Origin of the sequence: Paenibacillus sp. WLX2291, from assembly GCF_046603665.1 — a bacterium.
Lineage (GTDB): Bacteria > Bacillota > Bacilli > Paenibacillales > Paenibacillaceae > Saccharibacillus.
Window position 1 is genome coordinate 780,001 of the sequence record NZ_CP176755.1, and the last position, 115,343, is coordinate 895,343.

A 115,343-nucleotide genomic window follows, 5' to 3' on the forward strand; every position below is an offset into this window, starting at 1 on the left:
TGACTCTGCGCCGAAAATGTAACGGGGCTAAACACACCACCGAAGCTATGGCTTGATGCATCGCATCAGGGGTAGGGGAGCGTTGAATGAGGATTGAAGGTGTACCGCAAGGAGCGCTGGACATCATTCAAGTGAGAATGCCGGTATGAGTAACGAAAAGATCAGTGAGAATCTGATCCGCCGAAAACCTAAGGGTTCCTGAGGAAGGCTCGTCCTCTCAGGGTAAGTCGGGACCTAAGGCGAGGCCGAAAGGCGTAGTCGACGGACAACAGGTTGAAATTCCTGTACCACCGAAAGCCGCTATGAGCAACGGGGTGACGCAGGAGGGTAGTGACGCAGGCTGATGGATGCCTGTCTAAGCAGTGAGACTTGTGTGTAGGTAAATCCGCACACTCCAAGGTCAAGCTGTGATGGGGAGCGAAATGTACAGTAGCGAAGGTCATGATCTCACACTGCCAAGAAAAGCCTCTAGCCAGGAAGCAGGTGCCCGTACCGTAAACCGACACAGGTAGGTGAGAAGAGAATTCTAAGGCGCGCGGAAGAACTCTCGTTAAGGAACTCGGCAAAATGACCCCGTAACTTCGGGAGAAGGGGTGCCCCGGTAGTGTGAATAGCACGAGGGGGCCGCAGTGAAAAGGCCCAAGCGACTGTTTAGCAAAAACACAGGTCTGTGCGAAGCCGCAAGGCGAAGTATACGGGCTGACGCCTGCCCGGTGCTGGAAGGTTAAGGGGAGTGGTTAGTCTTCGGGCGAAGCTATGAACCGAAGCCCCAGTAAACGGCGGCCGTAACTATAACGGTCCTAAGGTAGCGAAATTCCTTGTCAGGTAAATTCTGACCCGCACGAATGGCGTAACGATTTGGGCGCTGTCTCAACGAGAGATCCGGTGAAATTTTAATACCTGTGAAGATGCAGGTTACCCGCGACAAGACGGAAAGACCCCATGGAGCTTTACTGCAGCTTGATATTGAACTGGGGTGCGATTTGTACAGGATAGGTGGGAGCCTTGGAAGAGGGAGCGCAAGCTTCCTTGGAGGCGCCGTTGGGATACCACCCTGATCGCATCTGAGTTCTAACCTAGTACCGTGATCCGGTACGGGGACCGTGTCAGGTGGGCAGTTTGACTGGGGCGGTCGCCTCCTAAAATGTAACGGAGGCGCCCTAAGGTTCCCTCAGAATGGTTGGAAATCATTCGAAGAGTGCAAAGGCAAAAGGGAGCTTGACTGCGAGACCTACACGTCGAGCAGGGACGAAAGTCGGGCTTAGTGATCCGGTGGTACCGCATGGAAGGGCCATCGCTCAACGGATAAAAGCTACCCTGGGGATAACAGGCTTATCTCCCCCAAGAGTCCACATCGACGGGGAGGTTTGGCACCTCGATGTCGGCTCATCGCATCCTGGGGCTGAAGTAGGTCCCAAGGGTTGGGCTGTTCGCCCATTAAAGCGGTACGCGAGCTGGGTTCAGAACGTCGTGAGACAGTTCGGTCCCTATCTGTCGTGGGCGTAGGAAATTTGAGAGGAGCTGTCCTTAGTACGAGAGGACCGGGATGGACGCACCGCTGGTGTACCAGTTGTTCCGCCAGGAGCATCGCTGGGTAGCTACGTGCGGACGGGATAAGCGCTGAAAGCATCTAAGCGTGAAGCCCCCCTCAAGATGAGATTTCCCAAGTAGTAAGACCCCTTGAAGACGACGAGGTTGATAGGTTGGGGGTGGAAGTGCAGCAATGCATGGAGCTGACCAATACTAATCGGTCGAGGGCTTATCCAAGATTCTAAATACGCGATGGATCGTTTCGGATTCAGTTTTCAGGTGATGAACACATCTGCACGTTTGGTGATGATGGCGGAGGGGTTCCACACGTACCCATCCCGAACACGACCGTTAAGCCCTCCAGCGCCGATGGTACTTGGACCGCAGGGTCCTGGGAGAGTAGGACGTTGCCAAGCGAAACAGTAAGACTAGCCACTTCTAGAGAGTGGCGACTATTCCCTGATAGCTCAGTTGGTAGAGCACTCGACTGTTAATCGAGTTGTCACAGGTTCGAGTCCTGTTCGGGGAGCCATGCTCTCATAGCTCAGTAGGTAGAGTGCATCCATGGTAAGGATGAGGTCACCGGTTCGAATCCGGTTGAGAGCTTTTTGGTAAGGCCCGTTGGTCAAGGGGTTAAGACACCTCCCTTTCACGGAGGTAACAGGGGTTCGAATCCCCTACGGGTCATTCTTTTCTTTTTATGAAAAGATTTGAGTAGTAAAGGATTGTCAGCGCTTGATAAGCCAAGATTTAGGGTACGACTATGTACAATGATGGACATTGCCTTTACAACTAATACTTTTGGAGACTTAGCTCAGCTGGGAGAGCATCTGCCTTACAAGCAGAGGGTCGGGGGTTCGATCCCCTCAGTCTCCACCATCGTTATTTCATGACGTTGGGGATTAGCCAAGCGGTAAGGCAACGGACTTTGACTCCGTCATGCATAGGTTCAAATCCTATATCCCCAGCCATCATGAGCCATTAGCTCAGTTGGTAGAGCACCTGACTTTTAATCAGGGTGTCGAAGGTTCGAGTCCTTCATGGCTCACCATTTTCACTTCAGGTTTTACATGCGCGTGTGGCGGAATTGGCAGACGCACTAGACTTAGGATCTAGCGTCTTACGACGTGGGGGTTCAAGTCCCTCCACGCGCATCCTTTGCGGACGTGGCTCAGCGGTAGAGCATCGCCTTGCCAAGGCGAGGGTCGCGGGTTCGATTCCCGTCGTCCGCTCCATTTGCGCCCTTAGCTCAGCTGGATAGAGCGTTTGACTACGAATCAAAAGGTCAGGAGTTCGAATCTCTTAGGGCGCGCCATATTTTCATATTTCTGCATATCGGGATGTAGCTCAGCTTGGTAGAGCACCTGGTTTGGGACCAGGGGGTCGCATGTTCAAATCGTGTCATCCCGATTGTATGCGGGTGTAGTTCAATGGTAGAACTCCAGCCTTCCAAGCTGGTAGCGTGGGTTCGATTCCCATCACCCGCTCCAATTATAATTTAAGACCGGAAACGGTCTTTTTTTGCTATATGGACATGCAAGCGTATTCAGATTAAACATTCATATTGGAAATTTAGATTAGGGATTTAGAGTGTTGATCATGTGTAGGGATGATATGGGTAGCTGTTTCATTTTTAATAAATAAATGCACGTGATTGTCATTCTGACAAATAGGTCTAATTTAATCTTCACACGTTAAAGGATTGTAGTATAATGATGTAGTGCGATAACGCTGTGAAGTCATTATGAGTGAATGATGAAATGTTTGCATAAATAATCATAACGATTAAATTAATTAAAGTATTCGCTGACGCTTTGTTGTATGATGTTAAGAAGATGTTAACCTTCATTAGAATCAACACCGGTGGGGAACGATAGGAGGAGAAGCATGTCTGAGTTGACAGTGAATGTAAGTAAAAACCATTCTAACAATCTGCTACGGCGCGATGTACGCTTTTTGGGAAACATCCTGGGTGAAGTGCTTGTACATCAGGGTGGTCAAGAGCTGCTGGATATTGTGGAGAAAATCCGCGAGCTGAGTAAATCGCTGCGTGCAGTGTCTTTGCCTGAAGTATTCGAGGAATTTAAAACATTGATCCGCAATCTGGATTCAGATAATCGGCATCAGGTGATACGGGCTTTTGCAATTTATTTCCAATTGGTTAATATTGCAGAGCAGAATCATCGCATCCGTCGCAAACGTGATTATGAGCGTTCGGCGGGAGAGACGGTTCAATCCGGTTCCATGGAGAGTGCAGTTCAACAACTGAAGAAGCACAATTTCAGTCAAGAACAAGTGGAAGCTCTATTAGCTGATCTATCGCTGGAACTCGTAATGACTGCGCATCCAACTGAAGCGATGCGTCGCGTTATTCTTGATATCCACAAGCGCATTTCCGAAGATGTTAAATTGCTCGACAATCCGACTCTAACCTTCCGTGAGCGCGAACAGCTGCGCGAGAAGTTGCTGAACGAAGTCATTACGCTCTGGCAAACCGATGAGCTGCGTGATCGCAAACCAACGGTACTGGATGAAGTTCGTAACGGTATGTATTATTTCCACGAAACGCTGTTTGATGTATTACCAGAGCTGTACCAAGAGCTGGAGCGCTCATTGGCGAAGCATTATCCAGATCATCACTGGCATGTACCAGGCTTCTTGCGTTTTGGTTCGTGGATCGGTGGCGACCGTGATGGTAATCCTTCCGTAACAGCAGAAGTGACCTGGAAAACACTACAGATGCAGCGTAAGCTAGCGATTCGTGAATATCAGCGGATTTTGCGTGATATGATGAACTCGCTGAGCTTTAGCACAACAATTATTGACGTATCGGAAGAATTGCTTTCTTCCATTCAAAAGGATCGTCTGCATGTGACGATTGATAAAACGTACAGCTGGAACAACGAGAATGAACCTTACCGTATCAAAATCGCCTATATGCTACGCAAACTGAACAATATCGTCGACGACTCCAAACGCGGTACGATGGAGCGTTATAATCATGTCTCTGAACTGCTGGAAGACCTGTGGACGATTGATAAGAGTCTGCGTCATCACTATGCCGATTATGTCGCGGATACGTATGTACAAAAAATGATTCGTCAGGTGGAGCTGTTTGGTTTCCATACAGCTACCCTCGATGTCCGTCAGCACAGTCAGGAACATGAAAATGCACTGAAAGAGATTCTTGCTGGTATGCAGATTGTGGATGACTATTCCAGTCTAAGTGAAAGTGAGAAGATTGAATTGCTGGGCAAGCTGATGACCGATCCGCGTCCGCTGACTTCGCCATATTTTAATTACAGTGAAAGTACTGAAGAGTGTCTGGCGGTTTATCGTACGATTGCCAAAGCGCAACAGGAATTCGGCAAAAACTGTATTTCTAGCTACCTGATCAGTATGACTCAGGGTGCGAGCGATATTTTGGAAGTTATGATCTTTGCCAAAGAAACAGGGCTGTTCCGCTTGTTGCCAGATGGTCAAGTTCATTGTACGGTGCAAGCAGTGCCTCTGTTTGAAACGATTGACGATCTGCATGCAGCACCGCAAATTATGCGTAGTGTGCTGGATCTGCCAGCTTATCGTGCTGCTGTTGCTTCGATGAATGATCTGCATGAGATCATGCTTGGTTACTCTGACAGTAATAAAGACGGTGGTGTGGTAACAGCGAACTGGGAATTGCGTCTGGCGTTGAACGATATCACGGCAATGGGACAAGAATATGGTATCAAGCTGAAGTTCTTCCACGGTCGCGGCGGTGCGCTCGGACGTGGCGGGATGTCGCTGGATCGCAGTATTATGGCTCAGCCTCCACATACGATCGGTGGCGGTATCAAAATTACAGAGCAGGGTGAAGTGCTGTCTTCTCGTTATTCCTTGCAGGGCATTGCTTACCGTAGTCTGGAGCAGGCGATCTCTGCACTGATTACTTCGGCGGCGATTGCTCAGACTGGTGAACCAGCTGGTGAGAATAATAAAGAATGGGATAACATTATCCGTGGGATTTCGGAAGTGTCTCTGAACAAGTATCAGGACCTGATCTTCCGCGATCCAGACTTTATGAACTTCTTCAAGCAATCGACACCGTTGCCAGAAGTGGGCGAGTTGAATATTGGTTCGCGTCCATCCAAGCGTAAAAACAGTGACCGTTTTGAAGATTTGCGTGCGATTCCGTGGGTATTTGCATGGACACAAAGTCGTTATCTGCTGCCAGCTTGGTATGCAGCGGGCACGGGTATCCAGCATTTCTATCAGAACAAACCGGAAAATATGGCTGAACTGCAACATATGTACAAGGAGTTCCCATTCTTCAAAACGCTGATCGATACGCTGCAAATGGCGATTGCAAAAGCGGATCTGACGATTGCTCGTGAATATGCTGGTATGTGTAAAGAAGAGAGTTATCGTAATCGGATCTTTGGTATGATTGAAGAAGAATTTAACCTGACACGCGATCTTGTTTTGCAAATTAGCGGTCAGCAGGAGATTCTGGACAATGTACCGGTCATTCAGGAATCTGTACGTCTGCGTAATCCGTATGTAGATCCATTGAGCTATTTGCAGGTACAATTGCTGAGTGAGCTGCGCGATATTCGCGAAGAAGGCTCGGATGATGCTGAATTGCTGCGCGAAGTGTTATTGACAATTAACGGCATTGCATCCGGTTTGCGCAATACCGGTTGATATCAGAGAGTATATATTGGAGTAATTAAATAGAAAAAGGATACTATTAAAGTACTATACAATAGTATCCTTTTTTCTTATCATCCGTTATGAGTTATGAGTTATGAGTTATGAGTTATAGCTAATGATAGATGGAATATTGATCGTGTTCTAATGGTTGGGAAATCACATTAAAGGGCTTCTTTTTTCTGGAAATATTCATGCTGAAATTGTAATTGATCATTTCCATTTGGATATGGAATGTACGAATTTTGATATTTGGTATACCGTAATTGTGTAAATGCTGAAATTATCGCAGGATTAAGATTGCAATTTACGGAATCATCCAGTACGATTTTAAGTGGATTGTAAAATGGTTTACACAACAAACAATATACATACCGGGAACAGAGTTTGGGGGAGTGATGGTGGACAATCTGGATACGAGACTGGCAAAGCTGGCGCTAAAAGGTGATCAGCGTGCTTTTGCTGAGATCGTTGATTTATACAAAGACAAGCTGTTTCATCTCGGGTATCGAATGCTGAGCAATCGGCATGAAGCCGAAGATGTGGTGCAGGAGACGTTTTTGAGAGTATATAAAAATCTGGATCGGTATGATCCAAAGCAGAAATTCTCGACTTGGATCTACCGGATTGCAACCAATCTGTGTATCGACCGTCTGCGTAAGCGCAAGCCTAGCTTTTCGCTGGATGCGGAACTGAACGATCAGGATAATACGGATGGGTATGCGCTTATTCCGGGCGATGAGCGGACACCGGAAAGCGAATATATGCTGACGGAAACGCAGCAGCTTATTCATCAGGCGATTGACTCATTACCAGATAAGTACAAGACGGTTATGGTACTGCGCTATCTACAGGAGCTATCCTTGCAGGAAATTAGTGATGTGATGGATATGCCGGTGACCACAATCAAGACCCGGGTGCACCGTGGTCGTGAATTTTTACGCAAAAAGCTGGAAAATAAGCTGTAAAGCCTATGTAACAACGCTATAGAAACCGTGTAAAATAAACCGGTTGGCATGGAAACATATTCAAAAAATCTTTCTGCTTTTTTGAAACATTACCGAAGCTGCACCGTATTGAACAGAGTATTCGCGGTTCCAGACATTATGCCTGTACGGTGTGATGTACGAAGCGCTATTTTACGAGAAAGGAATGGCTCATATGGATTGCAAACTGGCCGTCACCTATATGCACGAGTACCTGGACGGCGACTTACCCGATGAACAGGCGGATGAGCTAAATCAGCATATGGCTGAATGCTCGGAATGCCGTGCCGCTTTTAAAGAGCTGGAGCAAACGGAGCTGCTCTTATTTGCTGTCAATCACCGTAAACCGCCAGTATCTGATGAGCTCACTGACCGGATCATGCAGTCACTGCCGAAGCCGAAGAAGAAGTCAGCCTGGGTTACCTGGTTGAAGCATCATCCGGCATTGACCGCAGCAGCAGCATTTTTCATCATTTTGCTTGGAACTCTTCCGTTGTGGGATGAAGGTCCTGAGATGATCGTCAAGGGGCAAAGTCTGGATCAGGTTGTGATTGAAGGAAATACTGTCATCGTACCGGAAGGCAAAACGATCGCCGGTAATTTAACAATAGAAAAAGGACAAGCTAGGATCTACGGTGATGTTGAAGGCAATGTAACGGTCATCGACGGTAGCGTATTTCAGGCAAGTACTGCTCATATCTCTGGACAAGTTCAGACGATAGATCAGGCAGTAGGCTGGCTTTGGTATAAGATTTCAACTGCATTCTCGGATGTCGCCTCTACTAATTAAATGAACAACCGAAAGGCGCCTCTTGTACAAGATGGCGTCTTTTTTGTGTGTTTTACCATTGTTCTTTGCATGTTGTACGAAAAAGCGTGTAAAATAAGAAAATAGGAATACGATCCATATCATGCACGGTTCATTTTGCCATGGAATGCGACTTGAATTGAATTTTCTGAAAAAGATCGCAAACTTGTCTGTATGTTGGGGTAATATGATAATAGTTAGTGCATGGAGTAGTTGATGTGATCATACAATGAAGGTCACGATCGTTGAATGGATTGGACAGAATTGCGTAGTTTGGATTTGAAGCTGTTACATTTTGAACTGCGCGAAATTCTACCCCTGAATGTTTTCTACCATGCAATACATTCATGACTTGTTAACGATCCACCAGATAGAATATAACGGGGGTTGCAGTATGGAGTATTTTGCAGACTTAACATGGAAAGATTCCATTAAAGATATTATTGATATTTTGATCGTTACGTATATTATTTATCAGCTGATTTTGCTAGTGCGCGGTACGCGTGCAGTACAGCTGTTAAAAGGGATTCTAGTGCTGGTGGTCGTCTGGGCGCTGAGTAGCTGGTTTGATCTGTATACGCTCAAGTGGCTGATGAACCAGGCATTCACCTTCGGGGTACTGGCGATCTTTATTATTTTCCAGCCGGAGTTACGGCGCGGTCTGGAGCAGCTAGGTCGCGGTAAAATATTCGGACGAACGGTAGCGGACGATGAAGAAATTACACGTATGATCGGTGAGATGATCAAAGCGGTCAACTATTTATCACGTCGCAAAATCGGGGCACTGGTTGTGTTTGAACGCACAACGGGTCTAAATGAGTATACGGAGTCTGGTATCAAGATGCAGTCAGCTATCAGCTCAGAGTTGCTGATTAACATATTCATACCGAATACGCCGCTACATGATGGTGCGGTTATTGTACAGGAGCAGAAAATCGCTGCGGCGGCATGTTACTTGCCCCTTTCAGAGAATCCATTTATTAGTAAGGAACTGGGAACGAGGCACCGGGCAGCGATTGGGATTAGTGAAGTCGGAGATGCAATCTCACTGATTGTATCGGAAGAAACGGGTCAAGTATCGCTGGCTATGAACGGTCAGGTGGTACGCGATATCAACGAAGAATCGTTGATCGCCAAGCTGCATGAGGCACTCAAGCCGAATGTAACGACCGAGAAGAAAATCCCGTTCTGGAAGCGGAAGGGGGGCGGTCGTGATGATGGACAAATGGATCAGTAATAATACGGTTGCCAAAGTACTTGCGCTCATTGTGAGTCTATTATTGTGGGTGATGGTGCATATGGATAACAACACGATGCCTACGTCTACTTCATCCGCAGCGGTGGGTACAAGTGTCATTCATGATGTAGAAGTACAGCCTTACGGATTTGACGAGGACAAGTATGTATTAAAGTCGATTTCACCGACTACTGTTAATATTGAGGTACGAGGACAATCTGACTTAATTTCCTATTTTTCCAAAGATAACTATAAGGCTAAGATCAATCTAGCCGATATTAAAGGTGCGGGAACCGTTACCTTGCCGATCATAGCGGAGACGCCTGCAAGTGTGCAGTATGTATCGTCCACACCAGGATTTGTGCGGGTAACGATTGAGGAGAAAACGTCCAATTCATTTACTCCACAGATCAGCGTTCAAGGGGAACCAGCGAGCGGCTATCAAAAAGGTGATCCGGTTATTACGGATGATACGGATAAGGTAAATGTCACATTGCCAGAAAGTCGCTTATCGCAAGTAGGTACTGTACGTGGTGTAATTAATATCGCTGGTGCCAATGAAACGGTGAGCAAGACTGTCACATTGTCTGTATACGATAAAAGCGGAAATGCGATGGAGGATGCAACGGTATCTCCATCTACAGTCAAGGTCGAAGTGCCGATCGGCGCATCTTCACGCAAATTACCGCTCAACTTGAGTTATACAGGTCAGTTGCCAGATAATCTAGTACTGGCGGGCACCGAGGTTAGCGCTGATGAAGTGACCGTATACGGTTCGGAAGAAGAGCTTGCAGCGCTGGGCGATTCTGTAACAGCATCGGTGAACCTGAGTTCTATTGAACAAGCAGGCACGGCTACGTTAACAGCGAAGCTCGATATTCCAGAAGGCACGGATAAAGTATCGCCTTCGACTGTACAGGTAACGATTACGACAGAGGAGTTCTCTGAACGTACAGTGCAGAATGTACCTGTGAAGCTGAATGGTCTAGGCGCTAATCTGGAAGCGGCGATTACGCAGCCGGATAGTCAGCAAGTGTCTGTAAGTATTAAGGGGGCACCGGATGCGATTCAAGCGGTTCGTCCAGAGGATATTACGGCAACAGTCAATGTAAGTGGACGCGTAGCAGGAACTTACAAACTGCCCGTACAGGTCGTTTTACCGGAAACAGTCAGCCTCTCCAATCCAGGTGAACAGATTACGGTTACTGTGACGATTACTGAAAGTGCTACAACAACGCCACCGGATAATGGGCAGGGCAATGCTGGCGGTACAACTAGTAACGGTGATGATAGCGAGAATGGTACAGGCAGTGGCAATACAGGAAATAATGGTAGCGGTTCGGATGGAACAACAACACCGGACAGCAACAACCCTGATAGTACCGGTGATAATGATGCGAGTGGCGGTGACAGTGCCGAATCTGCACCCGACGGTACTTCTGGAAGTACAAATAGTGGCACAAATAATGAAGCATCACCTTCCGATGCGACGGAAGGAAATGCGGCGGGAAGTGGTGCTTCCACCGTATCTCCGCCACCGCAAAATCAGATGATCGATCAGGCGCTTGCCGTGCCTGCTGTCTCATCAAGCACGTATCATTGATACCTGTACAAAAGCAGTACAGTATTGACATTGTTAATGGTAAAGACGTATAAAGGAATGGTTATGATGTGCAATCGGTCATTTTCATAAATGACCGATTGTGTCATGCAAACATATAGGATCTACACATTGGATGCATACAAATCAAAGATATGGGATTCCAACTGAATTCAAACATAAGGAGCACAATTCATGGGTAAATATTTCGGAACAGACGGCGTACGTGGTGTCGCCAACAAAGAATTGACAGCAGAAATGGCATACCAAATCGGTCGTTGTGGCGGTTATGTACTGACACATGGTGCAGAAAAGCCGACTGTCGTTATTGGAATGGATACACGTATTTCCGGGCTGATGCTGGAATCGGCATTGATCGCGGGTATGCTGTCCATCGGTGCGCATATTGTGCGTCTTGGGGTGGTTAGTACACCGGCAGTAGCATATATTACAAAATTACTAAAAGCAGATGCAGGTGTCATGATCTCGGCTTCGCATAACCCCGTTGAAGATAATGGTATCAAATTCTTTGGCGGCGACGGCTTTAAGTTGTCTGATGAAACGGAACTGCGCATTGAAGCACTGATGGATGCGGAAGAAGATACATTGCCACGTCCAGTTGGTGCGGAACTCGGAACAATCGTGAATGACGATGAATCCAAGTTTAAATATCTGGAACATCTAAAATCGACAATTTCTCATTCTTTTGCAGGTTTAAAGATCGTGATGGACTGTGCTAATGGTTCGGCATATGAGCTGGCTCCGGCACTATTCAAAGAATTGGGTGCAGAAGTAATTACGATTGGTGCAGAACCGAATGGTTTGAATATCAATGATCACTGTGGGTCTACACACCCTGAACTGTTAAAAGAAGAAGTCGTTCGTCATCAGGCACATATCGGTCTTGCCTTTGATGGCGATGCGGATCGTCTGATCGCTATTGATGATCAAGGTGAAGAAGTGGATGGCGACTATATCCTATGCATTTGCGGCGATGCGATGAACCGTGCAGGCAAGCTGAAAGATAGTACGATCGTGTCTACCGTGATGAGTAATATCGGTTTCTACAAAGCGACGGAAGAATTGTCGCTAAATACGGCACAAACTGCTGTTGGTGACCGTTATGTGATGGAGGAAATGAGACGTGGCGGTTATACGCTCGGTGGCGAGCAATCCGGTCATGTGATTTTCCTAGATTATATTACAACCGGTGACGGTATTCTGACGGCTGTACAGTTAGTGGATACGCTGGTAGGCTCCGGTAAAAAGCTAAGTGATCTGAAATCGATGATGAGCAAATATCCACAGGTCCTCGTTAATGTACGTGTAGAGAGCAAAGCGCGCTATGAAGGAAACGAAGGCATTGCAGCTGCGGTGAAAGACGTGGAGGGCAAGCTTGGCAATAACGGTCGTGTGCTGGTGCGTCCATCCGGTACAGAATCGCTGATTCGCGTAATGGCGGAAGGTCCGGACAAAGATGAGTTAGAGCAATTTGTTGCGCAAATTGTTGATGTGGTGAAAAAGGAACTCGTTTAAAACAGTCCTTGTCCGCATTCAGAAGATGCTGTAGCAAGTCATAGAGAAGATGAAATGGCAAAGTCTGCTGTTATGCATGAGTGATCATGTGACAGCAGGCTTTTTTGTATGGATAAGATGCACAGGGATAGGAAACGGGAATATTAAATTTTTGCTAAAACTTGCATATATCTAGTTATTATGAGTGGTTAAAAGGTTAATAAATGTAATATTATGGTATTTAAGATTATTGTAGAATTCTGTCATGAAACCGTAATATAATGCAGCTCTCATCTACAGCATCGTTGATATGAAACAGGTGCATAACGAATATTTGGTGTGCTTAGCAACAGGATGAAGGGAGTGAGGTCACGCGGTTTTTTGAGTAAGAATATGTCGTCATAATAGCAAGCGTGTTGTGAGCATACAATTGTTGCTATGTCGGTTCAACAGCGCTGGTAGCAGGTTAATTGTAAAGGGTATGGTGTGAAGGATGGCTTTTATGATGTGTCAGCCAAGGAATAACACAGCTGTCACATTTTTATCATTGCCATATGCGCCAAAGATGAATATAATGAACGAGTTGCCATTTGTAATATAACTGTAACATTGGACATATTATAAAGGCGGCATCACTCTAGTATAGAAAGTGAGGATCGTTTGTTACCCTTTGCAAGATCAAGCGCCAGAGCTCGAATCACGGACGGAAACAGAATCGAGCTGACGAGGTGAAGGTGTTCGAAACATTCGGCGGGGACCTTCCGGTGACGTACCAGACCGTAAATAGAAATCCAAATATCGGGAGCGATCCTGGTTACAAAGATTTCTGCCGGTACAGATATAGATGGATTGCATTTGTGAACCAGCTATACACTTATACAATTACACTCATACGATCAGATGATGAATAAGCATGTGCATGAGACCTACAGGATTGCGGACGAACGCCAATGCATATGCAATCCCAATTTTATATGGATAAAGCGTTCCACGTGTCCCTTATGCACGGTTAACATCCATCGTCGAACTATTGAACGGAGGAATATAAACATGTGCGGTATTGTTGGATATATTGGAGATAAGGACACACAAGCTATTTTGATCGATGGTCTGCGTAAATTGGAGTATCGTGGTTATGATTCTGCGGGTATCTCGGTATTTACGAATGAAGGTTTGCAAGTCGTGAAAGCACAGGGACGTATGGCGAACCTGGAATCCAAGCTGGAGCATCATCCACTGGTAGGTACAGCAGGGATCGGACATACTCGCTGGGCGACACACGGTAAACCATCGGATGAGAACTCTCACCCACATATGGATGCACAACACAAATTCTCGGTCGTTCATAACGGTATTATCGAGAACTATCTGGAACTGAAAGATGAACTGATCCGCTCCGGTGTTGAATTTTTATCCGAAACGGACACAGAAGTTATCGCCCATCTAGTAGCACGCGAATATGAAGGCGATATCGTTAAAGCAGTACAAAAAGCAGTCACCTACATGCGCGGCGCATTTGCACTCGGCGTACTGACTGAGCATGAGCCAGACAAACTGGTAGCTGTACGTCAAGCTAGCCCGCTCGTGATCGGCGTAGGTGAAGGCGAGAACTTTATCGGTTCAGATATTCCGGCGATTCTGAAATATACACGTAACGTTTACATTCTGAATGACGGCGAAATGGCTGTTCTGACACAGGATGCGGTGGAACTGATGACCATCGAAGGTAACTTTATTTCTCGGGAAATGATTCATGTGGATTGGGATGCAGTAACCGCAGAAAAAGGCGGTTTTGACCATTTCATGCTGAAAGAAATTCACGAGCAACCAAAAGCATACCGTGATACGATGCTTGGACGCATCAATGACGATGGTAAAGGCGTTCATTTCAGCGATCTGAAACTGACTGCTGAGCAAATCCGCAATATTCGCAACGTACAAATCGTTGCTTGTGGTACGGCATATCATGCAGGTCTGGTTGGACGTAACATTATTGAGAAAATGGCAAAAATTCCGGTGGAAACGGATGTTGCTTCTGAGTATCGTTACCGTTCCCCGATCATCAACAAAGATACACTGGTGATCGTAGTTAGCCAATCTGGTGAAACAGCGGATACACTTGCTGCACTGCGTGAAGCACAAGCAAACGGCGCACATGTGATCGCTGTAACAAACGTAGTAGGTAGCTCTATCGCTCGCGATGCGGACGATGTGATCGCGACACTGGCTGGTCCAGAAATCGCGGTAGCTTCGACCAAAGCATATACGTCCCAGTTGATCGCCTTCTACCTGTTCGGTCTGCATCTGGCAGAAATCCGCGGTACAATGACAACAGAAGAAATCTCGGAGACACTGGCAGCTATGGAATCTCTGCCTGAGCAAGTCGAGAAGATTCTGGAGATGGCTCCAGAAATCAAACAATATGCCGAGCATATCGCTCAGCACAAGCACCTATTCTTTATCGGACGTGGCGTTGATTATGCCGTTGTACAGGAAGGCTCTTTGAAACTGAAAGAGATCTCTTACATTCACTCCGAAGCCTATGCGGCGGGTGAACTGAAGCACGGTACATTGGCACTGATCGAAGACGGTATTCCAGTAATTGCACTGGCAACACAAGAAGATGTACTGGAAAAAACGGTGAGCAACATCAAAGAAGTCAAAGCGCGCGGCGGCGAAGTGATGGTGATCTCGTATGAGGAACATCGCGAAGACCTGCTGAAATCGGTTGACTATGTAATGACGATTCCAAGAACATTGCAAACCCTGACACCGGCACTATCGGTTGTCACGCTGCAACTGCTTGCGTATTACGCTTCTCTGGCGCTGGAACATGACGTGGACAAACCGCGTAACTTGGCGAAGAGCGTAACGGTAGAGTAGGTTTAAGAACTGCATGCTATCAAGCAGATTTCACTAAGTTGAGCATGATGGTGGCAGTGTGAACATGGTCATTAACAGACCTGCAATCGGTATCTTGATTGGCTATAATGTTTGTTAAACAGATATATGCTCTAACGAGTACAGATGCAATCGTGTAGGTTATTAAAGTATAGTCTTCCTGTAGCTCAACTTGGGTTATAGAAGCAGCAAAGCCCCTTCGACTTTATCGTCGAAGGGGCTTTGCTTGTATTTAGCGTAAGTGATTTTAGCGTGATCAATTACACACAGAGGGCGATCTTATTACACTAAGGCTTGTTGCGATATGGGGTTTATTTAGGAAGCAGTCTGTTATGTTGATGTCGCTATACTTGTTGTAATGAAGATCATTGCTCTTATGAACTCGTATCGTTACATGTTTTACAATTGAAACCGATACCCCGCACCCCAGACAGTCTGGATATAATGCGGATTCCCCGGGTCATCTTCAATCTTCTCGCGCAGTCGGTTAATGTGAACCGCTACCGTTGCGTTGTCGCCGATAGAGTCAAAGCCCCAAATCCGCTCGTACAGTGTGTCTTTGCTGAATACGATATTGGAATTATCGACCAGGAAATGGAGCAGGTCGAATTCTTTCTTTTTCAAATCCAGCTCACGACCTTTTAGATAGGCGCGGTGGGCATCGGTATTAATGAGAAAGGGACCGATTTCGATGTGACTGCGGTCGGTGTTGGCGCCAAGCTTCGCTTTGAGACGAGCGTACTGAGCGAGATTGGATTTGACCCGCGCAACCAGTTCGTTCGGGGAAAAGGGTTTGACGATATAATCGTCTGCGCCCAATCCCAAGCCACGGATTTTATCAATATCGTCCTGTTTGGCGGTCACCATCAGGATCGGAATATCCAGCTTGTCGCGCAGTCGACGACAGACAGAAAATCCGTCTTCGCCGGGTAACATCAAATCCAGCAGGATCAGGTCAAATTGACCGGATAATGCACGCTCTGCACCAGTGATGCCATTGTCGGCAATCTCGACGGCAAAATGGTTGATTTCCAAGTAATCCCGTTCAATCGCGGCAATGGCTTCGTCGTCTTCGATGATGAGTATATGTTTCATTGACCTTCCTCCTGCCTGATCAGCGGCAAACGAATCACGATGCGCAGCCCGCCAGACGGTGCAGTCATCGCTTTGATGCTGCCACCCAGACGTTCTACAGCTTTGGCGGTAATCGCCAACCCGAGTCCGCTGCCTTTGTTGGGATTGTTGCGCGAAGGATCGCTGCGGTAAAAGACATCGAACAGTTGACTGAGCGATTGCTCAGGTACACCGGGACCGTCATCAGTCATGTAAATAATAATCTGCTCATGATGCACCATCGTCTGAATACGGATCATGCCGAGTTCTTTGTCTTTGTATTTCAAGCTATTCTCGATAATGTTCGTAAAGATACTGTCTAGCTGCAACGGATCGGCAAAGATACGCGTCGATTCACTGGCGAGGTCGAGTTGAATATCCAAGCCTTTGCTGCGATATTCTTCGGTTGTGGCACGGATTAATGATTCCAACTCGCGGTTCACATCGAGCAGTTCGGGATCGTACGGATAATCGCCCATATCCATTTTGGAAAAGAGGAAGATTTTGGCGACCATACGATCGATATCTTCTGCTTTTGTATTAATCATGGTGATGTACTTATGACGTGCTTCTGGTGTGCTGGCAACGCCGTCCAGCAGACCTTCCGAATACGCACGGATGGAGGTGAGCGGTGAGCGCAGATCATGTGAGATGCTTGCCAGCAGCTCTTTGCGATTTTCTTCCTGCCGATGAATTAACTGTATCGATTGCTTCAGCTGCTCTGCCATATCGTTAAAATCATGGCAGATCGCAGCAAATTCATCTTTGCTAGCATAACGGATACGTGTATCCAGATTGCCATCGCGAATTTGCTGCACACCTTCGCCAAGTGTACCGAGCGGTTGGCTAATGCGCTTGAATACAAAATAAGTCAAAAAGCGGTTCGTAAAGAAGATAGTCACCAGAATACCGACACCGAATAAAATCATAAATAGCGTAATGAGTGAATTGTATTCATTGTAATATGAATCGTCGCTACTGCTACTATCCAGATACGAGCTAAAGGTAGAAATGACGTATATATTACCATTTACGATGGACTTTTTGCTGTACACGCTATCGTTGCCTACATAAGCGCTACCTTCGCCATTGAGCGACCAGATAGCTTGGAGAAGATTGCCGCCAGAATCGATTGTAGTGTTGCCCATATTTAGCAGCAGCTTATGCGTTTTAAAATCATTAACAGCAAGCCGCATATGATTTTTTTGCAAATAGGCTTCAAGCTGTTGCTTCTCGGCAGCTTTACGACTTTGCGGGTCGCGGATCAGCTCAGTAGCGACTGAGATAATCTTGTCAGGCACATCGTAGACAGAGCTTGTTTTGTCGTATTGATTTTTCCAGTATTGATAAGAGAGGTACTGACCGGCTCCGATAATGATGGCGGAGATGAGTACCGGTATCACAATCATCAAAATGTTGGAGATAATCAGGCGATGCTTAATTGTCATACCGTTGCTCCTTTGAAATTCGTTAGCCTGTTACGGCTTCATTGTAGCACATTCTCCGCACATCCAAGATGCAAGATTGACCATGAGCTTCGAAGCTCGTTGGCAAGGGTCCTTTTAATCGGTACGCAGTGCGTAAATAGGACGCAGACGCGCAGCTTTGTTTGCCGGAATAATACCGAACAGCACTCCAATGGCAAAAGAAAAGGCAAAGGCAATCACTACCATATTCCACGCATACTGAATCGGGAACGGGATAAATTGTCCCACGATCCACACCAAACCAAGTCCAGTACCAATCCCTAGCAGCCCGCCGAGTGTACTAAGAAAGATCGATTCGATCATAAATTGCAGCAAAATGTTGCTTTTGCGAGCACCAATCGCCTTGCGGATACCGATCTCGCGGGTGCGTTCATTGACCGAGACGATCATAATGTTCATAATGCCAATGCCACCGACGATAAGCGAAATACCGGCGATACCTGCCAGTGAAGCGGATAGCAGGGCGCTCGTTTTCTCCATCGATTCAATCATTTCCCGGGCATCGAAAATATCATAGGCGGACGGGTCACCCAGCGCAGTAGTTAGCGCCGCCTGCAATTCTTCTTTGACCATCGGAATCTGCTCCGGCGATGTTGTTTTGATCTCGAAAGATTGAATGCCTTTGGTTTGTAAAAAGCGTTCCGCCGTCGCTAGCGGAATCAGAATTTTGTCGTCATTGGAACCCATCAGACTGGAGCCTTTGGTACGAAGGAGTCCAACGATGGTGAAAGTATCGCCATTGAGACGAATATCTTTGCCGACTGGATTCTCCATGCCGAACAATTTGGTCGCTGTTTCCGAACCGATCAGCGCTACTTTCTGACGATACTGGTTGTCGATATTGAGTAGAAAGCGCCCGGACTGCACATGAAAGTCTTTTACATGTTCGTACGAAGGCATAACACCTTCTAATGGTACATCGGCATTGCGACCACGATTCTTGGCAGTAACATTACCGGAAATGACCGGGGAGACGCCGCTGACGCCGGGAAGCTGTCCGTATGCCATCGTTTGCTCGGTAGTTAGTGAGGTAGTTGCGCCGTAACCTATAATACTGATCGTCAGCAGATCGGTGCCCAGTCCGCTAAACTGATCGCTGATCTGGTTGTTGTAGCTCATACCAACCGAGACGACCAGAATGACGGACGAGACACCGATGATGATACCGAGCATCGTTAGAAATGAACGAATTTTGTTACCAATGACGCTGAGCAGCGCCATACGAATACTTTGGAACAGAATCATGGCTCATTCCTCCGATCCTCGGTCAATATGCCATTTTGGATGCGAATGACGCGGCGTGCCTGATCGGCAATATCAAGATCATGGGTGATCAGAATGATCGTATGTCCTTGCGCGTTGAGGGATTGGATCATCTGCATTACTTCGCGCCCGGTCTGACTATCCAGTGCACCGGTTGGCTCGTCCGCTAGTAGCAGCGGCGGATCACCAGCAAGCGCCCGGGCAATTGCCACACGCTGCTGCTGACCGCCGGATAGTTGATTGGGACGGTGAAACATGCGTTCCTGCAATCCGACTTGCTCCAAAGCGAGTGTGGCACGCTTCCGCCGTTCACGCTGAGACAGCCCACGATAGATGAGCGGCAGTTCGACATTTTCCATTGCAGACAGACGGGGCAGCAGATTGAAGCTTTGAAAAATAAAGCCGATCTTCTCATTGCGAATGCGAGCGAGCCGATTATCGGACAGCTTGCGTACATTGCTGCCGTCCAGCGTGTAGCTGCCGCTATTGGGTACATCCAGACAGCCGATCATATTCATTAATGTCGATTTGCCGGAACCGGATGGACCGATAATAGCGACAAATTCGCCTTTATGCACAGTTAGCGAAATATCCTGCAAAATAGGCATCCGCTGTCCTGCCATCATATAGCCGTGAGACATTTGTTCGATCTGGATCAGCGGTTCCATACTCACGCACCTCCAGTGGATGCACTGCTATCGCTATTGGAAGTGCTGTTGTCTGTAGACGAAGTAGCATCATCAGCACCACTTGCACCGGAGCTGTTGTTGGAAGATCCGTCAGAGGAACTTCCAGCGTCAGATGAACCGGAACTGTCGGTAGAACCGCTATCACCAGATGAATCGGAGCTAGTGGAACTGCCATCACTGGAAGTGCTATCGGATGAACTGCTATCGCTGCCAGTGGAACCACTCATATCAAAGCTACTAGTACCACTAGTAGGCGTACTGATTCCACTCATATCGGAAGACGGGACGCTTACCAGATCGCCAACTTTCAATCCACCAGCGATTTCAACATGACTTTCATCATGAATGCCGACACGGATTGGTTGATCTTCGGTAATTGGTGAGGTGAGATTTTGCTGATCGGCGGATACGTTTAACTTTTGTACAATATAGGCGTCGCCCTGCTGAATGATAGATTCGATGGGCAAGATTAGAATGTTCTTTTTGTGCTGCACAAGAATACTTGCTTGGGCAGACATGCCTGCTTTGATCTGACCGGGACGATCCAGATGAATCGTAACGCCAAAGGTAGAGACGCCATTTTTTACAGAGCCTTCATTCGCGATGGACGATACGTGACCAGTGTATGTCTGATTCGGTAGGGCATCTAGCTGCATGGTTGCTTTCATGCCTTGGCGCACTTTTAGAATGTCCATTTCGTCCACCTGAATCGTTGCGCTGAGATCCTGATAATTGATAATGGTAAATGCTTCGGAACCCGCGCTGGAAGAACCGCCCGCGAATACGCTCACTTTGGTGATTGTACCGTCGGTTGGAGATACTAGCGGCGCTGGTGCCGCCTGATCTTTTTGCAGACGGGTAATCTCGGTCTGCGTGGTAGCGATGTCGTCCTTGGCTTTTTCAATTGCCAGACGAGTGCTGTCCAGTTCGGTCTGGGCAGCGTTATCCATCATTTGCTGTTTGTATTGCTCTTGTTTGTCATGAAGATCATTCTGTTGTTGACGCAGTGTGCTTTGCTGTTGTGTCAGGTCTTTGGAGTTGTCCTTAGGCTTATAGGTGAGCAAGACTTGTCCTTTGGTGACGGTATTGTTCAGCTTGCCAAGTACCTGATTGATATTGCCTTCCTTGTCAGTGTAGACCATTGTCTGACTGGTTGCTTTGACAGCACCGGAGCCTTTGATACGGACCGTAATATCGCCTTTTTGTACGGATACGGACGGTGTTGTCTCGATGATCGGTTCCGTAGATGAACGCGGCCAGAGCAGGTACACGACAATACCAGCAATGGCGATTGCGACGAAGACGGATGCAGATATCCAAATTTTCTTTTTATTGGTCATGAGGTTCCTCCGTTTTACCGCTATTTCCTGTACTAGTATTTCCTGTGCCCGTATTACCTTTGGATGTGCCAGTTCCAGTGTCTGGGTTCGTTGTCGGTTGATCGGACGGTATTGTTGTCGTTGGCGATGTCGTCGGTGTATTGACGATATTCGGTGTAAAATCGACCCGGTAACTTTGCATGCCGAGCAGGATACGTTCGCCTTCAAACTCATCGTATACGTTGATCGTAAAATGACCGCCCTTGACGTTTTTGTAGGCGCTGCTGGATAGGGTGGTGGCGTATGGTACTGATTTGCCCGGTGTCAGGTCGGTGCCCGGCACCATCGTTTTCTCTTGCATCTGACCGGATGGATCGACCCATTGAATGATCAGATTGTGACCGAATGTGCCCATCGTATACGTATTGTCTTTGCTCAAGTTGTAGGTCATGTTGATAGCGATACTTTCTTGACCTTCGGTCAGCGAGCCAGTTGCGCCAGTAATAGCAAATCGGTACGGGAATAGCTCCATTTCGCTGCTGACACTGGTCGTTACTGGTGTTGTCTGTGTATTCAGCGCCAGTTCGACGGCATTGATATAGCCAGTTGGTGTAGCGGTTGCGGTGGACACTTTGCCGTCATTGATTGCTTCGCCGATGTATAGGGTCAGCTGTGAAGTATTGACCGAGGACGGCAACTTGCTCCAGACAGTGATCAGACTTTTACCATCTGGACCGACGGTTTTATCGGACTGATTAACAGTTGCTTCGTAATATTCATTATCTGGCGTTTTGTAGTAGGCGACTAGACGAGATGGCAGAGAAGTACGTTTCTCCTCACTCTTCATATCCAGTTCGGTATAAGCGATCTTCTGGCTTGCACCTTCGTATGTGATCGTGCGACGTTCCTTGATCTCTGCCTTTTTGCCCATAGTCTGGATATGGAAAGAGGAGCCGCGAGCGATTTTGGCAACCGCAGAGCTAGTTTGTCCCACATGAAGCGACAGGAATGGATTGTCGCTGTCTAGCGTATTGCCGCTGGTCGTACTGGATTTGCTCGTATCGCTACTTGTGGCTGAAGCAGTGCTAGCCGTATCGGTAGTCGGATACAGCTCGATTTTGAGTTGAGCTAGATCGACATCGGAGTTGAAGCGTCCGACAATGTAATATACACGGCTTGCTCCAGCATCCAGCGAATTGTCAGTTTGCTCGGCGACAATCTGTACAGGACTGCTGATTCGGTTGTTCTGAGCTTTCATCCAGCCGCCCAGTTCTGGCAGCGTCACAGAGGATGAACCTGCATTACGCAGACGGATTTTGGCAGCGACGATATCGTCGGTAGTCCACGGCATCCGCTGTAAAGATTCTAACGTTACGCCAAAGCTACCGTAGTTATTATCAAAGGTATATTCGGTCTGAGCAGATTGGCTCTGCTCCTGACTGTATGGAATCATGTAAAAGGCAGTCGGCAAAATTACATTGCTTTGAGAAGCAGTCGCTGCCACCGTTTCTGTATTACTGATTGTACCGGTCTGCGCTGTTGTCGTAGCAGGTTCCAGCAATTGCAGCTTGAGCTGTTGTTGCTTTAATTGCAGCGGTACTTCAGCAGACAGCTGGATTAACTTTTCTTCCAGCGGTTTGAGTGTCAAACTGGAAAAGGCTTTGGTCTGAATAGGAAAGGTGTAGCCTTCCGCCGATGCGATAGAAGCTTCATAGGCAGGGATGATGACTGCCTTGTTGCCGGTATTTTTGAGACTGAATTGCATCGTCCATACCGCTTTGTCACCGCTGGTGGATTGAGAAGCACTTTTCAGTGTAGAGGTGACTGCATTCCCGTCGATCCACAGCTTCCGTGATTTGGATACCGGTACAGTCAGACTAGATGAACTGACCGCAGGTAGTCGGAACGAAACAATCGGTAATTCCAGATTGGTCGATGACGTACTGGATGTAGCATCGCTGCTCGTGGAAGCTACGCCTGTCGTATGTGTAATTTGCAACGATAGATTGGGTGTTGGCAAATGTGCTGGAATAGCAGCGATATAGCTGATACGCGTTGTAGCGCCCGGTTGAATATCCAGTTCTTTGCTAGAACGATCGAGACCTAGTGCATAGCTGGAACCGCTAGATGATAGCAGATAGGCGTTATAGCCGGGAGATTCCAGCATTTCGGTGCCAAGATTGGTCATTTGCAGGGTAAGGCGTGCATAGTGCTTGCCATTGAAGTTGATGATTTGTAATTGCTCCGGTTTCAGCTTTAGCGGTGTATGCCCGATCATGATTTTGCGTGCCTGATTGGCAGCAACCGCTGGCGAATAGCTAGCGGGCAGGGTGAATGTGCCGAGTTTCTTTTCATAATTCGCACTGTCAAAATCCCATCCGTATACGCTGATCTTCGTACCATTCAGTCGGCTCTGATCCTGAGCGTTGACGTAGTAGGTGATAGATTGACTGGTTTCCGGCGAAATGGTGATATGGTCTTTGTCTTCCGGCACTGGTACGCCTTTGAATGCGCCATTTTGTGGCGTTTGCACTCTGGAAAATGTATTGAGCAGCTTATAAGGGCTGGATGTGCGGTTAGTATAGGTGAGGGTGTACGTGAGAATGCTGCCGGAATTGCGGGCAGACAGTTGCATATCGCTCAATCGGACACTGACCCCCGATTGAAGCCCAATAGCCGGCAGGCTCGTTAATGAGCTGCCGGTTGAGCTGGAGGCGGCTTGCGCTGCACTGGCTGGAGCAGCCAGTACGGCAAGACCGGATGTGCTGCTGACCGCCATGATTCCGGCAAGCAGTACGAGGTACGCATGATGTTTCTTCATTGGTTTTCCTCCCAGATCGTTCTATCTCTTTATCTATATCCATGTAAGTTGAAGTCATGATTTAGCATAGAGGGAGGAAATAAAGTGAAGATAAATAAATGGCTAACAATTCTATGTAGAAGTTAAATAAAATATAAACTTTTTATAAACTGCTAGGTGAGGGAACCCAGCTACTGCATACAATCTATCCATTCCCAGCATACACAATAAAAAACCGGCATCGTCGTATAGACAATGCCGGGCTGTATGGATGTATTTATAAGGAACTGATCTTCTTCAAATAGAAGAAGTATGGATCGCGGCTACCTTTCATATCCATAATACCCATCAGTACATCGGAACTGACTTTGCGGAAATGATCCATGATGGGTAGACGATCATACACAAGTGTGCCGGTAATACGACCGCGATGTTCGACCATGCGAATACTACCTTCGCCGCCGTCGCTCGGTACAATTTTCATTTTATCAAAAATACGTCCCGGATCAGCAGCGAACGTCTGTCCATTGCGTTTGTAAAATAGCAGCGGATCTACCTTGTCAGCAGAATGGAATGCTTTGCCGTACCAATGTAGCTTCTCCAATGCGCCCTCCATCGGGTGTCCGGTATGCAGCTCAAAGCCGCGCCATACGCCAATCATATCTTCAAGTTCGACAGCATCCAGCTCGTCGTACAGATCAAAGGCTTCCTGCGGTGTAATACGATCCTGATACGTCATGCTCCAAAATTGCGGTTCTAGTGTCTCAAGCATAGAAGCTCCTCCTTATGAGTTCAACCTATTGATTCAGGGCATACCCAATCGTTAGTACCCTGCACGATAATGTAATTACTTACAGGAAAAATGTTCCTGTACTTATTTATAAGACGGATAGCAAGAGATGAAACGTTAGCTTTTGGGAAAATGAAGGAGAAGCGTCTAAACAAGGCAGTGTGTATGGCTGTCTGGGACTGTTATAATAAAATATGCCCCTCTGCAAACCTCGTCTATCATGAAGTCTATGTAGTCTGACAATCAAACCAATGAGCTTTAAACCAATTCGGGTCGACCAAAGAACTTAGAAGTATATGCTTGATAAGTAAAATGATGAATTAGGAGGTAGCATGAAAATGAGTATACATAGGAAGCAAGGAAAAAGGTTCGTATCTTTGGGTGTAACATATTCATACCATCGCTATTGGCGTTACCGTAATGTAGCGCGATTGCATGATTGCAGAGGAAATAGCGTATGAGTCCATCCCGATCATCCTCAGCTACATCCGTCGACGATTCTCACAATAGACCCTATAGCTGGAAGTTTCCAACGATTCTATTGATCGCCTCCGGCATTGCCTACACTGGAGATTGGGTGTTTCTGATTGCACTCAATCTGACCATGTTGCATCTGTCAGGTGCAGCACTGGCGATTGCTGGATTGTATATGCTCAAGCCGTTTGCAGCATTGTGTACGAACGGCTGGTCAGGCAGTATGATCGACCGTACCAATAAGAGACGATTGATGTTCTCCCTTGATCTGGTACGGGCGATTCTCATTGGCATCTTGCCGATGCTCCATAACGTCTGGGTGATCTATGCCGTTGTGCTGGTTGTGTACATGAGTAGCTCTATTTTTCGTCCAGTGGCGATGGCGTATATTGTCCGTCTGGTGCCAGAAGTGAGACTCAAGCGCTTCAATGCAGTTCAAAGTCTGATCCATTCCGGCGCGTTTCTGATTGGTCCGGCAATTGCGGGGCTATTGTTTCTGGTGATCAGCCCGCAAGCGACGATTATCGTAACGGCAATTAGCTTCTTAATCTCGGCATTGTTAACGTTACTATTGCCCGATCTGGAGCCAGAACTAAGTAAGTCTGTCCATCCTTCAACTCTGGAACAGAAACGACAAACAATGATGGATGTAGACCAAGCAACGACAAATGTGGATGAAGCAGCTACCCCTATCGTTCCAGCAACTACAATTAACAATCCAGCTACAATCCGGCGTGCACGTTCACCATGGACGATTTTGCGTGAAGATTGGGGGCAGGTGTATCAGTTTAGCCGTCATGTACCGATGGTGATGATCATTTATTTGCTCTTTTATTTCATAATGTTGTTAACTGCTGCGTTGGATGCACAAGAGGTGGCGCTGACCAAGCAGGTGTTGCAGGTTACGGACAGTCAGTACAGTTATCTGGTCAGCATTGCTGGAGCAGGTCTGGGTGCGGGCGCGTTGGTAAATCTATTGATAGTCAAGCGACTGCGTGTCGCTACGCTGATGGGGGCTGGCTCCATTGGTGTCGGCATCGGTTATATCATGTATGCGTTCGGGGGATCGTTTGACATGGTCGCGGTAGGATTTTTTGTTCTTGCGTTTTTCCTTGCTTTTGCCAATACGGGGTTTACAACCTTTTACCAGCAGCATGTGCCAGTGGAGATGATGGGGCGGATTAGCGGTGTATATGGTCTGATTCTTGCGATTGTACAAATGCTATGTGTATTCGTCATTGGCGCGTTGGCACAGATATGGGATATTGCTGGTGCGGTGCGTCTTGGTGCCATATGTATGTTGGTGGTGGCGATTGTGCTGGCGATGTACTCTGGGCGTTTGTTAAAGAAATCGCCAATCTAACTGTCGGCTTCGCAGTAAAGGGGCATGTGTACAGATTACGTTTCAACAGGATGAATAGCCATAATTTCAAAAAAGTTATCCACTGTGGATAAATAAACAGCCGCCATGCACATACGATGCACGGCGGCTGTTTTGACGAAATATCCCCTGTTTATATCCAATATGAAGTACAAAAAAGTGAACATGCCTACATTTCAAAACAATTACCGCATATTTATGCACAACGCTGGTGAATGAAAATCGGTAAACCCAGCATTTACGCACATGTTATGCACATTATCCACCGCTCGCAATACTGCAATGCTGCATCTGCCAGTATGTCGGTGCATCGTTGCCAAGTGATCCTTCGAGTGTACCACCTTCCAAACGCCAGTATTCGATCCCGCCCAGCATTTCTTTTACCTGAAAACCAAGTTGCGCCAATTTGGCGGCTGCTTTGGTAGCTCCGTTGCAGGCAGGACCCCAGCAATATACAATGACCACTTGCTCTCTATCCCAATCGGCAGTCGTCTGCTCGTTAATCTGACGACCCGGCAGACTGATTGCACCAGCAACATGAGCTTTCTCGTAATCGGCTTCACTACGCACATCCAGCAGTTTGAACGGGGCATTGCCTTTTTCCAAATCAGCGGCAACATCGGATACATCGGTTTCACAGGACAATCGCATATTCCAATAATGATAAGCTTGCTCTGGTAATAAGGCAGGTACTTCCAATACAGCAGAAAAGCGTGGACGGTGACTCATAAGACCCAACTCCTTCAATATAATGGATAGATTACAGCGCTGTATGAGCAGCTGCAAGGTTATATTGTCATTGTAGTACAATGAACAAAGTGCAGTGATGTGATCCTATCTATAGCTACTATCGATCTGATCGATACCAGTAAGAATACTAGTAAAAAGTCGTCCAAAACGCCTAAAATCATCGTTATTTGCCGAAAAACAGTTATAGCCGCTGTTCTGCATATGGATTAACATTCGGCGGTATGGTAACGTACATATCAACCTGCGGGTTTGCCCGGATCAAGCGGCAACCGCAATGAAAGGAGCCTGCCGATGGAGCTGCTATATTTGCGAACATTTTGCGCACTGGTGCAGTGGGGCAATTACACGCGTACTGCGTTAGAGCTGGATTATGCTCAATCCAGCATCACCAATCATATTCAGCGGCTAGAGCAATTGTACGGTGGGCAAAAATTACTCCAGCGCAGCGGCAATCAGGTGGTGCCGACATCAGCAGGTGAGCGTTTGCTGCCGTATGCGCGTCAAATGCTGGAATTGCAGCAAGCTGCTCATTTGGTAGTACAACCGTCATCTGATCCAGCGCCAGTACTGAATATTGGTACGATTGAATCGCTATCGCTGTACCATTTGCCGGACATGCTGGATCTTTTTCGCCAGCAATATCCGCAATACAAAGTCAAAGTAGTCATTGGCTCGGAGCCGGAACTGGTCGCCCAGCTCAAGCAGGGGCAGATCGATGTAGCTCTGGTGCTGGATGAGCCAGTCCAGCAGCATGGACTGCGTAGCTCAGTACTGCTACGTACAGAGATGGCAGTGCTGGTGCACAATGAGCATCCACTTGCATCCAGAGACGGCGTAACAGCAAACGATCTGGCACCGTATCCGCTGATTTTGACAGAAGAAGGTTGTACGTATCGTGCGTATTTGTTACGTACATTACGTTATGTGCAGAGTGAGATCGATATTCGCTGGGAGCTTGGCAGTATTGAGTCTATTCGACAGGCGGTGGATAAGCAGTGGGGAATTGGCTTTTTACCATCGTTTGTCGTAAAGGATTGGCTACCGCAATCCAATCTGCAAGCGATAGACTGGGTGCAGGACGATCTGAATCTGTATATTCAACTGTTATATCCACAGCAATGGTCACCAGCAGCCGAAGCCTTTGCAGGTAGTCAGCGCAATCGCGAGGTGCTGCGTTATACATGAAATGACCGCTTATTTATGTAGTCAAAGGAATGGGATGGATACGAAGGGAGCCTGTTGTATGGATATCCGCGAGAACAATCTGTTTATCAAAATGCACGATCATCAGCTCTGGTATTGGCGTATCCGGGTCAAACCGGGCAAAGTAGAGACGCTGTCTGCACCGGTTGGACAGCGCGGCGAATTTCAGGAGCACGAACTGAGCTTCTGGAAGCGATTGTTGTCACCCAATGCGGCGCTGACTATGGTACATCAACATCAGGAGCATGGATACGATCTATATGAGCCAGCAGAGCAAAATATCAATCTGCTTGTTCACAATACGAACCGAAGTATCGGACAGATGAATGAAGAACAGCAAAACCTGCTGGAAGATCAGATCGTACAGGCGCTAGAGCAAACAGGGAATGGATATGTGCTCTGCTGGCACGGTGTGGATGGATCGTTGTCTGCTTATTTGGGATGTGCAGTATTGGATGGGCAAGCTGCTGTTCGCTCCATTACAGAGAATTTGCAGTCCTATCCTGATCTGTATCAGGGACTGATCATTCAGAGTATAGAACAGACTGGCTGGCGGAGGAGTGCAGAAGAGGGCACCGTATTACAGGGGAAAATAGAAACATTGTATCCATAATCTAACCTTAAATTCGTTAATTCCTATAAAAATAGTAAGAATATACTTCATTTTAATTTGGAATCAAGGTATACTATTGAAGAAAACGGGGAAGGTACGATATACTGTTCCCGCAAACCTATCCAATTAAAGGAGTGTCATTATGCCACAGGTATTGATTTTTGGTCATAAAAATCCGGACACGGACACGATTACATCCGCTATCGCTTATGCGGAACTGAAAAAAAAGCTGGGTGTGGACGCGGAAGCCGTTCGCCTTGGTGAAGTAAATGGAGAAACGCAATACGCTCTCGACTACTTCAAAGTAGAAGCGCCACGTCTCGTGGACAAAGTGAGCGAAGTGAAGGAAGTTATTCTCGTTGATCACAATGAGCGCCAGCAAAGCGCTGACGATATCGATCAGGTAACCGTTACTGAAGTTATCGACCATCACCGGATCGCTAACTTTGAAACTAGCGCGCCGCTGTACTATCGTGCGGAGCCTGTAGGCTGCACTGCGACTATTCTGAACAAGCTGTACAAAGAAAATGGCGTAGCCATCTCCAAAGAAGTCGCTGGTCTGATGCTGTCTGCGATCATTTCCGATTCCCTGCTGTTCAAATCTCCAACGTGCACACCACAGGACGTTGCTGCGGCAACTGAACTGGCGCAAATCGCTGGCGTAGAAACAGCAAAATACGGTCTGGACATGCTGAAAGCTGGCGCTGATCTGAGCCAGAAAACAGTGGAACAACTGATCACACTGGACGCCAAAGAATTCCAAATGGGCGATGCCAAAGTCGAAATCGCTCAAGTGAATACGGTAGACGTGAACGATGTACTGTCCCAACAATCCGAGCTGGAAGCGGCGATCAACAAAGTAATCGCTGACAAAGGTCTGGATCTGTTCCTGTTCGTCGTAACCGATATTCTGAACAATGACTCGGTTGGTCTGGCACTCGGTCAACGTCAGGACGTTGTTGAGAAAGCATACAGCGTATCCCTGAACAACAACACGGCCCTGCTAAAAGGCGTTGTATCCCGTAAATCCCAAGTTGTGCCGGTTCTGACGGATAACTTTACTGCATAATAATCAAAAGCAGGTATAGCAGGTATCATCAACATAGGTACGATCAACAGAAAGTCCGGAGTGAAGACTCCGGGCTATTTTGTTGGATATAAATAGACATCATAAGTAATAGTGACAAATATAACGAGAAGGGATCAATACAGGTGGATGCAACTTCAATCGTTTCTTTTATAAAAGAAAACGTGTATATCTCTTTGTTGCTGCCGTTATTCATATGGCTGTACAAAGAATGTAAAGTGATGGTCACAAGTGAGGAACAGGGCAAGATTACTTCTGTAGAAAATAAGCTGAAAATGTACGCCCGTCTGGAAGCGCAGATCGCTTATGTCGGACACTATCCAACACCGGATGCACAAAAGGAATTGTTTCATCAATTGGCAGAGATTCGTTTACATATGGGTGAGAGCGCGCAATTGATGATTCGCGAGTATTACCGAACAACAGATATTGATATGATCAAAATGCTCATTCCTCTCATTACGGTCGAGATGAACAAGCTGAATAAGAAAAAAGATAAATTGGTGCCAGAAGAGGCGTTTGGCGGTGTATTCCAACCTGTGATGAATCTGTTCAAGCCGTTTAAGCCGATCGTTATTTTGATGATATGGATTCTGTTGTCTGTAGTGATAAGTTTTGGAGTATGGCTCAATGCGAATTCGCCAATGAAATGGAATACTACTTTTTGTGCTGTGTCTATTTTGTTTAGCATAGTGATAGTAGTAGCTGTTATCTTAGAGTATCGGGAACAGAAAATAGGGATGCTTAAAGCAGGCAATTGCATTGTAATCTCATTGTTAATATTTGCCCCTTTACTAGCAATTGTGCTCTTTCAATATTCATATGCAATTCTGCCTATTCAGATCATTGCTCTCATCGTCTATGCCAAAATGAACAAGCCAACCAACATCATCACGTTCAAGTAAAAGTAATCACGTTCAAGTCAACACAAACTGCAACATAATCCACGAAACGATTCATTGACGAATTGAGCAAAAATGAAATCGATCCATGAACCCAGTCGCCATGCGCCAAAAACCAAAGGCGGTTTTTATGTTCGTTTATAAAAGCCAGTCAGTGGGTAAAGGGATACATCAAGCGGTTTCCCTAATCATAGTCGCGCGAACCTACTCTTTGCCGAACTATAGGTTGAATAAATTGATGTTGCCTTAACTTAATAGCTGAGCTAAAATCTGAGATGAAGAACTAGAAGGGGGAACGCTATGACTGTATCCAGAACCAGATCGATTGGTCCTGCACGATTCAACACCGCAGTACACGCTTTAGCCGGATTAGCACACAATGGGGGAACCGTATCCAGCTCGGTGATTGCCACGCAAGTTCAATCGCATGCCACCTTTTTGCGAAGAATTCTGGCAACACTGGCTAACCACGGGATTGTGGATACGCGCGAAGGTAGAGATGGGGGGTATTCATTACGTATTCCTGCTGATTCGCTGACTTTGGCGGATATTTATCAGGCGATTCGTACTGAGGATCAAGCCAACCGTGAAGAGGTCAAATCCGGTTGCGCACCGCTTAGCGATGCGCTGGGCAGTATTATGCTGGATGCTGAACTTCAGGCTATCGAATATTTACGCAACTATACGTTATCTGATCTGCTGCACGATGCCAACGATAGAAAGAAAATGGAGGCAGGTCAACTGGAACTTCAGGACTGACGATCTGAACGTCCGGGAACATGCAAAAACCCTGCTGAAGCGAAAAGCAATCGCAACAACAGGGTTTTTGCATGTCTAACGTTAGTTATATAGAATGGCGATTCCTACTATGGATATCGTATATAACGTATCCTATCGCCATCATTTGCGCTTTATTGTAGGGGTAGAGATTCTTTTTCCCGTCGAGCGGCGCGGCGAGCAAACCACGTTGCGAGTAGCGAACCGGAGATATTATGCCACACGCTGAAGATTGCACTTGGTACTGCTGCCAGTGGATTGAAATGTGCTGCTGCCAGGCTAGCACCAAGACCAGAGTTTTGCATTCCGGTTTCAAATACAATTGCTTTGCGTTTAGCTGGGTCCATGCCGACGAGACGGGCGAACAGATAACCAAGCAGATAACCTAAGCCATTGTGCAAAATAACGACTGCGAAGATCAGCAGACCGGATTCGACGATATGACTTTTGTTCAGACCGACGACAATCGCCACGATCAGCACGATTGCCAGCGTCGATACGAATGGCAAGGCAACTGTCGCCGCTTCGGCTTGCTTACGGAACAGCGCTTTGACAATAACACCGAGGATGATCGGTACAATTACGACTTTTAGAATATCCAGAATCAGACTGCCTGCACTTACATGCATCCATTGACCAGCAAGGAGCGAGATCATCGCCGGTGTTGCCAGCGGTGCGATTAACGTGGATACAGAGGCAATGGAGACGCCGAGTGCTACATCACCTTTGGCAAGATACGTCATGACATTGGATGCAGTACCGCTTGGGCAGCAGCCGACGAGGATGACACCGACCGCAATATCCGGCGGCAGATTGAGCGTCACCGCTAGACCGAATGCCAGTAGCGGCATAATGATATAGTGACCGATGACACCGAGCGCCACATCCAGCGGACGGCGGAATACTTCACGGAAATCAGCAGAAGATAATGTCAGCCCCATGCCGAACATAATAATACCGAGCAGCAATGAAATCTGCCCTTTTAACCCGATAAACCACGATGGCAGGAAGAATCCCAACAACGCGAATAAGATGACCCAGACGGAAAACGTATCTCCGACAAACTTACTGACTCTAGCAATTGCATTCATATGTAACTCTCCTTCATTTCCATTTCCCTGTCTGTTGCAGATCTGTTATCCTACAGATCAGCGCGTCACCGCACAAAACAGCAGTAACCAGAATTTTACTATATAATATCTGACATCACCATTGTTCACATGTCAAAAAATACAGAGATTAACCCCTCATTCTTTGTCTGTTGTGCACAAAATCCTACCTTTTATACCCTCAGTAACTGGAAAATCTATATTCATGCTGCAACAAGCTTTGTCATTGCTACAACGCCAAAGCCTCTTTTTTGTATAGAACAGAGCAATTTGGCAAAAAAGGCGATATAGTTAAAATAGCTACTGTAGCTTTACAAATCGCCATGCTTTCATATCGCTAAGTGCCTATAATCAACTACTATATGCAGCCATACCAAACCTTCTTAGATCACGATGACAACGATGAATTCACATATATCGCCGGTACATGATATATACATCCAGAGTCCACCATATAGTATTGTGCATACGATACAAGCCGGTTGAGAAGCAAAGAGCCATGCGCATGCTAGAGAGGAAAGGGGTAGTAAAGATGCAAGAAGAAGTATATAAACCGCATCAGGTCGGATTGTTTTTGTTTCATGAAGTGGAGGTGCTGGATTTTGCAGGTCCGTTTGAAGTGTTCTCTATCGCGGAAACCGAACCGGGCGTGAAAGGGTTCAAAGTGAATACCGTGTCCGCAGATGGGCAGATGATCACGGCGCGCAATGGCTTGCAGGTGCAGCCGGAGCATAGTTTTGACAGTCTGCCGGCGATTGATCTGCTCATTATTCCCGGTGGATATGGTGCGGAAGAACTTGAGATTCGCAAGCCTGACGTACTGCAATGGATCAAAACGTATGCATCTGCTGGCGTACAGATTGCCTCAGTCTGTACCGGCGCATTGCTGCTGGCAGAAGCAGGATTGCTTGACGGTCTCAAGGCAACAACCCACTGGATGGATCTGAAACGATTGGAGCAGGATTATCCGGCGGTCGACGTACAATCTGACGTAAAGTTTGTCGATCAGGGGTGGATCATTACATCTGGCGGCATCTCGGCAGGCATTCATATGTCGCTGCATCTAGTCGGCAGATACCTCGGCACCGACGCCGCGAATACAACCGCCAAACGGATGGAATACGACTGGCAAGCCAGCGAGTAATAGATCCATACAGCGTTTGAATATAACGAAATGAGTGATTACGATGTTTCAGGGACAGTCTATTTTACCAGCCGCCAAAACGATGAAGCAATTTGATCAATTGCTGGATAGCCCTTATCAATATGGGGTATTTCTCGATACCCATATCGCGCAGCTGAAAAGTATTTACCGAATGGCAAATGCCAACAACAAGCAGATGTTTCTGCATGCCGATCTGGTGCACGGACTTAAGAACGATGAGTATGCCGCCGAATACCTGTGTCAGGAGATCAAGCCATACGGCATCATCTCCACACGCGGTAATGTCATCATGAAGGCAAAACAAAAAGGCGTTATCGCTATCCAGCGTGTGTTTATGCTGGATACAATCGCCCTTGAGAAAAGTTATGCGTTACTCGAGAAGACACAGCCTGATTATATCGAAGTACTCCCCGGCGTAGTGCCACATATGATCAAGGAAGTGGTCGCGCGCGCTGGTGTACCTGTATTTGCCGGTGGATTGATTCGAACGGTAGACGATGTGGAGCGTGCGCTGCAAGCAGGAGCGACAGCGGTCACTACATCGAATCAGGAATTGTTCAACCATTATCGCAAATGATGCCCCGAGTAGGGCATGTTGATTGCCCGTTTTAAAAATAGAAGCTTCATTATATCGCGTTTTTTGAAACTCTTCATGAACACCAAATGAAAAAAATCATATTGACACCGCTTACATGTTACGATATGATGAACACAAGTTAATACATGTGACGGAGAACAGGAGAGCCACGCAGAACCCCCTTTATGATCAAGGGGAGATTTGCGATGGCTCTTTTGTGTTCTTACAACCTGTATAACCATCAGCTGAGTTTTACATTATATGTGTCAAATTACTTAATGCAACAGGTGTAACAATCTGTTTCTCACAATCGAATGGAGGTTTTGTTCATGTCACCGTTTTTGGCTGAATTAGTAGGAACAATGATTTTGATTGCACTGGGTGGCGGTGTGTGTGCGGGCGTTTCACTGAACAAATCGTTTGCCCAAAATTCCGGCTGGATCGTAATCGGTGCTGGTTGGGGTCTTGCAGTAGCGATGGCGGTTTATGCAGTAGGTAGCGTCAGCGGCGCGCATTTGAACCCGGCAGTTACACTGGCGCTGGCGTTTAACGGCGACTTCCCGTGGAGTCAAGTGCCGAGCTACATCATTGCACAGATTATCGGTGCGATGGCTGGTGCGTTACTGGTATACTTCCAATACCTGCCTCACTGGGGTGCAACACCAGATCCGGCAACCAAGCTGAGCGTATTCTCTACTTCGCCAGCGATCAAACATCCAGTTGGCAACATGCTGAGTGAGATTATCGGTACATTCATCTTCGTTATGGTATTGTTGTCCATGGGTGCGAACGAATTTACACAAGGTCTTCACCCGTTGATCGTTGGTCTGCTTGTCGTTAGTATCGGTTTGTCGCTCGGTGGTACAACAGGTTATGCAATCAACCCTGCTCGTGACTTTGGTCCGCGTCTGATGCACTTCCTGTTGCCGATCGCTGGTAAAGGTCCATCCAACTGGAAATATGCTTGGGTTCCGGTTGTCGCTCCACTGCTGGGCGGTTCCCTGGGCGGGCTGTTCTACAAAAATGTATTCCTCGGTCAAAGTGCACCGATGCTGTGGGTTGTACTGGGTATTACACTCGTCTTCCTGCTGCTGGCGTACCTGAACGGACGCAAAATTGAACGCACGGAATCCAAACGGGCTGCTGCCTGATTGGACTGCCCGATAGTCCAAATTACGATATTGCAAATTGAACGAACATTTCGAGGAGGATATTTCAGATGGAACAATATATTATGGCACTTGATCAAGGTACAACCAGCTCCCGCGCAATCCTGTTTAACAAAAAAGGCGAGATTGCCTACATGGCACAGCGCGAGTTTCCGCAATACTTCCCGAAACCGGGTCATGTTGAACAAAATGCGGATGAAATCTGGAGTTCCATTCTGGCAGTTATCGCTTCCGTTCTGTCCGAATCTCATGTAAAACCTTCGCAAATCGCTGGTATCGGCATTACGAACCAACGCGAAACAACAGTCATCTGGGATCGTAAAACAGGCGATCCGGTATATAACGTACTCGTATGGCAATCTCGTCAAAGCGCGTACATCTGTGACGAACTGAAACAGCAAGGTCTGGAAGAAACATTCCGTAAAAAAACCGGTTTGCTGCTGGACCCTTACTTCTCCGGTACAAAAGTAAAATGGATTCTCGACAATGTGGACGGCGTGCGTGAGCGTGCGGAACGCGGTGAGCTGATGTTCGGTACAATCGACACTTGGCTGATCTGGAAACTGTCCGGCGGCAAAGCACACGTAACCGACTATTCCAACGCTTCCCGTACTCTGATGTACAACATCTTTGACCTGAAATGGGACGAAGAACTGCTCGACATCTTAGGCGTTCCAGCTTCCCTGCTGCCAGAAGTACGTCCTTCCTCCGAAGTGTACGCGCACACCGTGGACTACCACTTCTTTGGTCAAAATGTACCGATTGCCGGTGCAGCAGGTGACCAGCAGGCAGCTCTGTTCGGACAAGCATGTTACGAAAAAGGCTCGGTTAAAAATACGTATGGCACGGGTTGCTTCATGCTGATGAACACCGGCGAAGAGCCAATCCGTTCCGAGCACGGTCTGATCACGACCATCGCTTGTGGTGTTGGCGACAAAATCAGCTATGCGCTGGAAGGTAGTATTTTCGTAGCGGGTTCGGCAATCCAATGGCTTCGTGACGGTCTGCGTATGTTCCGCGATGCTTCCGAAAGCGAAAACTATGCGTCCCGCGTCGAATCGACAGATGGCGTGTATATCGTACCGGCATTCGTTGGTCTTGGTAGCCCGTACTGGGATAGCGATGTACGCGGTGCAGCGTTCGGTCTGACTCGCGGTACAAGCAAAGAGCACTTTATCCGTGCAACACTGGAATCCCTGGCGTATCAAACGAAAGACGTACTGACAGCGATGGAAAGCGATAGCGGTGTAACCGTAGATTCGCTCAAAGTCGATGGCGGTGCAGTGAAAAATGGCTTCCTGATGCAATTCCAAAGCGATATCCTTGGCGTACCAGTTGAGCGTCCGGCTGTTAACGAAACAACAGCACTCGGCGCAGCATACTTGGCAGGTCTGGCAGTCGGCTTCTGGGAAAGTCTGGACGAAATTGCGTCCACACACGAAGATCTCGTTGACCAATTTGATCCGAAAATGGAAGAAGCACGCCGCGAAGAACTGTATGCTGGCTGGCAAAAAGCAGTTCACGCAACGATGGCATTCAAATAAGTTGGATGATGCTGTATGCATATGCAGAATCACTTCATACTGTATGATATGAATGGTAGGAATATGCGCAATACAGTAGCAATATGCTGTACCTTTATTTAGAGAATGCAAAGAGCCTGTGATCCTTTCGTGGATGACAGGCTTTTTGTTATGTGTACGTGTTATATTCTGCCAAGCGTAACAGATATGCGACTATGCAAACGATGCACTATGCTCCTCTTCATCATTCTGCTGAATATTGCCATCATCTTCATCAATCATTCACAAAACAGATCGTGCAATCGCTAAAGTTGTGTGATACTATGACAAATGAAAATGATTATCTTTATCAATTACGACACAAAAGGCGGTTAAACTATGTACACATTTCGCAAATACAGTATGATTCTGATGACGATTCTGCTAGTAGGGGTATTGGCAGCATGTGGTCAGGCACAAACGCAGTCGCAGTCGAGCAGTGCCTTTACATCAACAACAGGAAGTAATGAAGCAGCATCTTCCACAGAAGCACAAAATACAACCATTGCTTATAAAGCAGCCAATGGGGAAGTAGAAGTACCTAGCCATCCGAAGCGTGTCATTGTGCTGGCGGACAGCTATTACGGCTTCTTCGTTGCTCTTGGTCTGCAACCGATCGCTACAGTCGATCATGTCTTTTCCAGTGAGATGCTGAAAAGCACGACAACCGGCATGACCAATCTGGGCGAAACGCCGAAAGTAGAAGAAGTAATGGCGCTCGATCCTGATCTGATCGTCGTCTGGGATGGCGATGCCAATCTGGCAAATTACGAAAAAATCGCACCGACAGTAGCGATCAAATACGGACAATACACGTACAAAGAACAGCTGCAAGAATTCGGCAAAATGACGGGCACCGAGGACAAAGCCAAAGAAGTTGCCGCTGCTTGGGAAAGCAAAATCGCCGAAGCAAAACCCAAAGTACAAGCAGCCGTTGGCGACAAAACCGTCTCTATCCTGCAACCGTATGCCAAAGGCGTGTACGTGAGGGGCGATAGCTACGGACGCGGCGGCGAGATTATTTATCAGGAGCTTGGTCTGAAAGGCACAGAAGCAACACAGAAGGAAGCGGTAGATAATGGACCGGGGTATGTAGATATCTCGCTGGAAAATGTACCTGACTTTGCGGGCGACTACATTTTCACCGCACCATGGGGTGGCGATGGCGAGACGACGGGTTCGACGCTGTATGATAGCAGTCTGTGGAAATCGCTACCTGCGGTCAAAGAAAAGCATGTATTCAAAATCGATCCGGTCGCTTACTATTTTAATGATCCGATCTCGATGGATGCACAGCTTGATTTCATCGTGAAAAGTCTGACTGGCGCGTAAAGCTTCCGATTGATTGGCAACCGATTCTATCATCGTTGACGTTGCATTAAAATCTTTGTAAAATTTTAACGATTTCTTTGCCTTGCTCACATGAGTATGCTATAATAACGTTAACAAGTTAATAAATACGTCATTAGACTTTGGAGAGACCACGAATACACCCGGTTCATTGCCGGTACGGTGTACATTTCGTGGTCTCTTTTTTCGTGACTTTAATTGGAATAATATGCAAATTGGCATCCTGCACATGCAGGACCTTGCCATCTTGAGTTCACATTTATATTCACATCATAATCAGGGAGGCAACACAATATGAGTACTTCTTTTTCCGCACAACACAGGGCAGAAACATTACAACAAATGAGCAGTGCACCACTGGACGTACTGGTTATCGGCGGCGGTATTACCGGTTCCGGGATCGCACTGGATGCAGTAACACGCGGCATGAATGTCGGCGTAGTAGAAATGCAAGATTTCGCGGCAGGTACATCTAGTCGTTCAACCAAACTCGTTCATGGCGGTCTGCGTTATTTGAAGCAATTTGAAGTGAAAATGGTTGCCGAAGTTGGGAAAGAACGTGCGATTGTATACGAAAATGGTCCGCATGTAACGACACCAGAATGGATGCTGTTACCGTTCCATCAGGGCGGAACGTTTGGCAGCTTTAGTACATCGATTGGTCTGCGCGTATACGACTTCCTCGCTGGTGTTAAAAGCAGCGAACGTCGCAAAATGCTGAGCGTGCAAGAGACGCTTGCCAAAGAACCACTGGTAAAACAAGATGGTCTCAAAGGCGGCGGCTATTATGTCGAGTATCGTACTGACGATGCCCGCCTGACCATTGAAGTGATCAAAGAAGCGGTAGAACGTGGCGCACTGGCAGTCAATTATGCCAAAGCGGCGGACTTCATTTATGAAAATGGCAAGCTGAAAGGTGTAAAAGTCAAAGACACCATTAGCGGCAAAGAATATTCGATTTATGCACACAAAGTGATCAACGCGGCAGGTCCATGGGTCGATACACTGCGCAAAATCGACAACTCCAAAAAAGGCAAAACCCTGCAAATGACCAAAGGGATTCACCTTGTTATCGACCATGACCGTTTCCCGCTGGAGCAAGCAGTTTATTTTGACACACCAGATGGTCGGATGGTATTCGCAATTCCACGCGATGGTAAAACGTATGTCGGTACGACCGATACGGTATACAAAGCCGATCCTGCACATCCGCGCATGACGACAGCGGATCGCGATTATGTTATCGAAGCGATCAATTACATGTTCCCAAGTGTAAAAGTAACCGCAGCAGATGTGGAATCCAGCTGGGCTGGTGTACGTCCACTGATTCATGAAGAAGGCAAATCACCATCCGAGATTTCCCGTAAGGATGAAATCTGGCAATCCGATAGCGGTCTGATCACGATCGCAGGTGGTAAGCTGACGGGTTATCGTAAAATGGCAGAGATGGTTGTCGATCTGGCTGCCGAACTGCTGGGCAAAGAGCAAAACAAAACATTTAAAGCGTCGCAAACGAAGCATATGTCTATCTCTGGTGGTAATGTAGGTGGATCTGCGGGTCTGCCAGCATTTATCCGTCAGCATACGGAAGCGGGTGCGAATGTTGGTTTGACTCGCAAAGAAGCGGAGCATCTGTCCAGCTTCTACGGCTCGAACGTGAGCAAGCTGTTCGCACTGGTGAATCGCAAAGACGAGATTGCCGATGAGCTTGGTCTGCCAGCAGATGTACGTGTACGTATCGCGTATGCAATTGAAGAGGAAATGACCTTTAAACCGGTCGACTTCTTTATCCGTCGTACTGGTGCATTGTTCTTCAATATTGCTTGGGTGCAACAATGGAAACAACCGGTTATCGACTATATGGCAAAACGTCTGGATTGGAATGCTGAGCAAAAACGCCGTTATATAGATGAGCTGGAAGCACAGCTGCACGATGCGGTCGTTCCGTCCGATGCAGAAGCGACAAGCGAATTTGCAGTATAAGGCATTTAGCCAGAGAAATAACAAACTGAGAAACAATCAATAGATGAACAATATTGTAAGAACAAAAACAGGCAGCGGTGCATTAACCGTTGCCTGTTTTATTCGTTTATAGCTGATTGATTACTCTTACTGCAATACATAGCATATGATACGTAATTGTAGCGTTTGAATATGACTTTTTGAATACGGTTATTATATGCACACAGTAGACAGCAAGTAGCAAAGCAGTAAGTAAACAGCAAATACCGGACAGTAGAGAGTAAGTAAAAAATAAGTAAAAAGTACATGCAAATCTGTATCCCCGACTAAAGTCTAGGTTACGCGTTCCCTGTGGACGGAAGTGGGATGTTGACGGATGTGGTATGCTGACTGCATGAGGAATGCAAAATATGGAAAAGGAGAGCATACATATGATCAAACGGGCGATTATTGCACCGGTTTTGCTGCTGCTGGGCGTATATTTATTTTTGAATCCTGGAGGCTCGGGTAATGCAGGGACGATTTTTGCGATCTTCTGGCCTACCTTGTTTATCATTCCACTCAGTTTGTTTTTGCACTGGATGGTATTTTCGCTGATTGGACGCCAAGCATTATGGCTCGTTGTACCGGGCGGGATTTTGCTAGTGAGCGGATTGACGTGCCAGATTGCGCAGATGTTCGGATTGTGGCATGTGATGTGGCCAGGCTTTATTCTCGCGGTAGCGGCAGGGTTGTTTGAATTATACTGGTTCGGTACGCGTAACAAATGGCTGTTGATTCCGATCAATCTGCTAACTGTGCTGTCGCTGCTATTTTTCGCGGTGTTTTCTATTGATTCGGTGTTGTCGAGCTTTGTGTTCGTACAGCCACTTGTCGCGATGGCGCTAGTACTCGGTGGTGGCTGGTTGATTTTCAATCGCAAGCAAGAGTGGTAAGTCGATTGTGATGAATATCATCAACTGTAGAGACAGTAGATGGCAATGAATCAGTAGAGACAGATATAGCAAAAGATGTAGCAAAAGATGTAGACATAAAAAGGCATCAAAAACTCCCAACTGTGGAGAATTTGGTGCCTTTTCTTTGTATATTGATCCTGCTCTTTTGCATAGTGGTGCTTTTCTTTTGTGCATTGGTGTTTTGATTTGTATGTTGGTGTTTGGGCTTGTAGGATGATCGAAAAAAGTATAGAAAGTCAAAATAGCAGCAAATTTCAGCAAAATCGTATCAAGCAAACTGTAAACGCTTTCTCTATAATGAGGATAAGAGTGCTATATCAAGAGGACGATAGAGTGTACTACGGTTTGTCTATTTATAGCGTTTGTCTAATTTATGGGATGTATGTATGAATGCGATTTGTTTATTTACAAATAACTTTGCAAGTGATGACTGCTGTAGAGCGATGGTTCTATGTTCGTTGATCTATTTACGGATGAGGTACAGGTCATTGATATGCAGCATGTTGAAAGGGGAACACAGCATGGAAATGAATCGTGATCGGTTACTGGAATACAGTTCTCGCATGCGATCGGCAGACCGAAGCTGGTATTATCGTGGCAAACCGCATGAGACGTATTGGCATGAATTACGACATTCTACTGTAGTGGCGAAGGATATTCAGCAGATTGTGGATACAGGCGAGCAAATGTGGGAACAGCATATTCCAGAGCTAACCTATACGCTGTTTGCGATCTTTGCGGAAAAAGGCTCACGCTTGGAATATGAAAATGTATATTTTGAGCGGCGTTGTCGATTGAATACGTATGCGCTGCTTACGCTGCTGGAACCGGAGCAGAGTGGATATATGGAACGGCTGAACGATATGTTATGGGCGATTTGCGATGAATATACATGGTGCTTGCCTGCACATGTTGCTGCCGATCATCATCCAGCCGAGATTGCGCAGCAGATTGATCTGTTTGCTGCTGAAACTTGCTTTGCGCTGGCAGAGATTATGCTGCTGTTGGGCGAACGGTTGCCCCGCTTGTTACGGGAACGAATTACATATGAAGTGGAGCGACGTATATTCCAGCCATTTCTGAGTGAACGGTCGTATCATTGGCAGAATGCGCGTCATAATTGGGCGGCGGTGTGTGCTGGCTCGATCGGTGCAGCGGCATTGTTATTGCTGGATGATACGGAGCGATTAGCGGATATTTTGGTCAAAACGCAGCATAGTATGGAATGCTATCTGGACGGCTTTGGCGAGGATGGTGCTTGTCTGGAAGGTGTAGGGTACTGGAATTATGGATTTGGCTTTTTTGTATATTATGCGGATTTATTGCGCAAGCGTAGCGATGGGGAGCTGGATTGGTTTCAAAATAAGAAAGTGGCAAGTATCGCTACATTTCAGCAAACATGCTTTCTTGATGGCAGTCTAGTGGCGAATTTCTCAGATTCGCTACCGCATGTGCATGTACATATGGGGCTGTCCCACTATTTGGCGGAGCAATATGCTGCGGTGCAATTACCGCCGCAGCATCTGCGCGCGACATACAGCGAGGATCATTGCAGTCGTTGGGCGCCCGCGCTGCGCAATCTGCTCTGGACGATGGAAGCACCAGTCGTACAAGATTGGCAAGACGGCAGTTATTATTTACAAGATGCAAGCTGGTTAATCTCACGGCATCATGGTGGTGATCATCGGTACGGCTTTGCAGCCAAAGGCGGTCATAATGATGAGCCGCACAATCACAATGATCTGGGACAGTTCATCTGGTGCGTGGATGGTGAGGTGTATTTGGCTGATCTGGGTAGTGGAGAATATACAGCGGCTTATTTTGGCGAAGGACGATATGCGTATGATTGCAACGGCTCGCAGGGGCATAGCGTGCCGATGATACATGGGCAACTGCAATGTGCAGGTTCTGCCTATCGGGCGGAGGTGCTGCATGCGCAGATTGGCGCGGAGCGTGACGAATGGACAGTGGAGTTAAATGGTGCTTACGATATTCCGCAGCTCCAATCACTGACACGCTCACTGATCTGGCACAAAGGAGCACAACCTTATGTGAAGCTGACCGACTCTTATGTGTACGATGGAACGCCGAGCAGTTGGCGTGAACGATTTGTCACATGGAAGCAGCCTGAATTGGCAGTGAATGAGGGAACAGTGATCTTACCGGGAGAACACGGGCAGGTGGAAGTGGAGTATGATCCGCAGCGCTGTCAGGTTGTTATTACGCCGCAGCGGTATCGCGATCATTTTGGGGTGGATACGGTATGGTATAGTGTCGATTTTGACGTGATAAAGCCGGGAGCGGAAGAAGCATTGACGTTTATTTTTCGTTTCGTACCGCTGTGTACGTCGTCTGTGTAATCTTGAGAGAATGACTGGATTTACAAATGAATACATGGATAACAGATACGGCGACGACAGTCTTATATTTAAATTCAGCAAAGGTGGTGCTTGATATGAATGCAGGCAATCCGGCATGGGTAGAGGAAGCGTGGAGCAAGGCGCTTGATAAGACGAGAATCAATAGCGCGATCATTGGGGCGGAATTTCCGCATGCAAGTCAGAATGGGAAGTATGTGTTGGAGCCGCCGTACTGGTGGACAGCAGGGTTTTGGCCGGGAATGCTGTGGCAATTGTATGGAGATAGTCAGGAGCAACAGCTGCGCGATGTAGCAGAGCAATGTGAACAGCGACTGGATGAGGTGCTGGATGGATATGTGAAGCTGGATCATGATCTGGGCTTTATGTGGCTGCTGACCAGTGTCGCTAATTACAAGCTGACAGGCAATGCGCAATCTCGTGTACGAGCGCTCAAGGCAGCCAATTATTTGGCAGCGCGCTTTAATTTGCAAGGGCGCTATATTCGTGCGTGGAATCCGTGGCGAGAAGGCGAGGATAACAGTGGTGTCGCGATTATCGATTGCTCGATGAATACCAGTTTGCTGTTCTGGGCGTCGGCGGAAACAGGTGATCCGCGCTATCGTCACATTGCCGAAGCGCATATGGATACGGTGTTGGAACATTTTGTCCGTGCAGATGGTTCGGTGTATCATATTGTGAATTTTGATGCGGTGACTGGTGAAGTGGTGGAGAAGCTTGGCGGGCAGGGGCATGCGCCGGAATCAGCTTGGTCGCGCGGGGCGGCGTGGGCATTGTATGGGCTGGCGCTAGCGTATCAGCATACAGGACGCTTGGATTATTTGCATGCTTCGCAGCGGGTCGCGCATTTCTTTATTACCAGATTGCCGGATGATCATGTGCCACATTGGGATTTTCGGGCGCCAGCAGAGATTGGCGAGATTCGTGATACATCAGCGGGTAGCTGTGCTGCCAGCGGATTGGTGCTGTTGTCGAAGCTAGTGGACGATTCGGAAGCAATCATTTACCGACGAACTGCGCTGCGGATGCTAGAATCGCTATATCGTCAGTATGGTAGCTGGGATGATCCCAATGAGCAGGGCTTGCTGCTGCACGGCACGAGCCATTACCCGGAAAATCGCAATATTGATGTACCGCTCATTTACGGTGACTTTTTCTATGTTGAGGGACTGGCGCGTTTGCAGGATAAAGGTCCATTTTACTGGGAATAAGAGAGGAGAATGAGAATGACTTCTTCATCGCGATATTCACAACATGTATCAGAACAGGCGCAACACCCATCGTCTACACAACAGGCACAACATTCATCGCAATCGTCAAACTCGGAAACGGATGCGGAATCTTCTGGACTGGAGCTGTACACGCGCGACGATCTTGCTGCGCTGCTGCATCGTCTGACGAAACCGCTGTTGCCGCTGTACAGTGAAGGCAAGGCTAGATTGCGTATCGGGCATACCGGAGCGAGTTATCCAGCAGATCTTGCTGAAATGGAAGGCTTCTCGCGTGTGTTATGGGGACTCGTACCACTGCTGGCGGGTGGCGGAGATAGTGAATTATGGGAGACGGTGCTGGATGGTATCCGTCATGGTACGAATCCGGTGCACCCGGAATATTGGGGCGATGTGAACGATTATGATCAGCGACTGGTGGAGATGGCTGCCTTCGGGCTGGCGCTGGCATTGATTCCAGAGCGCATCTGGACACCGTTATCCGCGGATGAACAGGGTAATCTGCATCGCTGGCTAAATCAGATCAATCATCATCCGTGCTATGACTGCAACTGGTTGTTTTTTAATGTGCTGGTCAATGTGGGATTTCGCCGCGCGGGATTGGAATATGATGCAGAGCAATTGGAAAAGAACGTACAGCGTATGGATGCCTTTTATCTGGAAGATGGCTGGTATAGTGATGGGGTGAATGGGCATAGCGATTATTATGTGCCATTTGCTATTCATTATTACGGGTTAGTGTATGCGCGTCTGATGGAGCAAGATGACCCCGAACGCAGCCATATATTCAAGCAACGCGCGGCGAAGTTTGCGACCGAATTTCTAGCTTGGTTTGCACCGGATGGATCGGCGCTACCGTATGGGCGCAGCTTGTCGTATCGATTTGCACAATCAGCGTTCTGGAGTGCGCTCGCGTATGCGGGGGTGGATGTGCTGCCTGCGGGTGTGCTCAAAGGATTGGTGCTGCGTCATGTACGCTGGTGGCTGGAGCAGCGAATCTTGGATGGGCGCGGGATCTTGACGATTGGATATGCCTACCCCAATCTGGTAATGGCGGAAAATTATAATTCGCCCGGCTCGCCGTACTGGGCGCTGAAGGCATTTCTGCCACTGGCGCTGGCGCAAGATCATCCATTCTGGAGTGAAGACGAACTACCATTGCCGGACATGGACACCTATCATGTCCAGCAACCTGCGCATCTGGTCATTGTGCGGGAACAGAATAGCGGTCATGTGGCTGCCTTCAATAGCGGTCATAAGTATACCAATGAGCATACCCACACCTCTGCTAAATACGAGAAATTCGTCTATTCGACTGGTTTTGGATTCAGTGTGCCACGGTCGGAGTGGGGACTGGGACAAGGTGCATTTGATTCGATGCTGGCGCTGAGTGAGCACGAGGATAATCTGTATCGGGTACGGCGGCGCAATGTAAACACGCAGATTACGGATAATATGCTACATGCGATCTGGAAACCGTGGCACGATGTCGAGGTACGAACATGGCTTATTGCTGGTCTGCCATGGCATCTGCGTATTCATCGGATCGAAACTGCACGTATGCTGGATGTCGCAGAAGGCGGTTATGCGCTGGGGCAGGAAAAGCAATGGCAAGCGCATACCAAGCCAATGGGTACTGCGGTCATGACGGCTTATGGCAGCAGCGGTATAGTTGGATTGCACGGATATGAGCAGGCAGAGCTGATCTGGCCGAATGCGAATACGAATCTGCTGCACCCACGTACTGTATTGCCGACGCTCAAGGCGACATTGCAGCATGGCGTTCATTGGTTAATCGCCGCTGTATATGGCAATCCGGCTACAGGCGATGCGATTCCAGCTGAAGCCCATTTGCATGAGTTATTGTCGCAGTCGCCTGCGGATATGCTGTATGTGAACATTGCCGACGAACAAATCATTGTCACTACTCATACAGGTAAAGAAGTTACAATTAAGCTGAACGATTGAACGATTGAACGATTGAACGATTGAACGATTGAACGATTGAACGATTGAACGTTTCTTTATCGTTCGTATACGCAAAAGCCTGTCTTGAAAAAGTCAGGCTTTTTGCTATGTCATCGTATAGTTAGCGTATCATTTCCGTACACTGCACACGCTTGATAGCAGAAGCACGTCACAACACATCTGTGAAAATCGCACAACAACACGGATTTCTTCGCAAACAAGCGTGATTGTGGGTATATAATAAGAAGTTGGGTAAAAGCATACATATCATAAGGGATCGGGCAGGATAACATTGCCCGTAGAGAGAGAGGAGAAACAGACCCGTATGGAAACATTGAACGTGATTCTGGTTGTTTTACTTATTTTATTGACTGCCTTTTTTGTGGCGTCAGAATATTCGATTATTCGGGTGCGAATCTCGCGGATTAATCAGCTTGCCGATGAAGGTAACAAAAATGCCAAAGCGGTGCAATCGATTATTAGTCGGCTGGATGAATTCTTATCTGCTTGTCAGCTGGGTACGACGCTGACCTCGCTGGCACTCGGTTGGTTGGGAGAATCGACGATTGAGGAGCTGCTCCATCCGTTGTTCGTGCTGCTGCATATTCCAGATGCGCTCACCTCGATTCTGTCCTTCCTGCTGGCGTTCTTGCTGTTAACGTATTTGGAAGTAGTCATCGGAGAACTAGTGCCCAAATCATTTGCGATTCAGATTGCGGAGCCGATGGCATTGTTCTTTGCACGTCCGATGATCGTCTTTTACCGACTCACGTATCCGTTTAACTGGGTGTTGAGCCGTTCGTCGCGTCTGATTACCGGTTTGTTCGGGATTAAGCCGATCTCTGAGCATGAAGCAGCGCAGAGTGAAGCGGAACTGCGGTTTGCTCTATCTGAGGGGTACAAGAGCGGCAGTATTACGCCGACAGAATATCGGTATTTGAACAATGTATTCGATTTTGACGAGCTGGTGGGCAGTGAGATTATGGTGCCGCGTACTGAGATGATCTATATTGCGCAGGATGCGAGTTTGGCGCAATTTTATGAAGTGATCCGGTTGGAGCCGTACAGTCTGATTCCGGTAGCATTGGAAGGGGATAAGGACAAAATTATCGGTCTGCTCAATGTCAAAGAAGTGCTGCGCGATGTCATTCATAAGCAGCATGTGCCGGAAGATGCGATTGCGCCATTTATCCGTCCGGTCTTGCAATTGATCGAAACCGTGCCTGCACGCGAACTGCTCGGCAGAATGCAGAAGGAAAACATTCATATGGCGGTGCTGCTAGATGAATACGGCGGTACAGCGGGTATGGTGACGCTGGAAGATATTTTGGAAGAGATCGTTGGCGATATTCCATCCAAATCCGATACCGAGCCGCCACCAAGCCCGACGATTACAAAGCTGGGCGAAAAGCATTACGCATTGCAACCACAAGCACTCATCCATGAAGTGAACCGTCGTCTAGGAACCGAGCTTGAAGCTGGCGAGGCATACACGATTGGCGGCTGGATCTGGTCACGTAAATTCAATATCCGTGAAGGAGATTCCGTCGTCGAAGACGGGTTTGAATTTACCGTAACCGTGATGGAACAGCAGCATATCCGCAAAATCGAAGTCCAGCCCTATATCGATCCAGAAGACCCGGAATTGGACTAAGCAGGAGAAATATAATAAAAGCGCTGAAGATATAAGGTAGATTGTCTATGTCCACGAATGTAGCATCTAGTACGATGAACGATGAACGATGAACGATGAACGATGAACGATGAACGATGAACGATGAACGATGAACGATGAACGAGCTGCGTATGTGCAATCATCCTGCAATATCCATGCGCAACCGTGATATAATAAAAGAATGCATGAGCAACCCGCATCATGTAAGATCGCGATAGGCGATACACGATAAACCGATATAACGGGGTGAGCATATGGCAAAACGGAACAAACAACCGGCACGTCCCGCAGCAGCTGCGCAGGACAAACCGGCTACATTAAAAGACTTACTCAGCGCAGATGTGCTGGATAAGCTGAAAGCACAAGCAAATGAGCTACGCGAAGCCGAGCAGGAGCGTAAGGAAGAACAACGCCTTCAGGTGGAGCAAGAACGCAAAGCGGAACAGAAGCGACGCGATAACGATTTTGAATATTTGCTCGATAACACGAAGCAGGATTGGAAGAAATTCAAATAAGGGCATAACCCTGACACACCGGCATATGCCATTCTCCCGTGAGAGTGGACATGTCGGTGTTTTGCTGTGCTTTTGCTTCCAGCTCATATAGTTAGATACATGCGATAGAAAGAAGCCTGCGATGCGCTGAATTGGAAATACATTGACCCTTTATTTACAAAACACCATCTTTGTTTGTTACATAAACTAACTTGATCATATCAATGCAACTATAAAATTATGGAATATACTGTTTATTTTAAAAGAAAATGATAAAATTAATCATATAAAATACGTTTACATAAAAAATAATTACAAAATGAGGTATGAAACCTCTAGTCAAAATTCATGATTACGTTATAATGAATTACAATATAAACGATGTCGCATTTCGTCCTTCATCAAGACGTACACCGATGCCAGGAATGCTTCAGGATGCTGATCAACCTAACTTTTGCTGAAAGAGGGTGGAGTATCGTGTCTGAAAATGCACAATCGCTAACGCGCAAATCGTCAGCTGTCGTCAAGCGCAAATGGCTCAGTTCCGCAGATATTGCGGGCTGGTGTTACGCGTTGCCGCTGCTCGTCGGAGTCCTCGGTTTCTCGCTGTATCCGATGCTGTCCGCACTATGGACAAGTTTCCATGGGAACGGTGCAGCTTCCTCATCCTGGGTAGGTGTGTCCAACTACACCCGTGTCCTTCAGGACGATCTGTTCTGGAACTCGCTGTACAACACCATCTACATTGGCGGATTGTCCGCCGCACTCGGTATTGTGTTCTCCTTTATCCTCGCCAGTCTGGTGCATCATCTGCCCTGGCAACGCACTCGCAATGTATTCAAAGCCCTCTTTTTCCTGCCCAATGTCGTCTCTGCAGTAGCGACCAGTCTATTGTTCAGTCTGCTCTTTTATCCCGGTCGTGAAGGGGTGATCAACTATGTACTGGGTTGGTTTCATATCGATCCGATAGGCTGGTTTACCGATCCGTCGGTTGCTAGGCTTAGTGTAGTGCTCATGATATTATGGGGCGCGCTCGGCTACAACACGATTATTTTCCTCGCTGCTCTACAAAGTGTGCCACGTGAACAATACGAAGCTGCTGATATTGACGGGGCATCGTCATTTGGCAAATGGCGATATATAACGATTCCGTCACTGCGTCCGATCTTCGTCTTCATGATCATTATGGGTGTGATCAGCGGTATGAAGCAGTTTACCAATGTATGGCTCATTGGCGGCAGCGCAGGCAATCCTGCGGGATCGTTGATGACGTCCGTATTGTACATTTATCGTAATGCCTTTTTATCTGCTCAAATGGGGATTGCTACGGCTGCATCGTATCTGTTGTTCATCTTGATCCTGCTGCTCACGCTCATTATCTTGAGAGTGAATCGACGAGGTACCACTGACTGACTAATAAAATAATCCAGAGCCTGCACTATTCAATATAATACTATTTATTCTGTAAACAACGTGTTGTAAACATTATTTTAACAGCGAACGCATCTCACCACATGATCCCATTTTGGAACATACACATGTACATGCTTCCTTGGAGGTAGAACCATTTCACTCACCTGCACATCTCCTATGTGCCACCGACTCTAATCTGATTGAGGAGGACAACTGCTATGGATAGAAGTACCCGCTCTCCAGCCGCTTCACCTCTGCGTATGAGCCAGCGTAATATGCGCCGTCTGAACAGTACGATCATTCTGTTCGTGCTCTGTCTGGTTTCCATTACGATGGTGATTCCATTTGTTTGGATGGTGACGACCAGCTTTGACTGGGGGGCACGGCTGAATGTGCCGTTTCCACCGCGCTTCTGGCCGGATGATCCGTCGCTGCGTACGTATCGTGCCGCCCTCACGAATGTTGATCTGCTGCGCTACATATTCAATTCCTTTCTCGTTGCTGCGGGAACGATTCTGATCAGTCTGATCTCGGCGCTAATGTCCGGTTACGCCCTGTCCAAAATCCGCTTCAAAGGTGCTGGCATCGTACTTGTACTTGCGCTCAGTACGATGATGATTCCGTTCGAGATGACGATGATTCCGCAGTATATGCTGTTCAATCAGCTGCATCTGCTGGATACGTACTGGGTCTTTTACTTACCTGCATTGAATTATGCGTTTGGTACATTTCTGTGCAAGCAGTTTATTGATGGACTGCCGGGTGAATTGCGCGAAGCGGCGCTGATTGATGGAGCGAGCGAGTTTTCCATTTTTCCGCGTATTTATTTGACAATCTGTATGCCAATTGTTGCGACAATGATTATTTTACAATTTCTCGGCGTCTGGAATGAATTGATCTGGCCGCTGCTGGCGCTGAATGATCCGAACAAATACACGATTCAGCTCGGTCTGGCAATGTTCAATTACAACAACGGTACCCGGCAGATGCCATCGATCATCATGGCAGCCACCTGCGTCAGCCTGATTCCGGTACTGCTACTATACATGTTTCTACAAAAATACATTGTCGAAAGTATCGCGACTACTGGTATTAAGCAGTGAATAAACAGCGACAACAGAGCAACGCTGCACATGCACAGTATACAATAAGAAAAGGCGGGGATGAGATGAGTAAAACATGGCAAATGGCGATCATAATCGGTCTGGTGCTACTGCTGACTGCATGTGGTTCGTCCGGCAGTAGCGGTTCGGCAACGGAAACGTACAATACCGATGTCCAGCAAGTATCCGATCTATCCGGTACGGTACGCGTAGCGCTTGCCGGTTGGCAACTCGAAAACGGGATGGACGCGGTGACTGGACAGGAGACGACGGGCTTTAACCAGTATGTAGAGGACACCTTCAAGAAAATGTATCCCAATATTACACTGGAAGTGACACAGGTACCATGGGAGAATGCGCAGGCAAAACAGCGCGCCCTGCTTATGTCCGGCGATGTGGATGTATTGTACACAGGCGGTGCGTTTGCTTCGCAGTATTATAATGAAGGATTGCTGCGTAATATCGACGATCTGATCAAGCAGGACAAGGATTTTGATCCATCCATTTATTTGCAAGGGATCTGGAACAATTCTTACAGCACGCGCTCGCCAGATGGTAACAATCAATATGGCATTCCGGCAGTACTCGGTAAGCGCGTTACCATTTATGACAAGCAATTGTTCGACGAGTGGGGCATAGAGCCATTGTCCGAAGTACCAACACCGGAAGAAATTCTGGAAAAAGCGAAAAAAATGACTGGCACCAATCCGAAAACCGGTGAGCAGAATTACGGACTATATTTTGCAGGTAATTCGCTCAATCAGGCGACACTAGTAGCGCTCAGCTATTATTTTGGCGAAAAAGGCGGCGAAGGTACACTCGACAAACCGGCAGATATTCAATGGGAGCTGAACACACCGGGCATGGTCAAGGCAGTGCAGTGGCTAGGCGAAGCCGCCAAGCTCGCGCCACCCGCATTCGTCAACGGCAACGGTGCCGAGAACTTCGGTTTGGACAACAATAATGTTGGTATGGTGCTGGATAATAGCGGTACAACAATCATGAGTGAATATCGCGCCAACAAAGACGATGCGCTACTACAGCGGTATATCCCGGTTATGAATATGGGAACGGACGGCACGGGCTGGGTCGCCGTCGATCCGATCATCATGGCAAAAAAAGCCGAGAACCCGGAAGCAGCATGGGCGGTTATGAAATTCCTCGCCAGCTATGATACACAGAAATGGGCGTATCTGAACTTTGATATGACGCCAACGCTGACGAACGCCGATTTTGTGGAAGATAATAATGGCTTTATCAAACATGCAATGAAGATGGCAGAGATTAGCAAGCCAACGCTGATGGACGAAGCCGATCCGTTTTACAACAGTGAGATCGTTCCAGCAGTGAATGGCTATATTAGTGAGGTTGCTAATGGCGGCTCCCCGGATGTGCAGGCACTGCTGGATCGACTGCAATCGAGAGCGGAGCAATGGTCGGCAAGTCAGAAGTGAGAGAATAGTAAATAGGTGTTTCTAAAATAGAAAAAGGATGCTTTTACTATAAAGCATCCTTTTTCTATTTTTTTCCTTTATTGATAGTGAAGTTGAAATAAAAAAATTGGTTTGTTAGTATATTACACAAATAATAATCATTATTTAAAAAATTACAGATATGGAGTGAAATGATGACGCATTTTAATTTGAAAAAGTGTTTGGTTGGTATAGTCGTTACAAGTATTTTAGTAAGTACATCTCCTGTAAAAATGTTGGCTGCTGATCAGACTGTAACTAATAATGTTTATTCAACATCATCGCAGTTGAATAGTAAAGACATTGAGACTATATTATCTGCTCCAAAAGAAAATCTCACTTTTATTAAAGGAGATTTTGAACACACAGATCATTTAGAGTATACGTATACAAATAATGAAAATACGTATAAAATTATTGAAGATACTTATGGTGAATCGCTTGGTACAGATAGTATATTGTATAAAGAAGAAGGCCCTGGTAGTTATGAAGCTATCGGAAAATATAGCCTCAGAATTGTGAATGGAAATGCTAATTATACTATTTCAGCAATAGATCTAAATCAGAATTCAGTAAATTCTTTACAATCAGAATCTAATACAAATCAAATTGAAGCTATTACAGGTACAATTGAATTGAATAAAGTAGAACGAGTAGAAAGTGGTGCTTCTAGTGTTCCGACAAGCAATCAAACTTTGACGACAAATGCAAGTAATCCTTCTGGTTTACCCATTTCAGCTTGGCAACATCAAGGAAACTTTTTTTATACTACGACTATTGCTATTCACACGATAAATGCAGTGAATATTGCAATTGGATATATTGTAAATACATCTGGAGAAATAGGTAAAAAAGCAACTGCGAAAATAACTGGAATTGCGGCTCTTGTTACTTATATAGTCAATAATGGCATCCCTAAAATTTGGTATACAGATAAAGTGTATTATAAAACTGTTTTGCCTGCTGATCCCAATCAATTTAGAATGAAAGTAGCTGAGAAGAGGATTCATACTTTCTATGAGGATGCAGATCGAACTAAAAATATGAAAGGTAGCCCTGTAACTTCAGAATTTTGGCTAGAAGGGTATAGTGATAATTCATGAGTTGGTTATATCTTTGCAGTACAGTAATAATAACTACCATATTATGTGTAATCGTTGGCTTATTCATACATGGCGGTGATTGGCAAAAAATCAATCAGTCTTCAACATTATTTTGGATACCTGTAGTACAATTTGTTCTGCTGGTTATTGGTAAATATAGCAAGAAAAAAAGTAGTAAAGAATAAGTGTAAACGGTGGATAGTTTCAAAAGCTATTCACCGTTTTTATGTACGCTTCAAATAATACAGTTGGTTAGCGATACAGAGATGGGGCGTTAAACATATAGATTGAAAATCGAAAAGGTTATGAATGTAATATTTTCTGCGAAAGGAAATGAACAGATGAACGGACAAACACGCGCCAATATCAAAGCAGGGCTAGAAGTGGATATTGTGCTCAAACAGGATCAGCGCACGGGTAAGCTTACGCGCGGGATCGTCAAAGATATTTTGACCAATTCGCCCAATCATCCGCATGGCATCAAAGTTCGGCTCGCGTCAGGACAGGTAGGACGGGTAAAACATATTATTGCGGCTTCCAATTGAAGACCGCACCAATGGATAACGAAAGGGGCATGACATGATGAAACAGAACAAACTAGGCGCTTCCGATCTGGTGGTCGGTGAAATCGGGCTTGGCTGTATGTCACTCGGTTCGGAGGAAAGACAAGCGACACGATTGCTGCACGAAGCGCTGGACCTGGGCGTCACCTTGCTAGATACTGCCGATCTGTACGACGAAGGACGTAATGAGGAGATTGTCGGTAAAGCGATCAAAGGTCGCCGTAGCGACGTCGTACTCGCTACCAAAGTCGGCAACCGCCGTGTTGCTGGCAAAGACGGCTGGGAGTGGGATGCGTCGAAGGCATATATTTTGGAAGCAGTCAAAGACAGTCTGCGTCGTCTGCAAACCGATTATATCGACCTGTATCAGCTGCATGGTGGTACGCTGGATGACAATATCGACGAGACGATTGAAGCATTTGAGCAATTGAAGCGTGAAGGTCTGATTCGTCAATATGGTATCTCTTCGATCCGCCCAAATGTGATCCGCGAATATGTCAAACGTTCGCATCTGGTGAGTGTGATGAGTCAGTACAGCATTCTGGATCGTCGCCCAGAGGAAGAAGTATTGCCATTGCTGGCGGAGAACGGTATTAGCGCTATCGTGCGTGGTCCCGTTGCGAGTGGTGCACTTGCTCACGGTCGTCAGGACAAAGCGGAAAAGGGATATCTGGATATCGACGGCGAGGAGATTGTGAAGCTGCGTCGTCACTTGGAAGAATTCTGTAACCCAGAGCGCACCTTAACACAGCTGGCGATTCGCTACTCGCTGGCGCATCCAGCGGTCGGTGCGGTCATTCCGGGCGCAAGCTCATCTGAACAGCTGCGCCATAATGTGGAGGCTGCTTCTGCACCGCTGCTGACGGAGGGCGAATACAACGCCATTCGCGTGCTGCGTCCAGCCAATACGTATGCACAACATCGCTAATCCGTTCTAATTTCAAGCTCAATCCTCTTATTTTCAAAACGTCATTGCCGTGAATATTGGAATGATATTGTAATAGATGTAGCAAGGTGACATACCACTCCATTTTCTGGTTAATAACTGGAATAGTGAAAAAGTAACCGGGAGGTGGATGTTGATGTGGAGCGCATTGATGTGGGGCGCCATCGCCGGCTCGGCAGTATTGCTGGGTGCGGTTGTGGCGGCCTTTTTTAAAATTCCGAAACGAATCATCGGCTGGATTATGGCATTTGGTACGGGTACGCTGATCGGTGCAGCAGCATTTGAATTGTTGGGCGATGCCATCCAAGACGGTGGACTGGCATCAACAGCAATTGGCTTTGTCGTCGGTGCGGTCGTGTATACGATCTTCGATCTGTACATATCCAATAAAGGTGGGGCGAATCGTAAACGGTCATATTACGGACGCGGCTCCAATCCAAAGGATGACGATGTAGATCCAGCGATCAACGGGATATCCGCCGCTGCATCCAATCGTGCCAAAGCCGCTTCCGACAGAATTACGGCGGCTGTTACTGACAGTGGAAAAGGTTCTGGTACTAATGATAGCAGTGGATCATTCCGACAGGGAGCCGCTTCCGTATCACGTCATGAAGATGGCGGTTCTTATGCAAGCAACAAGCGCAAGGGCAAGCCAGCAGGCAATGACAATGCGAATGGCAAAGACGGAGGCGGCAAAAGCCAAAGTGGACTCGGTATCTTCGCCGGAACCGTGATGGATGCCATTCCCGAGTCGATTATGATCGGTGCCAGTCTATTGACCGGACAGGGCGTAAGCTGGGTACTGGTCGTGTCGATCTTCGTCAGTAACATTCCAGAAGGTCTGTCCAGCACCGTCGGTATGCAGCAAAGCGGCTTTTCCCGCCGCAAAATCTTCTGGATGTGGATCGTCGTACTGGCGATTTCGTCAGCAGCTTCGATGCTGGGATATCTATTTCTGGAGATGCTGCCGAAGGAATTCAAAGCAGGCATCGGCGCCTTTGCCGGTGGTGGGATCATTGCCATGCTCTGCTCCACGATGGCTCCCGAAGCGTATGAAGAGGGCGGATCGATCGTCGGCTTGATTGCTTCGCTGGGATTACTGGCGGCGTTGGTGCTGAGTATTTGAAGTAGGGATTAGATAAGAAGCAGGTTTTATCATGTGCTATATAGAATAAAAGCTCTTCTGCATATTGGAAGAGCTTTTGTTGTATATACATAAGCTTCTCTGATGTCATGAATAAAACGAAAGATAAGCAGGTGACTGAGATTGAAGATTTTTGGAGAGCGTAGCACATTCTCGATTGAATATGAATTTAAAACGAATCCGTTTGATGAACAAGGGCTGAATGGTAAATCATGGGGAGTGTTTAGATTTTGGGTGGCTGGAAAAGATATATGTATGTTTTACAAAAATAATCGACAACATCAATATGAATGGAATTTGATATATATAGTAGAGTGGATGATTCAGAATATACATATCATTTTAGACGAAGAAGAATTTCCTTTACCTGTTCAGGGTGAGCATACGCTTGAATTATTGAATCATAGCTTGGAGTTTGATTCAGCAAACGAGGAGGAATTTGAAAGATGGTTTGATATTAAACAAGATTGGGAATTTAGCCATTCTTGGTTTTCCGGTAGAGGAGGGTCGTATTTGCCGGTAATTTACTTTAGAAGAGTTAATGATCAAATAGAGGTTTGTTGGGACAATGAAGATGCATACAACAATCAAGTTACATTTCTTTCTTTAAAAGGTTTGGAGTACATCCCTGTTGGAATATTTGAGTCTGTGTTTACTGGTTTTATTGAAGATTTCTTGAAGGAGTTGCAATTAAAATCGAATGGAATTTGTTGATTAAGGAGATGGTTTTTTGATTGATATAAAGAATTATAAAGCCTTAACTGCTGAACTAAATGCACTTGGATGGTGGACATTTAAGGAAATAGTAGAAATGCATTATGAGGTAGATATTGATTTCGAAGACAATCATACAACTACACTTTATTTGTCGTTTCTTGTGTTGACGATTGAGACAAAACGACGATTTAAATTGAAGATAAAATATAAAAACATTTCTAATTTAAGTTTAAATAAAGTGACAAATTTTTATTTAACAAATAGTTTAATAGTGCATGACAAATCACAATTAGGATGGGACACAAATCAACGGTATCATGTGCATGATGATAGTGGGTATGGTGAAAATGATGGATACAACTTTATAGAATTTTATTGTAGTTCTATAGAAGCTGTTTCATTGGAGGAATTCTAATTTAGTTAGTCGTCAGCATATTATAATCTGGTAATGGTTTGAAAATTTGATTTATACATTGGAATTTATCAAAGCGCCTTCAAGAAACCGCACTTTTTTCTTACGATAAGAGGATAATCTTGAAGGTGTTTTTGTATGAGTATATTTATTTCCTTACGTTTTTCGAAATATATCATTAATTTAGAACATACTAGTTCGATCATAAAATGTAAGGAATAAATAGTATTTTGGAATGAATTCTGCCATAACTATAATCAAATCAGCAATTAAATTTATCTTATTGAGGAGAAATAGATTTGCAAAAATTTTCGGGATTAAAACAAAGATATGAGACACTATTTGGTAATACAGATACAACTAAATGTGATTTAGTTGCAATCGAAAAAAAGCTAGAAGTGAAATTACCTGAAGATTTTAAGGGGATTTCGGAATTTTTTAATGGCGGTCTGATTGGAGAAATCGATATATTTTCTTACTGCAATAATGTGCCTAATATTGTTGATGAAACATTAAGGTTAAGAGAAGCTATACATGTACCTGATCATTTTGTGATTTTGGCAGAACCGGATGCCAGTATTATTTTATTAGATACAGAGGCTAAACCAGCTGTTATCTGGTGTGATAGCATAGATATAAATGGATTGGAAAACAGAACATTTTCCAATCTGCCTGATACTTGGGATACATTTCTAGATTTTTTTCTGTATGTACTATATGAGGAAGAATCAAGTGTGTAAAAGCATTAAACAGCTTCTATTGAAAACAAAAATGGAGGTCGAAATGAGGGATTGGGATAACACATATGGTGCATATGCAAAAGTATTTATTCAATATAATGGTTCATTGCAAGAATTAGGATCAAATATTGAAAGGGGACTTGATACAACTGCGTTGAGGTTTGACACTACAGAAGATGAACCACATGATTTGGTAGGTTATGTTGAAAGTTTTGGTTTTGAAATTGAATTGAAAAAGGTACAGAAGCAAACTCATTTGTCGGACTATCAATATATACTATCCGCCTTTACTATGGATTCATTCCAAGAAATATATGATGATCGTATGTTTGATATTTCCCTTTGGATGGCTCGTTATATTTCACTAGTGTGCAAGTTAACTACAATGGTAGAACATTCAAATAAAAGAACAAGACAATCGTTTTATATAGATCCAGTTACAGGGAAAAGAGAAACTAGTTTTTTGGATGACGAATGAAAAATGATGAATCTTTGCTTGGAAGGAATAGTACTATTTGATTGTTAAATCAGTAATTAATAGGACGGTTGTAAAAGATGGTGTAGTTTGATTTAAGGATCAAGGAGCATGTTGTTATGGAACCTATACAGCTAGTTATTGATGATGAGCATGAATTACGTATTCTGCATAGTATGCTAATGGAAGCAAAATTTAGTGTTTCTGCTAGCGATACTAGATTAGGCGCAAGTCCGTTTAGTTCAAATCTGATTGCACAGACATTAGAAACGTTACTATTGAAACAAGCCGAACAAGACCCTAGTAAACCTCAAAGTTGGTCAACATGGCTTGAAAAAAAGAAGCCATGGATTTGGGAACGATCATTAGCTCATTTTCTCAAAAACCCACCATATCGATGGAACGAAGTCGATCTGGAAACAAAATGTAATCATGTCAAATGGGCTTTAAGCCCGTATCAGCCTACTGAGAACGATTTGTATGAGTTTATAAACGAATACCAATTTTATTATGATGAGATCATGCAGGGAAAAGAAGTTTGGCTCAGAAAGCTGGGTTATGCTACACAGGATATGTTAGAGCAATTAGAGAATAAAATGGATGCCCCATTTCCAGACGATTACAAAGCATTTTTACTACAATATAACGGAGGGACACCACTCATTCATTATTGCACGTTTAGTATTGAGGAATTAAGAGAAGTTATTCCTCTGGAAGTGTTATATGGAATTGGATTGAACGGGAGATATGATCTAGAGTATCAAAATTCTTTTGCAGAAGATCGTCCTTCCGGTTATATCGCAATAGGCGAGTCAGCTGGAGGCGGCAAATTACTGTTAGGATACACGCAAGAGAATCAGGGAGTATATTATTGGAGTAGCTTGCACCAAGATGATCCTGCATGTGAACAGACGTTGTACAAACTTGCAGATCATTTTCATTCTTTTATGAGTTCATGGAAGAGAATGACCAAATCCATATAAGTATGAACGGATGATCTTATGCCGGTTGACCAAGTATTCATTTTCAATTTTCATAAACTGTACATGTTGTAACATCCGCTAATATTCTGCCATCCTCTACTTTGCAGGATGAAGCCGCTTCATGCCGAATATCTCTGTATACAGGTATAGCAACACATACATCGTATATCATCATTCACATCCATTTCATCCATACCAGTCGTTCACATATCCATACAATCCAGTCCGTATCGATATGCGGAAAAGGGGGAGTCGTTATGAAGGGAACACTGTTTGTTGAGAGACATGCTGGGCGGGAGCTGCTCATCTATTTGCCGCCTTCGTATGATCAGGCGCAGTATCCGTTGCCGGTTGTGTATGTGCAGGACAGCGGCGATCTGTTTGATCCTGTGTTAAACGGCAATATTTATCATCTGGAATTGCGGTTTGCGGCGGGGACGTTGCCGGAGATGATGCTGGTGGGCATCGTACCGAACGACCGTATTCATGAATATACGCCGTGGTCAGCGCAGAAGTTAGAACCGGGGCGACATTATGATCACTTTGGCGGCAGAGCGAGCCAATATCTGTACGATATTACGCATAAGGTGAAGCCGTGGGTTGACCGTAACTTTTATACCGACCCGCGTCCTGAATGTACAGGCATTGTCGGCAAGTCGCTGGGTGGGCTGGTGTCGCTATTTGCAGCTTACGTCTATCCCGAAGTATTCGGACGCATCGGGGCGATGTCGGCGTCACTCTGGTATGAAGGCTTTGTGGAATTCATGGCGGAGCGGCAGCTTGATCCTCATCTGCGTATCTATATGGACATCGGATCGCTGGAGGGAACGAACAAGACGAGCCGTCAGCGATTTATGCAGTCGTTAACCGACGAAGCAGCAGCGATTCTGTCAGGCAATGAGTTACAGCCGGATCAGCTACATTTTATCCGTCATGAAGGGGAAGACCATGAATCGGATTCATTTTATCGGCGTTTCCCGGAAATGATGGACTGGCTGTTTGCCCGTAATACGGTGCGCTTGCTCAAGTGACTTCAGAAACGATCTTGCCAAATTCACTTCAAAAGCGGATAATGAGGAAAGAGATTTCTTAAAATTAAGATAGTCGCAGAAAGGAGCGGTTCTGATATGGAACGCATCGAAAGTGAAGATCAATACCGTCAGCTGATTGGTGAAGGAGAGTACACCGTCATCAAGTTCGACACCAACTGGTGTCCGGACTGTAAGACACTGGATCGCTTTATGGGCGGCATTATTGAAGAAAACAAGGACAAACGCTTCTATGCAATGGACGCGGAGAAGTTCCAAGATCTCGCCGAGCAAAATGAAGTGCGCGGCATTCCAAGCCTGCTCGTCTACCGCAATGGAGAGAAGATTGCCCATCTGCATAGCAAATTTGCCAAAACGCCAACCCAGGTAGCTGAATATCTGGCTGAGGTGAAATAATACAGGACGTCCCGATATGTAGCGAGGTGACGGTATGCTGCCTGCGCACTAGCCTAGCAGGGCAGAAGGCGCAGAACGGCACAACTACTACATTGTGCTCGCTGCATAGGCAAAAAGCCCGTACAGACCCAAATCTGTGCGGGCTTTTTTGCGTTCATAATAACGTTATTACATTATTACCTTTGTTTCGTAACTATTTATTTGACGGCGATTTGTCTACGCTTCAGAATAAGCTGTTCCACACTGCGCAGATGTAACAGCATTTCATCGGCTTCGTCATCGCTCAATTCACGAATATTTTCGACCAGTTTGTGCGCCATCGTGCCAAAGATTTTGTCCAGAGCGCGTCCACCTTTACGAGTAATGGAGATGCTGACATAACGACGATCCTGATCCGAACGGGTACGCTCGATCAGTTCTTCCTGCTCCAGCTTATCGCAGATCTGGGTAACTGCACTCGTTGTCAGACCGGTTGCCTTCACAATATCCGTGCCATATTGGCTGCCGTTATTGAGCAGAAAATGCAAAATGAAAATTTCGGTGGTGTTTGATTTGAGCTGACGCATAAGCGTAGGCAGTTCCATGATTCGTGGCATCCGATCCACCAGCAAGAGATAGCTTTTTAAGAGTTCGCCAGACGTTTCCAATAGTAAATCCTCCTCAATGAAAATAAATAAAACTGTTAGTTAATTATTGGTATAATGAAAGCAATCAGAGTTGATTGGCTATCACAATTCAATTATGTAAATCGCCAGGATGTGAAGATACAAAATACCAACATACAGGATGAGACATAAAGATAATGATATCAATCATGAAATAGCATCATCTTTTTCTTAAAACTTCCTTAACAATATAGTAATTTGTTACCAGTATTCCGTCAATGCAAATTCGACAGATTGAGACAAAAAACCGTTGTCATTGACGTAAATTTGAACATTTTTTATAATTAACTATCAATATCGCCGATTACGGGGTGAAATCCCGAACATTTGACCTTACGTTTTAACCAATTTTAGAAAAAAGGTGGCATCAGCTACATTGAATCAATCATCACTTCCCTTTGTAACGATGGACGAAATCGTACGCGAAGGTGATCCGATTTTGCGCAAGGTAACGGAACCCGTAAACCTGCCGTTATCGGAAGAAGAACGTACGACTGTCAATCGCATGATGGAGTTTTTGAAGCAATCGCAAGATGAAAAAGCGGCCGAAAAATATGGCCTTCGACCGGGTATCGGGTTGTCCGCCAATCAGATTGGCTGGGACGCACGTGTGTTTGTGGTCTATTTTACCGATGACCAGGATCGTCAGCTTGAATATGTATTTTGTAATCCCAAAATCGTCAGTCACTCTGCGGCCATGACCTATCTTGAACATGGCGAAGGTTGTCTGTCTGTAGATCGTCCGGTGGACGGGTATGTACCGCGTTATGAGAAAGTGACCGTACAGGCATTTACGCCGGATGGGCAGTCATTCAAGCTGAAGCTGAAGGGCTTCTCAGCGATTGTATTTCAACATGAATACGATCATTTGAATGGGGTTATGTTCTATGACCACATTAACAGGCAGGACCCATTTACCCTGCCGGAGACCGAATTTATTAAGCCGCTCTAAGTCTAATGTAGTATATCGGTAATGGGTAAATAATTTATAAACAATTCTTAAAATTTTTCGCTTATAATTTAATACTTTTTTAAAATTTACACCTTCTACCAGAGACTGTCTTTTATGGACAGTCTTTTTATTTGAGAATATGTTATGATACAGTATATTTCCAACATGACTTTTGTAAGCGTTTCATATTTGGTGAGGTCGAATTTGGTCAAAGCAAGAAACTTGCAGGGGTAACTTTTCGACCTGTTGTTGTGCGGAATGATTGTCAAACGATATGGAAAGCGGGTACACCGATGTGGCGTATGTTGATCCATCGTATTAACGATATCAAAATCAAAAACAAGCTGATTATCGCCTATATTTTTGTCGTGATGTTGCCGGTCTTGATTATCGGCGGGGTTGTGGTGAACTATATGCGGCAGGATGCACTCAACAATGCGGTTGAGCAAACGACAACCAATGTGGAGCGGATCAAGAACCAGCTGACCACTATGCTGCGTGTGCCGATTAACATTTCCAATGAGCTGCTATTTGATACACGGCTGAGTCAGGTGGTCAATACAAGGTATGACCGGGTATACGATCTCGTGGAAGCGTACCGGAATTATCAGGAATTTGACGAGTATCAGCGGCTGTATTCCGAAGTGTCGGCGATTCGGTTTTATGCGACGAATGATACGTTGCAGGACAATCTGGAGTTTATGCGGGTGAACTCAGATACGCGTAATAGCAATTGGTATCAGGCGGCGATCAATAGCCGCAAGATTAACTGGTTTTATCGCAAGGATGATCAGATCAATACGCCGCAAGTGCTCAGTCTGGTGCGCAAAATCAATTTTACCGATTATACGACGAGCGGGGTGCTAGTGATCGAGCTGAGCCAATCTTATCTCAATTCGCTGATTAGCGCAGAACCGTTTGAGACGATGATTCTGGATGATCGTGGCAATATCGTATCTGCCAAAAACACCGATCTGATCGGGAAACGGCTTGATGATCCCGGTGTAGATATTGATATCGATCTCGCAGGCAAAGGTATCTATGAACGCGAGGTCAATGGGCAACTGTCCAATATCGTTGTAGACGAATTGATTCCAGAGAGTAGTATGAATGGACTGAAGATTGTATCGGTCTTTTCCAATAATAGTATTGTACGCGATTCCAATATGATCATCCTGATCGGGACGGGCGTGCTGGTGGCGATTCTGCTGATTGGTCTGTTATTTTTGCAACTGATCTCGTTGCTGATTACGCGCCGTCTATCTGGATTGAGCCGTCAGATCAATCGGGTCGGCACAGGTGATCTTAAAGTCTCATCCAAAATTACCGGGATGGACGAGATTGGGCAGTTGTCTCGCAAATTTAACGATATGGTGCTGAATATCCGGCAGCTGATGGATCAGGTGTATGAGACGAATGAACGCAATACGAAGCTGGAGATTAGTCAGCGGGATATTAATTTTAAAATGCTGGCAAGTCAGATGAATCCGCACTTTCTGTTCAACGCGCTAGAATCGATTCGGATGAAGGCACACGTCAACGGGGAAAAGGAGATCGCTTACATCGTTCGCCTACTCGGCAAGCTGATTCGCAACAATCTGGAGATCGGCAGCAAGCATACGACGATTCAGGGCGAGATGGAACTGGTGCGTTCGTATCTGGACATTCAGAAATTCCGATTTGGGGATCGCCTCAGTTATGAATTGCTGCTTGATCCACAAACTGGCGAGACGCCGATTCCACCGCTGATCATTCAGCCGCTGGTGGAGAATGCGATCATTCACGGTTTGGAGAGCCGGGAAAGTGGCGGCTTAATCATAATCCGCACGCTACAAATTGAGCACGAAGTATTGATTGATGTGATCGATAATGGTTCTGGCATGAGTACGGAGCGATTGAAGCAGGTACGCCAGTCGCTGCGTACGGATAGCGAGGGCGACCGCATCGGGCTGAAAAATGTACATCAGCGGCTTACTTTATCTTACGGCGAAGCGTACGGGCTGCATATCTCCAGCACACCGCATGCTGGTACACAGATTTCCTTTAAAATACCAGCTTCGGATATGACGGAATCCTAACAGGGGAGGGACCACAGATCATGTTTAAAGTGATGATTGTCGACGATGAACCAGCGATTCGGGAAGGGTTGAAAACGATTATTGACTGGGACCGGATAGGCTTTGAGGTGGTGGATGCGGCAGCAAACGGGCGCGAGGCGCTGCAAAAGTTTGAACGCATTCAGCCCGATCTGATGATTATGGATATCCGTATGCCGGGCATGAGCGGGCTGGAAGTGATTCAGCAATTGCGTCAGGAGCATAATCAGGCGCATGTGCTCATTCTGAGCGGTCATGCGGATTTTGAATATGCGCGCCGGGCGCTTGGGTATGGGGTAGATGGGTATTTGCTGAAGCCAGTAGATGAGGAAGAGATGGAGCAGGAGCTGCGCCGGGTATACCGCACGCTAGAACAGGAGCAGCGTGGGAATGCCGTGCAGCCGCAGCAGGTGCACGCTCATGAATTGGTGGAGCAGATGCTGCTGAGTACGTCTGGCAGGGAGCAGGAGCGTGCGCTACAGGAGCTGCGATTGGACTGGGACGGATATCAGATTCTTTTGCTGGAGTGGCATGCAGGTACAGGCGAGCAGGGAGAAGGGATGAATCGTCCGTTGCAGCGGCTACGTAGCGGATGGCAAGAAGAAGAGCAGCATATCGTATTCGCGGCGGGGCAATGGATTGGCATATTGACTGGCAGGCATTATGATGCGCAGGCATTGGCGGATTTGAGACAGCGATTGCTAGATGAAGATGGCGCTCGGGAGCAGTGGTATATTGCTGCCGGACAGATGGCACAACAAGCAGAATGGATTCATGACAGTTATGAACAGGCGCAGTTGTTGCTGGAAGGACGATTCTGGTTTGACTCTTCCGGGGTAGCGCTGGCAGAGGCGGAAGTACAGCCAGCAACGTTTGATAAAACGTCAGTGGCTGCGGAAGAGGGGACGACCGTTCCGGCACCTCAAGCAGCGGAGTGGGCAGATCGGCTGTATTATGCAGTCGATATTCGTAGTCTGTCTGCTGCACAGCGGGTATTGCAGGAATTGCTGGATACATGTCATCGCGCAGCCATGCCAGAGCGTGAAACGAAAAGTCTGTGCTCGCATGTGCTGTCACTCGCGCTCAGCCGCTTGCCGGGGAGCGTGTCCGGGTCAGGTCCAGCGGTGCAGCAGTGTCTGGCATTGATTCCAGAGCTGTATTCGGCTTCCACAGCGGCAGGCGTAGTGGAGCTGATCAGCGAACGGTTGGATTGTCTGCTGCAATCGATTGACGGGGGCAGTCATGAATCGGTGATGAAGCAGATGACTGACTTTATCCGTCGTCATTATAGCGACAATCTGAAGCTGGAGCTGCTCGCGGAAGTATTCAATTACAATAGCGCTTACTTAGGCAAAATGTTCAAAACGTATACGGGCGATTCGTTCAATCATTTTCTCGATCAGGTGCGGCTGGATCGTGCCAAGGAGTTGCTGGCGCAGGGCATGAAGGTACACAAGGTTGCAGCGCAGGTTGGATATGCGAATGTGGATTATTTTCATAGCAAATTCAAAAAGTACACTGGCATCTCACCGTCCGCTTATCGGGAACAACTGGATCGGCAATTGGATTGAAGGATGAACAGACTAATAAGCAATGCACACTGGATGCAGAGCTGATAGATAGAGCAAGGTATATGCTGCAACAATGCAGACCGAATGCAGTAGCAATGAGATGATATGATGCGTCATGCCAATTGTGATAAGTAGAATATCCTGTTTTCCTGTTCTATTAAGGAGAGCAGGATTTTTTGTATTGGTATGTGAATGTTTATGTAGGGATAATTCAGAGAATGGATGGTGCTGTACCCTTTATTTTTAGTGATGTGAAAGGAAATGGAGCCGATGACTAATTTTTATATGATTTTACATCCAATTTGTCAGGTATAAATAGAAAGCGCTTTCTTTTATAATTCAATATGTACTCACCACGATACGGTTGCAGCACAGCAAGGCATCATCCTCGCGATGAAGCCGATTATAGGAAGGTGGATGGAATGATGGATTCAACAACCAAACAGGCATCTTCCCGCAAACGGGATAAGGCGTCCAGCATCAGTACCGGCAAAACCGGCAGCTTCTGGAAGGTGTTCAAGCAGCAGCGTTATCTGTATCTGATGTCGATCCCATTTGTGATCTGGGCATTCATTTTCAGTTATGTTCCGCTATGGGGCTGGCTGATGGCATTTCAGGAATATCGTCCGGCACGCTCGTTTTTTGAACAGCGCTGGGTCGGACTGGATCAGTTTATTGCATTGTTTCAGGATCAGCAGTTTTACCTGGCACTGCGCAATACACTGGCGATGAGCTTCCTCGGTTTGATTTTCGGTTTTATTTTCCCGGTTGTGTTCGCGATTCTACTTAATGAAGTACGCGGCATGATCTTCAAGCGTACGGTACAGACGGTATCGTATCTGCCTCACTTTGTATCCTGGGTCGTTGTAGCCGGGATCGTCACCAAGTCACTCTCCACCGATGGTGGTATCATTAATGAATTGCTCGTTTCGCTCCATATTATTGACCAGCCTATTCAATTTATGGCACAGGGGCAATGGTTCTGGGGCATTGTAACCGCTTCCGATGTATGGAAGGAAATGGGCTGGAATACGATCATCTATCTGGCTGCCATTACGGGTATTGATCAGGAGCAATATGAAGCATCACGGGTTGACGGTGCGAACCGATTCCGCCAGATGTGGCATATTACCCTACCTGGTATGCGAACGACGATTATCGTCTTGCTCATCATGTCGATCGGTCACTTGGTCAGCATCGGCTTTGAAAAGCAGTTCCTGCTTGGCAACAACCTTGTCACCGACTATTCTCAAGTATTAGACCTGTATGCACTGAAATACGGGCTTGAAATGAACCGGTACTCCTATGGTACGGCGATCAGTATTTTCAACTCGGTGGTCAGTATTGCGCTGTTGTTTACAGCAAATGGCATCTTCAAGAAAACGACCAAAGAGAGCATTATGTAACATTGTATTCGCAGGTAACGTAGCAGCATCGGCGGGGATGAAGACGTTCCGCCTGCTGCCGTGTACGATATGAGTTTGAAAGGGGAGAACGGCAATGGCAACCAACAAAGCATTCAACGCCACCAAAGGCGACAAAATCTTTGATGTGTGCAATACGATTCTGATGTCGCTTGTACTGATTGTAACGCTGTATCCGTTTCTGAACGTGCTGGCGATCTCGCTTAACGAATCGTCAGATACGGTACGAGGCGGTATCCATATTATCCCGCGCGCCTTTACATTTGAGAATTACTCAGTCATCTTCCAGTATCAAGGTCTGCTGCAAGGTGCACAGATCTCGATCCTGCGGACGGTGGTCGGTACGATTCTCGGTCTGATCAGCGCTTCGATGCTGGCATTTACACTCAGCCGGATTGATTTTCAGGCACGCAAATTCATCTCGACCTTTCTGGCGTTGACGATGTATGTCACAGCAGGTCTAGTGCCTACGTTCCTGCTGATGCGCGATCTGCATCTGATCGGCTCGTTCTGGGTGTATGTACTGCCCGGCGTAGTCAGCGCGTTCAACGTGTTCATTATCCGTTCCTTTATCGACGGATTGCCGTATGCGCTGCAAGAATCAGCGAAGCTGGACGGGGCAAATGATTTTACGATCTATCTCAAAGTCATTTTGCCACTCTGTAAGCCGGTACTTGCGACGATTGCCCTGTTCCTCGCAGTGGGACAATGGAACTCCTGGTTTGATACGTATCTGTACAATGCCAGTTCGCCAGAGTGGACGACGCTTCAGTACGAGCTGATGAAAGTATTGCAGCAAAGTACCCAGCAAAGCGGCGCTGTGAATGCAAACGATATGGCGAAGCAGATGGCAAGCATCTCGCCAGAATCGATTCGGATGGCGATTACGATTGTCGTTACCGTACCGATCCTGATCGTGTATCCATTCCTGCAAAAGTACTTTGTTAGCGGTATGACACTGGGTGCGGTGAAGGCGTAACGCCTTTGCCCTCCGGGGCTGGCGTACATAGTCATTCCTGCATCTGCTACTCTGCATGACAAGCACAGTGATCGTTTCTGCAATCCGATTCCAAACGATTCCTGCCGTATTGCCTCAGCCGGTCATTGCACCGGCTATCTATTTCCCCTTAAATGTAAGCGGAAACATTGAATGTTGAATGGTGATCCGCAAATGGTCTCAGGGAAATACTGTTTCCGAATTGTGTACATGTTATTTTCGCAAAGGCTACGTGACGGCAGTGCCGTCTTAGCATACAGAGGATGACCATTCAAAAGGGGGCTTTTTCATGGCTGGCAAATTGTTGAAACGCGTCATGATTCCGCTGGCGGTATTGTCGCTGGCAACCGTAACTGCCTGTGGCGGCAGTGCAGATCCATCCGAATCGGAAACGTCGGACACATCGACACCGATCACCATTTCGTTCTTCGGTTCCGATGCAAGTCCAACCTGGAACAACATGAAGGATGATGTCGGTCAAGCGATTACGAAGGCGACTAATGTAACGATCAATGCCGAGTATGATGTGAGTGGCGGCGGTACGCAGAAGATTGCTTTGATGACGGCATCGGGCGAATACCCGGATCTGATTTTTCCAAAAGGATCGATTACGAAGCTGGTAGAAGCGGGCGCACTGATTGATCTGACCGATCTGATCAACAAGTATGGTCCGAATATCAAAAAGGTATATGGCAATGATCTGGCGCGCTTGCAATACAGCAAGGATGATCCATCCATCTATGTCATTCCAACGAATGCCGGGGTAGGTCAGACATCCTTTGATGCAGGCGGCGGCTTTGAAGTCCAGAATGCCGTCATGAAAGAGCTTGGTTATCCTACGATCAAAACAGTCAAAGACTTTGAAAATGTGCTCAAAGAGTACAAAGAAAAACATCCAACCATCAACGGTCAGCCAACCATTCCATTGTCCCTCAATGCAGACGATTGGAAGATCATGATTACGGTAACCAATCCGGCATTCCTGTCCACTGGCGCACCGGATGACGGCGAATTCTACATCAACCCGGAAACATATGAAGCGCAATTGCATTACAAACGCCCAGAGGAAAAAGAATACTTCCGCTGGCTGAACCACATGTACAATGAAGGTCTGCTGGACAAAGAAACCTTTACCCAGAAGAGTGACCAATATCTGTCCAAAATCGCCAGTGGTCGCGTTCTTGGTCTGATCGATCAGGAGTGGGATTACCAGCAAGCTGAGAACTCGCTGAAATCATCCAAAATGGCAGAGCGCACCTACGGTCACTATCCGGTACAACTGGATGAGTCGACCAAAGACCGCTCCTTCCAAGACATCGGTGCACCGGTCGGTTACGGTATGGGGATTACGACTTCTGCCAAAGACCCGATTCGCATCATCAAGTTCCTCGACTGGATGGCATCCGACGAAGCCCAAGTATTGAACAACTGGGGCGTTGAAGGTAAACAGTATGAAATGAAAGACGGAAAACGCGTCATCCCGGCTGATGTACAGGAGCGCAAAATCAACGACAACACCAACTTTACCAAAGAATCCGGTATCGGCATGTACAACTTCTCCGTTCATTACGGTGACGGTGTGAAGGATTCTACTGGCAACTATTACACAACCAACTTCCCGGAACAAATTATCGCTGGATATACCCAGCCGGAGAAGGATACGTTGAAAGCATACGGCGCAACGACATGGAAAGATCTGTTCCCGCAAAAAGACGAGTTCCCGGTCAAAGCGTGGGGAGCCGCGTATAACCTGCCTGCACCGGATGACCCGAACTATACGGTAACATTCCAGAAATCGCAGGATATCGTACGTAAAAGTATTCCGGAAGCAGTACTCGCTAAACCAGATCAGTTTGACGGGATCTACGATCAGATGATCGAGCAATTGAACACCGATGATATGAAGAAAATGGAACAAACGTATTCGCAAATGATCAAAGACACGGTGGACCTGTGGAGCAAACCCGTAGCCGCCAAGTAAGCAGCAGCAAGGAGTGTAAGCTTCACTCCGAATACCCGGTTTCTGTATGGAAATACAAATGGGGGACTCTGTTGCTGGAGTCCCTTTTTCCATACTCTGCTACTGTAGATGAAGAGGAGAGGAGGATGTACGGCAGATTTGCGCAGCAAGAGAGGCTTTTACTATAAAGGAGGACTTTTTACAATGTCTGCAACATTCTTAAAACGTGCACTGATTCCGCTGGCAGTTCTGTCGCTGGCAACTGTAACCGCATGCGGAGGTAACTCCGATCCGACCCAAACCGAAACATCTGATACATCGACACCGATTACATTTTCCTTTTTCGGCTCTGACCCCAATCCAACCTGGAACGGGATGAAAGATGATGTAGGACAGGCGATTACCAAAGCAACCAATGTTACGATCAACGCGGAATACGATGTCAGCGGCGGTGGTACACAGAAGATCGCGCTGATGACTGCATCCGGCGAATACCCGGACATGATCTATCCGAAAGGCTCGGTTACGAAGCTCGTAGAAGCGGGCGCACTGATTGATCTGACCGATTTGATCGACAAATACGGTCCTAATATCAAAAAAGTATACGGTGACGATCTGTCCCGTTTGCAATACAGCAAGGAAGATCCGTCCATCTACGTCATTCCAACAAATGCCGGAGTCGGTCAGACTTCGTTCGATGCAGGTGGCGGTTTTGAAGTACAGAATGCTGTTATGAAGGAACTCGGTTATCCGAAGATCCAAACGGTGAAGGATTTTGAAAATGTGCTCAAAGAGTACAAAGAAAAGCACCCAACGATCAACGGTCAGCCGACGATTCCATTGTCCCTCAATGCGGATGACTGGAAGATCATGATCACCGTCACCAACCCGGCATTCACCTCCACCGGTGCACCGGATGATGGCGAATTCTACATCAATCCAGAAACGTATGAAGCGCAATTGCATTACAAACGCCCAGAGGAAAAAGAATACTTCCGCTGGCTGAATCATATGTACAACGAAGGTCTGCTGGACCCTGAGTCCTTTACCCAGAAGAGTGATCAGTATCTGTCCAAAGTGGCAAGTGGTCGCGTTCTCGGTCTGATCGACCAAGAGTGGGATTACCAGCAAGCTGAGAACTCGCTGAAAACATCCGGTATGGCGGAACGCACCTATGGTCACTATCCGGTACAACTGGATGGTCAAACGAAAGACCATTCCTTCCAAGATGTTGGCGCACCGGTCGGTTACGGTATTGGTATTACCACCTCTGCCAAAGACCCGATCCGCATGATCAAATTCCTCGACTGGATGGCATCCGATGAAGCTCAGGTGCTGAACAACTGGGGTATCGAAGGCAAGCAATATGAAATGAAAGATGGCAAACGTGTCATTCCGCAAGACGTACAAGATCGCAAAGTCAATGACAACACCAACTTTACCAAAGAATCGGGAATCGGCATGTACAACTTCTCCGTTCGCTATGGCGATGGTGTGAAGGATTCCGGCGGTAACTACTACACAACCAACTTCCCAGAACAGATTGTAGCCGGATACACCCAACCGGAAAAAGATACACTGAAAGCTTACGGTGCCACCACATGGAAAGACCTGTTCCCGCAAAAAGACGAGTTCCCGGTCAAAGCATGGGGAGCAGCGTACAACCTGCCTGCACCAGATGACCCGAACTACACCGTTTCTTTCCAAAAATCGCAGGATATCGTACGCAAACGTATCCCAGAGGCGATTTTGGCAAAACCGGATCAGTTTGACAGCGTCTACGATCAGATGATCACCGAGTTGAATACCGATGACACTAAGAAAATGGAACAAACGTATTCGCAAATGATCAAGGATACTGTTGACCTGTGGAGCAAACCGGTAGCTACCAAGTAATACCCCTAACGTATCACAACAGGTAGTACCAGCAGGCTGGATGATAATGACCCTAATCAAATCATCTACGGAATCAATAGCACAACAAGAGAGGCTCGATGATACGAGCCTCTTTTTTTCATCGAGCAATCATCGCGGGACATTGATTCCGGCGCTTCTCGTCTGTAAGAGGCTTCACTACTCGGAAATGAATACAAAGGAGGACTAATATGACGGAAAATCAAGCACGCTCTACAACGGATATGTATAGACTCTGGTATAGCCAACCCGCGGAGGTGTGGGAAGAAGCGTTACCAATTGGGAACGGGCGAATCGGTGGCATGGTATTCGGTGATGCCGTACGCGATGTGGTACAGTTGAATGAAGATACACTCTGGTCTGGAACGCTGCGTGAACGCTCGAACCCGTCTAGCTTGAAGCATCTGGAACAGGCACGCAAGCTGATCTTCGCTGGGCAACTGGATGAAGCGCAGGAGCTGGTCAATGAGCAGATGCTCGGTCAGGATGTACAGGCATATCAACCGCTGGGTGATCTGATCGTGCAATATGTTGCGCCAGAAGCGGATAGCGAGATTCGGCATTACCACCGGGAACTTGATTTACAGCAAGCGGTATTGCGCACATCGTGGCAGCAGGGAGAGCAAGCGTTAGAGCGAGAGGTGCTGATCAGTTACCCGCATCAGATCCTTGCTTATCGGCTACGTAGCACCATTCAACAGCCATTGTCTGCGCAGATCAGTCTGAATAGTGTGCAGCCGCATAGACTCACCACATCTGGTCATCAGCTGGAGATGAAGGGCTATGTGTACCCGGAAGCTTCGTGGTATGGGGAGAAGGAACAGCCATACCGCTGGAATGATGCCGAAGAGCAGGGCATTCATTTTCATACTGTTCTGCATGTATGGAGCGATAGTGGAACAGTACAGGCACATGGCGATATGATTCATGTGGATGGGGCAACCGAGGTTGTTATTTTACTAGCGGCGGCAACTAATTACGATGGATACGATCGTCAACCCGGCAGCGCTGGACGCTCGTTGGTGGAACAGTGTCGTCAGCAGCTGGATAGTGCAGCAGCACTCGGTTGGAACCAGATTCGGGCAGAGCATGTTGCCGATCATGAACGTTTATTCCAACGGGTACAGCTGGAGCTTGGGACATCACCAGAAGAACGTTCGCAGCAGGCAGATGTTTTGCCGACCGATCTGCGATTGCAGCGGTACAAACAGCAGGGGCAGGATAACGAGCTGGAAGCTCTCTATTTCCATTATGGACGATATCTGCTGATCGCCAGTTCACGTCCGGGCAGTCAGCCTGCTAATTTGCAAGGCATCTGGAATCCGCATGTGCAGCCGCCGTGGTACAGCGATTATACGACCAATATCAATACGCAGATGAATTATTGGCCTGCGGAATTGTGCAATCTGAGCGAATGTCATGAACCGTTGCTGACGATGATTGAACAGCTGAGCCATAGCGGGCGACAGGCTGCTACTGTTCATTACGGTGCAAGCGGCTGGGTCACTCACCACAATACCGATCTGTGGCGACAGGCAATTCCGACGGGTGGCGATGCCAGCTGGGCCTTCTGGCCGATGGGCGGCATCTGGCTGTGCGCGCATCTGTGGGAACATTACGAGTATACGCGGGATGTAGAGTATCTACGCCAGACCGCCTATCCAATTATGAAAGAAGCAGCTCAATTTGCATTGGATTGGTTGGTGGAAGACCCGCAGGGGTATCTCGTAACCGCACCATCCACTTCACCGGAAAATAAGTTTCTGACGGAACGTGGCACGCCATGCAGCATATCTGCGGCATCGACGATGGATATGACCTTGATCCGGGAACTGTTCCGGCATTGTATGCAGGCGGCGCAAGTGCTGGCTTCTCAGCATGACACAACAAGCACAAGATTAGCAGCGGATCAGCCAGCATCACCGATCGACGGATTATCATCAGTAGATAGATTATCATCGATAGACGAATCGTTTGCGATAAGCGAATCATCATCGATAGAACATCATCGTCTGACTGGTTTTGATGAGCAATTTATAGATCGCCTAATGACCGCGATAGATCGTGTGTATCCTTTCCAGATCGGGCGTTATGGGCAATTACGCGAATGGTATGACGATTATGAGGAGCATGAACCGGGACATCGCCATGTATCACATTTGTACGGATTGTATCCAGGTAATGAAATCAACCGTCAGCAGCGCCCTGAGCTGGTGCAGGCGGCAAGCGTATCGCTAGAGCGGCGATTAGAGCATGGCGGAGGTCATACAGGCTGGAGCTGTGCATGGCTGATCAATCTGTACGCGAGGTTGCTGGACGGCGAGCAAGCACATCATTTTGTGCATACATTGCTAGCACGTTCGACGTATCCGAATCTGTTTGATGCACATCCGCCATTTCAGATTGACGGCAACTTTGGCGGAACGGCTGGTATGGCAGAGATGCTGCTGCACAGTCATCTGGATCATCTTCACCTGCTGCCTGCGTTGCCCTCCAATTGGCAAGGCGGGAGTGTTACGGGGCTACGTGCGCGCGGCGGATATACGGTAGATATTAGCTGGAGTGACGGACAGTTGCAGCATGCACAACTCCAAGCTGATCATACTGGCGTATGTCGTATCCGTTCTGCACAGCCGCTGCATATTCATGATATCCCGGTCACTTCTGATGAACCTATCGTAGCGGCACCGGAGTTCAAATATACAGAGGATGAGCATGGTCATCTTATCGAGTTTGCGGTAACAGCAGGAGAACGGTACAACTTGATTCATCGTACAGAACATGTAAGTGGTCTATTGTCTTGAATTTACGTACCGGGAAACATAAGTTACAGCCTGTTGTAGAGCGCTGAATTATACTATGATGTAAGCGTATGCTCATTTGTAAATATTTTACTATGGGAGGATTTCAATTATGACTATTTTCCAATTTCCAAAGGATTTTCGCTGGGGCACAGCGACCGCATCGTATCAGATTGAAGGCGCGTATCAGGAAGATGGACGCGGATTGTCGATCTGGGATACATTCGCTCATACGCCAGGCAAAGTGTATAACGGGCATAATGGAGATATCGCTTGTGACAGCTACCATCGGTATGAAGAAGATATTGCTATAATGAAAGAACTCGGTATTGATACGTATCGCTTCTCAGTAGCATGGCCGCGTATTATTCCAGATGGGGATGGAGAGATTAACCGTGAAGGCATCCAGTTTTATCATCGTTTTGTAGATGCGTTGCTGGAAGCGGGAATTGAGCCTTTTTGTACGTTATATCACTGGGACCTTCCACAGGCGTTACAGGATGTGGGCGGTTGGGAGAATCGACGCACTATCGATGCTTTTGTCAAATATGCCGAAGTGATCTTCCGTGAATTTTCTGGCAAAATCAAATTTTGGCTCACGTTCAATGAACCATGGTGCATCGCTTTTCTGTCCAATCTGGAAGGCAAGCATGCGCCGGGGAATGAGGATCTGCAAGTTGCGCTGAATGTTGGGCATCATGTTCTAGTGGCGCATGGACATACAGTGAAGCTATTCCGTGAACTGCAACTAGAAGGACAGATCGGAATCGCGCCGAATGTCGCGTGGGCGGTTCCTTACAGCAAGCGTCCGGAAGATCGAGCTGCTTGTGACCGTAATATTGAAGTGTATGCCGACTGGTTCCTTGATCCGATCTACAAAGGACAATATCCATCTTCTCTATATGAATGGTTCCAGCAAGCAGGCGCAACGCCGCCTATTCAAGATGGCGATCTGGAGATTATCGCGCAACCGATTGATCTGCTAGGTATCAATTATTATCATCCAACTGTTAATCGGTATAACGCATCCGCTGGTTCTTTGCAAAGTGAGGAAGTGGATATGGGGCTGTTCAAGACCGATATCGGTTGGCCGATTGATGCGACCGGTCTGTATGATGTCATTCACTATCTACAAAAATACGGCAACAACGATATCTATATTACCGAGAACGGCGCTTGTATTAATGAATGTCCGGTAAATGGTAAAGTGAATGACGTGATTCGCGTCTACTATTTGCAACAGCATATCGCTCAGGTACACCGTCTGATCAACGACGGTATTCATCTGAAGGGATATATGGCATGGTCGCTCATGGATAATTTTGAATGGGCAGAAGGATATCGTATGCGTTTTGGGCTGGTGCATGTCGATTTCCGTACTCAGGTGCGTACACCGAAGGAAAGTTATTACTGGTATCAGAATGTGGTGCGTAATAACTGGATGGAAACGCGCTAATACGATCGATCTTTAAAATATAAATGGGACGAGCGAATCAAAGACCCTATTTTGTGGTAATAGGCAGTATAGCATACCGATGCGATCCAATATTGAATGCATGCAAGTGATCACCGGTACACATACTAGCAAAACAACTACGAAGAAAGGGGAGTGGATTCCATGGCTACCAACTCGAAAAGTCCCCGTAATAGAACATCAGCGCAAAATACGTATGGACTGAGCCGTATGCTCAGTATCGTGGCATGGATTGCCTGTGCTGCCGGTATCCTGCTGATTGTATTCAATCTTCAACCATTTAACGACAATAACTTGGGATTGATGATGGGAGTAGGCTGTTTGGCGGCTTTTGCGATCATTTATTCGCTTGGTAAATGGCTCGGATCGATGCAGGCTCGCAGCGATGAGGGCAAAGAAGGCATTAAAGATGATTGATAGTTATACGTTGTTAACAGACGTATAATATGCAACAAACAACATGAATACGGCCCTTTTAAGATTTATTCTTAAAGGGGCTTTTTGTTGAAGTAAAAATATGTTAATCTTGAAATAATGTGAAATCATTCACTTTTGGTTACTAATAAATTGACAGATTTGTTAACAAGCCAAAAAAAACTGAAATTTACACCTTCTATGGATACGCAAAAAGCACACTTAGTGTTACCATAGGAATGTGTGGTTTCAATATTATGAACGTCATGAGCGTTAAGTGAGAAAGGGGATCAAGATGAACAAAAAACCAGGTTCGCGCCTTATGTTATGGGTTCTTCTGGTTGTAACTGTTCTGTCGCTGGCCCTGACGGTGTGGGCGTTAGCTACTGGCTCCAGTAACTACGCTGTTCTCAATCCGAAAGGCCCTATTGCAGAAGGACAACGGGATATCATTATCATTTCTACGATTCTGACCGCGATTGTCATCGTACCAACTACCATACTGACATTTGTCATTGTATGGAGATATCGTGACAAGCCGGGCAGAAAGGCGAAATACGATCCGGATTTCAGCCATAGCACATTGCTTGAATCCATTTGGTGGGGCATTCCGATTGTCGTAATCGCCATTATTGGTATCGTAACGGTACGTTATACGTACGCGCTCGAACCTTCCGTGGCTATTCAGTCACAAAAGCAACCCGTAACCATCCAGGCAGTATCGATGGACTGGAAATGGGCGTTCTTCTATCCTGAAGAGGGAATCGCGTCTGTGAACACATTGACCATTCCTGAAGATACGCCAATCCGTTTTGAATTGACTTCCGATGCTCCGATGAACTCCTTCTGGATTCCGCAGCTGGGTGGTCAGATTTATACAATGTCTGGTATGGCGATGACCTTGTATTTGCAGGCAGACCATACAGGCACGTATTTTGGTTCCGGTGCAAACTTTAGTGGTGAGCACTTTGGCGACATGAGATTTGACGTAAATGCAGTGAGCGATGCGGACTATCAGGCATGGGTGAACAAGGTAAAAACCGAGTCTCAGCCAATGACGATGGATACGTACCAATCGCTGTCGACTCCAGGTACAGCTGAAAAGCAATTCTTCTCGGCGTTCCCGGACAATTTGTTCCAACAACTGGTGGGCAAATATCTGCCAGGTGGTATTGCTGATACTGATCGTGCATCCCATACGACTCCTCAGACTCAAACCGGTGAAGGTGAGAGCAATGAAGGTCAAAGCGACATGGGTACAGACAGTGAATCCAATCAACAGCATGATGGATTGGGTACGGATTCCAAGTAATCCTCTGTCGGTTGAATGATGTTCTGGCATTGATACAATGCTGCATTATACTGTTGTCTGCCTGACACGGTATAGATAAAGACAGTGAAAGGAGCTCCACGATGCTCGAAAATATTAAACAGTTTGCATCCGAGTTTTTCGTCACCGGTGATCCGCTGATTTACGGTGCAGACGTATCCATTGCATTGGTATCGATTGCCATCGTTGCTGGATTGACCTATTTCAAAAAGTGGAAATGGCTCTGGCGTAACTGGTTGACTACCGTCGACCACAAAAAGATCGGTATCATGTATATCCTGGCTGCCATCATCATGATGTTCCGCGGTGGCGTTGATGCCCTGATGATGCGTACGCAGCTAGCGATTCCAAACTTTGAGTTTTTGCATCCTGAGCATTATAACCAAGTCTTCACTACGCACGGCGTAGTTATGATCTTATTTATGGCGATGCCGTTTATGTTCGGTTTGTTCAACGTTGTCGTTCCGCTACAGATTGGCGCGCGCGACGTTGCGTTCCCGTATTTGAACTCCCTGAGCTTCTGGCTGTTCTTCCTCGGTGCGATGCTGTTTAACCTTTCCTTCGTTATCGGCGGTTCGCCGGACGCAGGTTGGCTCAGTTATCCACCATTGTCGGAGATGCAGTTTAACCCGGGTCCGGGTCAGAACTTCTACATCTGGGGTATTCAGATCTCTGGTATTGGTTCCCTGGCAACAGGTATCAACTTCCTCGTTACCATCATCAAAATGCGTGCACCAGGCATGACAATGATGAAAATGCCAATGTTCACTTGGTCGGTATTCGCAACATGCGTAATCATCATCTTCGCATTCCCGATTCTGACTGTTACACTGGCACTGCTGTTCCTGGACCGGTTTGGGGGCGGCCACTTCTTCACCCTTGACGGTGGGGGTAACCCGATGATGTATATCAACTTGATATGGATGTGGGGTCACCCTGAGGTATATATCGTTATCTTGCCGGCGTTCGGTATCTTCTCCGAAGTCGTCAGCGTGTTCTCACGCAAAAAGCTGTTCGGTTACACTTCCATGGTCTTTGCGATGATGATCATCGCGTTTGTATCGTTCTTTACTTGGGCGCATCACTTCTTCACGATGGGTTCCGGTGCAGACGTCAACGCCTTCTTCGCTTTGTCCACGATGTTGATCGCAATCCCGACAGGGGTTAAAATATTCAACTGGTTGTTCACAATGTACCGCGGACGTATCCGCTTCGATCTGCCAATGCTTTGGACGGTCGCGTTTATACCGGCATTTATCGTCGGTGGTATGACAGGGGTACTGCTCTCGGTTGCACCTGCTGACTTCCAGTATCACAACAGTTACTTCCTGATTGCCCACTTCCACCAAGTTCTGATCGGTGGCGTCGTGTTCGGTTACTTTGCCGGCATGTACTACTGGTGGCCAAAAATGTTCGGCTTCAAGCTGAACGAAACGCTGGGCAGATGGTCCTTCTGGTTCTGGAACATCGGTTTCTACGTATGTTTCATGCCGCAGTACCTGCTCGGTCTGATGGGTATGACTCGTCGTGTAAGTACATTTGATTGGGATACCGGCTGGGGCCCGCTGAACGTCGTATCGACGGTTGGTGCGTACCTGATGGGTATTGCCTTCATCTTGCAGGCTGTACAGATCGCTTATAGCTTTGTACATCGCGAAAGAGATGTTACTGGCGACATGTGGGATGCCCACACACTGGAATGGACGATTCCTTCTCCAGCTCCAGAATACAACTTTGCCATTACTCCGGTAGTGGATAGCAGAGATCCACTGTGGATCGAGAAGCAGCGTCGTGCTGCTGGTAAGCTTCCTGCGAAGGATGCGAAACCAAAATACGAACCAATTCATATGCCTAGTAATTCGGGTATCCCGATTATCTTTTCTACGTGCTTCTTTATCGCAGGTTTCGGTTTTACATTCCACTGGGTATGGATGGCCGTAATCGGTCTTGCGGGCGTGTTGGCTTGTCTGGCTGCACGTTCCATGAATGATGATGAGGGCTTCTACATTCCAGCAGAAGAAGTAGAAAAAACTGAGGCTTCATTAAGGGGGACACTTTAATGGCACAAGCCGCAACACACGGTCATGATCATCATCATGACCATGGACATCACGATCCACAGGAACTGAAGCTGCTTGGCTTCTGGATCTTCCTGATCACGGACGTTGTTTTGTTCGGTACGCTGTTTGCTACGTATGTGGTCTTGCACCACAATACGGCAGGCGGACCGAGCGCGTCCGAGATTTTCGAAATGCCGGGCGTTATCGCTGAAACCTTTATCCTCCTGACATCCAGCTTTACAAGTGGTCTTGCCGTACTGGCAATGAACCAAGGGAAAGTAAAGCAACTGATTTCATGGTTGGCAGTAACATGGGTACTGGGTGCAGCGTTTATCTTCCTGGAAGTTGACGAGTTTATCAAAATGGTACACGAAGGCTTCAACTTCGGTACAAGTGCATTCGCCACCTCGTTCTTCACGCTGGTTGGTACGCATGGACTTCACGTATCGATGGGTCTGGGCTGGATGTTGCTTATTATGATTCAACTGGGACGCAAAGGCATTACCGATGTAACACGCGGTAAAGTCAACGTACTCAGCTTGTACTGGCACTTTTTGGACGCCGTCTGGATTTTCCTGTTGTCGGTCGTTTATCTGATGGGGGTGATGTAACATGGCGGATCATTCCAACCATACACACGGACACGATGAAGCACATGCTCACGGTTCGTTAAAGTCTTACATCATCGGTTTTATCCTGTCGATCATTCTGACCATCATTCCACTGGTCGTCGTCCTCAATCATATGCTGGACAGATTCCCTACGGTTCTGGTGATCATGATCACTGCCGTATTGCAGTTCGTTGTTCAGTTGTTCTTCTTCATGCACGTGCGTGAACGTCAGGGCAACCAACCTCGCTGGAACGTGATGGCTCTGATCTTCGGTCTGGCAATCGTACTCGTTGTCGTATCCGGTTCGATCTGGATCATGACATACAACGGCGTAGGTTACTAAGTTTTATCGTAATAACAACAGGCTGCTTGCCTGTACTGAAGCTCTCCCGGATAACCGGGGGAGCTTTTTTTGTTATTAGATTCTATTCGCGGCTTTAGTGATTAGGGAAAAAGGTAAGCAGGAAAGTTACCCGGGAAATAATGAGCGGCTGTACCTTGGAAAGGATATAGTAGGCGATCCAGAGTTATAGCAGCAAAGTAAATGAATAGTTATAGCTAAGCCATATGCTACGTCAATCAGGAAGTCTTTGAAATCGATTCGCTTGCAGAGGCTGAGGATCTATCTGCTTTTCGCTTGTCCTCGGCAATCAAAACGATACTGACGATAATCAGAAGTCCTCCCAACCCTTGCATATAGCTAGCCTGTTCCTTTAGAAGCAGCAGCGATAACAGTATCGAAGTGAGTGGCATCATACCAGAAAAAGCAGCGGTTGTGTAGGCACTGCAATAGGTGACACCTTTGTAGAAAAAGAAAAACGCAAGCCCTGTGATAATCCATCCATACCAGATCAATCCGATCCATTCGTACCACTGAATAAGCAATAGCGTTTGAACAGGCTTAGGCTGCTCCAGCAGAAATGGGATTAGACAGAAGCCCAAAGCGATAGCAGACACGATACAAACCTGAACCATCGGCTGAATGTCCCGAGCAGTAGAATGTGGATCAGTAGCACGCTGTTTACGGGAAATAATATTAAATAATGACTCACTCGCAGCTGCACCAAGAATGAATAGATTGCCCCATATATGCTGCATGGATGGCATAAAGGTAGTATTACCTGTGTTCTGCAATAGCATAATTCCTACTACAGTACATCCAATGCCTAATGCGTTCTTGATGCTCAGTTGTTCTTTTAATAGAAAAAAAGCCAGTACAGCCGTCATCATAGGTGTCGTGCCGCTTAATATCCCCGCTTCCAATGTGCTTGTACGACTAACCCCAAGCAGCAAGCCTATGCGAAATAAAAACATGCCAAACCACGCCTGTAGGATTAGCATCATCCAGTCATGCCGACGAAGATGCCGAATCGTCTGTATCGTTGCTTTCCCGTAAAAGGGAGCCAGACAGAGCAGCAGAATGCCCAGTCCCACTGCTGTAATGGTGAACAAAGGCAGACGCTCAGATAGTATGGAGCCTGCCACAACAGATGTACCCGCGAGGGTAAACGCCAGTAATAAATAAAGTTTTCCTTTGAATTGCTGCATAGTAAGTCCCCTTTGTCCTCATCATAGGATGGATATAGATCACATTATAAAAAGGGAACTGGACGAGGATAAGAGCCAGTATGGTATCATTTGGACTGGACCAGTTGGAAAGGAGGATTACAGATGTGGGGGATTCAGCTAGAGCATCAAAGTAGCATAACTCTTGCGAGACAGATATTCTTGTCATTTCGGCAAGCGATTCTACGGGGCAATATGTTGGAGGGCGAGGCTTTGCCTTCGACGCGTGCATTAGCACGCGAGCTGGGAGTAGCGCGTAATACCGTTTGCGAAGCGTACGATATGCTGGACATTGAAGGCTTTATCATGAGGCAGCAGGGAAAAGCCACGCGTGTAGCCTCTGGGCTAAAGCTAGAACAGCAGCTAGATCAACAGCCTGCGAAGCAGACTAAAACCGAGCCAATCCCTATCCGGTGGGACTTCAAGACCGGGCAACCGGATTGGGCGGCTTTTCCATGGTATAGCTGGCGGCAGTGTCTTCAAAAGGCAGCCCTTGATGTATTGCCAGAGCTGCTGAGCTACGGTAACGGCAAAGGGTACGAGCCACTATGCGAGCAGATTGCCGATTGGCTGCTGCGGAGCCGTGGGATGGAGGTAGACCCTGCTGATATTTTTATCACCTCTGGAGCGACGCAAGCATTCCATTTGCTTGTGCATATATTGAAGCAGGAAAACAGGGCCTTTGCTTTAGAAAGCCCTTCTCATCCGGCGATTCGAAAGATTGTTGAAAATAATCGTATTCCGCTCGTCTGGATGCCTGTCGATGAACAGGGAGCGAATGTTGCTGTTTTGCCCAATCATGACGTATCCGCAATCTATTTGACTCCATCGCACCAATTTCCACTGGGGGTGATATTGCCTGCTGAACGACGTGCTGAATTCATCCGAATGGCACGCAACCAGCAGTTTTATATGATCGAAGATGATTATGATAGTGAATTTCGTTATACCGGCTCTCCGATTAGCCCGCTATATAGCATGGACCCTACAAGAGTGATCTATGTCGGTACATTTAGTAAGACCCTTTTTCCAGCATTGCGGATTGGATTTGCCATCTTGCCTCGATCACTACATAATGCATGGAAGGAGAACCGACAGTACTTGGATGTTCAAAATCCGATCATGGAGCAGGTGGCACTCAGCCATTTTATACAGCAGCGAAAACTGGATCGGCACATCCAGCGAATGCGGCGCATCTATCGTGAGAAACGAAATACACTGCTGAAGGCTATCGACCAATACATCTCCCATGAAGTCATCGTATGGGGAGATGCTTCGGGTCTGCATACAGTGATTCAACTTCCGGGCTTGAAGCTGGATGCTGCTTTTCTCAAGCGATGTGGCGATGCAGGAATACGCTTGACGCTGGCTTCTGAGTATTCCACGGAACAGAGTGAGCATAGCGATAATGATACGTTGTTGATCGGCTATGGTCATCTGAAGCATGAGGATATTATTGGTGGGATGAAAGCGTTGAATAGTGTGATTATGGGAGAGAGTCTGATGGATTAAATTGTGACGATAGCGAGTAGATCAATGCATAATAAGCTAGGCGATTCACAGACGATAGGCAGTTCAGAACAAAACAGACGCTTCATAAGCGGATACATGGTTCAGAATGAGATGGATGGTTCATAAGCAAATACGTGGTGGACAATGGAACAGACGGTGGGATAGCACAAAGAATCTACAGGTATAGAAATATCATAGTAAATAGGGACAGCAAAGAGCCTGCACAGGATATCGTGCAGGCTTTTGTTATTCCAACTTGTCAGACGTTATTTTACCGATGCGTGCGAGCGGTTGTATAGCTCTTCCAGATACTTCTGAATCTCGCCGCGCAGTTCCGGGCGATTCAGGGCGAACTCGATGGTCGATTTTACATAACCAAGTGGATCGCCGATATCGTAACGGTTGCCCTGAATTTCTAGTGCAGCCAGATGTGGCAGGCGGGAGATGGCATCGGTCAGTTGAATTTCGCCGCCTTTACCCGGTGGTGTGTCTTCGAGAATGTCGAAGATTTCCGGTGGCAGGATATAACGTCCGATAACCGCCAGATCAGAAGGGGCATCTGCCACATCTGGTTTTTCGACGATCCCGCTTAGTGGGATAATGGAATGTGGCGTATTCGGGAGTGCAGACGGTGCGACGATTCCGTATTTGTTCGTTTCTTCATACGGTACATGCTGTACGCCGACGATAGCAGTAGACGGATAGACTGTCTGGTTAATCAGCTGTTTCAGACCTGGCTCTCCATTAACGATCAGGTCATCACCGAGCAGAACAGCGAATGGTTCGTTGCCGACGAATTGCTTGGCGCACAGGATGGCATGACCGAGACCGAGCGGCTTTTTCTGACGAATATAATGAATGTCCGCCATCTCGGAAATATAGTTCACTTGCTCCAGCAGAGCAGTTTTATTTTTCGTAGCTAGTTCAAGTTCCAATTCAACGGAATGGTCAAAATGGTCTTCGATCGAACGCTTGCCACGACCGGTTACGATCAGGATAGACTCGATGCCACTGGCAACCGCTTCTTCAATGATGTATTGAATCGCCGGTTTGTCGACGATCGGAAGCATTTCCTTAGGTTGGGCTTTGGTAGCTGGCAGCAAACGTGTACCAAGACCGGCTGCCGGAATAATCGCTTTACGTACTTTCATGGGAATGCCTCCTTAGATGATGGTAGCTTAGGTATAGTTGAATCGAAATATCCATTGATATAGAGAGCAAGAGATATAGTTTGCTTAACGAAGGATGGAAAGGAAACCTTGCGCATTGGCAATAGAAAACAGGCATATATGAATCTTCTAACGTATAAATTGTCTTGGGATCATAACGTATAGACTTTGGAATCCTAGAGACAAAACAGTTTGTTCGTTATCTAACCAATATCTTATCCGCGGAATACCCACAACTTGCTAAAGCCGAAGTTGATGCCTAGACCGAGAATCGTCACAGCAATCTTCGCCATCCAGACTGGAATGGTCGCAGGTACAAGGCTGATTGCGATACTGGTAATGACGGCAACACAGATATTAACGACGAGAAAACGGATCAGTTCGCCTACATCCCAACCTTTGTCACGAGCAAATGTCCATTTGCGATTCCAGTAGTAGCTGTTGGCAGTTCCGGCGCTATAGCCGAGAATTTGAGCTGCTGCAACCCCAGTTAGGTTTTGCAGCAGCATGAATACGATAAAGTCGATAACGGTATTGGAGACGCCGACAGCGGCAAAGCGTACTGCCTGATTGGAAAAGAGCTTAGAAACCAACATAGCGTTTCTCTTGGTTCATTTGACGTTGGTCGTTAACAGCGCGTTGCTCGGTAACGATGTGTTGATCATGCAGCGGTTGTTGCTGTTGTTGCACAAAGTTGCGTTTTTCCTGTACGAGGTAGAGCGGACGACCTTTGACTTCATCGTAGATGCGACCGACATATTCACCCAGTACGCCGAGAATAACAAGCATGATCCCATTGAGGAACAGAATGCAGGCGATGATGGATGCCCAGCCCGGTGTAGTTGAGAAGTTCATCAACTTCTGACCGACAACGAACAGCAGGAAGATAAAGCTGAACAGGGAAACGAAGCTACCTAGTACGCTAGCGAGACGCAGCGGTTTGAGTGAGAAAGCGATCAGGGCGTCGGATGCGAAGCGCAGCATCTTTTTGAGTGGATACTTGGTTTCACCGGCAAAGCGCTCCTCACGCACATAAGCGATTGATGTTTGACGGAAACCGACCCAGCTGACCAGTCCACGTACGAAGCGGTTGCTTTCTTTCAGACTTTTCATCGCTTCGCACACTTTGCGGTCGATCAGGCGGAAGTCGCCTGTGTCGAGCGGAATGTCGATATCGCTCAGTTTGTTCAGCGTGCGATAGAAGAGGGCAGCTGACCATTTTTTGAAGCCTGTTTCGCCTTTGCGTTCCGCGCGAGTGGCATAGACAACGTCATAGCCTTCTTTCCATTTCTCAATCATTTGCAAAATCAATTCGGGTGGATCTTGCAAGTCGGCGTCGATGACGACAATTGCTTCACCGGATGCACTGTCCATACCGGCAGTGATTGCAATCTGGTGACCGAAGTTACGGGAAAAGTCGATCATTTTGACCGATGAGTCGGTGTTGCACAATTGAGTGACCATAGCAGCCGTTTGGTCACGGCTGCCGTCATTTACAAAAATCAGTTCATAGGTTTCTCCAGTTTGCTGCATCACTTCCGTCAGACGGCGGTAGCACTCCAGTACAACTTCTTCTTCATTGTAAACTGGAACGATAATGGAATATTTCATCGATAGTCCTCCTTTGGATGTTCAAGAGCTTGAGGTAACATGCTGCGGAATATTCATTCCGCCGTCAGTTGATACAGTGTCATTTGCGAGCCGCCCATACCGCCGCCACGACCGGAGCCGCCGGCAGAACCACGACCGGAATCAGTGCTGCTACTCGCTTGTGTTATTGTCGAAGTGTCATTGTTACTATTTGTATTGGTAACGGTTGTACTTGCCGATGTATCGGCGCTTGTCGAAGTGGTTGTGGCAGATGCGGTAGAGCCGGATTTCCATTCCGATTCGGAAATTTCGGTTCCGTGTTCTTGCACCCATTGCGTCAGCTCGGAGCTGCCGCTGCCCATACCGCCACCAAGCAGTACGTACCGGAGTTGTCCACTGTTTACGAGTTGCTCCAGCTGATCGACTGTTAATGCACTATCGGAGCCTTTGAAACCGCCCCATGCAATGACAGCGTCACTCGTTTGCAGAATGATCGGTGTTGCAGTTTGCGAAGCCGTTGTCGCGACGAGATATTTGGCATCGCCTTGATTGGCTTCCAGATAAGCGATCAGATCGGCATCTACGTCAGAACTGTTATTGTTGCCGCTACGAGAGTCGGCAAGTTCCGGTCCAGCATACGGTTGAACCGAGTTGCCGCCATAGAGTGCCGGAGTCAGTGACCAGTAAGCTGGAGCTGCCAGCAATGCTACTAGTGTCAGCGCCAGAGCGCCACGTTTCAATGCATCGCGTTTTAACAGCAGTAGGATCAGGGCAACGATACCGAGGGCAAATGCCGCAATAGCTAGCACGGTCATACCTTGTCCCCATGTAATATAGATACCCGTTCCAAGTGCAACTGCCATAAAGGCGATTGTCCACCAGCGTCGTCCTGCTTTCCAGAGCTGAACGATACCTGCACCAGTCAGAGCGGCAATCGCAGGAGCCATCATCACAAAGTAGTAACGGTGAATGTGACCAGCGATGCTGAAGAATACGATCATCGGCAGCAGCCATGCGAACCAGAATAGTACGATGTTACGTTGTTCTCTGCGTTGCAGCCAGAGCATGAGAGCGCTCAGCAGTGCAGCTGGCAGGAACCAGGCGATTTGACCAGCATTGCTGTCATCCAGCAAGCGGAGAATACCGGCGTCACCAGCGTCATTGCTGCCTCCGCCTCCGCCACCACTCATGCCACCGCCGCCAGAGCCACCGCCCGGACCGCCACCCGATCCGCCGGGACCACCGGAACCCATACCGCCTGAAGGAGCACCATTGGTCTGGGCTACGCTAGTATCCGCTGTTGTAGATGATGCAGTGGATATCGTGCTGGACTTGTCAGATGATGTATCCGAGCTGGTTGTGACTGCCGCAGTACTGGTTGTCGATGTACTGTCTGTAGTCGTTGCAGCTTGATCCGCCGAAGTGTTAGCAGTTGTTGCTGTTGTCTGTGTGCTATCGGTTGTGGATGAGGCACTTTGATTGCTCATACTCGGAGGTTGTCCGCCTCCGCCGCCACTTCCACTACCGCCACCAGAATCGCCAGTCAGACGGCTAATGCCGTTATAACCAAGTGCCAGTTCTAGTACAGAGTTGCTTGTACCGCTACTGCCTACATATGGGCGTTCGCTAGCAGGTGTCAGGTCAACGATTGTTGCCCAGGAGAGCGACACGGCAGCAAGTACGACACCGGAGATTAGCAGATGCATAATCTTTTGTTTCCATTGTCCTTTACGAGCGAGCCAGTAGAATAGATAGAACGCGGGCAGTACCATAAACGCTTGCAGCATCTTGGTATTAAATCCGACACCGACCAGTGCAAAAGCGATACATAAGGTGAGCAGTTTACCAGTTTTGACACTGCGTTGTAGCACGTAAGCTGCCAGCATCAGGAAGAAGACGAGTGTGCTGTCCGCGTTGTTCGTGCGGCTGACAGCGACCGCGATCGGTGTCAATGCGAGAATCAATGCGGAGATGCGAGCTGTTGCCAGTCCAAAATGCGGCTTGATGATCAGGTAGAGCAGGATGACCGAGCCAGCCAGTCCAAGTGCGGATGGGAGAGCCAGGCTCCAGCTATGAATGCCGAAGATTTTGGCGCTGATCGTTTGCAGCCAGAATGCGACAGGCGGTTTGTCGATGGTGATGAATCCGCCGGGATCATACGAGTTAAAGAAGAAGTTGTGCCAGCTCTGCATCATGCTCGTAACCGCTGCTGCGTAGTAGGTGTTCAGATCACCGGATTGACTGATATTGTACAGCGATAATCCCGCAGCGACCAGAGCTAGAATAGCAAGGACCGGGTCGATCCTTCGTAGAAATGAGCCTTTCATATTGTTGCCTCCTCATGCATGAATATGGGGTCCAGCTCCGTGACATGATGATGAGGAGCAGTTGTCATATGTTTTTGATGTACAAAATATAACAATGCAATATGAACAAGAAATGAACGCTACCTTAAACGATGCTGAATATTGTTTTAAATATACATAAAAAAGGTGCGAACCCCCATTATGAAAGGGTTTCCGCACCTTTTATTACAGCACATATATGGAAAAGTAATAACCGACTATAACACATAAGTTACATATAAACATTGTATATTTATTATCGAAAAATCATATCCATTCATAGATAAATCCTGATGGTTGGGACGAAAAAGCCAGTATATTGTACAAATGATCGGTGGTGCATGTTTATTCTGACGGGCGTTGTTTCTCAGGCTCTGGTAACGGAATCGGGCGCGGCAGATACACAGTCATCGTCGTTCCTTCACCAACTGTACTTGTCGCTTCGATCCGACCGCCGTGCAGCATTAGAATTTTTTGCACAATCGATAAGCCAAGACCATTGCCGCCGACTGCTGAATTGCGAGATGTATCCGCTTTGTAAAACCGTTCAAAAATATGCTCCACATGCTCAGCGTCGATACCGCAACCCGTATCCTGCACGCTCGTCTTGATCCACTGTTCATCCTCGGTCAAGGTGATGTAGATATTGCCCTTTTCCGGGGTGAACTTGATCGCATTGGACAGCAGATTGATCCATACCTGACTGAGCAGATCCTCATCCCCATCGAATAGGATTTTGTCCAGATCGGCGGACACTTCAATCTGTTTCGCTGTCCACATCGGCACGCAGGAGACGACTGCCATACGAACCTGCTCATCCAGTCGGAAGTGCGACAGATTCAGCTTGACCACATCAAGAGAAGCAAGCTTGAGCAGGTTGCTACTGAGCTTAGATAGCCGTTCGCTCTCTTGCTCGATGATCTTCAAATGCTTCATTTGCTCGGTGCTTGCCGTATCCTTGAGCGCAACCGCGAAGCCGCGAATGGAAGTGAGCGGCGTCTGAATTTCATGCGAGACGTTAGAGACGAACTCCTGCCGCATCGCTTCGATTTTGGATAATTGACTGGTCATCTGGTTAAAATTATTGCCTAGCTCGCCAATCTCATCTTTGCGCTTCAGATTGACGCGGACGTTGTAATCGCCCTTCGCGACTTGCCGCGTCGCTTCGGACAGCTTCGTAATCGGTCGTGCAATCAGGCGTGCAGCGAACAGGAACAGTAACACACCCGTCGTCAGCATGACTGACAGCGCCAGAATCATCCATTTGTTCAGCTGATTGCTGAACTGGTTCGGACGAATGAACAAAGCATAATGCACTCCATTGCGTTCAAACGGTACACCTACATAGCGCGGTTCCGGGTCTTGCTTGCCAAATCCGAAATGGAAGTTCATTCCCGGAATGCCGGGCGTATTTTCCATTTCTTTATTTTCTGGATGGTAAATACCTCCATCCAGTACGAGCTGCTTCACATCATCTGGAATCGTCCAAGCCTGTTCCTGATTGGGCGGTGGCGGCGTCTCGCCGTTGTTGGCACCGGACGGCGGAGGCATGTCACCGGGAGTGTTCGTAGCGCCGTTAGCATTCGGAGCAGATGGAGAGGACGAGCTTTCATTTCCAGTTGACGATGCGTTACCATCCGTGTTGGACGTGCCTGAACTAGAATCTTCCGTCGATGTGGATGACGATCCAGTAGAAACGTCATTCGTAGTTGACGAACTACTCGTTGACGGGTCAGAGCTAAATGGACTCGGAGGTGGTGCCAGACCGAGAGGACCGCCCGGACCGTTACCGTTCGAACGATATTCCGTGCCGTCCTCGCTAATTACCATAATCTGCGTTTGCCCTGCCTGACTATCCAGATACTTCTGCATTAACTTTTCGGGAATCTCTGCCTGCATTGCCGCGATGGCTTCCGCATTACTGAGAATACCGTCTTGCATATATTTGGATTGTTGCCGCTGAATCACCCAATCCGACATAAGTAGCGTAATGACAAAGCTGGCGACGATGACGAGAATAAACGTAATCACCAGCTGGCTGTATATATTTTTCAATCTGCTTTCACCTCAATCCGGTAGCCGATGCCGCGGATCGTCTGAATCGTAAATCCATTTTGTTCGGAAAAGCGGTCGCGCAGACGCTTGATATGCACATCGACGGTACGCTCGTCGCCATCGTAATCATGTCCCCAGATCTTCTCGATCAGCTGATCGCGAGTGAAGATCTGACCGGGGAAGCCAGCAAGCGTATAAATGAGTTCAAATTCCTTTGCCGGAAGTGGCTGTAACGAACCGTCTACATCGGCTTCCTTGGTCGCGGCATCCAATCGCACATTGCCAATCGTCAGCGATTCCCCAGCGAAAATACGATAGCGGCGCAGCAGCGCTTTGACACGCATCACCAGTTCTTCCGGTACAAATGGCTTCGCCAGATAATCGTCGGTGCCAAGTCGGAAGCCCTTGATCTTGTCTTCGGCTTCGCCTTTGGCAGTAACGAGCAGAATCGGTACATCGCCATAATAGCGGCGAATGTCCATGCACAGCTGCCAGCCGTCCATATGCGGCATCATGACATCGAGAATAATCAGATCCCATTTGCCATCGCTCAGCATATCGAATGCCTCCTGCCCATCGCGAGCACGGTGCACGCTATAGCCTTCGCGGGTGAGGTACATATGAATCAATTCCAGAATGGACGCATCGTCGTCAGCGATTAGAATTCTTACCATGGTATTGTTCTCCTTCGGATTGAGTTTTAGGTAGATGTGTGGGCATCAAACGCTCCGGCAAGGGATAAGGGGACAGACTCCGGTGGAGGGATGAGAATCTACATTCAATCCTAATCGGTAGATTCTCATCCCTCCAAAGCAGTAAGATATTTTGCTTCGCAAAAATCACTTTTTATTGAACCACATGTTTGAAATTCGTAAACATTGTAAGTCGTCTTTTCCCCTTATTCCCTTACCTCCGCTAAGCGATGCTCGCATCATATACACAATAAAATTACTAAGTATCGTTAAAAGTGCAATGAGAAGCATGAATGAACATCTAATTGCGCCAATGTACACGTTCTTCGTACGAATATAGCATTCTTTATTTTATCTCGACTATCTTGAATCAAGCTGAAAACAGGATTCTATTTCCTTCTCAAATCCCCGAAATCAGCAGTGAATAGTAACATGCAATCTGCCAAACTTCGTTCAACACAGACCTGCCTACAATTATCCTACCACAATAATATGTAGAAAATATGAACGAATCAACGTATACCTGTTCACTTCTCAAAATAGATCAGACCATCTTCTTACTTCTCTGAACAGCAAATCTTAATATTCGATAGCAGCACATGTTGATCAAAAAAACAGTAATTCCAAGAAGCTAATTCCACCAATAATCTCATCATTCACCACAGTGAAATCAGCAAAAACAAACTACAAAGCCAATAATAATCCAACCAATAACTACATAATTAATAACGACCAATTCCTCCCGAAATGTAAGACCACCCACGCTTTGCGATCAAGCAAAATACACATCCCATAATCTTCTATTACGATCATAATCATCACGTATGAACACTACGATAACTATTCACTGCCATATGCACACTAAATATCATGCCTATTCATTAGAACAAATCAATAAAAGCTTCCCGCAACAGCAAATACAACAACCAAAACATCACAGTCTGCAAAACGTCTTTCAATCTTTCCAATCTGCTCCTCACCAAGAAGTAAATAATCTTGCGTTGGATGTGGTAAGCACGGAACGCAGGGGAGGAAATAAGGGGAAAGGACGACTTACAGTGTTTGCGAATTTCAAACACGGGGTTCAATAAAAAGTGATTTTTGCGAAGCAAAATATCTTACTGCTTTGGAGCCATAGGAATCTACGATTATTTCCTATTCCGAAGATTCCGATGGCTCCACCGGAGGACGTCCCCTTATTCCTCCCCGGAGTGAATGCCACCCCATCCACCGAAAAATTATTTCCATCTCCCCCTTCCTTTTAGGTTCAAAATGAACTAATATAAACGTATATGAACATAAAATAAACCTATTCGAAAGGATGATCACCATGGAAAACCGTTATGTATCTCACCCGAATGATGTAAAAACGTTTGACACTGCCCGTTTGCGCGAGGAGTTTCTGATCGAGAATCTGTTCAAGCCGGACGAACTCGTAACCGTTTACAGTCATGTGGATCGCTACATTGTCGGTTCGGCGGTTCCAACGTCGAAGGAGATCAAGCTGGAAGTGAACCTCAAGGACATCGGCACCGACTTTTTCTTGGAACGCCGCGAGATTGGGATCATCAATACCGGCGCGCCGGGTACAGTTACGGCTGATGGCGAAACCTATGAAATCGGCGCATTTGAATGTCTATACGTATCGCTCGGCACGAAGGAAGTGAGCTTTGCTAGTAACGGCGGGGATGCGGCGAAATTCTATTTTGTCTCCACACCTGCACACAAAGCGTATCCAACGACCAAATCGACTCGTGAAGATGCAACGCCAAGCCATCTGGGCGACATCAAAACATCCAACGAACGCACCATCTACAAATACATCCACGAAGGCGGCATCAAGAGCTGTCAGCTCGTGATGGGGATTACGCAGCTGGAGCCGGGCAATATGTGGAATACGATGCCTTCGCATACGCACAATCGCCGCTCGGAAGTGTATCTGTACTTTAATGTGCCGCAGGATGCAGTCGTATTTCACTTTATGGGCGAGCCGCAGGAAACGAAGCATCTGGTCGTGCGCGACGGTCAGGTTGCTATTTCGCCAAGCTGGTCGATTCACAGCGGTGTCGGTACGAGCAATTATACGTTCTGCTGGGCAATGGCAGGTGAGAACCAAACGTTCGATGATATGGACGCGGTTGCCATGCAGGATTTAAAATAAACCCAAAAACACCATTCCGGTACAGCTTATAAACGATATTGATATCTACATCTTTGCTCATCTGCATAGACTTCTATACATGAAGAGTCTGTACGAGCATGTGCCGGAAAGGACGGGGGTTGGAATGAGCGCAATCAAGCGGCACGAGAAGATTATGGAATTACTGATCGCCAATCAGGAGATTACGGTTGGCGAATTGAGCGATACACTGAGCGTGACAGGCAAGACAATACGTGAGGATCTGGCACGGCTGGAGGAAATGGGGCTGCTGATGCGTGTGCATGGCGGCGCGGTGCTGGCGCAGAATGACCAGTATGGTATCTTGTCTGGTCAAGGCATCAACACCAAGCATATGCCAGAAAAAGGCGAGATCGCCGAGCGCGCCTTATCCTATATTCAGCCAAACGATATTATCGCACTGGATGGTGGCAGCACGACGCTGGAAATTGCCCGCCGTTTGCCTGCCATTCCGTTAACAGTTGTGACGAACGATCTGTTTATTTTGAGTGAATTGGCGCGCAGGGAGCAGGTGCGACTTGTTGTACCGGGCGGCGAACGCAATCGCAATATGCTCATTAGCAGTCAGGCGATTGAATACGTGCGCGGGCTGAATATTCACAAGGCGTTTGTTTCATCGACTGCACTGCATTCAGAGTTTGGATTATCTATTTATACAGGCGATCTAGTTCCTTTTAAAAAGGCATTGGTTGCAGCGGCACAGCATGTATACGGTGTTGTGGATCACCAGAAATTCGGACAGTTTGCACTTTGGACATTTGCATCTTGCTCGGAAATGGATATGGTCATTACCGACAGCGGATTGTCCGACGAACAGGCAGAGCAATTCCGTCAGGCGGGTGTACCGCTTGATGTAGCAAAACGTTAGATACGGCACTATGCTTTCCATTTTGATACGAAAAGGAGCAATAAGCATGAATTCATTTGATTTGAACGGCAAAGTCGCCCTGGTGACAGGTTCCAGTGGCGGCTTGGGACAGGGAATGGCACTCGGACTAGCGGAAGCGGGCGCGGATGTAGTATGTGTATCGTATTCTGACAGTAACGATACCGTGGAGAAAGTGAAAGCACTCGGACGCGATGCAATCTCCATCGAAGCCGATCTGAGCAAGCATGATCAGCTGGAAAATGTGGTCGGGCAGGCATTGAACTTTAAAGGGCAGATCGATATTCTGGTCAACAATGCGGGCATTATCCGCCGCACCCCGGCTGTGGAGCATTCGTGGAAAGATTTTGCCGATGTGATCGACATCAATCTGGAAACTGTGTTCTATTTGTCGCAACTGGTTGGGCGTCATATGATTGAACGAGGCAGTGGCAAAATTGTCAGCGTCGCTTCCATGTTGTCGTATCAGGGCGGCATCAATGTGCCGGGCTATACTGCTAGCAAGCACGCGGTTGCTGGTATTACGAAGGCGCTTGCCAACGAATGGGCATCCAAAGGCATTCAGGTGAACGCGATTGCACCGGGCTATATGCTGACTGACAATACAGCACCGATCGTTGCTGATCCCGCGCGCTTTGATGCGATTACCGATCGTATTCCAGCAGCTCGCTGGGGCACAGCGGAAGATATGAAAGGACCGGTTGTCTTCTTGTCTTCGTCCGCTTCGGATTATCTGAACGGTCATGTGCTGTGTGTAGATGGCGGCTGGTTGGCACGTTAAGCTTCCTTTTTATTGATTGCAACGGATATCCGATGTCCTCACTGTACTGGCTTCGTGGTGAATTGGATATGTTGGGTTTAAACACTTACGCTTACGTCTAGTACTACTGGGAGTGCTATTATGCATCACTGCCCGCATTGTCGTATACGATCCATAGATGCAGTACGTCATTACCATTTCGCAATTGTGTAGTTCCATTTATAGAAACGGGGTGTATTCGATGAGACAATCCGTGCTTTCCCATATTTATGGCAAACAGCCTGCGGCTGATCTGGCGGTACGTGTTGCTGCTGGTGGATTCAAGGGCGTACAACTAGCGCTAGCCAAAGCCATTTCCGATATCGACACTGCCAACGGCAAGCTGAGTCCGGGGCTGGGCAATTATGTAGCTGAGCAATTTGACCGTCAAGGTGTGCGTATTGCGGTGCTCGGCTGTTATATTGATCCGGTGCATCCTGACCGTGATGTGCGGCGTAGTGAGATCAACCGATTTAAGGAGCATCTGCGGTATGCGCGTGATTTTGGTTGCAGTATGGTGGCGACGGAGACGGGTTCTTTTCATACATACCAGCCGACTCATCCTGATAACTATGCCGAGATTGGCTGGCAGACGCTGCGCGAGACAGTGACCGAGCTGGCAGAGGAAGCGGAGAAATGGGGTGTCCATCTGGCGATTGAGCCAGTAGCAACCCATACGCTACAGACCGCTGAGCTGATGGAGCAGTTAATTAGCGAAGTGCCTTCCCCAACGGTCGGTATGCTGTTCGATCCGTGCAATATGATGAAAACTGAATTTGTGGACGATCAGCAGGGCTTTTTGCGCGGCGTGTTGGAACGGCTGGCGGAGCGTATCATTCTGATCCATGCGAAGGATATTCATTTTACAGCGGATGGGCAAAAGGAAGAGGTGCTGGCGGGAACAGGCATACTGGATTATCCATACTTCTTCGAGCTGTTACAGCAGTACAAGCCGCATATCGACATTTCGCTGGAAGGTGTGACTAAGGAGCAACTGCCGCAAGCATCGCTGCATATGCGCCGAATCTGGCAGGAAACCATCGGTCGGCATCATCAGACGAACGGTTAACACATCTGGCAGGAAGCACAGTCAAGTGTTCCAACATCGATTGTGCTATCCTTTCCTTTATCCGATAACAGGCATCTTCGGATTTGTATCCGGGATGCCTGTTTCTATGTCTGATTCAGTTTGGTCTCGGCTTGGTATGTGGTAGGATATTCATTTCGCAGGGTGAAGCAAGGAAGGCGGGGGTAATAATGTGCATCATCTGTTGTGAAAGGGGCTTATCTGTATATGACCAATAGAACTCAGCAGCATCGTCCGGTGGCACTCGTTACTGGAGCGGGCGTTGGCTTGGGACGAGGTATTGCAACCGTACTGGCGCAAAAAGGGTATCGACTTGTGCTAACCTGTCATTCTGGTCGGGAGGAAACGGAACAGTTGGCGCAGGAGCTGGCACATCAATACGGGACAGACAGCCATATTATTGAGAGCAATCTGGTAGAGCAGGAGGAAGTAGAACGTACCATCCGTGAAGCGGTGGAACATTATGACCGGATCGACCTGCTGGTGAATAATTCCGGCGCCAGTACAATGAAGCCACTGGTGGAACTGGAGCCGGATGATATCAACTGGATGATCAATCTGGATTATCGCGCACCTATTCTGGCAACGCGTTATGCCGCACAAGCAATGATCGAGCGGCAGATTGCAGGCAATATCATCTATATTACCTCGTCGCGCGGGGAACGCGCCTATCCGGGTGACAGCATTTATGGCGGGATGAAGGCAGCATTGATCCGCTCCTGCGCATCGCTGGCATTGGAACTGGCACCGCACGGGATTCGGGTCAACTGTGTTGCACCAGGAGCTACCGTCAATCGACCAGAGCAAGACGCATTAACCGAACCCCTTGGACACAAAATTCCACTGGGTCGTATGGGTACACCGGGTGATATCGGTGAAGCGGTAGCATGGCTATCATCAGACGCCGCATCGTATATTACCGGTATCAATTTACGTGTAGACGGCGGACTGATTTTACCGGGAATGCCGGAAGATGTATCCGAAGAAGCTGGGTATGGCTGGGGAAAAGTGTACAAGGATTGATTGCTATTCAAGTGTAAAATATGTGTGCTTGCTGCAAGGGCATTCTCATCATCAAATATAGTAAACAGAATATGCAGTATAGTAGACAAAGGATCTGTACTTCCGATGAGAAGTATACAGATCCTTTTTGCTGTGAAGTGGAGTAGATCAGCAATTTCGATTCCAATGGGGCTACATCGTACGGTTCATTAGAACTTCATTTGACTAACGTTTTCCTACACAGCATAATTAATATTATTTTATAAATAAATTTAATTGCACACAAAATAGTTTTGTGTTAATATTATTTATACAAACTATAGTAAACGATGGGATCACTTGCTAGTTGGCATGATTAAATAGACGCGTATTCGCATAAACTTGATTGTACAGCTTGATAGAGAACGTAGCTTTAGCCCATTATTTATCATCATGGAGGAATGGAACATGTATAAATCCGTAATTATTGGTACTGGTCCTGCTGGTTTGACGGCTGCCATTTATCTTGCTCGTGCAAATATGAGCCCGCTCGTCATCGAAGGTCCACAACCGGGCGGTCAATTGACTACCACAACAGAAGTAGAGAATTTCCCTGGTTTCCCTGACGGAATCATGGGTCCTGAACTGATGGACAATATGCGTAAACAAGCAGAGCGTTTTGGCGCTGAATTCTACACTGGCTGGGTCGACAACGTAGACATGTCCGAACGTCCATTCAAATTGCAAGTGGAAGGCAAAGGCGAGATCGTTACCGAGACGCTGATCATCTCTACCGGTGCAACTGCCAAGTATCTCGGCATTCCGAACGAACAGGACAATATCGGTCGCGGCGTAAGCACCTGTGCGACTTGCGACGGATTCTTCTTCCGTAACAAAGAGATCATCGTGGTAGGCGGCGGTGATTCCGCGCTGGAAGAAGCAAGCTTCCTGACTCGCTTCGCTTCCAAAGTAACACTCGTACACCGCCGTGACGAGTTGCGCGCGTCCAAAATCATGCAAGATCGCGCTCGTGCCAATGACAAAATTGAGTGGGGTCTGAACCGCACACCACTGGAAGTCGTTGCCGGACCACTCGGCGTCACCGGTCTGAAAGTACAGAACAACGAAACAGGTGAAGAAGAGATCATCGAAGCACACGGCGTATTCGTAGCGATCGGTCACCATCCGAATACTGGCTTCCTCGGTGGACAGATCACGACTGATGAGAACGGCTATATCGTAACCCATGCTGGCACGTCCGAAACGAACATCCCCGGCGTCTTCGCCTGTGGAGACGTACAGGATACTCGCTACCGCCAAGCGATTACCGCAGCAGGCAGCGGCTGTATGGCAGCGATGGATGCTGAAAAATTCATCGAAGCGACTGAACATGCAGCAGTAATGCTGTAAGGATAGATGTAAGTTTTACTATGATATATCAATAAACAAAACATCCACTCCGCGATATGGAGTGGATGTTTTGCTTTGTCATGATAATTAAGAAAGGCTGGCTCCCGCATCGTAGATCGTCAACGCATCTGTATACAAAAAGAACGAATACGATGGATCGATAAAATCTCCATGCTGCTGTGCATAGTGAACCAATTCCTGCTGGTATGTGCGGAATGCGGCAGTAGTGTCAAACCAGAATGTAGCCAGCACATCGTATCGCACATTCTCTTTGGAGCCAAAATAATTCGCATCTCCCGCACTGATCTGCACATTGTGGATACACTTGCGGAGCTGCTGACGAACCGTTACATTTCTCTCTACCACCTCATGATGCCCTTGTAGCCATAAGCGCGTAATCTCATCTGGTGCGTAATTATCATTGCCTTTGATCATATAAAAAATCTTGATTCCGCCTGCTGCCGGGTGTGGTACATCGATCTCCTGTTCTTGCACGAGAAACGGTAGCGATGTATCCAGATTGCTAAAATTCGCACCATCCGGTCCGATTACTTCATGCACATATGGATGTGCAAAGGTCTGCATCATTGCATCTTCATCGGCAAAATACAATTCCGTCACTGAATCTCGCTGATATACGATCTGGTATCCGCCGGTATGCAGATCACTTCTGGCGCCGTAGGCAGCGTCGAATACATAGTTTTGAATATATCTGCTTACTTGCAGCGGATTGCCGCAGGTGATCTGGTAGCCGTGAATGTGCTTGACATAGTTTACATATTCTTCGTGAGTCATATCCGGTCGTCTCGTCACAACTGCCATTTGTTTGATCATCTTCCAGTCCCTCCATGCTGTTCACTACGGATAGGGAGCAATGTAGGCACTGCCGTCCGCTGCTCCATACCTGTATTGTAAGCAAACGTTTCGCTGTATACTATGGTTAAAGAACAGGCGCGATGTTGTATAAACGACAACGTACCCTGCTCATGTTGTATGACACGACAGGAGGGACGATATTGTCTATAAAACAGGACTTGCGCGTCGCACGTACGCGCAAGTTTATAGAGCAAGCGTTGATTCGATTGATGCTGGAACAGCCATTTGCGACGTTGACCGTGCAGCAGATTGCCGATGCGGCGATGGTGAATCGTTCGACCTTTTATTTGCATTACACTGACAAATACGATTTGCTAGAGCAGATTCATGTACGGACGATACAAGCATTTACGAGCTGTATCGATTTTGCACAGGAAGATCAGTATGAGAGCATTTTGCGGGTGATTCGGCATGTGCAGCAGCATGTGACAATCTATCGCAGTCTATTGACGGTATCAGCCGAGACGTCGGATTTTGCCGAAGAAATCCGGTCGATATTTGCTACACTGGGCAGCCAGCAGGTCACTACGTATGCGGGCAAAGAGCGATTCAAGGGAGCTGGCGATTATTTCCTCCGCTTTTTCGCATCGTCTGCGTTGACGACGATTCGCTGGTGGATCGAAGTAAGCAATGACACGACGGCTGAGGAAGCAGCGCGTATGATTCGCGATTATTCCGAACAGGGGCTGCGCAATTCATTTGAACTGTGATGAGGCAGGGACTACATGGCTGTTCAACTGTTTCCTTTTGCCGGACGAACGATCAATTCGTTCACATCCACATGTGCTGGCTGTTGGATGGCATACAGAATCGCTTCGCCAATAGCAGTAGCGGGCAGCGCAATGCGGCGATATTCGCGCATGAATGCTCGTGAATGTTCATCGGATATACTGTCTGCCAGCTCGGATTCGGTAACACCCGGTGATACAAGTGTGACGCGAATATGCGATTCGGTTTCCATACGTAATCCATCCGAGATCGCGCGAACGGCGTATTTGGTTGCACAATACACAGCCGCCGTAGGCGTCACTTCATACGCACCTACCGAAGCGATATTGATAAATTGTCCACTTTGCTGATGTTGCATGATTGGCAGGGCAGACACAATGCCATGTAAAACACCGCGTATGTTCACGTCGATCATGCGATTCCATTCGTCGATTTTATGTTCTGCCAGATTGGATAGCGGCATCACTCCGGCATTATTCACCATCACATCGACACGACCGCATGTATGCTGTGCATATTGGACAAAATCGTCCATGTCCGCCGCATCGGTCACATCGAGTTTACGACAATATGCGGTACCACCTGCTGCTGTAATATCGGCAACGAGCTGTTCCAAACGTTCTGTGCGTCGCGCGCCCAACACAACGATTGCTTGATGTTGAGCTAACAAGAGTGCAGTAGCTTCACCAATTCCGCTGCTTGCCCCTGTAATGAGTACAACCTTGCCTGCGATTCCATCCAATGGTACTTTGTTCATCATGTAATTCCCCTTTCGCTGTTGGTGTTCTCAGTATGCGATGTTGAGATGGGGAAGCGATAGAACGATACACTCATAGCATTGCCTGATTCGCGCAAAGATGGTTGTTGTTGGAGAACATCGTGTAATGGAGCGTTATAATAAAAGTTATAGGAATGGGGGGAGAGTATACAGATGAACAGTCGCAATGTTACGCCATATCCTGCATCGGCTTTGCATGAAATCGGGAGTTTGATTGAAACATACTGTACAAACGATGGTGTGTATCAAACGGATTTCTCTGCACTGTCACTTATTCGCAACGCCCACGAAACGGCTCCGCTGCATAGCGTGTACGAACCGTCGATCTGTCTGGTGGCGCAGGGAGAGAAGTTGGTTTTGCTAGGGGAAGAGCAGTACCATTATGGACCTTCTGAATATTTTGCCGTATCGGTCGACTTGCCGATTTCTGGTCAGGTGATCAAGGCATCGCCGGATGAACCGTATTTGGCAGTTCGTTTGCAGATTGATTCGCAGCAGATTTTGGAGCTTATGCGTGTTATGGATACTGTGCCTACTGCGCAAGCGCAAGGGGAATTGGAACGGGGCTTGTTTGTTAGTCAAGCGAATACGGAGATGCTTGATGCTTTTGTTCGATTGCTCAAGTTGATGGATAAGCCGGAGGAGTTGCCTATCCTTGCGCCTATGATTGCACGAGAAATTCTGTATCGCGCTTTGCAAGGTGACCAAGGAAATGCACTCAGACAGATGGCGCCCGGTGCTGGGCGCGCTGCCTATATTGCGGAAGTGATTCAGCATATCCGTGAGACATATAGCGAGCCGCTTCGTATTGATGATCTGGCTTCCAAGGTCAGTCTTAGTCCATCGTCGTTATATCGCCATTTTCGCCATGTAACGATGATGAGTCCCGTACAATTTCAAAAGCAGATTCGACTTCAGGAAGCACGAAGAATATTACTTAACGACTCTGTTCAAGCTGCCGAAGTCGCTTTTCAAGTCGGCTATGAGAGCCCTTCACAGTTTAACCGAGAATATGTTAGACTGTTCGGGCTACCGCCGATAAGCGATATTCGGAGGCTTCAAGCGATGTCACCAGAGGCTGTCATCCGCGAGGTTTGAACGATATATTCTGTGTATGTGAAGCTATAGTTAGCATCCCTTTATATGCAGCGCCATGCTGTGATTGTTCCGTCATTTATTTTCAAAAACAAATCCGCTTGGGTATGATACAGATCAGGTACAGCGGGACAGTCGTGAATCTGAACTTGCCGATCTACTAGATTCCAGCTGTATATGGGCAGTCCTTGTCCCCATGCAAATAATGTCCCACTAGACGATACGGCGAGTTGCGCTTGTGGATACGAAAACACATCCGCTACGCCAAAATTCGTAGAAAAAGCAGGTACATCCAACAGCACTTCCTGTCGTGTACGCTGGTTTACATTGTAGATCAGTATAGCGGGCGAGGTACCTTCTATATTCCAATCCTCTTCATCCAGCATATCTGCATCGACTTGTGCCCATATAGCAAGCCGCTCATGATCCAGCCATACTATCGGCACATCCCAATCGATTAACGGTTGCCAGATGGAATCCAGAGATTCTCCGTCTTCGGATTCCCAGACGTTGTGCAGCCAGTCATCAATGCTCCATGCTACGGTAACGCCGATCGGTGCCCAGACCCATCCCGTTTCCGCTACATGCTTGCCATCAGGCGATACATGCAGTTGTCCATGAAAATAATCTAAATAATGGGCATCGTGCGAATGCGTTTCCGAATCAATCCCGGGAATTGTGCGTTCACTGAGCAAGTGTACACCCGGAACCAGCGAGATCAACTCCAACCGATTCCAGTCCGTACCATGAATGAGCAGTACCTGATCGTCACGTTGTATAAAAGCGAGCGGATACGCAGATTTATCATAATGATATTCGCCTCGGCTCAATTCCAATACAATACCCACGGATTCCAAATTCATCACGACTGCGTGACGACCTAACCGATGGCATACGGCTGCGAAGCGAGCACAGGGGCTTATCACCAGTTGGATAGGATGCGACAGATTGAAGTCTGGCAGATTCAACTGCGCAATCCTCTGCGCTGTACCGGACATCAGATTTATTTTCCATAGTTGTTGCTGTTCATTCAGCGCAATCAATTGCGGTTCAACATTGTTCGGTGTGCATGGAATTTGTGGATATTCACGAATGGTAAGTAGCTTGCCGATCTCATTCTGAAACGATGGATAGGTGTGATATTGAATTGTCATATGTATATACTCCTTTGCAAGCAGATCAAATGAATACCAAAAAAGCGACCAACCTCTGTAGTATACCAAAGGTCGATCGCCTCCTGCTAAGAGTACATGCAACTGTACTGCATCTATATCTGTCCATTGCGCTAAAAGAACAGCTTGGTCACTGCCTGGAAGATCAGGAAGAATCCGAATCCTGCTGCCAGTAGCGAAGCTCCTTTTTTGCGTTTCGCCTGCGAGAAATTAAACACTCCCAGACTGAACAAAGGTACGATAATCAAGGCAAACAAAAACATCAGCACGTAAAAGGGCAGCGAAATTTCAGCATTTTCCCAGAACGTCATGGTTGCTCTCTCTCCATTTCACAGTAGGTTCATCATCCTGCTTCTCCATCCAACTCTGCGGATCGCATACCGGCATAATAACCGTCCGATCTCATCTATACGTTTCAACTTCTATTGATCTCTCTCTATACATAAGGCTTTGCTCTGCTTCTCCAGTATCTCTGTCAATCGCATAATCAGAGCTGCAAACAGAAAACACAGGTTGCCCAGCAATTACCAATAACGAAATTATAGTCGAAAACCGATAAAAGATTCACAGCCAAATAAGGCGATTTTACGTCAAATTTTAGATAAGTGATGTCGATTATGTGCTCTCAACCGCCGCTGATTCTAGCTATAGTCTATCTATAGGTGCTGGCTATTCAATAAAACTATAACGGATTATGTAACTTTCTAGTCCAAATCTATTGAAAACCTGTATATTCCGAGTATAATACTTGGTATATAAAGAGATTGAAGGTGAGTATAACTGTGAATCCTATTCAGAATATCGTAACAGAACGCAATGACGACTATCTGGACCTGCTGAATTATGCAATTGCGATTGGAGACGAAGAGTGGCAGCAAGAGATTGTCGCCAACTTGAGCCGTCTGAATCATTCTCAGCAATGGCAGCGCGAGTGGGCGGTAACTGAACATCTCTGGAGACAGTTCGACCGCATCAATGGCAAGCTGCTGGAACTGTATGACAATATTCGTGAAAGTAAAGACGATACGGTCAAACAGAATCTGCTGGAGCAATGGTGGGAATTGAAGCTGCAACGCATCTCGGTATCGCGTCAGATTCAAGAAGAAACCGCCGGTCTGAAACATGATTGTGAATCGTGCCGCTGAGTCGGCTACCCATATACCCGTCGTAATGTACACAATGTACATGTGCCACGCTGTACACGCCAAGATGTGTATGCCAAAAACCGGACAACTAATGGTTGCCCGGTTTCCAGATAAAGCGCATATATAGTTATACGTAATGCACTATGAATACTGTTGTCTTGCCCCGTAGTTGCCGATCCGCCAAGACGCGGCACTACCGTCATGCAAATAAGCCAGTATGGATTCACATAGACATGTGAATTACATGCTGGCTTGTTTCATGTCGCGCATCATGGACATCATGGATGTCATCATTTCGTCGCACTCTTGCAGTTTGCTCATCATCATATTCATGTCCATATCCATGTCTTTCATCATGTTCATGTCCATTTTATTGCACATTTCCATCATCATTTTCATGTTGTTCATTTTACCCATCATGTCTTCCATACACATACCCATCATCATTTGCATACACATTTTATCCATTGTTGCCATCTCCTCTAAAATGTATTTTGGATGTTGCCGGGTACAGAGCCGTTAGACGAAGCCCTGACGCTGTTAGCATACTACATTTTCCTATCTAAAACAATCAGATTATGGAAAACAAAGAGAGTTCTAATGCGTCTGACAACGAGCTGTACCACATGAATGTTCTGGTTTATTTTCATGAATCTATCATGTTTGTAAAAACATGTCTCTGCTCATCAAAATACCCAAATCGCATGCAGTGTGAACAGTAGCGGCACTGACGTCCTATACTTAATGTAACCTCATCTACGCATCTTTAATCTTCTACGCATGACGACAATATGGCAATATCGGTCACGTCATGCGCAAAAGTCCACGTCATGATTCGTTATCACACCTAATATTACAAGCAGTGATCCATCCATGGGAAAGGTAATAATACAGCTTTGTTGCCCATTTAGATCGATACATGCACTCAATCCAGAAATGTTAGATCGATACGCGTACTCGACCTAGAAACTGTGAAATCGCAGAGTAAGCAGCGCCAATCACTGTCGATTGTTCGCCCAATTCGGAATATTGGATGACCAGTTTTTGCCGATGGTATGGCAGGGTGCGCTGGGAGACTACTTCTTCTACATAGGGAGCAATCCACGGTTCTGCCTGACGCATATGACCACCGATAATGACCAATTCCGGGTTGAAGCTATTAACCAGATTGGTAATGCCGATACCCAGATATTCGCCAATACGCTGAAACAAACGAACGGCTTCTGGCTCATCCCATAGCGCCTGTTGTACCCAGTAAGCGGTATTCGTATTCGGCTGTGGATCAGGCAGTGCATGTTCGTAAGCAAGTTCTGATGCGTACAATTCCCAACATCCGCGGCTACCGCAGGAACAGGGCAATCCGTACGATTCTACAGACATATGCCCGGTTTCGCCAGCGTATCCGCGTGCGCCTTTGTACGGTTCGCCGTCGATAATAATGCCGGAACCGATTCCCATGCCGACGCTGACATACACCAGATGACGGGCATGACGACCGGCACCGAATTGCAGTTCGCCAATCGCGCCCGCATTGGCTTCGTTGTCAATTGTAACCGGCAGGCTGAACAGCTGCTCCAATTCTTCGCGCAGAGGCACGCCTTCCCAGCCCAGATTGGGAGCAAACAGTACATTGCCCTGTTCGTCAACCATTCCCGGTACACCGACGCCCATGCCGATCAAGCCATGGACAGATGGTGGAACTTCTGCCAGCAGATGCGCCATCATACGCTGCATGAGCGATAGCGTCGTTTCCAGTCGATGATCCGGCAGCGGCTCCGTCTGGCGGGTGATGATAATGCCTTCCAGATTGGTCAGCACAATTGTCAATTCGTTGACACTCAACTCTACACCTGCCGCATAACCGGCACCGCTGTTGAATTCCAGCATGAGCGGTTTGCGACCGCCGCTGGATTGACCTTCGCCTGATTCTAGTACGAGCCAATCGTCGATTAATTCCTGAACAAGATTGGAGACAGTCGCTTTGTTCAGCCCGGTTAGCTGCGATACGCGAGTGCGTGACAGCGGGGCATAACGGCGAATATTTTCAAGGACAAGGGATTTGTTTATTTTTTTGACCAGCGCCTGATCTCCGGTGATTTTCATAATAGTTCTCCTCTCCAGATGGTAGTTCGAGTACTTTGTTTATCGAATAGACAAAGTGATTTATATATGTTAGGATAGCGATGTAAACGATTTCTTACAAGAAATATCTGGCGGAACAGCCGTCGGCTGGCGCAAGATATGAGCGGTCCGGGCGCTGCAATGTCCGTCCGGTAACGAATTCAACGACTCGTGAGGAGGATTTATGTAATGGCTTATTTTGCAAATATTGAGAAAGTACAATATGAAGGTGTCCAATCCAAAAATCCGTATGCGTTCAAATTTTACAACCCGACCCAGGTTGTTGCCGGCAAGACGATGGAAGAGCATCTGCGCTTCGGCATGGCATACTGGCATACACTCGTTGCTGGTGGCGCTGATCCGTTCGGTGTTGAAACCGCTTCCCGTCCATGGGATCATCTGACTGGTCTTGACCTTGCCAAAGCACGCGTTGAGGCGCTGTTTGAACTGCTGGACAAGCTGAATATTCCGTATTTCTGTTTCCATGATGTAGACATTGCTCCTGAAGGCGACAGCCTCCGCGAATTTTATAACAATATCGATACCATTGTCGAGTTGATTGAACAACAGATGAAGCAAACTGGCAAAAAGCTGCTCTGGAACACGGCGAACATGTTCAGTAATCCGCGCTTTATGCACGGTGCAGCTTCCACTTGCAATGCCGATGTGTACGCTCATGCAGCGGCTCAGATCAAAAAAGGTCTGGAAGTCGGCAAACGTCTTGGCGCCGAAAACTACGTATTCTGGGGCGGTCGCGAAGGCTACGAAACGCTGCTGAATACCGACTATGCTTTGGAGCAGGACAATATGGCGCGTATGTTCCATCTGGCAGTTGATTATGCCAAAGAAATCGGCTTTGACGCTCAATTCCTGATCGAACCGAAGCCCAAAGAGCCAACCAAGCATCAGTACGATTTCGACGCGGCAACGGCAATCGCCTTCTTGCAAAAATATGATTTGAAAGATCATTTCAAATTAAATCTGGAAGCGAACCATGCGACTCTGGCTGGTCATACCTTCCAGCACGAACTACGTGTTGCTCGTACGAACAATATGCTAGGTTCATTGGATGCGAACCAAGGAGATCTCTTGATCGGCTGGGATACAGACGAATTCCCAGTTGACCTGTATGCAGCGACGACGACAATGTATGAAGTGCTACAAAATGGCGGTATCGGTCGCGGCGGTATTAACTTTGACGCCAAAGTACGTCGTCCATCGTTCCATGCAGACGATCTAGTAATCGCGCATATCGCCGGTATGGATACATTTGCCAAAGGTTTGACAACAGCTGCTCGTCTGCTGGAAGATCGCGTATTCGAAGACTTTATCGACAAACGCTATAGCAGCTTCCGCGAAGGCATTGGTGCTGACGTAGTTGACGGCAAAGCGACATTGTCCTCGCTGGCAGAATACGCACTCAACAATGAACATCCGCGTGCCAACGAATCTGGACGCGAAGAGTTGCTAAAAGCAACCTTGAACCAATATCTGGTGACCGAATAAGTCTCAGCAGTATAGGATCATAGGTACACTTGACCAACGCCTTCTATATTTATAATGAAAATGGAGAGATTGGAAACAGGTTCTCCTAAATACAGGTCTTTGGGTGGGGAATATGCTTGAACGTGTTGAGCGTATGACATGACGAGAGAGGAAGTACCTGTACGTAGCCTGATCTTGTTCTCTACATGAATAGCTACAGGACCGATGCTCCCTTGTATTCCCGTCAGGGAAGAAGGGAGCATTTTGGTTACAACGATCAGGTGATGATAAGGGTTGGATCGTACATCGTAATCATAGTGATACAGGGTGTATACATGAAGGAGGTAGATGAGATGAGTTATGTCATTGGAGTCGATCTGGGTACAAGTGCCGTGAAAACAGTACTGGTGAATCGTGAGGGACAGGTAGCTTTTGAAGCATCTGAAGCGTACCCGTTATCCCAGCCAAAGCCGGGATACAGTGAGCAAAACCCGGAAGACTGGGTTGAGAAGACACTGATCTCGCTGCGCAAGCTGCTGGAAGTATCGGCGGTACCCGCGCACGAAATTGAAGGCTTGAGCTTTTCCGGGCAAATGCACGGTCTGGTATTGCTGGATGATCAGCATCAGGTCATTCGTCCGGCAATCCTGTGGAACGATACGCGCACGACTGCGCAATGTCGTCGCATTGAGCAGGAGCTGGGAGAGGATCTGTTACGTATCGCCCGCAACCGCGCGCTAGAAGGCTTCACTCTGCCGAAAATCTTGTGGGTGCAGGAGCAGGAACCGGACAACTGGAGCAAAGCGGCGCTATTCCTGCTGCCCAAAGATTATGTACGTTACCGGCTGACTGGTGATCTGGCGATGGATTATTCGGATGCAGCAGGAACGCTGCTATTGGATGTAGCGGGCAAATCATGGAGTACACGCATCGCGGAAGCCTTCAGCTTGCCAGAATCGTTTTTCCCACGGTTGGTAGAGTCGTTTGACGATACAGGTGCCTTGCTGGCGGAAGTGGCAGATGAGACAGGCTTGAGTGCGCAAACACGTGTGTATGCAGGTGGTGCAGACAATGCGTGCGGCGCAATAGGTGCGGGTATTCTGACTGAGGGGCAGACGATGTGCAGTATCGGTACATCCGGCGTGGTGCTGTCGTATGAAGAGCGTCGTAATCTGGACTTTGAAGGGAAGGTTCACTTTTTCAATCATAGTGAGAAAGATGCCTTTTACATTATGGGTGTGACGCTAGCAGCAGGCTACAGTCTGGAATGGTTCCGTAGTACATTTGGCGAAGGTCGTTCCTTTGAAGCGTTGCTGGACGGAGTGGATCAGATTGCGCCGGGAGCGGCAGGCTTGCTCTTCACACCGTATATTGTCGGCGAGCGTACTCCGCACCCGGATGCGGAGATTCGTGGCAGCTTCATCGGGATTGATGCGGCGCATAAGTTGCCTCATTTTGCTCGTTCGGTGCTGGAAGGCATTACGTTCTCACTACGCGAATCGATCGATATTTTGCGTGAATCGGGTAAAACGATTACCGAAGTTATCTCGATCGGCGGCGGAGCGAAGAATGAGACGTGGTTGCAAATGCAGGCAGATATTTTCAATGCCGAAGTGATTCGTCTGGAAAATGAACAAGGACCTGCGATGGGGGCAGCGATGCTAGCAGCGTATGGGAGCGGCTGGTTTGAATCGCTGGAGCAATGTGCATCAGCATTCCTGCGTACTTCGCGCTCATATGTACCGGACCAAGAGCGTGCCGCACGGTATGATGAACTGTTCGGAATTTATCAAGACGTATACGCACAGACGGCAGGATTGAGTAGCAAACTGGCTGCATTCCGCGGATAATGAACGAGCAGTTAGCAGTTAGCAGTTAGCAGTTAGCAGTTAGCAGTTAGCAGTTAGCAGTTAGCAGTTAGCAGTTAGCAGTTAGTTGGCGCTGGATGTAGGGTGAATATATTGTAGTAAAGCCTCTTTTTATCGAAAAAGAGGCTTTTTGTTCTGTATCGATCTCATACACTAATCATCGAAAGTATCTCATCTCCTGTTCATCTGCTTGGATCGATGCCAAACTGTATCCAGAGAAGCGACAGTGGTATAATGAAACAAGCCAAACAGCAAGCACATTTTGTACAGAAGGCGATACACAATACTTTCTACACGCTATTATGCTCAAATTAGCATAACCATGCGGCATTCGGACGGTTTTTTACAAAAAATTAATGTCTATTGCGCAACTATGCAAGCCTTGCTGCGTTTACCTGTAGAGACGATAAATAAATGGCTACATTCCGCCGTCTATCTATTATCCCCATCGGACATTGTGCCGATATAATGCATTACAGTGAATTTATTTGGGAAGGGCGGATACGTCTGCATGAAAAGATCAAGTCACCTCTGGGCTAAGACCCTTCTAGCCGGAACATTATTGTTTGCCGGTCTACCGCTCGTTGCTCCGCATCAGGCTGCTTATGCAGCCACTACACAGATTACCGCAACTAGTCAAAGCGATGTCGCCGATCAGCTGTATCAAGCACTGATGAACCGCGATGCGCAGACGACCATTTCATATAAAGGAACCACTACCGGTCTCAAAGCGATGCTGCAAGATGCGTTTGAACAAGCATTGGAAAAAGACCCTTACACCCATTATATACTCGACAGCTACGGTCTGAACTGGCGCCAAAGCTCGTCTGCTGCCAAAGTGACGGTACAGATGAACTACCGCGAAACCGCAGCCCAAACTGCTTATGTACAAAGTCAGGTAAAACAAATTCTATCCACGATCATCACATCCGGTATGAACGATCATGAGAAGGTCAAAGCGATTCATGACTGGGTCGTTCGTAATGTAAAATACGACGAAACATATACTCGCTATACTGCCTACGAAGCACTGCATGACGGCACTGCTGTTTGTCAGGGGTATGCACTGCTCACTTACGAACTGCTCAGACAATCGGGCATTCAGAATCTGATCGTTGAAGGAACGGCTGGTGGCGAGCTGCACGCCTGGAATCTGGTCAATCTGGATGGCACCTGGTATCACCTCGACACGACATGGGATGATCCAGTTCCCGATCAAGGCAATTACGTTCAAACGAGCTACTATCTGTTGACAGATAGTCAGATGAAACAGGATCACAACTGGACGAAAACGTATCCAGCTGCCAGCACGACATACCAGAACACACTAAGCAAACTGGTTGCCGCCGGTGGCGATAAAACAAGTGTGTATCAGCAACTTCAGCGCGCACTTGATTATTCAGGCGTATCCAGCAATCCGACGCAATCATCCAACAGTACAGCCAGCACGACCAGTGCTGCCAATGGCGCGATCAGTACGCCTGCTGCGCTCCAAGCACAAGTACAATCTGCTCAAACGAACGGCAAACATACACTGGTCTTCCGTTACAGCGGTAATTTGACCAGTCTGAAGAGTGATTTGCGCACATTATCCTCGATTGGCATCCGCTCCATTTCGTATACGGTGCAATCAGGCAGTAATACGAGTGATCTCAAGGTAACACTAAACTGGCAATAAGCCAGCTGATAGGTAATCAGATAATGCGTAACGTAGAATAAGATAACAAGGAAACAGCGATTGCTTGGTGTACCCGGCAATCGCTGTTTTTTTGGATATTGTCTGTATTCTTCTCATTTCATAAATAGATAAAGGTGAAGCAACAGAACGAACTATGGATAACGTAGCGAAATGGAACGAAATAATCCTATATTTTCAGTTGGACAAAGCACCAATAAAAGCAGTTTAGCTGTCACTCGTGTTCCATATTGTTATATACCGATAAAAGAGACAAAAATACGGAAATCCAGTATCCACGCTTTTCTGATACAAACATCAACAATAACCTTTATTTATTAACATAAATAGAAAGTAGTTAATATATATATTTACTATAAAATCATCAAAAATTGCCTCTGATATAAAGAAAGGAGGATACGGGAATATTATATTTCCCTCTGATGAAAGCGTTTTTATAATTAAGATAGACCTGACACGGACGCCGGAGCGTTGTTCCTGTTGCTGCATGTACAGGTTAAAACGCACAGAGAGGATGGGGTAACATTGCATATCAGAAGCAAAGTGGTGACCTTGCTCGTCATTGTATCGCTGATTCTGACATCGTTTGGCGATAGCCGCACGTATGCTGCACACTGGGCATTGACCGGGGATGTGGGCGTACATGATCCTTCAATCATCAAAGAGGGGAATAGCTGGTACGTCTTTTCGACTGGACAGGGCATTCAAGTGCTCAAATCGGACAACGGCACCAACTTTTACCGTGTACCACAGATTTTCCTGACAGCACCGTCATGGTGGAAAACGTACGTACCGAACCAGACACCACTGGATGTATGGGCACCGGATGCGAAGCAGTATAACGGCAAAACATGGTTGTACTACTCCATCTCCACCTTTGGTAAAAATATCTCTGCGATCGGTCTGGCTTCCGCAAGCAGCATCGGCGCAGGCAGCTGGAAAGACGAAGGCGTCGTACTGACAACAAACGGTACGCAAAATTACAACGCAATCGACCCTGAGCTGGTAATCGATGCAAACGGCGATCCATGGCTTGCTTTTGGTTCTTTCTGGAGCGGTCTGAAATTGACCAAACTGGACAAAAACACGATGAAACCAACTGGTAGCCTGACTTCCATTGCTACTCGTACTACCAATGGCGGCGCGATTGAAGCACCATCCATTACTTATCGCAACGGTTATTACTATCTGTTCGCTTCCATCGATAACTGCTGCAAAGGCGTGAACAGTACTTACAAAATCATTTATGGTCGTTCCACCAGCATCACCGGTCCGTATGTGGACAAAAATGGTGTAAGCCTGCTGAACAACGGCGGCACCATCCTCGATGCAGGCAATGATCGCTGGAAAGGTCCGGGCGGTCAGGATATCTACGGTACAAGCGTCATCGCAAGGCACTCGTATGATGCCACCGACAACGGAAATCCAAAATTGTTAGTCAGCGATCTCAACTGGGATTCCAGCGGATGGCCGACGTATTGACGCTTTCTAATCGTATATTCTTTTAGTCTCATTGGATAACACACAAACCAATTTTCCCAACCAGCAGAGGGAGAATTGGTTTGTGTTTTTTTCTATACAAAGGCTGTTTTTGTTATTTTTAAAATTCTGTGCAACGTTTAGAGATACTGAGTGGTATATGGATTAGAAGCAACAAACGAAGCACATTAGTGCTATATACTAGGAGGAAAACATGAATAACAAATTAAATCGTAAAGTGACTTTGTGGGGAACTGTATGTATGGCTGGAATGATATCACTCGGAACTTTGGGGATTCAAGAAATTGCATCCGCTCAAATCACGCCAGCATTGA

General features: G+C 47.1%; 91 protein-coding genes, 11 tRNA genes and 2 rRNA genes (2 of these 104 only partly in view). 81 read left to right on the forward strand and 23 right to left on the reverse strand.

All coding sequences use genetic code 11. The features are described 5' to 3' along the window. The 20 genes from ACDE64_RS03345 to glmS form a co-directional block, all read left to right on the forward strand. Positions 1 to 1,767: ribosomal RNA gene (locus ACDE64_RS03345) — 23S ribosomal RNA — on the forward strand (it extends 1,159 nt beyond the left edge of the window). 62 nt (positions 1,768 to 1,829) lie between these two features. Beyond that, positions 1,830 to 1,946: ribosomal RNA gene (gene rrf, locus ACDE64_RS03350) — 5S ribosomal RNA — on the forward strand. Between the two features lie 40 nt (positions 1,947 to 1,986). Beyond that, positions 1,987 to 2,062: transfer RNA gene (locus ACDE64_RS03355), tRNA-Asn, on the forward strand. A gap of 1 nt (position 2,063) precedes the next feature. Then, positions 2,064 to 2,136 (forward strand) — tRNA-Thr (locus ACDE64_RS03360). A gap of 9 nt (positions 2,137 to 2,145) precedes the next feature. Continuing rightward, positions 2,146 to 2,217, forward strand: a tRNA-Glu gene (locus ACDE64_RS03365). Between the two features lie 116 nt (positions 2,218 to 2,333). Then, positions 2,334 to 2,409, forward strand: a tRNA-Val gene (locus tag ACDE64_RS03370). A gap of 17 nt (positions 2,410 to 2,426) precedes the next feature. Further along, positions 2,427 to 2,501 (forward strand) — tRNA-Gln (locus ACDE64_RS03375). A gap of 4 nt (positions 2,502 to 2,505) precedes the next feature. Beyond that, positions 2,506 to 2,581 (forward strand) — tRNA-Lys (locus tag ACDE64_RS03380). Positions 2,582 to 2,602: 21 nt separating this feature from the next. After that, positions 2,603 to 2,684, forward strand: a tRNA-Leu gene (locus ACDE64_RS03385). Positions 2,685 to 2,690: 6 nt separating this feature from the next. Next, a tRNA-Gly gene (locus ACDE64_RS03390) sits at positions 2,691 to 2,765 on the forward strand. Positions 2,766 to 2,768: 3 nt separating this feature from the next. Beyond that, positions 2,769 to 2,845, forward strand: a tRNA-Arg gene (locus ACDE64_RS03395). Positions 2,846 to 2,866: 21 nt separating this feature from the next. Next, a tRNA-Pro gene (locus ACDE64_RS03400) sits at positions 2,867 to 2,940 on the forward strand. Positions 2,941 to 2,946: 6 nt separating this feature from the next. Further along, a tRNA-Gly gene (locus ACDE64_RS03405) sits at positions 2,947 to 3,020 on the forward strand. Between the two features lie 397 nt (positions 3,021 to 3,417). Then, on the forward strand, positions 3,418 to 6,213 hold the full coding sequence (gene ppc, locus ACDE64_RS03410; RefSeq protein WP_411349000.1) for a phosphoenolpyruvate carboxylase: 2,796 nt from the start codon (positions 3,418 to 3,420) through the stop codon (positions 6,211 to 6,213). Positions 6,214 to 6,617: 404 nt separating this feature from the next. Further along, positions 6,618 to 7,187, forward strand: coding sequence for an RNA polymerase sigma factor SigW (gene sigW / locus ACDE64_RS03415; protein WP_188777435.1), 570 nt, complete (start codon positions 6,618 to 6,620; stop codon positions 7,185 to 7,187). A 193-nt stretch (positions 7,188 to 7,380) separates the two neighbouring features. Next, on the forward strand, positions 7,381 to 7,995 hold the full coding sequence (locus tag ACDE64_RS03420) for a zf-HC2 domain-containing protein (RefSeq protein WP_411345121.1): 615 nt from the start codon (positions 7,381 to 7,383) through the stop codon (positions 7,993 to 7,995). A gap of 412 nt (positions 7,996 to 8,407) precedes the next feature. After that, on the forward strand, positions 8,408 to 9,250 hold the full coding sequence (cdaA, locus tag ACDE64_RS03425) for a diadenylate cyclase CdaA (RefSeq protein ID WP_367064269.1): 843 nt from the start codon (positions 8,408 to 8,410) through the stop codon (positions 9,248 to 9,250). Next, a complete protein-coding gene (locus tag ACDE64_RS03430) occupies positions 9,228 to 10,853 on the forward strand; it encodes a CdaR family protein (RefSeq protein ID WP_411349001.1) in 1,626 nt (541 codons plus the stop codon). The genes cdaA and ACDE64_RS03430 overlap by 23 nt, the downstream gene beginning before the upstream one ends. 192 nt (positions 10,854 to 11,045) lie before the next feature. Next, complete coding sequence (gene glmM, locus ACDE64_RS03435) at positions 11,046 to 12,386, forward strand: phosphoglucosamine mutase (RefSeq protein WP_411345123.1); 1,341 nt, start codon at positions 11,046 to 11,048, stop codon at positions 12,384 to 12,386. A 1,029-nt stretch (positions 12,387 to 13,415) separates the two neighbouring features. Next, positions 13,416 to 15,248: a glutamine--fructose-6-phosphate transaminase (isomerizing) gene (glmS, locus tag ACDE64_RS03440; RefSeq protein WP_411349002.1), complete on the forward strand. Its 1,833-nt coding sequence runs from the start codon at positions 13,416 to 13,418 to the stop codon at positions 15,246 to 15,248. Positions 15,249 to 15,665: 417 nt separating this feature from the next. Here the strand turns inward: glmS and ACDE64_RS03445 are convergent, their stop codons facing one another. The 7 genes from ACDE64_RS03445 to ACDE64_RS03475 form a co-directional block, all read right to left on the reverse strand. Beyond that, complete coding sequence (locus ACDE64_RS03445; protein WP_411349003.1) at positions 15,666 to 16,361, reverse strand: response regulator transcription factor; 696 nt, start codon at positions 16,359 to 16,361, stop codon at positions 15,666 to 15,668. Then, positions 16,358 to 17,827 (reverse strand): ATP-binding protein, encoded by a 1,470-nt coding sequence (locus ACDE64_RS03450; RefSeq protein ID WP_411349004.1) that lies wholly within the window; start codon positions 17,825 to 17,827, stop codon positions 16,358 to 16,360. The genes ACDE64_RS03445 and ACDE64_RS03450 overlap by 4 nt, the downstream gene beginning before the upstream one ends. A gap of 114 nt (positions 17,828 to 17,941) precedes the next feature. Then, on the reverse strand, positions 17,942 to 19,111 hold the full coding sequence (locus ACDE64_RS03455) for an ABC transporter permease (protein WP_411349005.1): 1,170 nt from the start codon (positions 19,109 to 19,111) through the stop codon (positions 17,942 to 17,944). After that, complete coding sequence (locus ACDE64_RS03460) at positions 19,108 to 19,797, reverse strand: ABC transporter ATP-binding protein (protein WP_411349006.1); 690 nt, start codon at positions 19,795 to 19,797, stop codon at positions 19,108 to 19,110. Before ACDE64_RS03460 ends, ACDE64_RS03455 begins: the two co-directional genes overlap by 4 nt. A 2-nt stretch (positions 19,798 to 19,799) precedes the next feature. Further along, complete coding sequence (locus ACDE64_RS03465; protein ID WP_411349007.1) at positions 19,800 to 21,158, reverse strand: efflux RND transporter periplasmic adaptor subunit; 1,359 nt, start codon at positions 21,156 to 21,158, stop codon at positions 19,800 to 19,802. Further along, a complete protein-coding gene (locus tag ACDE64_RS03470; protein ID WP_411349008.1) occupies positions 21,148 to 23,958 on the reverse strand; it encodes a hypothetical protein in 2,811 nt (936 codons plus the stop codon). The genes ACDE64_RS03465 and ACDE64_RS03470 overlap by 11 nt, the downstream gene beginning before the upstream one ends. Before the next feature lie 256 nt (positions 23,959 to 24,214). Continuing rightward, complete coding sequence (locus ACDE64_RS03475) at positions 24,215 to 24,709, reverse strand: DUF4334 domain-containing protein (RefSeq protein WP_411349009.1); 495 nt, start codon at positions 24,707 to 24,709, stop codon at positions 24,215 to 24,217. Positions 24,710 to 25,184: 475 nt separating this feature from the next. Between ACDE64_RS03475 and ACDE64_RS03480 the strand changes: the two genes are divergently transcribed. Continuing rightward, positions 25,185 to 26,564: an MFS transporter gene (locus ACDE64_RS03480; protein ID WP_411349010.1), complete on the forward strand. Its 1,380-nt coding sequence runs from the start codon at positions 25,185 to 25,187 to the stop codon at positions 26,562 to 26,564. A gap of 276 nt (positions 26,565 to 26,840) precedes the next feature. On the opposite strand, the gene ACDE64_RS03485 is transcribed toward ACDE64_RS03480, so the two are convergent. Then, on the reverse strand, positions 26,841 to 27,311 hold the full coding sequence (locus ACDE64_RS03485) for a rhodanese-like domain-containing protein (protein ID WP_411349011.1): 471 nt from the start codon (positions 27,309 to 27,311) through the stop codon (positions 26,841 to 26,843). Positions 27,312 to 27,623: 312 nt separating this feature from the next. Between ACDE64_RS03485 and ACDE64_RS03490 the strand changes: the two genes are divergently transcribed. From ACDE64_RS03490 to ACDE64_RS03510, 5 genes are all read left to right on the forward strand, one after another. Then, a complete protein-coding gene (locus tag ACDE64_RS03490; protein WP_411349012.1) occupies positions 27,624 to 28,517 on the forward strand; it encodes a LysR family transcriptional regulator in 894 nt (297 codons plus the stop codon). Between the two features lie 58 nt (positions 28,518 to 28,575). After that, positions 28,576 to 29,148 (forward strand): hypothetical protein, encoded by a 573-nt coding sequence (locus ACDE64_RS03495; protein WP_411349013.1) that lies wholly within the window; start codon positions 28,576 to 28,578, stop codon positions 29,146 to 29,148. Between the two features lie 142 nt (positions 29,149 to 29,290). Next, positions 29,291 to 30,217: a manganese-dependent inorganic pyrophosphatase gene (locus ACDE64_RS03500; RefSeq protein WP_411345135.1), complete on the forward strand. Its 927-nt coding sequence runs from the start codon at positions 29,291 to 29,293 to the stop codon at positions 30,215 to 30,217. 239 nt (positions 30,218 to 30,456) lie between these two features. Next, the gene (locus ACDE64_RS03505; RefSeq protein ID WP_411349014.1) at positions 30,457 to 31,140 is read left to right on the forward strand and encodes a hypothetical protein; all 684 of its coding nucleotides are present in this window, start codon (positions 30,457 to 30,459) and stop codon (positions 31,138 to 31,140) included. A 297-nt stretch (positions 31,141 to 31,437) separates the two neighbouring features. Next, a complete protein-coding gene (locus ACDE64_RS03510; RefSeq protein WP_411345137.1) occupies positions 31,438 to 31,896 on the forward strand; it encodes an RrF2 family transcriptional regulator in 459 nt (152 codons plus the stop codon). Between the two features lie 152 nt (positions 31,897 to 32,048). Here ACDE64_RS03510 and ACDE64_RS03515 read toward each other — a convergent pair whose 3' ends face one another. After that, entirely contained in the window at positions 32,049 to 33,005 is a 957-nt protein-coding gene (locus ACDE64_RS03515) for a bile acid:sodium symporter family protein (RefSeq protein WP_411349015.1), read from the reverse strand. Between the two features lie 550 nt (positions 33,006 to 33,555). Here ACDE64_RS03515 and ACDE64_RS03520 point away from each other — a divergent pair. From ACDE64_RS03520 to ACDE64_RS03645, 26 genes are all read left to right on the forward strand, one after another. Next, on the forward strand, positions 33,556 to 34,167 hold the full coding sequence (locus tag ACDE64_RS03520) for a DJ-1/PfpI family protein (protein ID WP_411345139.1): 612 nt from the start codon (positions 33,556 to 33,558) through the stop codon (positions 34,165 to 34,167). Positions 34,168 to 34,210: 43 nt separating this feature from the next. After that, positions 34,211 to 34,765, forward strand: coding sequence for a glycerol-3-phosphate responsive antiterminator (locus ACDE64_RS03525; protein ID WP_411345140.1), 555 nt, complete (start codon positions 34,211 to 34,213; stop codon positions 34,763 to 34,765). A 329-nt stretch (positions 34,766 to 35,094) separates the two neighbouring features. After that, positions 35,095 to 35,916: an MIP/aquaporin family protein gene (locus tag ACDE64_RS03530; protein WP_411345141.1), complete on the forward strand. Its 822-nt coding sequence runs from the start codon at positions 35,095 to 35,097 to the stop codon at positions 35,914 to 35,916. Between the two features lie 68 nt (positions 35,917 to 35,984). Beyond that, positions 35,985 to 37,478, forward strand: coding sequence for a glycerol kinase GlpK (gene glpK / locus ACDE64_RS03535; RefSeq protein WP_411345142.1), 1,494 nt, complete (start codon positions 35,985 to 35,987; stop codon positions 37,476 to 37,478). A 357-nt stretch (positions 37,479 to 37,835) separates the two neighbouring features. Further along, positions 37,836 to 38,828 (forward strand): ABC transporter substrate-binding protein, encoded by a 993-nt coding sequence (locus ACDE64_RS03540; protein ID WP_411349016.1) that lies wholly within the window; start codon positions 37,836 to 37,838, stop codon positions 38,826 to 38,828. Between the two features lie 312 nt (positions 38,829 to 39,140). Further along, positions 39,141 to 40,829 carry a glycerol-3-phosphate dehydrogenase/oxidase gene (locus ACDE64_RS03545; protein ID WP_411349017.1) on the forward strand — a complete coding sequence of 563 codons (1,689 nt, stop codon included), beginning with the start codon at positions 39,141 to 39,143 and terminating at the stop codon, positions 40,827 to 40,829. A 410-nt stretch (positions 40,830 to 41,239) separates the two neighbouring features. Continuing rightward, entirely contained in the window at positions 41,240 to 41,743 is a 504-nt protein-coding gene (locus tag ACDE64_RS03550; protein WP_411345145.1) for a hypothetical protein, read from the forward strand. A 542-nt stretch (positions 41,744 to 42,285) separates the two neighbouring features. Beyond that, entirely contained in the window at positions 42,286 to 44,124 is a 1,839-nt protein-coding gene (locus tag ACDE64_RS03555; protein ID WP_411349018.1) for a hypothetical protein, read from the forward strand. 95 nt (positions 44,125 to 44,219) lie between these two features. Continuing rightward, the gene (locus tag ACDE64_RS03560; RefSeq protein WP_411349019.1) at positions 44,220 to 45,353 is read left to right on the forward strand and encodes a glycosyl hydrolase; all 1,134 of its coding nucleotides are present in this window, start codon (positions 44,220 to 44,222) and stop codon (positions 45,351 to 45,353) included. A 15-nt stretch (positions 45,354 to 45,368) separates the two neighbouring features. After that, a complete protein-coding gene (locus ACDE64_RS03565) occupies positions 45,369 to 47,339 on the forward strand; it encodes a DUF2264 domain-containing protein (RefSeq protein WP_411349020.1) in 1,971 nt (656 codons plus the stop codon). Positions 47,340 to 47,664: 325 nt separating this feature from the next. Further along, positions 47,665 to 48,993, forward strand: a complete 1,329-nt coding sequence (locus ACDE64_RS03570; RefSeq protein ID WP_411345149.1) for a hemolysin family protein — start codon at positions 47,665 to 47,667, stop codon at positions 48,991 to 48,993. A gap of 275 nt (positions 48,994 to 49,268) precedes the next feature. After that, complete coding sequence (locus tag ACDE64_RS03575) at positions 49,269 to 49,529, forward strand: YqkE family protein (protein ID WP_411349021.1); 261 nt, start codon at positions 49,269 to 49,271, stop codon at positions 49,527 to 49,529. 456 nt (positions 49,530 to 49,985) lie between these two features. Next, the gene (locus tag ACDE64_RS03580; RefSeq protein WP_411349022.1) at positions 49,986 to 50,921 is read left to right on the forward strand and encodes a carbohydrate ABC transporter permease; all 936 of its coding nucleotides are present in this window, start codon (positions 49,986 to 49,988) and stop codon (positions 50,919 to 50,921) included. A 275-nt stretch (positions 50,922 to 51,196) separates the two neighbouring features. Further along, complete coding sequence (locus ACDE64_RS03585; RefSeq protein WP_411350224.1) at positions 51,197 to 52,024, forward strand: carbohydrate ABC transporter permease; 828 nt, start codon at positions 51,197 to 51,199, stop codon at positions 52,022 to 52,024. Positions 52,025 to 52,089: 65 nt separating this feature from the next. Continuing rightward, positions 52,090 to 53,478: an extracellular solute-binding protein gene (locus ACDE64_RS03590; protein ID WP_411349023.1), complete on the forward strand. Its 1,389-nt coding sequence runs from the start codon at positions 52,090 to 52,092 to the stop codon at positions 53,476 to 53,478. Between the two features lie 170 nt (positions 53,479 to 53,648). Continuing rightward, complete coding sequence (locus tag ACDE64_RS03595; RefSeq protein ID WP_411349024.1) at positions 53,649 to 54,599, forward strand: hypothetical protein; 951 nt, start codon at positions 53,649 to 53,651, stop codon at positions 54,597 to 54,599. A gap of 341 nt (positions 54,600 to 54,940) precedes the next feature. Further along, the gene (locus ACDE64_RS03600; protein WP_367064230.1) at positions 54,941 to 55,144 is read left to right on the forward strand and encodes a YwbE family protein; all 204 of its coding nucleotides are present in this window, start codon (positions 54,941 to 54,943) and stop codon (positions 55,142 to 55,144) included. Positions 55,145 to 55,181: 37 nt separating this feature from the next. Further along, positions 55,182 to 56,090 carry an aldo/keto reductase gene (locus ACDE64_RS03605; protein ID WP_411346684.1) on the forward strand — a complete coding sequence of 303 codons (909 nt, stop codon included), beginning with the start codon at positions 55,182 to 55,184 and terminating at the stop codon, positions 56,088 to 56,090. A gap of 169 nt (positions 56,091 to 56,259) precedes the next feature. Next, positions 56,260 to 57,234: a ZIP family metal transporter gene (locus ACDE64_RS03610; protein WP_411350225.1), complete on the forward strand. Its 975-nt coding sequence runs from the start codon at positions 56,260 to 56,262 to the stop codon at positions 57,232 to 57,234. A 141-nt stretch (positions 57,235 to 57,375) separates the two neighbouring features. Then, a complete protein-coding gene (locus ACDE64_RS03615) occupies positions 57,376 to 57,966 on the forward strand; it encodes a hypothetical protein (RefSeq protein WP_411349025.1) in 591 nt (196 codons plus the stop codon). A gap of 16 nt (positions 57,967 to 57,982) precedes the next feature. After that, positions 57,983 to 58,384: a hypothetical protein gene (locus ACDE64_RS03620; protein ID WP_411349026.1), complete on the forward strand. Its 402-nt coding sequence runs from the start codon at positions 57,983 to 57,985 to the stop codon at positions 58,382 to 58,384. 296 nt (positions 58,385 to 58,680) lie between these two features. Next, entirely contained in the window at positions 58,681 to 59,121 is a 441-nt protein-coding gene (locus ACDE64_RS03625; RefSeq protein WP_411349027.1) for an SMI1/KNR4 family protein, read from the forward strand. A 43-nt stretch (positions 59,122 to 59,164) separates the two neighbouring features. Beyond that, the gene (locus ACDE64_RS03630) at positions 59,165 to 59,599 is read left to right on the forward strand and encodes a hypothetical protein (RefSeq protein WP_411349028.1); all 435 of its coding nucleotides are present in this window, start codon (positions 59,165 to 59,167) and stop codon (positions 59,597 to 59,599) included. 116 nt (positions 59,600 to 59,715) lie between these two features. Then, on the forward strand, positions 59,716 to 60,579 hold the full coding sequence (locus tag ACDE64_RS03635; protein ID WP_411349029.1) for an SMI1/KNR4 family protein: 864 nt from the start codon (positions 59,716 to 59,718) through the stop codon (positions 60,577 to 60,579). Positions 60,580 to 60,836: 257 nt separating this feature from the next. After that, on the forward strand, positions 60,837 to 61,610 hold the full coding sequence (locus tag ACDE64_RS03640; RefSeq protein WP_411345155.1) for an alpha/beta hydrolase: 774 nt from the start codon (positions 60,837 to 60,839) through the stop codon (positions 61,608 to 61,610). A 96-nt stretch (positions 61,611 to 61,706) separates the two neighbouring features. Continuing rightward, positions 61,707 to 62,024, forward strand: a complete 318-nt coding sequence (locus ACDE64_RS03645) for a thioredoxin family protein (protein ID WP_411345156.1) — start codon at positions 61,707 to 61,709, stop codon at positions 62,022 to 62,024. A gap of 197 nt (positions 62,025 to 62,221) precedes the next feature. Here the strand turns inward: ACDE64_RS03645 and ACDE64_RS03650 are convergent, their stop codons facing one another. Next, on the reverse strand, positions 62,222 to 62,671 hold the full coding sequence (locus ACDE64_RS03650; protein WP_411345157.1) for a MarR family winged helix-turn-helix transcriptional regulator: 450 nt from the start codon (positions 62,669 to 62,671) through the stop codon (positions 62,222 to 62,224). Positions 62,672 to 63,065: 394 nt separating this feature from the next. Here ACDE64_RS03650 and def point away from each other — a divergent pair, with 394 nt between their 5' ends. The 14 genes from def to cyoD all read left to right on the forward strand — a co-directional run bounded on the left by def (position 63,066) and on the right by cyoD (position 82,636). Further along, positions 63,066 to 63,641, forward strand: coding sequence for a peptide deformylase (def, locus tag ACDE64_RS03655; protein ID WP_411345158.1), 576 nt, complete (start codon positions 63,066 to 63,068; stop codon positions 63,639 to 63,641). A gap of 293 nt (positions 63,642 to 63,934) precedes the next feature. Then, positions 63,935 to 65,719, forward strand: coding sequence for a sensor histidine kinase (locus ACDE64_RS03660; RefSeq protein WP_411349030.1), 1,785 nt, complete (start codon positions 63,935 to 63,937; stop codon positions 65,717 to 65,719). A 20-nt stretch (positions 65,720 to 65,739) separates the two neighbouring features. Beyond that, positions 65,740 to 67,308, forward strand: coding sequence for a response regulator (locus ACDE64_RS03665; RefSeq protein WP_411349031.1), 1,569 nt, complete (start codon positions 65,740 to 65,742; stop codon positions 67,306 to 67,308). 425 nt (positions 67,309 to 67,733) lie between these two features. Next, a complete protein-coding gene (locus ACDE64_RS03670) occupies positions 67,734 to 68,714 on the forward strand; it encodes an ABC transporter permease (RefSeq protein ID WP_411346686.1) in 981 nt (326 codons plus the stop codon). 94 nt (positions 68,715 to 68,808) lie between these two features. Beyond that, positions 68,809 to 69,711 (forward strand): carbohydrate ABC transporter permease, encoded by a 903-nt coding sequence (locus ACDE64_RS03675; RefSeq protein ID WP_411345161.1) that lies wholly within the window; start codon positions 68,809 to 68,811, stop codon positions 69,709 to 69,711. A gap of 307 nt (positions 69,712 to 70,018) precedes the next feature. Continuing rightward, positions 70,019 to 71,710, forward strand: coding sequence for an ABC transporter substrate-binding protein (locus tag ACDE64_RS03680; protein WP_411345162.1), 1,692 nt, complete (start codon positions 70,019 to 70,021; stop codon positions 71,708 to 71,710). Between the two features lie 183 nt (positions 71,711 to 71,893). Continuing rightward, positions 71,894 to 73,585, forward strand: coding sequence for an ABC transporter substrate-binding protein (locus ACDE64_RS03685; RefSeq protein ID WP_411349032.1), 1,692 nt, complete (start codon positions 71,894 to 71,896; stop codon positions 73,583 to 73,585). Between the two features lie 209 nt (positions 73,586 to 73,794). Further along, entirely contained in the window at positions 73,795 to 76,407 is a 2,613-nt protein-coding gene (locus ACDE64_RS03690; RefSeq protein ID WP_411349033.1) for a glycosyl hydrolase family 95 catalytic domain-containing protein, read from the forward strand. Positions 76,408 to 76,516: 109 nt separating this feature from the next. Further along, complete coding sequence (locus ACDE64_RS03695) at positions 76,517 to 77,860, forward strand: GH1 family beta-glucosidase (RefSeq protein WP_411349034.1); 1,344 nt, start codon at positions 76,517 to 76,519, stop codon at positions 77,858 to 77,860. Between the two features lie 162 nt (positions 77,861 to 78,022). Next, entirely contained in the window at positions 78,023 to 78,295 is a 273-nt protein-coding gene (locus ACDE64_RS03700) for a hypothetical protein (protein ID WP_411345166.1), read from the forward strand. A gap of 292 nt (positions 78,296 to 78,587) precedes the next feature. After that, positions 78,588 to 79,604 (forward strand): cytochrome aa3 quinol oxidase subunit II, encoded by a 1,017-nt coding sequence (gene qoxA, locus ACDE64_RS03705; protein WP_411345167.1) that lies wholly within the window; start codon positions 78,588 to 78,590, stop codon positions 79,602 to 79,604. 101 nt (positions 79,605 to 79,705) lie between these two features. Next, a complete protein-coding gene (locus ACDE64_RS03710; RefSeq protein ID WP_411345168.1) occupies positions 79,706 to 81,682 on the forward strand; it encodes a cbb3-type cytochrome c oxidase subunit I in 1,977 nt (658 codons plus the stop codon). Beyond that, a complete protein-coding gene (gene cyoC, locus ACDE64_RS03715) occupies positions 81,682 to 82,293 on the forward strand; it encodes a cytochrome o ubiquinol oxidase subunit III (RefSeq protein WP_411345169.1) in 612 nt (203 codons plus the stop codon). The genes ACDE64_RS03710 and cyoC overlap by 1 nt, the downstream gene beginning before the upstream one ends. A 1-nt stretch (position 82,294) precedes the next feature. Further along, positions 82,295 to 82,636: a cytochrome o ubiquinol oxidase subunit IV gene (cyoD, locus tag ACDE64_RS03720; protein ID WP_411345170.1), complete on the forward strand. Its 342-nt coding sequence runs from the start codon at positions 82,295 to 82,297 to the stop codon at positions 82,634 to 82,636. Positions 82,637 to 82,872: 236 nt separating this feature from the next. Here cyoD and ACDE64_RS03725 read toward each other — a convergent pair whose 3' ends face one another. Further along, positions 82,873 to 83,841: a DMT family transporter gene (locus ACDE64_RS03725; protein ID WP_411349035.1), complete on the reverse strand. Its 969-nt coding sequence runs from the start codon at positions 83,839 to 83,841 to the stop codon at positions 82,873 to 82,875. A gap of 123 nt (positions 83,842 to 83,964) precedes the next feature. Here ACDE64_RS03725 and ACDE64_RS03730 point away from each other — a divergent pair, with 123 nt between their 5' ends. Then, entirely contained in the window at positions 83,965 to 85,371 is a 1,407-nt protein-coding gene (locus tag ACDE64_RS03730; RefSeq protein ID WP_411349036.1) for a PLP-dependent aminotransferase family protein, read from the forward strand. Between the two features lie 266 nt (positions 85,372 to 85,637). Here ACDE64_RS03730 and galU read toward each other — a convergent pair whose 3' ends face one another. From galU to ACDE64_RS03760, 6 genes are all read right to left on the reverse strand, one after another. After that, positions 85,638 to 86,522 carry a UTP--glucose-1-phosphate uridylyltransferase GalU gene (gene galU, locus ACDE64_RS03735; protein ID WP_411349037.1) on the reverse strand — a complete coding sequence of 295 codons (885 nt, stop codon included), beginning with the start codon at positions 86,520 to 86,522 and terminating at the stop codon, positions 85,638 to 85,640. Between the two features lie 233 nt (positions 86,523 to 86,755). After that, complete coding sequence (locus ACDE64_RS03740) at positions 86,756 to 87,136, reverse strand: GtrA family protein (protein WP_411349038.1); 381 nt, start codon at positions 87,134 to 87,136, stop codon at positions 86,756 to 86,758. Further along, a complete protein-coding gene (locus tag ACDE64_RS03745; RefSeq protein WP_411349039.1) occupies positions 87,123 to 88,151 on the reverse strand; it encodes a glycosyltransferase family 2 protein in 1,029 nt (342 codons plus the stop codon). The genes ACDE64_RS03740 and ACDE64_RS03745 overlap by 14 nt, the downstream gene beginning before the upstream one ends. A gap of 53 nt (positions 88,152 to 88,204) precedes the next feature. Beyond that, complete coding sequence (locus ACDE64_RS03750) at positions 88,205 to 90,457, reverse strand: ArnT family glycosyltransferase (RefSeq protein ID WP_411349040.1); 2,253 nt, start codon at positions 90,455 to 90,457, stop codon at positions 88,205 to 88,207. A gap of 363 nt (positions 90,458 to 90,820) precedes the next feature. Further along, positions 90,821 to 92,530, reverse strand: coding sequence for a sensor histidine kinase (locus ACDE64_RS03755; RefSeq protein WP_411349041.1), 1,710 nt, complete (start codon positions 92,528 to 92,530; stop codon positions 90,821 to 90,823). Then, positions 92,527 to 93,204, reverse strand: a complete 678-nt coding sequence (locus ACDE64_RS03760) for a response regulator transcription factor (protein ID WP_411345176.1) — start codon at positions 93,202 to 93,204, stop codon at positions 92,527 to 92,529. Before ACDE64_RS03760 ends, ACDE64_RS03755 begins: the two co-directional genes overlap by 4 nt. 1,348 nt (positions 93,205 to 94,552) lie before the next feature. Between ACDE64_RS03760 and kduI the strand changes: the two genes are divergently transcribed. The 6 genes from kduI to trxB all read left to right on the forward strand — a co-directional run bounded on the left by kduI (position 94,553) and on the right by trxB (position 100,564). Continuing rightward, positions 94,553 to 95,383, forward strand: coding sequence for a 5-dehydro-4-deoxy-D-glucuronate isomerase (kduI, locus tag ACDE64_RS03765; protein WP_411345177.1), 831 nt, complete (start codon positions 94,553 to 94,555; stop codon positions 95,381 to 95,383). A 124-nt stretch (positions 95,384 to 95,507) separates the two neighbouring features. Beyond that, the gene (locus ACDE64_RS03770) at positions 95,508 to 96,269 is read left to right on the forward strand and encodes a DeoR/GlpR family DNA-binding transcription regulator (RefSeq protein ID WP_411349042.1); all 762 of its coding nucleotides are present in this window, start codon (positions 95,508 to 95,510) and stop codon (positions 96,267 to 96,269) included. Between the two features lie 46 nt (positions 96,270 to 96,315). Beyond that, positions 96,316 to 97,068 carry a 2-dehydro-3-deoxy-D-gluconate 5-dehydrogenase KduD gene (gene kduD / locus ACDE64_RS03775; protein WP_411345179.1) on the forward strand — a complete coding sequence of 251 codons (753 nt, stop codon included), beginning with the start codon at positions 96,316 to 96,318 and terminating at the stop codon, positions 97,066 to 97,068. A gap of 220 nt (positions 97,069 to 97,288) precedes the next feature. Next, positions 97,289 to 98,155, forward strand: coding sequence for a sugar phosphate isomerase/epimerase family protein (locus tag ACDE64_RS03780; RefSeq protein WP_411349043.1), 867 nt, complete (start codon positions 97,289 to 97,291; stop codon positions 98,153 to 98,155). Between the two features lie 225 nt (positions 98,156 to 98,380). Beyond that, positions 98,381 to 99,196, forward strand: coding sequence for an SDR family NAD(P)-dependent oxidoreductase (locus tag ACDE64_RS03785; protein ID WP_411345181.1), 816 nt, complete (start codon positions 98,381 to 98,383; stop codon positions 99,194 to 99,196). 426 nt (positions 99,197 to 99,622) lie between these two features. Then, entirely contained in the window at positions 99,623 to 100,564 is a 942-nt protein-coding gene (gene trxB, locus ACDE64_RS03790) for a thioredoxin-disulfide reductase (protein WP_411345182.1), read from the forward strand. Positions 100,565 to 100,651: 87 nt separating this feature from the next. Here the strand turns inward: trxB and ACDE64_RS03795 are convergent, their stop codons facing one another. Continuing rightward, positions 100,652 to 101,398: an EthD domain-containing protein gene (locus ACDE64_RS03795; protein WP_411349044.1), complete on the reverse strand. Its 747-nt coding sequence runs from the start codon at positions 101,396 to 101,398 to the stop codon at positions 100,652 to 100,654. Positions 101,399 to 101,580: 182 nt separating this feature from the next. On the opposite strand from ACDE64_RS03795, the gene ACDE64_RS03800 reads away from it, so the two are divergent. Next, entirely contained in the window at positions 101,581 to 102,150 is a 570-nt protein-coding gene (locus tag ACDE64_RS03800) for a TetR/AcrR family transcriptional regulator (RefSeq protein ID WP_411345184.1), read from the forward strand. A gap of 23 nt (positions 102,151 to 102,173) precedes the next feature. Here the strand turns inward: ACDE64_RS03800 and ACDE64_RS03805 are convergent, their stop codons facing one another. Continuing rightward, positions 102,174 to 102,929, reverse strand: coding sequence for an SDR family oxidoreductase (locus ACDE64_RS03805; protein ID WP_411349045.1), 756 nt, complete (start codon positions 102,927 to 102,929; stop codon positions 102,174 to 102,176). Between the two features lie 171 nt (positions 102,930 to 103,100). Here ACDE64_RS03805 and ACDE64_RS03810 point away from each other — a divergent pair, with 171 nt between their 5' ends. Then, positions 103,101 to 104,045, forward strand: coding sequence for an AraC family transcriptional regulator N-terminal domain-containing protein (locus ACDE64_RS03810; RefSeq protein ID WP_411349046.1), 945 nt, complete (start codon positions 103,101 to 103,103; stop codon positions 104,043 to 104,045). 41 nt (positions 104,046 to 104,086) lie between these two features. On the opposite strand, the gene ACDE64_RS03815 is transcribed toward ACDE64_RS03810, so the two are convergent. Both ACDE64_RS03815 and ACDE64_RS03820 read right to left on the reverse strand, forming a co-directional pair. Next, positions 104,087 to 105,196, reverse strand: coding sequence for a hypothetical protein (locus ACDE64_RS03815; RefSeq protein ID WP_411349047.1), 1,110 nt, complete (start codon positions 105,194 to 105,196; stop codon positions 104,087 to 104,089). Positions 105,197 to 105,327: 131 nt separating this feature from the next. Continuing rightward, on the reverse strand, positions 105,328 to 105,525 hold the full coding sequence (locus ACDE64_RS03820; protein ID WP_411349048.1) for a hypothetical protein: 198 nt from the start codon (positions 105,523 to 105,525) through the stop codon (positions 105,328 to 105,330). 471 nt (positions 105,526 to 105,996) lie between these two features. Here ACDE64_RS03820 and ACDE64_RS03825 point away from each other — a divergent pair, with 471 nt between their 5' ends. After that, positions 105,997 to 106,359 carry a hypothetical protein gene (locus ACDE64_RS03825; RefSeq protein ID WP_411345189.1) on the forward strand — a complete coding sequence of 121 codons (363 nt, stop codon included), beginning with the start codon at positions 105,997 to 105,999 and terminating at the stop codon, positions 106,357 to 106,359. A gap of 240 nt (positions 106,360 to 106,599) precedes the next feature. Here ACDE64_RS03825 and ACDE64_RS03830 read toward each other — a convergent pair whose 3' ends face one another. Beyond that, entirely contained in the window at positions 106,600 to 106,827 is a 228-nt protein-coding gene (locus tag ACDE64_RS03830) for a hypothetical protein (RefSeq protein WP_411345190.1), read from the reverse strand. 471 nt (positions 106,828 to 107,298) lie between these two features. Beyond that, on the reverse strand, positions 107,299 to 108,462 hold the full coding sequence (locus ACDE64_RS03835) for an ROK family protein (RefSeq protein ID WP_411345191.1): 1,164 nt from the start codon (positions 108,460 to 108,462) through the stop codon (positions 107,299 to 107,301). A 207-nt stretch (positions 108,463 to 108,669) separates the two neighbouring features. Here ACDE64_RS03835 and xylA point away from each other — a divergent pair, with 207 nt between their 5' ends. The 5 genes from xylA to ACDE64_RS03860 form a co-directional block, all read left to right on the forward strand. Continuing rightward, positions 108,670 to 109,986, forward strand: coding sequence for a xylose isomerase (gene xylA, locus ACDE64_RS03840; RefSeq protein WP_411345192.1), 1,317 nt, complete (start codon positions 108,670 to 108,672; stop codon positions 109,984 to 109,986). A 332-nt stretch (positions 109,987 to 110,318) separates the two neighbouring features. Then, a complete protein-coding gene (gene xylB / locus ACDE64_RS03845) occupies positions 110,319 to 111,815 on the forward strand; it encodes a xylulokinase (protein WP_411349049.1) in 1,497 nt (498 codons plus the stop codon). 529 nt (positions 111,816 to 112,344) lie between these two features. Next, a complete protein-coding gene (locus tag ACDE64_RS03850; protein WP_411349050.1) occupies positions 112,345 to 113,511 on the forward strand; it encodes a transglutaminase domain-containing protein in 1,167 nt (388 codons plus the stop codon). A 570-nt stretch (positions 113,512 to 114,081) separates the two neighbouring features. Beyond that, positions 114,082 to 115,011, forward strand: coding sequence for a glycoside hydrolase family 43 protein (locus tag ACDE64_RS03855; protein ID WP_411346687.1), 930 nt, complete (start codon positions 114,082 to 114,084; stop codon positions 115,009 to 115,011). A 211-nt stretch (positions 115,012 to 115,222) separates the two neighbouring features. After that, positions 115,223 to 115,343 carry the 5' portion of a protease inhibitor I42 family protein gene (locus ACDE64_RS03860; protein WP_411349051.1) on the forward strand. It continues 710 nt past the right edge of the window, so the window shows 121 of its 831 coding nt (coding positions 1-121); its start codon is at positions 115,223 to 115,225; its stop codon lies beyond the right edge, outside the window.

Excerpts from the sequence above, each read along its gene's own strand:
- ACDE64_RS03575 (WP_411349021.1), top strand. The coding sequence starts at position 49,269 with ATGGCAAAACGGAACAAACAACCGGCACGTCCCGCAGCAGCTGCGCAG.
- ACDE64_RS03470 (WP_411349008.1), bottom strand. The coding sequence starts at position 23,958 with ATGAAGAAACATCATGCGTACCTCGTACTGCTTGCCGGAATCATGGCG.
- ACDE64_RS03570 (WP_411345149.1), top strand. The coding sequence starts at position 47,665 with ATGGAAACATTGAACGTGATTCTGGTTGTTTTACTTATTTTATTGACT.
- ACDE64_RS03830 (WP_411345190.1), bottom strand. The coding sequence starts at position 106,827 with ATGGATAAAATGTGTATGCAAATGATGATGGGTATGTGTATGGAAGAC.
- kduD (WP_411345179.1), top strand. The coding sequence starts at position 96,316 with ATGAATTCATTTGATTTGAACGGCAAAGTCGCCCTGGTGACAGGTTCC.
- ACDE64_RS03540 (WP_411349016.1), top strand. The coding sequence starts at position 37,836 with ATGTACACATTTCGCAAATACAGTATGATTCTGATGACGATTCTGCTA.
- ACDE64_RS03820 (WP_411349048.1), bottom strand. The coding sequence starts at position 105,525 with ATGACGTTCTGGGAAAATGCTGAAATTTCGCTGCCCTTTTACGTGCTG.
- ACDE64_RS03560 (WP_411349019.1), top strand. The coding sequence starts at position 44,220 with ATGAATGCAGGCAATCCGGCATGGGTAGAGGAAGCGTGGAGCAAGGCG.
- ACDE64_RS03445 (WP_411349003.1), bottom strand. The coding sequence starts at position 16,361 with ATGAAACATATACTCATCATCGAAGACGACGAAGCCATTGCCGCGATT.
- cdaA (WP_367064269.1), top strand. The coding sequence starts at position 8,408 with ATGGAGTATTTTGCAGACTTAACATGGAAAGATTCCATTAAAGATATT.
- cyoC (WP_411345169.1), top strand. The coding sequence starts at position 81,682 with ATGGCACAAGCCGCAACACACGGTCATGATCATCATCATGACCATGGA.
- ACDE64_RS03600 (WP_367064230.1), top strand. The coding sequence starts at position 54,941 with ATGAACGGACAAACACGCGCCAATATCAAAGCAGGGCTAGAAGTGGAT.
- ACDE64_RS03660 (WP_411349030.1), top strand. The coding sequence starts at position 63,935 with ATGTGGCGTATGTTGATCCATCGTATTAACGATATCAAAATCAAAAAC.
- ACDE64_RS03550 (WP_411345145.1), top strand. The coding sequence starts at position 41,240 with ATGATCAAACGGGCGATTATTGCACCGGTTTTGCTGCTGCTGGGCGTA.
- ACDE64_RS03480 (WP_411349010.1), top strand. The coding sequence starts at position 25,185 with ATGAGTCCATCCCGATCATCCTCAGCTACATCCGTCGACGATTCTCAC.
- ACDE64_RS03465 (WP_411349007.1), bottom strand. The coding sequence starts at position 21,158 with ATGACCAATAAAAAGAAAATTTGGATATCTGCATCCGTCTTCGTCGCA.
- qoxA (WP_411345167.1), top strand. The coding sequence starts at position 78,588 with ATGAACAAAAAACCAGGTTCGCGCCTTATGTTATGGGTTCTTCTGGTT.
- ACDE64_RS03585 (WP_411350224.1), top strand. The coding sequence starts at position 51,197 with ATGCGCCGTCTGAACAGTACGATCATTCTGTTCGTGCTCTGTCTGGTT.
- cyoD (WP_411345170.1), top strand. The coding sequence starts at position 82,295 with ATGGCGGATCATTCCAACCATACACACGGACACGATGAAGCACATGCT.
- ACDE64_RS03590 (WP_411349023.1), top strand. The coding sequence starts at position 52,090 with ATGAGTAAAACATGGCAAATGGCGATCATAATCGGTCTGGTGCTACTG.
- ppc (WP_411349000.1), top strand. The coding sequence starts at position 3,418 with ATGTCTGAGTTGACAGTGAATGTAAGTAAAAACCATTCTAACAATCTG.
- ACDE64_RS03665 (WP_411349031.1), top strand. The coding sequence starts at position 65,740 with ATGTTTAAAGTGATGATTGTCGACGATGAACCAGCGATTCGGGAAGGG.
- ACDE64_RS03835 (WP_411345191.1), bottom strand. The coding sequence starts at position 108,462 with ATGAAAATCACCGGAGATCAGGCGCTGGTCAAAAAAATAAACAAATCC.
- ACDE64_RS03760 (WP_411345176.1), bottom strand. The coding sequence starts at position 93,204 with ATGGTAAGAATTCTAATCGCTGACGACGATGCGTCCATTCTGGAATTG.
- ACDE64_RS03785 (WP_411345181.1), top strand. The coding sequence starts at position 98,381 with ATGACCAATAGAACTCAGCAGCATCGTCCGGTGGCACTCGTTACTGGA.
- ACDE64_RS03610 (WP_411350225.1), top strand. The coding sequence starts at position 56,260 with ATGTGGGGCGCCATCGCCGGCTCGGCAGTATTGCTGGGTGCGGTTGTG.
- ACDE64_RS03675 (WP_411345161.1), top strand. The coding sequence starts at position 68,809 with ATGGCAACCAACAAAGCATTCAACGCCACCAAAGGCGACAAAATCTTT.
- ACDE64_RS03455 (WP_411349005.1), bottom strand. The coding sequence starts at position 19,111 with ATGATTCTGTTCCAAAGTATTCGTATGGCGCTGCTCAGCGTCATTGGT.
- ACDE64_RS03695 (WP_411349034.1), top strand. The coding sequence starts at position 76,517 with ATGACTATTTTCCAATTTCCAAAGGATTTTCGCTGGGGCACAGCGACC.
- ACDE64_RS03490 (WP_411349012.1), top strand. The coding sequence starts at position 27,624 with ATGGAGCTGCTATATTTGCGAACATTTTGCGCACTGGTGCAGTGGGGC.
- ACDE64_RS03805 (WP_411349045.1), bottom strand. The coding sequence starts at position 102,929 with ATGATGAACAAAGTACCATTGGATGGAATCGCAGGCAAGGTTGTACTC.
- trxB (WP_411345182.1), top strand. The coding sequence starts at position 99,623 with ATGTATAAATCCGTAATTATTGGTACTGGTCCTGCTGGTTTGACGGCT.
- ACDE64_RS03505 (WP_411349014.1), top strand. The coding sequence starts at position 30,457 with ATGGTCACAAGTGAGGAACAGGGCAAGATTACTTCTGTAGAAAATAAG.
- ACDE64_RS03645 (WP_411345156.1), top strand. The coding sequence starts at position 61,707 with ATGGAACGCATCGAAAGTGAAGATCAATACCGTCAGCTGATTGGTGAA.
- ACDE64_RS03740 (WP_411349038.1), bottom strand. The coding sequence starts at position 87,136 with ATGTTGGTTTCTAAGCTCTTTTCCAATCAGGCAGTACGCTTTGCCGCT.
- ACDE64_RS03670 (WP_411346686.1), top strand. The coding sequence starts at position 67,734 with ATGGATTCAACAACCAAACAGGCATCTTCCCGCAAACGGGATAAGGCG.
- ACDE64_RS03420 (WP_411345121.1), top strand. The coding sequence starts at position 7,381 with ATGGATTGCAAACTGGCCGTCACCTATATGCACGAGTACCTGGACGGC.
- ACDE64_RS03725 (WP_411349035.1), bottom strand. The coding sequence starts at position 83,841 with ATGCAGCAATTCAAAGGAAAACTTTATTTATTACTGGCGTTTACCCTC.
- ACDE64_RS03495 (WP_411349013.1), top strand. The coding sequence starts at position 28,576 with ATGGATATCCGCGAGAACAATCTGTTTATCAAAATGCACGATCATCAG.
- ACDE64_RS03635 (WP_411349029.1), top strand. The coding sequence starts at position 59,716 with ATGGAACCTATACAGCTAGTTATTGATGATGAGCATGAATTACGTATT.
- ACDE64_RS03710 (WP_411345168.1), top strand. The coding sequence starts at position 79,706 with ATGCTCGAAAATATTAAACAGTTTGCATCCGAGTTTTTCGTCACCGGT.
- glpK (WP_411345142.1), top strand. The coding sequence starts at position 35,985 with ATGGAACAATATATTATGGCACTTGATCAAGGTACAACCAGCTCCCGC.
- ACDE64_RS03530 (WP_411345141.1), top strand. The coding sequence starts at position 35,095 with ATGTCACCGTTTTTGGCTGAATTAGTAGGAACAATGATTTTGATTGCA.
- ACDE64_RS03680 (WP_411345162.1), top strand. The coding sequence starts at position 70,019 with ATGGCTGGCAAATTGTTGAAACGCGTCATGATTCCGCTGGCGGTATTG.
- ACDE64_RS03810 (WP_411349046.1), top strand. The coding sequence starts at position 103,101 with ATGAACAGTCGCAATGTTACGCCATATCCTGCATCGGCTTTGCATGAA.
- ACDE64_RS03500 (WP_411345135.1), top strand. The coding sequence starts at position 29,291 with ATGCCACAGGTATTGATTTTTGGTCATAAAAATCCGGACACGGACACG.
- ACDE64_RS03595 (WP_411349024.1), top strand. The coding sequence starts at position 53,649 with ATGATGACGCATTTTAATTTGAAAAAGTGTTTGGTTGGTATAGTCGTT.
- ACDE64_RS03605 (WP_411346684.1), top strand. The coding sequence starts at position 55,182 with ATGAAACAGAACAAACTAGGCGCTTCCGATCTGGTGGTCGGTGAAATC.
- ACDE64_RS03690 (WP_411349033.1), top strand. The coding sequence starts at position 73,795 with ATGACGGAAAATCAAGCACGCTCTACAACGGATATGTATAGACTCTGG.
- galU (WP_411349037.1), bottom strand. The coding sequence starts at position 86,522 with ATGAAAGTACGTAAAGCGATTATTCCGGCAGCCGGTCTTGGTACACGT.
- xylB (WP_411349049.1), top strand. The coding sequence starts at position 110,319 with ATGAGTTATGTCATTGGAGTCGATCTGGGTACAAGTGCCGTGAAAACA.
- ACDE64_RS03730 (WP_411349036.1), top strand. The coding sequence starts at position 83,965 with ATGTGGGGGATTCAGCTAGAGCATCAAAGTAGCATAACTCTTGCGAGA.
- xylA (WP_411345192.1), top strand. The coding sequence starts at position 108,670 with ATGGCTTATTTTGCAAATATTGAGAAAGTACAATATGAAGGTGTCCAA.
- ACDE64_RS03565 (WP_411349020.1), top strand. The coding sequence starts at position 45,369 with ATGACTTCTTCATCGCGATATTCACAACATGTATCAGAACAGGCGCAA.
- ACDE64_RS03460 (WP_411349006.1), bottom strand. The coding sequence starts at position 19,797 with ATGGAACCGCTGATCCAGATCGAACAAATGTCTCACGGCTATATGATG.
- ACDE64_RS03515 (WP_411349015.1), bottom strand. The coding sequence starts at position 33,005 with ATGAATGCAATTGCTAGAGTCAGTAAGTTTGTCGGAGATACGTTTTCC.
- ACDE64_RS03745 (WP_411349039.1), bottom strand. The coding sequence starts at position 88,151 with ATGAAATATTCCATTATCGTTCCAGTTTACAATGAAGAAGAAGTTGTA.
- ACDE64_RS03630 (WP_411349028.1), top strand. The coding sequence starts at position 59,165 with ATGAGGGATTGGGATAACACATATGGTGCATATGCAAAAGTATTTATT.
- ACDE64_RS03520 (WP_411345139.1), top strand. The coding sequence starts at position 33,556 with ATGCAAGAAGAAGTATATAAACCGCATCAGGTCGGATTGTTTTTGTTT.
- ACDE64_RS03450 (WP_411349004.1), bottom strand. The coding sequence starts at position 17,827 with ATGACAATTAAGCATCGCCTGATTATCTCCAACATTTTGATGATTGTG.
- ACDE64_RS03685 (WP_411349032.1), top strand. The coding sequence starts at position 71,894 with ATGTCTGCAACATTCTTAAAACGTGCACTGATTCCGCTGGCAGTTCTG.
- ACDE64_RS03795 (WP_411349044.1), bottom strand. The coding sequence starts at position 101,398 with ATGATCAAACAAATGGCAGTTGTGACGAGACGACCGGATATGACTCAC.
- glmS (WP_411349002.1), top strand. The coding sequence starts at position 13,416 with ATGTGCGGTATTGTTGGATATATTGGAGATAAGGACACACAAGCTATT.
- ACDE64_RS03430 (WP_411349001.1), top strand. The coding sequence starts at position 9,228 with ATGATGGACAAATGGATCAGTAATAATACGGTTGCCAAAGTACTTGCG.
- kduI (WP_411345177.1), top strand. The coding sequence starts at position 94,553 with ATGGAAAACCGTTATGTATCTCACCCGAATGATGTAAAAACGTTTGAC.
- ACDE64_RS03525 (WP_411345140.1), top strand. The coding sequence starts at position 34,211 with ATGTTTCAGGGACAGTCTATTTTACCAGCCGCCAAAACGATGAAGCAA.
- ACDE64_RS03475 (WP_411349009.1), bottom strand. The coding sequence starts at position 24,709 with ATGCTTGAGACACTAGAACCGCAATTTTGGAGCATGACGTATCAGGAT.
- ACDE64_RS03640 (WP_411345155.1), top strand. The coding sequence starts at position 60,837 with ATGAAGGGAACACTGTTTGTTGAGAGACATGCTGGGCGGGAGCTGCTC.
- ACDE64_RS03780 (WP_411349043.1), top strand. The coding sequence starts at position 97,289 with ATGAGACAATCCGTGCTTTCCCATATTTATGGCAAACAGCCTGCGGCT.
- ACDE64_RS03750 (WP_411349040.1), bottom strand. The coding sequence starts at position 90,457 with ATGAAAGGCTCATTTCTACGAAGGATCGACCCGGTCCTTGCTATTCTA.
- ACDE64_RS03700 (WP_411345166.1), top strand. The coding sequence starts at position 78,023 with ATGGCTACCAACTCGAAAAGTCCCCGTAATAGAACATCAGCGCAAAAT.
- ACDE64_RS03555 (WP_411349018.1), top strand. The coding sequence starts at position 42,286 with ATGGAAATGAATCGTGATCGGTTACTGGAATACAGTTCTCGCATGCGA.
- ACDE64_RS03770 (WP_411349042.1), top strand. The coding sequence starts at position 95,508 with ATGAGCGCAATCAAGCGGCACGAGAAGATTATGGAATTACTGATCGCC.
- ACDE64_RS03485 (WP_411349011.1), bottom strand. The coding sequence starts at position 27,311 with ATGAGTCACCGTCCACGCTTTTCTGCTGTATTGGAAGTACCTGCCTTA.
- ACDE64_RS03850 (WP_411349050.1), top strand. The coding sequence starts at position 112,345 with ATGAAAAGATCAAGTCACCTCTGGGCTAAGACCCTTCTAGCCGGAACA.
- ACDE64_RS03815 (WP_411349047.1), bottom strand. The coding sequence starts at position 105,196 with ATGACAATTCAATATCACACCTATCCATCGTTTCAGAATGAGATCGGC.
- ACDE64_RS03545 (WP_411349017.1), top strand. The coding sequence starts at position 39,141 with ATGAGTACTTCTTTTTCCGCACAACACAGGGCAGAAACATTACAACAA.
- glmM (WP_411345123.1), top strand. The coding sequence starts at position 11,046 with ATGGGTAAATATTTCGGAACAGACGGCGTACGTGGTGTCGCCAACAAA.
- ACDE64_RS03510 (WP_411345137.1), top strand. The coding sequence starts at position 31,438 with ATGACTGTATCCAGAACCAGATCGATTGGTCCTGCACGATTCAACACC.
- sigW (WP_188777435.1), top strand. The coding sequence starts at position 6,618 with ATGGTGGACAATCTGGATACGAGACTGGCAAAGCTGGCGCTAAAAGGT.